Origin of the sequence: Knoellia aerolata DSM 18566, assembly GCF_000768695.1 — a bacterium.
GTDB classification, from domain to species: Bacteria; Actinomycetota; Actinomycetes; order Actinomycetales; family Dermatophilaceae; genus Knoellia; species Knoellia aerolata.
The window spans coordinates 1-101,398 of sequence record NZ_AVPL01000006.1 but is presented as its reverse complement, the minus strand read 5'-3'; the positions used below and the strand labels follow the sequence as shown (position 1 = coordinate 101,398).

General features: G+C 72.7%; 100 protein-coding genes. 40 read left to right on the top strand and 60 right to left on the bottom strand.

What is annotated here, in order from left to right; all coding sequences use genetic code 11:
- A complete protein-coding gene (locus tag N801_RS04535; protein WP_035933423.1) occupies positions 1–678 on the bottom strand; it encodes an HAD-IA family hydrolase in 678 nt (225 codons plus the stop codon).
- Positions 679–700: 22 nt separating this feature from the next.
- On the opposite strand from N801_RS04535, the gene N801_RS04525 reads away from it, so the two are divergent.
- On the top strand, positions 701–2,869 hold the full coding sequence (locus tag N801_RS04525; protein ID WP_084108173.1) for a DUF998 domain-containing protein: 2,169 nt from the start codon (positions 701–703) through the stop codon (positions 2,867–2,869).
- A 5-nt stretch (positions 2,870–2,874) separates the two neighbouring features.
- Entirely contained in the window at positions 2,875–3,270 is a 396-nt protein-coding gene (locus tag N801_RS04520) for a hypothetical protein (protein ID WP_035933419.1), read from the top strand.
- Here N801_RS04520 and N801_RS04515 read toward each other — a convergent pair.
- The 4 genes from N801_RS04515 to N801_RS04500 form a co-directional block, all read right to left on the bottom strand.
- Positions 3,251–4,414, bottom strand: coding sequence for an NAD(P)/FAD-dependent oxidoreductase (locus N801_RS04515; protein WP_035933417.1), 1,164 nt, complete (start codon positions 4,412–4,414; stop codon positions 3,251–3,253). The genes N801_RS04520 and N801_RS04515 overlap by 20 nt on opposite strands.
- An 18-nt stretch (positions 4,415–4,432) precedes the next feature.
- Positions 4,433–6,163, bottom strand: a complete 1,731-nt coding sequence (locus N801_RS04510; RefSeq protein WP_035933413.1) for an AMP-binding protein — start codon at positions 6,161–6,163, stop codon at positions 4,433–4,435.
- A gap of 47 nt (positions 6,164–6,210) precedes the next feature.
- Positions 6,211–7,107 (bottom strand): ferredoxin family protein, encoded by an 897-nt coding sequence (locus tag N801_RS04505; RefSeq protein ID WP_156996471.1) that lies wholly within the window; start codon positions 7,105–7,107, stop codon positions 6,211–6,213.
- A 72-nt stretch (positions 7,108–7,179) separates the two neighbouring features.
- Positions 7,180–8,139: a sugar-binding transcriptional regulator gene (locus N801_RS04500; protein WP_052112594.1), complete on the bottom strand. Its 960-nt coding sequence runs from the start codon at positions 8,137–8,139 to the stop codon at positions 7,180–7,182.
- 128 nt (positions 8,140–8,267) lie between these two features.
- On the opposite strand from N801_RS04500, the gene N801_RS04495 reads away from it, so the two are divergent.
- From N801_RS04495 to N801_RS04470, 6 genes are read left to right on the top strand one after another with little or no spacing between them, the layout of a single operon-like run.
- A complete protein-coding gene (locus tag N801_RS04495; protein WP_052112593.1) occupies positions 8,268–9,662 on the top strand; it encodes an ABC transporter substrate-binding protein in 1,395 nt (464 codons plus the stop codon).
- On the top strand, positions 9,662–10,615 hold the full coding sequence (locus N801_RS04490; RefSeq protein ID WP_035933410.1) for a carbohydrate ABC transporter permease: 954 nt from the start codon (positions 9,662–9,664) through the stop codon (positions 10,613–10,615). Before N801_RS04495 ends, N801_RS04490 begins: the two co-directional genes overlap by 1 nt.
- Complete coding sequence (locus N801_RS04485) at positions 10,612–11,481, top strand: carbohydrate ABC transporter permease (protein ID WP_035933407.1); 870 nt, start codon at positions 10,612–10,614, stop codon at positions 11,479–11,481. Before N801_RS04490 ends, N801_RS04485 begins: the two co-directional genes overlap by 4 nt.
- A 7-nt stretch (positions 11,482–11,488) precedes the next feature.
- On the top strand, positions 11,489–12,967 hold the full coding sequence (locus N801_RS04480; RefSeq protein WP_035933405.1) for a mannitol dehydrogenase family protein: 1,479 nt from the start codon (positions 11,489–11,491) through the stop codon (positions 12,965–12,967).
- Positions 12,964–14,031 (top strand): NAD(P)-dependent alcohol dehydrogenase, encoded by a 1,068-nt coding sequence (locus N801_RS04475; protein WP_035933403.1) that lies wholly within the window; start codon positions 12,964–12,966, stop codon positions 14,029–14,031. The genes N801_RS04480 and N801_RS04475 overlap by 4 nt, the downstream gene beginning before the upstream one ends.
- Complete coding sequence (locus tag N801_RS04470) at positions 14,031–15,086, top strand: zinc-dependent alcohol dehydrogenase family protein (RefSeq protein WP_035933400.1); 1,056 nt, start codon at positions 14,031–14,033, stop codon at positions 15,084–15,086. The genes N801_RS04475 and N801_RS04470 overlap by 1 nt, the downstream gene beginning before the upstream one ends.
- 1 nt (position 15,087) lies before the next feature.
- On the opposite strand, the gene N801_RS04465 is transcribed toward N801_RS04470, so the two are convergent.
- Positions 15,088–16,824, bottom strand: a complete 1,737-nt coding sequence (locus N801_RS04465; protein WP_035933396.1) for a type VII secretion target — start codon at positions 16,822–16,824, stop codon at positions 15,088–15,090.
- A 124-nt stretch (positions 16,825–16,948) separates the two neighbouring features.
- On the opposite strand from N801_RS04465, the gene xylB reads away from it, so the two are divergent.
- Together xylB and N801_RS04455 are read left to right on the top strand one after the other, a co-directional pair.
- A complete protein-coding gene (xylB, locus tag N801_RS04460; RefSeq protein WP_035933393.1) occupies positions 16,949–18,379 on the top strand; it encodes a xylulokinase in 1,431 nt (476 codons plus the stop codon).
- A gap of 32 nt (positions 18,380–18,411) precedes the next feature.
- The gene (locus N801_RS04455) at positions 18,412–20,049 is read left to right on the top strand and encodes an ABC-F family ATP-binding cassette domain-containing protein (RefSeq protein ID WP_035933482.1); all 1,638 of its coding nucleotides are present in this window, start codon (positions 18,412–18,414) and stop codon (positions 20,047–20,049) included.
- Here N801_RS04455 and N801_RS04450 read toward each other — a convergent pair.
- The 3 genes from N801_RS04450 to N801_RS04440 form a co-directional block, all read right to left on the bottom strand.
- Positions 20,036–21,217: a cupin domain-containing protein gene (locus tag N801_RS04450; RefSeq protein WP_084108182.1), complete on the bottom strand. Its 1,182-nt coding sequence runs from the start codon at positions 21,215–21,217 to the stop codon at positions 20,036–20,038. The genes N801_RS04455 and N801_RS04450 overlap by 14 nt on opposite strands.
- A gap of 77 nt (positions 21,218–21,294) precedes the next feature.
- Complete coding sequence (locus N801_RS04445; RefSeq protein ID WP_035933391.1) at positions 21,295–21,600, bottom strand: hypothetical protein; 306 nt, start codon at positions 21,598–21,600, stop codon at positions 21,295–21,297.
- 101 nt (positions 21,601–21,701) lie between these two features.
- Positions 21,702–22,934, bottom strand: a complete 1,233-nt coding sequence (locus tag N801_RS04440) for a glucose-1-phosphate adenylyltransferase family protein (RefSeq protein ID WP_035933389.1) — start codon at positions 22,932–22,934, stop codon at positions 21,702–21,704.
- A gap of 63 nt (positions 22,935–22,997) precedes the next feature.
- Between N801_RS04440 and N801_RS04435 the strand changes: the two genes are divergently transcribed.
- Genes N801_RS04435 through N801_RS04425 form a run of 3 tightly spaced genes read left to right on the top strand, consistent with a single transcriptional unit; the run spans position 22,998 to position 25,482 of the window.
- Complete coding sequence (locus tag N801_RS04435; protein ID WP_035933386.1) at positions 22,998–24,254, top strand: saccharopine dehydrogenase family protein; 1,257 nt, start codon at positions 22,998–23,000, stop codon at positions 24,252–24,254.
- Positions 24,251–24,997: a lysoplasmalogenase family protein gene (locus N801_RS04430; RefSeq protein ID WP_245618214.1), complete on the top strand. Its 747-nt coding sequence runs from the start codon at positions 24,251–24,253 to the stop codon at positions 24,995–24,997. Before N801_RS04435 ends, N801_RS04430 begins: the two co-directional genes overlap by 4 nt.
- A complete protein-coding gene (locus N801_RS04425) occupies positions 24,994–25,482 on the top strand; it encodes a GNAT family N-acetyltransferase (protein ID WP_035933384.1) in 489 nt (162 codons plus the stop codon). The genes N801_RS04430 and N801_RS04425 overlap by 4 nt, the downstream gene beginning before the upstream one ends.
- Before the next feature lie 191 nt (positions 25,483–25,673).
- On the opposite strand, the gene uvrA is transcribed toward N801_RS04425, so the two are convergent.
- The 9 genes from uvrA to N801_RS04380 all read right to left on the bottom strand — a co-directional run bounded on the left by uvrA (position 25,674) and on the right by N801_RS04380 (position 36,979).
- Complete coding sequence (gene uvrA, locus N801_RS04420) at positions 25,674–28,142, bottom strand: excinuclease ABC subunit UvrA (protein ID WP_035933381.1); 2,469 nt, start codon at positions 28,140–28,142, stop codon at positions 25,674–25,676.
- Positions 28,143–28,229: 87 nt separating this feature from the next.
- Positions 28,230–28,985 (bottom strand): SDR family oxidoreductase, encoded by a 756-nt coding sequence (locus tag N801_RS04415; protein ID WP_035933378.1) that lies wholly within the window; start codon positions 28,983–28,985, stop codon positions 28,230–28,232.
- 33 nt (positions 28,986–29,018) lie between these two features.
- Positions 29,019–29,708 (bottom strand): histidine phosphatase family protein, encoded by a 690-nt coding sequence (locus tag N801_RS04410; RefSeq protein WP_035933377.1) that lies wholly within the window; start codon positions 29,706–29,708, stop codon positions 29,019–29,021.
- Positions 29,705–30,823: a phosphotransferase family protein gene (locus tag N801_RS04405; RefSeq protein WP_035933376.1), complete on the bottom strand. Its 1,119-nt coding sequence runs from the start codon at positions 30,821–30,823 to the stop codon at positions 29,705–29,707. The genes N801_RS04410 and N801_RS04405 overlap by 4 nt, the downstream gene beginning before the upstream one ends.
- Positions 30,816–31,661: an SDR family NAD(P)-dependent oxidoreductase gene (locus N801_RS04400; protein ID WP_052112592.1), complete on the bottom strand. Its 846-nt coding sequence runs from the start codon at positions 31,659–31,661 to the stop codon at positions 30,816–30,818. The genes N801_RS04405 and N801_RS04400 overlap by 8 nt, the downstream gene beginning before the upstream one ends.
- On the bottom strand, positions 31,658–32,926 hold the full coding sequence (locus tag N801_RS04395) for an acyl-CoA dehydrogenase family protein (protein WP_035933375.1): 1,269 nt from the start codon (positions 32,924–32,926) through the stop codon (positions 31,658–31,660). Before N801_RS04395 ends, N801_RS04400 begins: the two co-directional genes overlap by 4 nt.
- 75 nt (positions 32,927–33,001) lie before the next feature.
- The gene (locus N801_RS04390; protein ID WP_084108180.1) at positions 33,002–35,167 is read right to left on the bottom strand and encodes a molybdopterin-dependent oxidoreductase; all 2,166 of its coding nucleotides are present in this window, start codon (positions 35,165–35,167) and stop codon (positions 33,002–33,004) included.
- 10 nt (positions 35,168–35,177) lie between these two features.
- Positions 35,178–35,990, bottom strand: coding sequence for a crotonase/enoyl-CoA hydratase family protein (locus N801_RS04385; protein ID WP_035933373.1), 813 nt, complete (start codon positions 35,988–35,990; stop codon positions 35,178–35,180).
- Positions 35,991–36,049: 59 nt separating this feature from the next.
- On the bottom strand, positions 36,050–36,979 hold the full coding sequence (locus tag N801_RS04380) for a homocysteine S-methyltransferase family protein (protein WP_052112590.1): 930 nt from the start codon (positions 36,977–36,979) through the stop codon (positions 36,050–36,052).
- A gap of 72 nt (positions 36,980–37,051) precedes the next feature.
- Between N801_RS04380 and N801_RS19550 the strand changes: the two genes are divergently transcribed.
- A complete protein-coding gene (locus N801_RS19550) occupies positions 37,052–37,660 on the top strand; it encodes a TetR/AcrR family transcriptional regulator (protein WP_052112589.1) in 609 nt (202 codons plus the stop codon).
- Here N801_RS19550 and N801_RS04370 read toward each other — a convergent pair.
- A complete protein-coding gene (locus tag N801_RS04370; RefSeq protein WP_245618212.1) occupies positions 37,617–38,804 on the bottom strand; it encodes an MFS transporter in 1,188 nt (395 codons plus the stop codon). The two genes, N801_RS19550 and N801_RS04370, sit on opposite strands and share 44 nt — an antisense overlap.
- A 49-nt stretch (positions 38,805–38,853) precedes the next feature.
- On the bottom strand, positions 38,854–39,792 hold the full coding sequence (locus tag N801_RS04365) for an ArgP/LysG family DNA-binding transcriptional regulator (RefSeq protein WP_035933363.1): 939 nt from the start codon (positions 39,790–39,792) through the stop codon (positions 38,854–38,856).
- A 134-nt stretch (positions 39,793–39,926) separates the two neighbouring features.
- On the opposite strand from N801_RS04365, the gene N801_RS04360 reads away from it, so the two are divergent.
- Positions 39,927–40,349, top strand: coding sequence for a hypothetical protein (locus N801_RS04360; RefSeq protein WP_156996469.1), 423 nt, complete (start codon positions 39,927–39,929; stop codon positions 40,347–40,349).
- Between the two features lie 100 nt (positions 40,350–40,449).
- Positions 40,450–41,415: an NADPH:quinone oxidoreductase family protein gene (locus N801_RS04355; protein WP_035933360.1), complete on the top strand. Its 966-nt coding sequence runs from the start codon at positions 40,450–40,452 to the stop codon at positions 41,413–41,415.
- A gap of 3 nt (positions 41,416–41,418) precedes the next feature.
- Here N801_RS04355 and N801_RS04350 read toward each other — a convergent pair whose 3' ends face one another.
- The gene (locus tag N801_RS04350) at positions 41,419–42,459 is read right to left on the bottom strand and encodes a Y-family DNA polymerase (RefSeq protein WP_245618211.1); all 1,041 of its coding nucleotides are present in this window, start codon (positions 42,457–42,459) and stop codon (positions 41,419–41,421) included.
- 203 nt (positions 42,460–42,662) lie between these two features.
- Between N801_RS04350 and N801_RS04345 the strand changes: the two genes are divergently transcribed.
- From N801_RS04345 to N801_RS04330, 4 genes are all read left to right on the top strand, one after another.
- The gene (locus N801_RS04345; protein WP_035933356.1) at positions 42,663–44,735 is read left to right on the top strand and encodes an NAD(+) synthase; all 2,073 of its coding nucleotides are present in this window, start codon (positions 42,663–42,665) and stop codon (positions 44,733–44,735) included.
- Between the two features lie 100 nt (positions 44,736–44,835).
- Complete coding sequence (locus tag N801_RS04340) at positions 44,836–45,351, top strand: VOC family protein (protein ID WP_035933354.1); 516 nt, start codon at positions 44,836–44,838, stop codon at positions 45,349–45,351.
- On the top strand, positions 45,351–46,523 hold the full coding sequence (locus tag N801_RS04335; RefSeq protein WP_035933352.1) for a luciferase domain-containing protein: 1,173 nt from the start codon (positions 45,351–45,353) through the stop codon (positions 46,521–46,523). Before N801_RS04340 ends, N801_RS04335 begins: the two co-directional genes overlap by 1 nt.
- 110 nt (positions 46,524–46,633) lie before the next feature.
- Positions 46,634–48,736: a hypothetical protein gene (locus N801_RS04330; protein ID WP_035933350.1), complete on the top strand. Its 2,103-nt coding sequence runs from the start codon at positions 46,634–46,636 to the stop codon at positions 48,734–48,736.
- A gap of 10 nt (positions 48,737–48,746) precedes the next feature.
- On the opposite strand, the gene N801_RS04325 is transcribed toward N801_RS04330, so the two are convergent.
- Together N801_RS04325 and N801_RS04320 are read right to left on the bottom strand one after the other, a co-directional pair.
- Positions 48,747–49,763 (bottom strand): NAD(P)-dependent alcohol dehydrogenase, encoded by a 1,017-nt coding sequence (locus N801_RS04325; RefSeq protein WP_035933348.1) that lies wholly within the window; start codon positions 49,761–49,763, stop codon positions 48,747–48,749.
- Between the two features lie 44 nt (positions 49,764–49,807).
- Positions 49,808–50,284 carry a GNAT family N-acetyltransferase gene (locus N801_RS04320; protein WP_035933346.1) on the bottom strand — a complete coding sequence of 159 codons (477 nt, stop codon included), beginning with the start codon at positions 50,282–50,284 and terminating at the stop codon, positions 49,808–49,810.
- A 62-nt stretch (positions 50,285–50,346) separates the two neighbouring features.
- Here N801_RS04320 and N801_RS04315 point away from each other — a divergent pair, with 62 nt between their 5' ends.
- The gene (locus N801_RS04315) at positions 50,347–50,700 is read left to right on the top strand and encodes a DUF952 domain-containing protein (RefSeq protein WP_035933344.1); all 354 of its coding nucleotides are present in this window, start codon (positions 50,347–50,349) and stop codon (positions 50,698–50,700) included.
- Here the strand turns inward: N801_RS04315 and N801_RS04310 are convergent.
- The 3 genes from N801_RS04310 to N801_RS04300 all read right to left on the bottom strand — a co-directional run bounded on the left by N801_RS04310 (position 50,657) and on the right by N801_RS04300 (position 52,969).
- Positions 50,657–51,649: a permease prefix domain 1-containing protein gene (locus tag N801_RS04310; RefSeq protein ID WP_052112588.1), complete on the bottom strand. Its 993-nt coding sequence runs from the start codon at positions 51,647–51,649 to the stop codon at positions 50,657–50,659. The genes N801_RS04315 and N801_RS04310 overlap by 44 nt on opposite strands.
- Complete coding sequence (locus tag N801_RS04305; protein WP_035933342.1) at positions 51,646–51,984, bottom strand: PadR family transcriptional regulator; 339 nt, start codon at positions 51,982–51,984, stop codon at positions 51,646–51,648. Before N801_RS04305 ends, N801_RS04310 begins: the two co-directional genes overlap by 4 nt.
- Positions 51,985–52,057: 73 nt before the next feature.
- Positions 52,058–52,969 carry a LysR family transcriptional regulator gene (locus tag N801_RS04300; protein ID WP_035933340.1) on the bottom strand — a complete coding sequence of 304 codons (912 nt, stop codon included), beginning with the start codon at positions 52,967–52,969 and terminating at the stop codon, positions 52,058–52,060.
- Between the two features lie 81 nt (positions 52,970–53,050).
- On the opposite strand from N801_RS04300, the gene N801_RS20560 reads away from it, so the two are divergent.
- On the top strand, positions 53,051–53,224 hold the full coding sequence (locus N801_RS20560; protein WP_156996465.1) for a hypothetical protein: 174 nt from the start codon (positions 53,051–53,053) through the stop codon (positions 53,222–53,224).
- 75 nt (positions 53,225–53,299) lie between these two features.
- On the opposite strand, the gene N801_RS04295 is transcribed toward N801_RS20560, so the two are convergent.
- Together N801_RS04295 and trxA are read right to left on the bottom strand one after the other, a co-directional pair.
- A complete protein-coding gene (locus N801_RS04295) occupies positions 53,300–54,262 on the bottom strand; it encodes an SGNH/GDSL hydrolase family protein (RefSeq protein WP_052112587.1) in 963 nt (320 codons plus the stop codon).
- A 33-nt stretch (positions 54,263–54,295) separates the two neighbouring features.
- Positions 54,296–54,670, bottom strand: a complete 375-nt coding sequence (gene trxA / locus N801_RS04290; protein ID WP_035933338.1) for a thioredoxin — start codon at positions 54,668–54,670, stop codon at positions 54,296–54,298.
- 231 nt (positions 54,671–54,901) lie between these two features.
- On the opposite strand from trxA, the gene N801_RS04285 reads away from it, so the two are divergent.
- Positions 54,902–56,272, top strand: a complete 1,371-nt coding sequence (locus N801_RS04285) for an aspartate aminotransferase family protein (RefSeq protein ID WP_035933336.1) — start codon at positions 54,902–54,904, stop codon at positions 56,270–56,272.
- An 18-nt stretch (positions 56,273–56,290) separates the two neighbouring features.
- Here N801_RS04285 and N801_RS04280 read toward each other — a convergent pair whose 3' ends face one another.
- Positions 56,291–58,108, bottom strand: coding sequence for an alpha-amylase family glycosyl hydrolase (locus tag N801_RS04280; protein WP_035933334.1), 1,818 nt, complete (start codon positions 58,106–58,108; stop codon positions 56,291–56,293).
- 63 nt (positions 58,109–58,171) lie between these two features.
- Here N801_RS04280 and N801_RS04275 point away from each other — a divergent pair, with 63 nt between their 5' ends.
- Entirely contained in the window at positions 58,172–58,591 is a 420-nt protein-coding gene (locus N801_RS04275; protein ID WP_035933331.1) for a DUF5990 family protein, read from the top strand.
- A 55-nt stretch (positions 58,592–58,646) separates the two neighbouring features.
- Here N801_RS04275 and fumC read toward each other — a convergent pair whose 3' ends face one another.
- Entirely contained in the window at positions 58,647–60,050 is a 1,404-nt protein-coding gene (fumC, locus tag N801_RS04270; RefSeq protein WP_035933329.1) for a class II fumarate hydratase, read from the bottom strand.
- An 83-nt stretch (positions 60,051–60,133) separates the two neighbouring features.
- Between fumC and N801_RS04265 the strand changes: the two genes are divergently transcribed.
- Genes N801_RS04265 through N801_RS04255 form a run of 3 tightly spaced genes read left to right on the top strand, consistent with a single transcriptional unit; the run spans position 60,134 to position 62,422 of the window.
- Entirely contained in the window at positions 60,134–60,895 is a 762-nt protein-coding gene (locus N801_RS04265) for an HAD-IIA family hydrolase (protein ID WP_052112598.1), read from the top strand.
- Positions 60,892–61,974, top strand: a complete 1,083-nt coding sequence (locus N801_RS04260; RefSeq protein WP_342666897.1) for a GNAT family N-acetyltransferase — start codon at positions 60,892–60,894, stop codon at positions 61,972–61,974. Before N801_RS04265 ends, N801_RS04260 begins: the two co-directional genes overlap by 4 nt.
- Before the next feature lie 55 nt (positions 61,975–62,029).
- Positions 62,030–62,422: a VOC family protein gene (locus N801_RS04255; protein ID WP_035933324.1), complete on the top strand. Its 393-nt coding sequence runs from the start codon at positions 62,030–62,032 to the stop codon at positions 62,420–62,422.
- 7 nt (positions 62,423–62,429) lie between these two features.
- On the opposite strand, the gene N801_RS04250 is transcribed toward N801_RS04255, so the two are convergent.
- Together N801_RS04250 and N801_RS04245 are read right to left on the bottom strand one after the other, a co-directional pair.
- Positions 62,430–63,107, bottom strand: coding sequence for a sirohydrochlorin chelatase (locus N801_RS04250; protein WP_035933321.1), 678 nt, complete (start codon positions 63,105–63,107; stop codon positions 62,430–62,432).
- A gap of 58 nt (positions 63,108–63,165) precedes the next feature.
- Positions 63,166–64,944: an ABC transporter ATP-binding protein gene (locus N801_RS04245; RefSeq protein ID WP_052112586.1), complete on the bottom strand. Its 1,779-nt coding sequence runs from the start codon at positions 64,942–64,944 to the stop codon at positions 63,166–63,168.
- A 24-nt stretch (positions 64,945–64,968) separates the two neighbouring features.
- On the opposite strand from N801_RS04245, the gene kynA reads away from it, so the two are divergent.
- On the top strand, positions 64,969–65,838 hold the full coding sequence (gene kynA, locus N801_RS04240) for a tryptophan 2,3-dioxygenase (RefSeq protein ID WP_035933314.1): 870 nt from the start codon (positions 64,969–64,971) through the stop codon (positions 65,836–65,838).
- A 31-nt stretch (positions 65,839–65,869) separates the two neighbouring features.
- Here kynA and N801_RS20555 read toward each other — a convergent pair whose 3' ends face one another.
- From N801_RS20555 to N801_RS04225, 4 genes are all read right to left on the bottom strand, one after another.
- Positions 65,870–66,013 carry a hypothetical protein gene (locus tag N801_RS20555; RefSeq protein ID WP_156996463.1) on the bottom strand — a complete coding sequence of 48 codons (144 nt, stop codon included), beginning with the start codon at positions 66,011–66,013 and terminating at the stop codon, positions 65,870–65,872.
- Positions 66,014–66,088: 75 nt separating this feature from the next.
- A complete protein-coding gene (locus tag N801_RS04235) occupies positions 66,089–66,502 on the bottom strand; it encodes an MmcQ/YjbR family DNA-binding protein (protein WP_035933311.1) in 414 nt (137 codons plus the stop codon).
- Positions 66,502–67,182 carry a DUF2461 domain-containing protein gene (locus N801_RS04230; protein ID WP_052112585.1) on the bottom strand — a complete coding sequence of 227 codons (681 nt, stop codon included), beginning with the start codon at positions 67,180–67,182 and terminating at the stop codon, positions 66,502–66,504. The genes N801_RS04235 and N801_RS04230 overlap by 1 nt, the downstream gene beginning before the upstream one ends.
- Positions 67,151–68,623 (bottom strand): LLM class flavin-dependent oxidoreductase, encoded by a 1,473-nt coding sequence (locus N801_RS04225; protein ID WP_035933309.1) that lies wholly within the window; start codon positions 68,621–68,623, stop codon positions 67,151–67,153. The genes N801_RS04230 and N801_RS04225 overlap by 32 nt, the downstream gene beginning before the upstream one ends.
- Before the next feature lie 66 nt (positions 68,624–68,689).
- Between N801_RS04225 and N801_RS04220 the strand changes: the two genes are divergently transcribed.
- Positions 68,690–69,553, top strand: coding sequence for an SDR family oxidoreductase (locus N801_RS04220; RefSeq protein WP_035933305.1), 864 nt, complete (start codon positions 68,690–68,692; stop codon positions 69,551–69,553).
- Between the two features lie 41 nt (positions 69,554–69,594).
- On the opposite strand, the gene N801_RS04215 is transcribed toward N801_RS04220, so the two are convergent.
- The 6 genes from N801_RS04215 to N801_RS04190 form a co-directional block, all read right to left on the bottom strand.
- Positions 69,595–70,878, bottom strand: a complete 1,284-nt coding sequence (locus tag N801_RS04215; protein ID WP_035933301.1) for a HAMP domain-containing sensor histidine kinase — start codon at positions 70,876–70,878, stop codon at positions 69,595–69,597.
- Positions 70,871–71,581 carry a response regulator transcription factor gene (locus tag N801_RS04210; protein ID WP_035933298.1) on the bottom strand — a complete coding sequence of 237 codons (711 nt, stop codon included), beginning with the start codon at positions 71,579–71,581 and terminating at the stop codon, positions 70,871–70,873. Before N801_RS04210 ends, N801_RS04215 begins: the two co-directional genes overlap by 8 nt.
- 28 nt (positions 71,582–71,609) lie before the next feature.
- Positions 71,610–71,975 carry a hypothetical protein gene (locus N801_RS04205; protein ID WP_035933295.1) on the bottom strand — a complete coding sequence of 122 codons (366 nt, stop codon included), beginning with the start codon at positions 71,973–71,975 and terminating at the stop codon, positions 71,610–71,612.
- Positions 71,975–73,861 (bottom strand): Ig-like domain-containing protein, encoded by a 1,887-nt coding sequence (locus N801_RS04200; protein ID WP_245618209.1) that lies wholly within the window; start codon positions 73,859–73,861, stop codon positions 71,975–71,977. The genes N801_RS04205 and N801_RS04200 overlap by 1 nt, the downstream gene beginning before the upstream one ends.
- Before the next feature lie 93 nt (positions 73,862–73,954).
- Positions 73,955–74,536, bottom strand: coding sequence for a signal peptidase I (locus N801_RS04195; protein WP_052112584.1), 582 nt, complete (start codon positions 74,534–74,536; stop codon positions 73,955–73,957).
- 151 nt (positions 74,537–74,687) lie between these two features.
- Positions 74,688–75,242 (bottom strand): TasA family protein, encoded by a 555-nt coding sequence (locus tag N801_RS04190; protein ID WP_035933293.1) that lies wholly within the window; start codon positions 75,240–75,242, stop codon positions 74,688–74,690.
- Between the two features lie 306 nt (positions 75,243–75,548).
- Between N801_RS04190 and N801_RS20550 the strand changes: the two genes are divergently transcribed.
- The 4 genes from N801_RS20550 (at position 75,549) to N801_RS04180 (ending at position 79,388) form a co-directional block, all read left to right on the top strand.
- On the top strand, positions 75,549–75,698 hold the full coding sequence (locus tag N801_RS20550) for a hypothetical protein (RefSeq protein ID WP_156996461.1): 150 nt from the start codon (positions 75,549–75,551) through the stop codon (positions 75,696–75,698).
- Between the two features lie 66 nt (positions 75,699–75,764).
- On the top strand, positions 75,765–78,701 hold the full coding sequence (locus N801_RS04185; protein ID WP_035933289.1) for a helix-turn-helix transcriptional regulator: 2,937 nt from the start codon (positions 75,765–75,767) through the stop codon (positions 78,699–78,701).
- A gap of 56 nt (positions 78,702–78,757) precedes the next feature.
- Positions 78,758–78,889 (top strand): hypothetical protein, encoded by a 132-nt coding sequence (locus N801_RS21710; RefSeq protein ID WP_281175661.1) that lies wholly within the window; start codon positions 78,758–78,760, stop codon positions 78,887–78,889.
- A gap of 16 nt (positions 78,890–78,905) precedes the next feature.
- Positions 78,906–79,388, top strand: coding sequence for an SRPBCC family protein (locus tag N801_RS04180; protein ID WP_169744204.1), 483 nt, complete (start codon positions 78,906–78,908; stop codon positions 79,386–79,388).
- Here N801_RS04180 and N801_RS04175 read toward each other — a convergent pair.
- The 3 genes from N801_RS04175 to N801_RS04165 are packed head-to-tail and all read right to left on the bottom strand — an operon-like array spanning position 79,363 to position 80,546.
- Complete coding sequence (locus N801_RS04175; RefSeq protein WP_035933283.1) at positions 79,363–79,773, bottom strand: PPOX class F420-dependent oxidoreductase; 411 nt, start codon at positions 79,771–79,773, stop codon at positions 79,363–79,365. The genes N801_RS04180 and N801_RS04175 overlap by 26 nt on opposite strands.
- Before the next feature lie 13 nt (positions 79,774–79,786).
- Positions 79,787–80,149: a UBP-type zinc finger domain-containing protein gene (locus N801_RS04170; RefSeq protein ID WP_035933281.1), complete on the bottom strand. Its 363-nt coding sequence runs from the start codon at positions 80,147–80,149 to the stop codon at positions 79,787–79,789.
- Between the two features lie 7 nt (positions 80,150–80,156).
- The gene (locus N801_RS04165; RefSeq protein WP_035933277.1) at positions 80,157–80,546 is read right to left on the bottom strand and encodes a DUF1304 domain-containing protein; all 390 of its coding nucleotides are present in this window, start codon (positions 80,544–80,546) and stop codon (positions 80,157–80,159) included.
- Between the two features lie 81 nt (positions 80,547–80,627).
- On the opposite strand from N801_RS04165, the gene N801_RS04160 reads away from it, so the two are divergent.
- Positions 80,628–81,380: a histidine phosphatase family protein gene (locus N801_RS04160; RefSeq protein ID WP_035933274.1), complete on the top strand. Its 753-nt coding sequence runs from the start codon at positions 80,628–80,630 to the stop codon at positions 81,378–81,380.
- Positions 81,373–82,287, top strand: coding sequence for an NAD(P)H-hydrate dehydratase (locus tag N801_RS04155; RefSeq protein ID WP_245618207.1), 915 nt, complete (start codon positions 81,373–81,375; stop codon positions 82,285–82,287). The genes N801_RS04160 and N801_RS04155 overlap by 8 nt, the downstream gene beginning before the upstream one ends.
- Before the next feature lie 27 nt (positions 82,288–82,314).
- On the opposite strand, the gene N801_RS21495 is transcribed toward N801_RS04155, so the two are convergent.
- The 3 genes from N801_RS21495 to N801_RS04140 all read right to left on the bottom strand — a co-directional run bounded on the left by N801_RS21495 (position 82,315) and on the right by N801_RS04140 (position 85,351).
- Positions 82,315–82,638, bottom strand: a complete 324-nt coding sequence (locus tag N801_RS21495; protein ID WP_245618216.1) for a response regulator transcription factor — start codon at positions 82,636–82,638, stop codon at positions 82,315–82,317.
- A 1,175-nt stretch (positions 82,639–83,813) separates the two neighbouring features.
- On the bottom strand, positions 83,814–85,079 hold the full coding sequence (locus N801_RS04145) for a flavin-containing monooxygenase (protein ID WP_084108162.1): 1,266 nt from the start codon (positions 85,077–85,079) through the stop codon (positions 83,814–83,816).
- Positions 85,052–85,351, bottom strand: a complete 300-nt coding sequence (locus tag N801_RS04140; protein WP_035933268.1) for a hypothetical protein — start codon at positions 85,349–85,351, stop codon at positions 85,052–85,054. The genes N801_RS04145 and N801_RS04140 overlap by 28 nt, the downstream gene beginning before the upstream one ends.
- Before the next feature lie 133 nt (positions 85,352–85,484).
- Between N801_RS04140 and N801_RS04135 the strand changes: the two genes are divergently transcribed.
- The gene (locus N801_RS04135; RefSeq protein ID WP_084108160.1) at positions 85,485–86,441 is read left to right on the top strand and encodes an SDR family NAD(P)-dependent oxidoreductase; all 957 of its coding nucleotides are present in this window, start codon (positions 85,485–85,487) and stop codon (positions 86,439–86,441) included.
- Between the two features lie 3 nt (positions 86,442–86,444).
- The gene (locus N801_RS04130; protein WP_035933264.1) at positions 86,445–86,924 is read left to right on the top strand and encodes an SRPBCC family protein; all 480 of its coding nucleotides are present in this window, start codon (positions 86,445–86,447) and stop codon (positions 86,922–86,924) included.
- Between the two features lie 70 nt (positions 86,925–86,994).
- Here N801_RS04130 and N801_RS04125 read toward each other — a convergent pair whose 3' ends face one another.
- The 4 genes from N801_RS04125 to N801_RS04110 are packed head-to-tail and all read right to left on the bottom strand — an operon-like array spanning position 86,995 to position 90,028.
- Positions 86,995–88,590, bottom strand: coding sequence for a phytoene desaturase family protein (locus tag N801_RS04125; protein ID WP_245618206.1), 1,596 nt, complete (start codon positions 88,588–88,590; stop codon positions 86,995–86,997).
- A 46-nt stretch (positions 88,591–88,636) separates the two neighbouring features.
- Positions 88,637–89,125, bottom strand: coding sequence for a pyridoxamine 5'-phosphate oxidase family protein (locus N801_RS04120; protein WP_035933258.1), 489 nt, complete (start codon positions 89,123–89,125; stop codon positions 88,637–88,639).
- Positions 89,118–89,585 carry a PPOX class F420-dependent oxidoreductase gene (locus N801_RS04115; RefSeq protein WP_052112582.1) on the bottom strand — a complete coding sequence of 156 codons (468 nt, stop codon included), beginning with the start codon at positions 89,583–89,585 and terminating at the stop codon, positions 89,118–89,120. The genes N801_RS04120 and N801_RS04115 overlap by 8 nt, the downstream gene beginning before the upstream one ends.
- Entirely contained in the window at positions 89,582–90,028 is a 447-nt protein-coding gene (locus tag N801_RS04110; RefSeq protein WP_035933255.1) for an SRPBCC family protein, read from the bottom strand. Before N801_RS04110 ends, N801_RS04115 begins: the two co-directional genes overlap by 4 nt.
- Before the next feature lie 202 nt (positions 90,029–90,230).
- Here N801_RS04110 and N801_RS04105 point away from each other — a divergent pair, with 202 nt between their 5' ends.
- The 3 genes from N801_RS04105 to N801_RS04095 are packed head-to-tail and all read left to right on the top strand — an operon-like array spanning position 90,231 to position 94,577.
- Positions 90,231–92,348, top strand: a complete 2,118-nt coding sequence (locus N801_RS04105) for a catalase (RefSeq protein WP_084108158.1) — start codon at positions 90,231–90,233, stop codon at positions 92,346–92,348.
- 37 nt (positions 92,349–92,385) lie between these two features.
- Positions 92,386–93,564 carry a zinc-dependent alcohol dehydrogenase gene (locus N801_RS04100; protein WP_035933250.1) on the top strand — a complete coding sequence of 393 codons (1,179 nt, stop codon included), beginning with the start codon at positions 92,386–92,388 and terminating at the stop codon, positions 93,562–93,564.
- Entirely contained in the window at positions 93,561–94,577 is a 1,017-nt protein-coding gene (locus N801_RS04095; RefSeq protein ID WP_035933246.1) for an SDR family NAD(P)-dependent oxidoreductase, read from the top strand. The genes N801_RS04100 and N801_RS04095 overlap by 4 nt, the downstream gene beginning before the upstream one ends.
- Here N801_RS04095 and N801_RS04090 read toward each other — a convergent pair whose 3' ends face one another.
- The 8 genes from N801_RS04090 to N801_RS04055 all read right to left on the bottom strand — a co-directional run.
- Positions 94,578–95,297 carry a helix-turn-helix transcriptional regulator gene (locus N801_RS04090; RefSeq protein ID WP_052112581.1) on the bottom strand — a complete coding sequence of 240 codons (720 nt, stop codon included), beginning with the start codon at positions 95,295–95,297 and terminating at the stop codon, positions 94,578–94,580.
- Between the two features lie 15 nt (positions 95,298–95,312).
- On the bottom strand, positions 95,313–96,155 hold the full coding sequence (locus N801_RS04085; RefSeq protein ID WP_035933244.1) for a glycosyltransferase family 2 protein: 843 nt from the start codon (positions 96,153–96,155) through the stop codon (positions 95,313–95,315).
- Positions 96,148–97,203, bottom strand: coding sequence for a glycosyltransferase (locus N801_RS04080; RefSeq protein ID WP_035933241.1), 1,056 nt, complete (start codon positions 97,201–97,203; stop codon positions 96,148–96,150). The genes N801_RS04085 and N801_RS04080 overlap by 8 nt, the downstream gene beginning before the upstream one ends.
- On the bottom strand, positions 97,200–98,285 hold the full coding sequence (locus N801_RS04075; protein ID WP_035933238.1) for a glycosyltransferase: 1,086 nt from the start codon (positions 98,283–98,285) through the stop codon (positions 97,200–97,202). Before N801_RS04075 ends, N801_RS04080 begins: the two co-directional genes overlap by 4 nt.
- Before the next feature lies 1 nt (position 98,286).
- Positions 98,287–98,673 (bottom strand): hypothetical protein, encoded by a 387-nt coding sequence (locus tag N801_RS04070; RefSeq protein WP_035933235.1) that lies wholly within the window; start codon positions 98,671–98,673, stop codon positions 98,287–98,289.
- Positions 98,670–99,212, bottom strand: coding sequence for a hypothetical protein (locus N801_RS04065; RefSeq protein WP_035933232.1), 543 nt, complete (start codon positions 99,210–99,212; stop codon positions 98,670–98,672). Before N801_RS04065 ends, N801_RS04070 begins: the two co-directional genes overlap by 4 nt.
- 69 nt (positions 99,213–99,281) lie before the next feature.
- The gene (locus N801_RS04060; protein WP_035933229.1) at positions 99,282–100,022 is read right to left on the bottom strand and encodes a glycosyltransferase family 2 protein; all 741 of its coding nucleotides are present in this window, start codon (positions 100,020–100,022) and stop codon (positions 99,282–99,284) included.
- Positions 100,019–101,398 (bottom strand): bifunctional PIG-L family deacetylase/class I SAM-dependent methyltransferase (locus tag N801_RS04055; protein WP_245618205.1); only part of this gene is annotated, 1,380 nt, incomplete at its 5' end. The genes N801_RS04055 and N801_RS04060, both read right to left, overlap by 4 nt.

Genomic DNA, 101,398 nt, shown 5'->3' with positions numbered 1-101,398 from the left:
TCAGGGGGTGGGGTGGGTGAGGCGGGGCCAGTCGACGTCGGCGACGCTTCCGAAGACGACGTCGGCGTCCGCGGCGAGCACCTCGACCGGCGTGGTCCCGAGGACGGCGAGCAGCCCGCCGGCGCCGGCCGCACGCCCGGACACGAGGCCCGCGGTCGCGTCCTCGACGACGAGGCAGTCGCCCGGGGACAGACCGAGGAGCGCGGCGCCCCGGACGTAGGGTTCGGGGCCGGGTTTGCCGTGGCCCACGTCGCTCGCCGTGACGAGGACCTCGGGCCTCGGGAGCCCGGACGCCGCCAGCCGGGCGGCGGCGAGGTCGCGCTCGCACGACGTCACGATCGCGTGCCTCACCCCCCTGCGGGTGAGCGACTCGAGTGCCTCGAGCGCCCCCGGCAGGACGACGACGCCCTCGGTGTCGGCGACCTCGATCTCGGCGATCCGCGAGTGCGCCCGCAGCCGCTCGCCCTCGGAGCGGCCCGCCATGACCACGGCGATCGTGTTGGCGCTGGTCCGCCCGTGCGACCCCGCGAGCGCCACCGGGTCGATGCCGAACTCCTCGCTCCAGCGCAGCCACGAGCGCTCGACGGCCGACATCGAGTCGATGAGCGTCCCGTCCATGTCGAAGAGCACCCCGGCGAACGAACGCTCGGGGAGACGTCCGGCCAGCGGTGCACCCATCCCGTCAGCCTAGGGTTGGCGCATGGCGCCACGGACCTCGGGACACGTGCGCGGTGCCCTCATGACCGCGACGACCGCGGTCGTCGCCCTCATCGGTGGCTGGACCTGGGCGGCGACGCGCCAGCCCGACGGGTTCGACCCGGTGCGCGAGTCGATCAGCGCCCTCGCTGCCACGGAGACCCCGCACCGCTGGATCATGACCGTCGCGCTGGTCGTCACCGGCCTGGCCCACATCGGATCGGCAGTCATGCTGCCGGGGATGCGTCGTGCGGGCCGCGGGGTGCTCGGGGCGGCCGGGGTCGCGACCGTCGCCGTCGCCCTCGTCCCCCTCACCTCCCGTTCCGACGACTCCCTCACCCACACGATCGTGGCCGCCGCGAGCTTCCTACTGCTCGCCCTGTGGCCGTGGTTCGCCGCGCGCCCCGCGGCCACCCCCCTCCTGCGCCCCCCGGTCGCCCGGACCGCGACCGTGGTCCTCGTCGCACTCGTCGCCTCCCTCACCGTCGGCTCCCGAGCGGGTATGCCGTTCGGTGCGCACGAGCGCGTCGTGGCCGCCCTCCTCGCGCTGTGGCCGCTCGCCACCGCGGTCACCGCGTGGTGGGCGCTCGGGCACCGGGTCGGGGGTCGGCGCGCCCGCAGCGTGCTCACGGTCGCCGCGCTCACCCTCGCCTGCACCGCGGGCGGAGTCGCGACGACGCGGCTCGCTCCGGCCACGGCACACACCACCCACTACTCGGCCGAGGTCCAGCTGTCCATGGACCCCCGGCAGTCGACCCGGCTCGTCGCCCGGACGCTGTTCGGTGACATCGACGTCGGCTTCACCGGCCTGGCGCCGGGGATCGAGGCGACCCCCCAGGTGAAGGCGTCGATCGCCGACATCCTCAGCCGGCCCGGGATCACCGTGTCGAGCCTGCAGCCCGGACCGCTCGAGCTCAACGCCGCGATCGTCACGGCGGCCAGGGACGTCGGGCTGCGCTTCGCCCTCGGCGCCCTCGTCGTCGCGGCCCTCTGGCTGCTCGTGAGGTCCCTGGTGCTGCGGCGCCGTCCGCGTCGGTGGTCCCTCCTCGGAGCCGGGGTGGCCTGGGCCGTCGCCTGCGCCGCCACCGGGGTGGGGATCTGGCAGACCTACCAACCCGAGCGGCAGCACGAGTTCACCTCGACCGGCGTCCTCGGCACGGTGCAGCGCAACCAGTCCCTCATCTCCGACGTCGAGGCGCGCTCGGCGCAGGTGTCGCCGTACCTGCGCAACCTCATCGCCCTGTCGTCGGCCCTCCAGGACAAGTACTCCCCCACCGAGCTCGCCCAGCCCGCGGCCCTGCGGGTCCTGCTCGTCTCCGACCTGCACTCGGGCAACCAGTACGCCCTGATGCGCACCATCGTCGAGGAGGAGGACATCGACCTCGTCGTGGACGCCGGCGACCTCGTCAACTTCGGGACGGTGGCAGAGGGGAACGCCACGGGCATGTTCGCCGGCATCGCCTCCCTGCCCGTGCCCTACCTCTTCGTCCGCGGCAACCACGACGCGACGTCGCCGACGGACACGGCGATCCTCGACCGGATGGCGTCGATCCCCAACGTCGTCCTCCTGCAGCGTGACGCGCAGAGCTACACCGTGGCCGAGGCGGGCGGCATCCGGATCGGCGGGTTCAACGACCCCCGTTTCTTCGGTGACGACGGCAAGCGGAGCAGCGACAAGCAGCAGCCGGCCAAGCGCGCCTTCGTCGCCGCGTTCGAGGACGAGGACCCGTTGGACCTGCTCGTCTCGCACGAGCCGTGGGCCGTCCAGGACGTGCCGAGGGCCGACGTCGCCGTCAACGGCCACATGCACACCCCAGACCTCGAGGGGAACCGGATCCAGGCCGGAACCTTCACCGGCGGAGGCCCGCTCACCCACTTCGTGGGTCAGGAGAACGGCGAGGAGCTCGTCGGGCAGCCCTCCGCGTTCGACGTCCTCACCTTCGGCGAGACCTGCCGGCTGACCTCGGTGACCCGGTACCGGTACCGCAACGTCATCGAGGGGCGGCCGGCATACGACGACGTCAGCCTGCTCAACGGGACCCGCATCGACACGGTGACCGACCCGGAGCGGCAGTGCACGCGCCCCGAGGCGGGTGCCTCACCGCTCGACTCGCTGACCCTGAGAGAGGTCCGGGCGCAGCGCCCCGCCACGGAGTCGCTCGGGGCAGACTGAGGCGCATGGCTGACTACACCGATGCAGAACGCGACACGGTCCGCAACGCCGCCTTCGGGGCGATCGCCCTCGTGAGCAAGGCCGACCCGGGCTTCCTGTCCTCCTTCAAGGAGAGCCTCGCCGGGTCCAAGGCCCTGGCGGCGGGCCCCAAGGAGATCACCGACCTGCTGCGCTCGGGCGGGTTCCCGTCCCCGCCGACGGGCGACGCGGCCGCGCAGGAGCAGGCCGTGCTCACCGGCCTCACGGAGGCGAAGGCGCTCCTCACGGCCAAGGCCGACGGGTCCGCGGAGGCGTTCTCGGGCGTCATCATGGAGGCCACGCAGGCGGTGGCCGACGCCTCCGACGGCGTCAGCCCGGAGGAGCAGGCCGTCATCGACAAGGTCAGGGCCGCCCTGGCCTGAGCGCGAGGGCGCCCAGGAGGCCGCCGACGAGGTGCCGGTCGATGAGGCCGTCGCCGAGGCCGATCTCGACGAGCGTGTCGAACACGCGCCGGTCGCGGCCGGCGGCCCGGATCCCGGCGTCGACCACGGCCGGGGACCGGGCCAGCCGCGACGACACCCACGTGTGCCGCAGGTGGGTGCGGAGGAGGCGGCGCACCTCACGGCGGTGGACGGCGCCTGCGTCGGCCGGTCGGCCGAGGCGCACCGCGCGAGCAGCGGTGCGCCCGGCGGCGATCCCGGTGGCGACGGCGTAGTAGATCCCCTCCCCCGTCATCGGGTTGACGAGCCCGGCCGCGTCCCCGGCCAGGAGCACGGGCCCGTCGGGCTGGTCCCAGTGCCAGGTGCTCAGCGGCAGGTGGTGACCGAGCCAGCCGGTGCCCGTCGCGGCCGCGCCGGGCAGGAGCGCCTCGAGCTGGTCGAGCAGCAGCTGCCGGCTCGGCGCTGCCGGCGCGCCTCCCCGGCCCGACCGGTCGCCGGGGAGCAGCTCGCCGTAGCCCACGTTGACGAGCCCGTCGCCCCTGTCGAACGCCCAGGCGTAGGAGGGCTGCCGGCGGTCGCCGTACCGGATGACCTGCCGCCCGCGCCACCGGTCGGTGACCGGCGCGTAGCCCCGCAGGGCGAGGGCGCGCGGCTCCCGACGACGGCCGAGCAGCTGCGCGCGCACGACCGAGTGCGCCCCGTCCGCACCGACGACGACACCGGCCCCGATGTCGCCCGCCAGGCCGAGCGGCGTGAGGCTGATCGCCGAGACGCGCTCCCTCCGCAGCTCGGCCCCGGCGGCCACCGCCCGCCCGACCAGCCGGGCGTCGAGGACCTTCCGCGGGATGACGTGGACCTCCCGGTCCATCTCCCCCTCGACCCGCACCCCTCCGTGCGAGAGCTCGAGTCGGCGCAGCGGCGCCCAGCCGTCGACGACGTCGGCGGCCCCGACCTCGCCCAGCGCGGTGACGACGTGCGGGGCGATGCCGTCGCCGCAGGACTTGTCGCGCGGGAAGTCGCTGCGGTCGAGCAGCACCACCCGGAGCGACGGGTCCTCGGTGAGCGCCCCCAGCGCCGCTGCGGAGCCGGCCGGCCCGGCCCCGATGACGAGCACGTCAGCCTTCACGAGAAACCCGTATGCCGGTCAGTCGCCCTTGACGATGTCGTCGCGCCACTCGTGCCCCGACGGTTCGAGGTCACCACGGGCGAGCTGGTCCTCACGGCCGCGCAGCTCGACCCGGCGGATCTTGCCCGAGATCGTCTTCGGCAGCTCGCCGAACTCGAGCCGGCGCACCCGCTGCCACGGCTGCAGGTGCTCGCGGGCGTGGGCGAGGATCGAGCGGGCCGTCTCCTCGGTGGGTTCGTGGCCGGGGGCGAGCACGACGTAGGCCTTGGGCACCGCGAGGCGGAGCTCGTCGGGCGCCGGCACGATCGCGGCCTCGGCCACGGCCGGGTGCTCGATGAGCACCGACTCGAGCTCGAACGGGCTGATCTTGTAGTCGCTCGCCTTGAAGACGTCGTCGGTGCGCCCGACGTAGGTGATGTACCCCTCCGCGTCGATGCTCGCGACGTCACCGGTGTGGTAGAAACCGTCGGCCATCGCCTCCGCGTTGCGCTCCGGGTCGCCCTGGTAGCCGGTCATGAGCGGCAGTGGACGCGCGGCGAGGTCGAGGCACAGCTCGCCCTCTCCCTCTCCCGCGACCCGCTCGCCCGTCGCCGGGTCGACGAGGACGACCGGGACGCCCGGCAGCGGGCGGCCCATCGAGCCGGGCTTGACCCGGGACCCGGGGGTGTTGCCGACCGCCGCGGTCATCTCGGTCTGGCCGTAGCCGTCGCGCAGCGTGAGCCCCCACGCCCGTCGCACCTGCTCGATGACCTCGGGGTTGAGCGGCTCACCCGCCCCGATCACCTCGCGCAGCGAGCCCGGCCCCTCGGACAGGTCGGCGTTGATGAGCATCCGCCACACCGTCGGCGGGGCGCAGAAGGACGTGACCTCGTGGTGGCGCAGCACCTCGAGCAGCGCCGGTGGGTCGAATCGCGTGTAGTTGTGGACGAGGATCGTCGCCTCCGCGATCCACGGGGCGAAGCAGCACGACCACGCGTGCTTGGCCCAGCCGGGGCTGGAGATGTTGAGGTGGACGTCGCCCGGCCGGAGCCCGAGCCAGAACATCGTCGAGAGGTGCCCCAGCGGGTAGGACACCTGAGTGTGCTCCACGAGCTTGGGCCGGCTCGTCGTCCCCGACGTGAAGTAGAGGAGCAACGGGTCACCCGGCGCGGTCCCGGGGTGGGGCAGCGGAGGCGCGTCGACGGCATACGCGTCGGTGAGGTCGTGCCAGCCCGGTGAGGCGCCGACGCTGATCCGGGTGATGTCGCCGACGAGACCGGCGAACTTGCCGACCTGGGACGCGTTCGCGATGACGTGGCGTGCTCCGCCACGGGCGACCCGGTCCTCGAGGTCGGCGGCCCCGGCGGCCGAGGTCGTCGGCATGATGACGGCACCGAGCTTCATCACCGCGAGCATGCAGTCCCAGAGCTCGACCTGGTTGTCGAGCATGACGATCACGGGATCGCCTTGTGCCACACCGCGTTCCGCGAGCCACTGCCCGACGCGGTCCGACCGGTTCGCCATGGCGTCGAAGGTCATCTCGCGGCTGGAACCGTCCTCCTCGATGATGACGAGGGCCTTGGCGTCGTTGCCCCGCGCGATGACGTCGAACCAGTCGACCGCCCAGTTGAAGCGGTCTCCGAGATCCGGGAACGAGAAGTCGCGCACGGCCTCCTCGTGCTGCCCCCGCCACCCGAGCAGCCGGTCGCGTGCCGCGCGGTAGAGGTCGGTGGCCGGGCTGGTGGCTGCCGTGGTCGGCGCGTCGCTCATGGGGACAGCCTGCCCGCCGCAGGGCTCGCCCACCACCCCGTCGCCGGTCAGCGCGGGTCGGCGATGACGACGGTCCGGTAGGCCGTGTGCTCGCCCGGGCCCTTGCCGCACGACAGCGGCGCGGGGGGCAGGGCCTCGGCCGTCACCTCCACCCACGTCGTGTCCGGCAGGGGGTCGTCCCCGATCACCTCGACGCGGGTGACGGTCTCCGAGACGACGTCGATCGTGCCGGGACGGGCGGCGGTGATGGGCGCCGGTCCGTGCACGGCCAGGACCGAGCCCGTCGCGGCCTGGATCGCCGGCGACCAGCGGGTGACGCCGCGCAGGTGGGTCGTGTCGACCTCACCCGCCCGGTGGGACCGGACCACGGCGACCGCGTTGGGGAGGTCGACGGTGCCGAAACAGGTCCCGTCGGGCAGGGAGAGGAAGGTGCCGGCGAAGCGGTGGCCCCCGAGGTGGGTGCACTCCCACACCTCGTCGGGGAAGACCCGGGCCAGGGCGGCGGTGACGGGCCGCCCGCGCAGCGCGCAGCAGGCGTCCCGGGTGCCCTGGGTGCAGACGAGCAGCATCGGCTCGGCGAGCGACTCCGAGTGGGTGAGCGGGGCACCGAGGGCGGCGACGGCGGCGAGCAGGTCGTCGCTGGTGCGCCACGTTCCGGTGACCCAGGTCCCGTGCGCGGTGTCGACGGCATACCAGGCGGGTGCCTCGCCGGGGTCGCGGCGACCGTGACGACGCACGAGCAGGGAGCGACCCTGGAGCTCCGCGCAGGCCGACTCGATGGCCCGCGCGACGTTGCCGGCGATGCCCGGCGTCTCGAGGTGGTCCCTGGACCACGGGCCGGGGTGCTCGATGAGCAGCCAACGGCGGGCGACCGGCGCGGAACCGAGCATCGGCTCACCTCGCTGACGGAAGGCGTTGGAGCAGCGGCCGGTGTCGGGGGTCACCCGTCCGATGCTACGACTCGGGCCCACCGCGACCCGGCCCGGTCCGCCCCCGGTGCGCCCCGGGTGCGTTCGTCACCGGCGCCCGGGCGGGGGCGCGGCTGCGGAGAGGAGGACGTCGGCGGTCTCGCTCGTCGTGACGAGGGAGTGGATGAGCCCGCCCCTCACGGCGGCGGTGATCGCCTCGACCTTGGCGATGCCATGCGCGATGGCGATGATGTGGCGGATGCCCCGCAGCTGGCCACCCGTGAGCCCGATGATCCGGGCGGTGAGCGGGGTGTCGACGATGGCACCGTCCTCGGCGAAGAAGACTCCGGCCGCCTCGCCGACCGCGCCGGCCTCCGACACCGCGGCGCGCTCGCCCACGCTGAGGACCTCGTGGACGGTCGACATGCCCGGCGCCCACGCGCCCAGGCCGATGACGGCCAGGGTGACCTCGGCGACGTGGTCCAGGGCCGTGCGCACCGCGGGCTGGCGTCGCATGACCTCGGCGCTGGCGGCGTCGTCGAGGACCAGCGGCGAGTAGAAGACGTGCCGCTCCCCACCGGCGATGAGGGCGGCCCGCCGGACGACGTCGACCGAGCTGCTGTCCTCGCCGGGCGTCACCATCGCGCCACTGAGCTGGACGATCGGCACCTTCGGGAGGTGCTCGAGGGCGCCCACCATCCGGCTCACCGAACGGCTCCACGGGAGCCCGACGACGTCCTCGTCGGTGACGACCTCGGTGAGGAGGGCGGCCGCGACGTCGGACACCGCGTGGCCGGCCTGCGGCCCGGAGCCCGGGACGACGATGCAGTGGCGCAGGCCGAGGGCCTCCCCCAGGCGCGCGGACCGGTGGGTGTCGATCCCTTGGGGTGACACGATCTCGATGGTGACCATGCCGCTCTCCCGCGCGGCTTCGAGGAGTCGCGCCACCTTGAACCGGCTCATTCCGAGGGAGGCCGCGAGGTCGACCTTGGACTCGCCGTCGATGAGGTGGCGACGAGCGACCTCCGCCGCCAGGACGGCGTCGGCGGGGCTCAGGGACTCAGGCACGCGGGCCCGCAGGCATGCGGGCGCCGCTGGGCGACCTGTTGACAATGTGACCTGGGTCATACAGTCTCATTCGTGCAGCGTACACGCTCATATGAGCACCGATGTCACAGCGGCGAAGGAGGGCGACGATGCCCGGGAGCACACGGCACACCTCGAACCGGGGCCGACGACGCGGGCGGTGGACCGCGGTCGCCACGGCGGGCGCCCTGAGCGTCGGGCTCGGTGGCTGCGCGGGCTGGGGCGGAGGTGGCATCGGGGGTGGCGGCCCGAACTCGATCGACGTCCTCATGGTCAACAACCCACAGATGGTCGACCTCCAGTCGCTCACCGCCGAGCACTTCACGGCCGAGACGGGGATCCGGGTCAACTTCACGGTCCTGCCCGAGAACGACGTGCGCGACAAGATCAGCCAGGAGTTCTCCAGCCAGTCGGGGCAGTACGACGTCGCCTCCCTGTCGAACTTCGAGATCCCGATCTACGCCAAGGCCAAGTGGATCGCGCCGATGGACGACTACATCGCCCAGGACCCGGAGTTCGACCAGGACGACATCCTGGGGCCGATGACGACCTCGCTGTCCAGCGAGGGCAAGATCTACGGCCAGCCGTTCTACGGCGAGTCCTCCTTCCTCATGTATCGCAAGGACGTCCTCGAGGCCGAGGGCGTGACGATGCCGGAGAAGCCCACGTGGCAGGAGGTCGCCGACATCGCCGCGAAGGTCGACGGCGCCGAGCCCGGGATGAACGGCATCTGCCTGCGCGGACAGCCCGGCTGGGGTCAGGTCTTCGCCCCCCTGTCGACGGTCGTCAACACGTTCGGCGGCACGTGGTTCGAGGCGGACTGGACGCCCCGGGTCAACGCGCCCGAGTTCACCGAGGCGGTCCAGTTCTACGTCGACCTCGTCCGGGCGTACGGCCAGAACGGCGCACCGCAGGCCGGCTTCACCGAGTGCCTCAACAACCTCGTCCAGGGCAACGTCGCCATGTGGTACGACGCGACGTCGGCCGCCGGCTCCATCGAGGCCGACGACTCCCCGCACCGGGGCAAGTTCGGCTACGCCCCGGCACCGGTCGTCAAGACCGACTCGTCCGGGTGGCTCTACGCCTGGTCGTGGAGCATCCAGCAGGCGAGCACCAAGAAGGACAACGCCTGGAAGTTCATCTCGTGGGCGTCGGGCAAGGAGTACGAGGAGCTCGTCGGGGAGGAGATCGGCTGGACGAGCGTCCCCGCTGGGAAGCGCGCCTCGACGTACGAGAACGAGGACTACCTCGCCGTGGCGTCGGCGTTCGCCGAGCCGACGCGGGAGGCCATCGAGGCCGCCGACCCGACGAACCCCGGCGTGCAGCCCCGCCCGGCGATCGGGATCCAGTTCGTCGGCATCCCCGAGTTCCCTGACCTCGGGACCCAGGTGAGCCAGGACGTCAGCTCGGCCATCGCCGGGCAGATCACGGTCAAGGAGGCGCTCGACCGAGGCCAGGAGCTGGCCGAGGACGTCGCCGAGCGCTACCAGACGAGGAGCAAGTGATGGCATCCGACACCGTCGCCGACGCGCCGGCCAAGCGCCCTCCCGGCGAGAACACCGCGCGCAGCACGCGCCTGGCCAAGGCCGGTGACTGGTCCCGCCGGGCGCCGCTGCTCCCCGCGCTGATCTTCGTCATCGTCCTCACCCAGCTGCCGTTCCTCGCGACCCTCGTCGTGTCGTTCATGAACTGGAACGCCTACTACCCCGAGGAGCGCGGCTTCGCCGGGTTCGACAACTTCGTCCGGGTCTTCACCGACAGCAACACGCGCAACGCCGTCGTCGTGACGATCATGCTCACGGTGCTCGTCGTCGGCATCAGCCTCGTGCTCGGGATGCTCATCGCGCTCCTGCTCGACCGCAAGTTCCTGGGCCGGGGCATCGTGCGGACCCTGATGATCACGCCGTTCCTCATCGTGCCGGTCGCGGCGGCGCTGCTGTGGAAGCACGCGCTCTACAACCCCGAGTACGGCCTGCTCAACGGCACGCTCAAGGCGGTCCTCGGTGAGGACGCGCCCCAGCCGGACTGGATCAGCAACAACCCGCTCATCTCGATCGTCGCGGCGCTCGTCTGGCAGTGGACGCCGTTCATGATGCTCATCCTGCTCGCCGGCCTGCAGTCCCGGCCGCTCGACGTCGTCGAGGCCGCCCGCATCGACGGTGCCAGCGCGTGGCAGATCTTCCGGACGATGACGCTGCCGCACATGCGCCAGTACATCGAGCTGAGCGGCCTGCTCGGCGCGATCTACGTCGTCCAGAACTTCGACCACGTCTTCACCATCACCTCCGGTGGCCTCGGCACGGCGAACCTGCCGTACTTCATCTACCAGACCTTCTACACCGCCCAGGACTACGGGCGAGCCTCTGCCGCAGGCGTCGTCGTCGTCATCGGCACCATCATCATCGCGACCGCCGCGTTGCGGACCGCGTTCAGCCTGTTCAAGGAGGAGGCCCGATGAGCGCCACGACCGAGACCCGCGAGACCCGCGAGCCGCAGGCGATCAACCACCACAAGAGCCCGAAGAGCCACATCCTGCTCACGCTCGCGGCGTGGCTGTGCGGGCTGCTCTTCGCCCTGCCGGTGGTGTGGATGATCATCACGTCCTTCCACAAGGAGGAGGACGCGGCGACGAACCCGCCCAGCGTCTTCGCCCCGCTCAGCCTCGACGGCTACCGCTCGTTCTTCGACGCCGGACCGTGGCCGCCGCTGCTCAACTCGCTCACCGCGAGCGTGCTGTCGACGATCCTCGTCCTGCTGCTGGCGTTCCCCGCGGCCTACGCGCTGTCGATCCGACCGGTGAAGGCGTGGACCGACGTCCTCTTCTTCTTCCTGTCGACCAAGATGCTGCCGATCGTCGCCGGCATCCTGCCGATCTACCTCTTCGCCCAGAAGGCCAACCTCCTCGACAACATCTGGCTGCTCATCATCCTCTACACGTCGATGAACCTGCCGATCGCCGTGTGGATGCTGCGCTCCTTCCTCGCGGAGGTGCCCGTGGAGATGCTCGAGGCGGCCCAGGTCGACGGCGCCTCACTGACGATGACGCTGCGCAAGGTCATCGCGCCGGTGGTCATGCCCGGCATCGCCGCCGCCGCACTCATCTGCTTCATCTTCAGCTGGAACGAGCTGCTCCTGGCGCGCGTCCTCACCGGGACCGTTGCCGGAACCGCCCCGGTGTTCTTGACTGGGTTCGTGACCAGCCAGGGGCTCTTCCTCGCCAAGGTGTGCGCGGCGTCGTTCGTCGTGTCGCTGCCGGTGCTCGCCGCCGGGTTCGCGGCCCAGGACAAGCTCGTCCAGGGACTCTCCATGGGCGCGGTCAAGTGAGGCGGGGGTGGTGAAGCTCAGCCAGGCAACCATCGGCGACCTGCCCGCGGAGGTGGCGCGGCCGGCATACGACCGCTCGGCGGTCACCCCCGGCATCGTCCACTTCGGGGTCGGTGGGTTCCACCGGGCGCACGAGGCGATGTACGTCGACGCCCTCATGAACGAGGGAACGGCGCACGACTGGGGCATCGTCGGGGTCGGGCTCATGCCGGGCGACTCCCGGATGCGCGACGCCATGGCCGCCCAGGACAACCTCTTCACGCTCGTCGTCAAGCACCCCGACGGGCGCCTCGAGCCGCGGGTCATCGGGTCGATGGTCGGCTACCTCTTCGCCCCCGACGACCCGCAGGCGGTCCTCGACCGGCTCGTCGACCCCGCCACGCGCATCGTCTCGCTCACGGTCACCGAGGGCGGCTACCACGTCAACCAGGTGACCGGCGAGTTCGACGCGAGCGACCCCGTCCTCCAGGCGGACCTCGGCGCCGAGGGCCTGCCGCGCAGCATGTTCGGCTTCGTCACCGAGGCCGCGCGCCGGCGCCGGGAGGCCGGGACCGACCCGTTCACGGTGATGTCGTGCGACAACCTCCCCGGCAACGGCGACGTCGCGAAGAAGATGATCGTCGCCTTCGCCCGGCTCAAGGACCCCGAGCTCGGTGACTGGGTGGAGGAGCACGTCGCCTTCCCCAACTGCATGGTCGACCGGATCACCCCGGTGACCTCGCCGGAGGACGTCGCGGCCCTCGCCGACCAGTTCGGTGTCGAGGACGCGTGGCCGGTCGTGTGCGAGCCGTTCACGCAGTGGGTTCTCGAGGACCACTTCCCTTCCGGCCGGCCGCCGTTCGAGGACGTCGGTGTCCAGATCGTCGACGACGTGGTGCCCTACGAGCTGATGAAGCTGCGCCTGCTCAACGCCAGCCACCAGGCCCTCTGCTACCTCGGGTACCTGTCGGGGTACCGCTACGCCCACGAGGTCGCCCAGGACCCGCTGTTCAGGGAGTTCCTGCTCGGCTACATGGCGGAGGAGGGCTCGCCCACGCTGCCCGAGGTGCCCGGGGTCGACCTGGGCGTCTATCGCCGACAGCTCATCGAGCGCTTCGCCAACCCCGAGGTGCGTGACACCCTGGCCCGGCTGTGCGCCGAGAGCTCCGACCGCATCCCCAAGTGGCTCGTCCCGGTCATCCGGCACAACCTCCGGACGGACGGCCGCTTCGAGCGCTCGGCGCTGGTCGTGGCGTCCTGGGCGCGCTACGCCGAGGGCGTCGACGAGGCCGGTGAGCCCATCGAGGTCGTCGACCGGCACAGGGACAAGATCATGGCGGCGGCGCTCCGCCACGAGGAGGACGAGCTCGCCTTCCTGCGCGACCGCGACCTCTTCGGCGACCTCGTCGACAGCGAGCCCTTCACGACGGCCTACACGGCGTTCCTGAGGTCGTTGCACGACAACGGCGCTCGGGTCACCCTCGAGGACCTGGAGTCCAATCGATGACGTCCACCACCGCCCCCGCCACGATGCGCACGGCGGTCCTCACCGAGCCGGGGGCGATCACGGTCGAGTCCCGACCCGTGCCCGCGCCCGCGGCCGACGAGGTGCTCATCGAGGTGCGCTCGGTCGGCGTGTGCGGCTCCGACACCCACTACTTCGACCACGGCCGGATCGGCGACCACGTCGTCACCGGGCCGCTGGTGCTCGGCCACGAGAGCGCGGGGGTCATCGTGGCCGTCGGGTCGGACGTCGACCCCGGGCGGGTGGACGAGCGGGTGGCGATCGAGCCGGGCGTGCCCTGCCGGTCGTGCGCCCAGTGCCTCGCCGGTCACTACAACCTCTGCCCCGACATGGTCTTCCACGCGACCCCACCGGTGGACGGGACGCTCGCCGAGTACGTCACGCACCCGGCGTCCTTCGCGTTCACGCTGCCGGACTCCGTGTCGTTCGACGAGGGTGCGATGCTCGAACCGCTCTCGGTGGGCATCTGGGCGTGCCGGCGCGCCTCTGTCGGGCCGGGAGTGCGGGTGCTCGTCACCGGCGCCGGCCCGGTGGGGCAGCTCGCCGCCCAGACCGCGATCGCGTTCGGCGCCACCGAGGTGGTCGTCGCCGACGTCAACGCGCACCGGTTGTCCGTGGCCACCTCCCTGGGCGCCACCGAGGTCGTCGACGTGTCGTCGACGGCGCTCACCGACGCGTATGCCGGCCGGCCCGGTCCCGATGTCGTCCTCGAGTGCTCCGGGCACGAGGGGTCCACCCAGGCCGCCATCCGCGTCGCCGCCCCGGCCGGGCGCGTGGTCCTCATCGGCATGGGCGGCGACACCCTGGCCCTGCCGCTGGGCGACGTCCAGAACCGCGAGCTGTGGGTGACGGGGGTCTTCCGCTACGCCAACACGTGGCCGACGGCGATCGACCTCGTCGCGTCGGGTCGCGTCCGGCTCGGCCCCCTGGCCACGGGCCACTTCCTCCTGGACGACACCGCTGCGGCCCTCACGGCTGCTCGCACCGACCCCGGGGCGATCAAGTCGATCATCCACCCCGCGGGCCGGGAGGCGGCGGAGCGGTGATGCCGGCGTCGATGGCGGCCGTGCGCCTGCCCGGGGACAGCACGGTCGAGCACGTGAGGGTCGACGTCCCGACGCCGGGGCCGGGACAGGTGCTCCTGCGGATGCGCGCCTCGGGCATCTGCGGCAGCGACATCCGCGCGATCTACCGCGAGCACCTCGGCCACGGCGCCGAGGCCTACCAAGGGGTCGTCGCGGGACACGAGCCCTGCGGCGACGTCGTCGCGCTCGGTCCCGGGGTGGCGACGCTCGAGGTCGGCCAGGGCGTCGCGGTCTACCACATCACCGGCTGCGGCTCCTGCGCGGAGTGCCGGATCGGCTACCCCATCGGCTGCACCTCCTCGACCCGAGCGGCGCACGGCTGGCAGCGCGACGGCGGCCACGCCGAGTACCTCCTGGCCGAGGCGGTCTCGTGCCTCCCGCTGCCCGACGGGGTGACCCACGTCGACGGTGCGCTGGTCACGTGCGGGTTCGGGACGGCATACGAGGGCCTGTTGCGCGCAGGGGTGAGCGGTCGGGACCGGCTGCTCGTCACCGGCCTCGGTCCGGTCGGTCTCGCGGCGGCGATGCTCGGCCGGCACCTCGGCGCCTCGACGGTCATCGGCCTGGAGCCCCACCCCGACCGTGCCGCCATGGCGCGGGACCTCGACCTCGTCGACGTCGTCGTGACCGACCCGGCCGACCTCGCGGACGCCGTGGGTGACGCGACCGGCGGTCGGGGATGCGAGGTGAGCCTCGACTGCAGCGGGAACGCCGGTGCCCGTGTCGCCGCCCTGACCCACACGGCGGCGCGCGGACGATGCGTCATGGTCGGCGAGGGCGGCCGGATCGACTTCGCGGTCTCGGACCTGCTCATCCACAAGCAGGTGGCGCTGCACGGGTCGTGGGTGACGTCGCTGGGTCACATGGCCGAGCTGCTCGACCTGCTCGCCCGCTGGGGCGAACACCCGGAGCGGATCGTCACCCACCGGTTCTCGCTCGCCGAGGCCGAGGACGCGTATGCCGTCGCGGCCGCAGGCGCGTCCGGCAAGGTCGTCATCACCTGGGACGACGCGTGACTCAGGGTGCGCCCGGTCGACGGATCGCGTCCGCGGCGTAGTCGTCGGTGTCGGTGTAGGTGCGGGCGTTGCCCGCGAGGACCGCCGAGGTCCGGTGCACGGCGCGTGCTCCGGCATCGAGGCTTCGCTCACCCTTGCCGAGCTGGTCGTTGAGCGCCGTGGCCAGCGTCGTCGCCGACGGGACCTCCCCGAAGCTGCTCGCCGAGACGGTGACCCGGCCGACGAGGTTCGCCGCTGCGGCGAGGGGACGGGCCGCGGCGTCGAAGTCGGTCGCGGCGCCGCGGAGGGACTCGGGCGAGACCTCGATGTCCTCGCTGAGCCCCAGGGCCTCGAGGGACGTCCTCGTCATGTACGGGTTGGCCCAGAGGTCGTCGTCGTCGGACCCGTCCGGCCCGTACGCGTCCGCACCCGACTCGTAGGTGGCGACGATCTCCCCGTCGAGCTCGATGATCCCCTCGGACATGTGGGGCAGCTCGTAGGCATCGCCCCGGTCGCCGTTGCCGGGCTCGTCGTCCTGACGGTCCTGCGTGATGAGGCGGCCCGCCCTGTCCCGGCCGAGGGAGGTGCTGAAGACGTACTCGCCGTCGCGCACGACGACGCCCTGAGCCTGCGGCGGGGTGTGGACGTAGCCGGCGCCGCCGCCGAAGGTCGTGTCCTGGGTCCAGCCGCCGTGGCCGTCGGGGGTGTAGCGGTAGAGCCGCCCGTCGTCGTCGGCCCCGTCGTAGGCGTTGCCCCCGCGTCCGATGTCGCCCACGTGCGTGCCGACGTAGAGCGCCCCGTCCTTGACCGTGCCGTAGGCCCCGGCCCCGTCGGGGAGCTGGGTGGGCGGGCCGATCGGCTGGACCGGACCGCTGCCCCCGTCCCTGAGGTCGGAGCTGAGGTAGGTGAAGACGTGCGAGGGGTTGCCGCTCGACGTGACGTAGGTGTACGTGCCGTCGGACGCCACGCCACCGGCGTGGTCGGGAGTCGGGAGGTCGACGTCGTCGCCCGCGGAGTCCTGGCCGGTCCAGCCCCCGAGCTCGACGTCGACCATCTCCTTGCCGGTGCTCGGGTCCACCATGGACAGGGTCGAGGGCTGGTCGCCGTCCTTCGAGTAGCTGGTCTGGATGATCCACCCCGTGGTCGGGTCGATGCCCAGGCCCTGCGGGGTGAGACCACGGGTGTCACCGCTCAGCCCGAGGTTGGGGATGAGCGGTCCCAGCCCGCCGCCGTGCTCCTTGAGCCAGTCGGCGGTCCTGTCCATCCCGTTCGCGAGCCACTCCAGGGTGTCGGCGTCGAGCTCGTCGCGGTCGATCTTCTCGCCTGCCGCGAAGGCGGCGACCGTGGCCAGTCGCGCGCTGTAGGTCGCGGACACGGAGACGAGCCGGGCGTGGACCAGCAGTGCGAGGAGCTCCTCGACGACGGGGTTGAGTCCCGAGGGGCGGTCCCGCCAGTGACCGATGGCCGTGGTGGCGTGGTCCTCCATCGCGTCGTACGCGTGGGCCCCGGTCGTCAGTGCGGTCTGCAGGCGCCCGAGGGCGAAGTGGTTGACCTGGATGCCCTGACCGACCCCGGCGGTGCGGACGCGGTAGCCGGCGGAGGCCGCGCTCGTCCACGTCGGGCGGTCGGCGGCCTCGTCGACCCGCGTGGCCGACTCCTCGACCTTCTTCATCGCGTCCCCGACCGTGTCCGCCTGCCCCCGCACGGTCGACGAGCTGCCCGAGACGAGAGCGGCGTACAGGACCTCCGGATCGACCATCAGCGCTCTCCCTCCCTCGGTTCGGCCACGGGCAGCGGCCGAGCGACGCCCCCTGAGGATCCAAGCACGGATCGGCCCGGCGGTCAGTGGGGAGAACTCCCCTCCGTTCGGCAAGGATGCAGGCATGGCCATCCAGCGCGAGCAGCTCGTCGCGGGCGTCGACTCGTCCACCCAGTCCTGCAAGGTCGTCGTGTGCGACGCCGGAACCGGCGAGGTCGTGCGCCAGGGACGGGCGTCCCACCCCGACGGCACCGAGGTCCACCCGAGCGAGTGGTGGACCGCCTACGAGGCGGCGACCGCGGGCGGGCTGCTCGACGGGGTCTCGGCGATCGCGGTCGGTGGCCAGCAGCACGGCATGGTCACCCTCGACGACGCGGACGAGGTCGTGCGCCCGGCGCTGCTGTGGAACGACACCCGCTCGGCGCCGGACGCGTCGGACCTCATCGACGAGCTCGGCGGCGCGCAGCGGTGGGCCACGGAGGTCGGCGTCGTCCCCGTCGCGTCGTTCACCGTGACCAAGCTGCGGTGGCTCCGTCGATGCGAACCCGAGTCCCTGGAGCGCACGCGCACCTGTGTGCTCCCCCATGACTGGCTCACCGGCCAGATCCTCAAGCGGGGCGACGGCTTCGACGGCTGGACCACCGACCGGGGCGACGCCTCCGGCACCGGCTACTGGTCCGCCGGGTCGGGCGACTACCTGCCCGACGTGCTCGACCTCGCCATCGGGAGGCAGGTCGGACTGCCGCGCGTGCTCGGCCCGACCGAGGCCGCCGGCCGTACCGGGTCCGGCCTCGTCGTCGCGCCCGGGACCGGCGACAACATGGGTGCCGCGCTGGGGCTGGGGCTGCGACCCGGCGACGCCGTCATCTCGCTCGGGACGAGTGGCACCGCCTTCGCCCGGCACGACGCGGCCATCGCGGACGACAGTGGCGCCGTTGCGTCGTTCGCCGACGCGACCGGCGGCTTCCTCCCCCTCCTCGCCACCCTCAACGCGGCCCGGGTGCTGACCGCGGGCGCCTCGATGCTCGGGGTGGAGCTCGCCGAGCTCGACCGGCTGGCGCTCGCCGCCGAACCCGGCGCCGGCGGGCTGTCCCTCCTCCCCTACCTCGACGGCGAGCGGACGCCCAACCTGCCGACGGCCACCGGCACGCTCTCTGGTCTCACGCGCGCCAACGCCACCCCCGAGAACCTCGCCCGGGCCGTGGTCGAGGGGATGCTCACCAACCTCGCGGAGGCGCTGGACGCCCTGCGCGGGCAGGGGGTCCGCGTCGAGCGGGTCCTCCTCATCGGCGGTGCGGCCGCCTCGGCCGCGGTGCGGTCCGTCGCCGCCGACCTCTTCGAGGCCGAGGTCCAGGTGCCCGCGGCCGGCGAGTACGTCGCGCTCGGTGCGGCGCGCCAGGCGGCCGCCACCCTCCTCGGCACCGACCTGCCGGAGTGGGAGGTCCGGACCGACGCCGTCCTCGAGCCGGACGCCGCGGCCAGCGAGCGGACGGCCGAGCTCCGCGGCCGCTACGCCGACCTGCGCGGACTCCTGTACGACCGCCCCGGCCCCTGACCCGCGACAGCGAGCCCCCCTAGTCTGTGCGGGTGAGCGCAACCCTCGTGGCCAAGGACCTGTCCGGAGGGCACGCCCACCGCACCCTCTTCGAGCACCTCGACCTCACCGTGGCCCCGGGCGACGTGGTCGGCGTCGTCGGCGCCAACGGTGCAGGCAAGACGACGCTCCTGCGCCTCCTCGCCGGCGAGACGGTCCCGCTCGCGGGCAGCATCACGACGGCTCCCCGCGACGCGTTCGTCGGGTGGTTGCCCCAGGAGCACGAACGCGTCCCCGGTGAGAGCGTGCGCGACTACCTCGCCCGCCGCACGGGAGCCACCGCCGCGACCGAGACGATGGAGGCGGCTGCGGCGGCGCTCGGCGGCTCCCACGCCGGCGCGGACGAGGCGTATGCCGTCGCCCTCGACCACTGGCTCGCGAGCGGCGCCCCGGACCTCGAGGACCGCGTCCCGGCCATGCTCGGCGAGCTCGGGCTCGACGTGGGCCAGGACGCCCTCATGACCTCGCTGTCGGGGGGCCAGGCGGCCCGGGCGGCGCTGGCGGCGCTGCTGCTCAGCCGCTTCGACGTCGTCCTGCTCGACGAGCCGACCAACGACCTCGACCTCGCCGGGCTCGACCGGCTGGAGGCGTTCGTGCGCGGCCTCCGGGGTGGGGTCGTGCTCGTCTCGCACGACCGCGAGTTCCTGTCGCGCTGCGTCACCCGCATCGTCGAGCTCGACCTGGCCCAGGGCTCCGTCGCCGTCCACGACGGTGGCTACGAGTCCTGGCTCGAGGAGCGCGAGATCGCCCGCCGCCACGCCCGGGAGGCGTACGAGGAGTTCGCCGGGACCAAGGCCGACCTCGTGTCGAGAGCGCGCACCCAGCGCGAGTGGAGCAGCAAGGGCGTGCGCAACGCGGTGAGGAAGAGCCCGGACAACGACAAGATCCGGCGCGCCGCCAGCATCGACTCCGCCGAGAAGCAGGCCCGCAAGGTGCGCCAGATGGAGTCGCGGATCGCCAGGCTCGACGAGGTCGAGGAACCCCGCAAGGAGTGGGTCCTCCAGTTCTCCATCGGTGACGCCCCGCGCTCGAGCTCGGTCGTCGCCACGCTCAACGACGCGACGCTGCGCCGGGGCGACTTCACCCTGGGTCCGGTCTCGCTCCAGGTCGACGCCGACAGCCGCATCGGCATCACCGGGCCCAACGGCGCCGGCAAGACGACGCTGCTCGGGCTCCTCCTCGGACGGCTCACCCCCGACAGCGGCAGCTCCAGCCTCGGTGCCAGCGTCTCCATCGGCGAGATCGACCAGGCGCGCACCGGGCTGCGGGACGACCTGTCGCTCGCCGACGCGTTCGGGGAGGCCGTTCCCGACCTCGTGCCGGCGGAGCGTCGCACCCTGCTGGCGAAGTTCGGCCTCCGCGCGGACCAGGTGACGAGCCCGGTGTCACGCCTCTCCCCGGGCGAGCGGACCCGGGCGGCCATGGCGCTGCTCCAGGCGCGTGGCGTCAACCTCCTCGTGCTCGACGAGCCGACCAACCATCTCGACCTGCCGGCCATCGAGCAGCTCGAGGAGGCGCTGGACTCCTACGAGGGCGCCCTGCTGCTCGTCTCCCACGACCGCCGGCTCCTCGAGAACGTCGAGCTCGACCAGCGCTGGCACGTCGACGGCGGTCGCGTCACGCTTCCCTGACGTCCGCGGGAACGATGAGTCCCGCGAGAGCCAGCCGTCGCCGCAGCTCGTGGTCGAGCTCCGACGGGTCGCGTATGCCGTCCAGCACCTCCGCGACCGCCTCGCGTTCGAGCGGGCCGACCACCAGGGTGCCGACCCGGCTGACGAGGACGGCGTCCTCGCCCTCGCCGTCGTCCCAGTGAGCCGCGAGCCCACCCCGCAGCCTCCAGGGGGAGGTCTCGTCGTCGGCCTGCCGCGTCTGGGCGAGCACGCCGAGCGGCTCCGCCCGCTGGGCCCCGCGGACCGCGGACCGCAGGGACTCGGTGACCTCGTCGGCGCCGACGTCCCGCAGCGCCTTCTCGACGAGCTCGCGCACGAGCCGGACGTCGTCGTCGGCCTCGATCGTCGAGGACCCCGAGCGGCCGACCGCGAGGGGAAGGCTGCGACGCGCCTCGACGTCCCCGGCCAGCCGGGCGCCGACGCGCGACAGGAGGGCGTCGACGAGGTGGCGACGCGTCCACGTGTGCACGCCGACGGTGAGGTGGATGCTCGTCCCACCCAGGGCCGTCGCGGAGTGGAGCCAGCCCCGCGGCAGGTAGAGGCAGTCGCCCGGCGACAGGGTCGCCTCGATGAGCGGCTCGGTCTCGGCAGCGCGCGCGACCTCGTCGCGCCGCTGCTCCCAGGGCTGGTCGCGCAGGGGCGCCTCCAGCACCGGCGGCCGGATCCGCCACCGTTTCTCACCGGTGACCTGGAGGACGAAGACGTCGTGGACGTCGTAGTGGTCGGAGAAGCCCTGGCTCTGGGGCGGCGTGACGTAGGCGTTGACCTGCACCGGGTGGCCGAGGTCGTTCGCGAGGTCTGCCGAGAACTGCTGGACCGGCGACCAGGTCCGGTGCAGCGCCTGCAGCACCAGGGTGGCGCCCGTGGCGAGCTCGCGCAGGACGCGGTCCTCACTCAGCTGGTCGCCGATGGTCGCGCCGACACCACCGCCGAGGGTGAAGGTGCGGTCCGCGAGGGTGGCGCCGTCCCGGGCCATGCGCGCGAAGGGCGTCCGGAGGCCGCGGCGGGCCACGAGCTCGTCGACGGCGGCGGTGCCGAAGAGGTCGGCGAAGTCGCGGGGCAGGTCGGCGGCGCGGGTGAGGAGGGGCGCCCTGGACCACACGTCGGCGGCGAAGTCCGCCGGGGGCATTCCCACGAGACGCGCGAGCGCGGAAGGACCCGCGACCGGGGCGCCAGCCTCCGGTCGCGGGTCCACGGACGAGTCGGTCACTGCGAGCCGTCGGCCCCGCCGTCCGCGCCACCGTCGTGCTGACCGGGCATGGCGGTCTCCGCCCCGCTGTCGGCCGGTCCCTCCGCCCCCGAGATCTCCGAGTCGTCGGCCAGACCGCTCGAGCTGCCGTCGAGGGCGCCGTCCGCGCCGCCGTCGGCACCGCCGTCGTGCTCACCGGGCAGCGCCGGCTCACCCGCACCGCTGTCCGCGGGGCCCTCGGCCGCCGAGCCGGTCATGCCGTCTCCGCTGCCGAAGGACTGGACGTCCTCGGAGTTCGTGTCACTCGTCGGGTCTTGCGTCATGGCAAACCTCCCAGTTGGTGGTGGGCACCAGATGGTGCGTCTTCACTGTCTACCACCAGAACCAGCGCCCACGACCGTGGGAGTTCAGGGGTCTGCGCAGGTCAGGCGGTGGATCCGGGCTCGAGCCGGGCCCCGGGCCGGACGACCACGCCCCGGCCGACGCGGCTGTCCCGGCCGACGAGCACCAGCCGGTCGTCGCCGATCCGCGAGCCCGGGGGCGTCGCTCCCACGCGGGCCCCACGTCCGATGCTGCAGCGCGAGTCGACGACGGCCGCCCGCACCTCGGCGCCGGCCTCGACCACCGTCTGGGCGAAGACGACCGAGTCCTCGACCACGGCTCCCTTGGCGACCCGCACCCCGGGGCCGATGACGCTGCCGACCACGGTGCCGGCGATGTCGGCCCCGGCACTGAGGACGGAGTGCTCGACGGTGGCGCCGCGGCGCACCAGGGCCGCCGGCAGCTCGGGCCAGCGGGTGAGGATCGGCCACTGCGGGTCGTCGAAGACGTCGACCCGACCGGCGAGCAGGTCCCGGTGGGCGGCGACGTACTCGCTCGGCGTCCCGAGGTCACGCCAGTAGCCGGGGAGGGCGAACGCGTGCACGGAGCCGTCCTCGACGAGGCGCGGGATGAGGTGCTCGCCGAAGTCTCCGATGCCGGAGTCGTCGCCGTCGGCCGCGTCGACCCGCTCGGCGCGCAGGTCCTCGAGGGCCGCGGCGAGGCGTGAGGGGTTGTAGGCGAAGATCTCGGCGGCGATCGTGGACGCGCCCGGGTCGTCCGGCTTGTAGTCGAGACCCGTGACGACGCCGCCGGTTCCGACCTCAACGACGGCCTTGGCCGCCGCCTGGGCGCGCGAGACCTCGGTCGTGACGACGGTGCACGAGGAGCCGGTGTCGAGGTGCTGGTCGACGACGTCACGCAGGTCGAGGCTGAAGACCTGGTCGGCGCTGAGGACGAGGACGACGTCGGCGCCGAAGTCCCGGATCGAGTCGAGGTTGCGGTAGAGGTCGTCGCCGTTGCCCTCGCTGAAACCCGACTGGGCCGCCGACCCGCTGCCCTCCTCGGGCGGGAGCCACTGCAGCCCACCCCGGGTGCGGTCGAGGTCCCACGGTCGGCCGGCGGCGACGTGCTTGTGCAGGCTCGTCGCGAGGTACTGCACGGAGAGCCACACGTCGGTGACCCCGCTGTGCGCCAGCGACGACAGGGCGAAGTCGACGAGCTGGTACTGACCGGCATACGGAAGAGCGGGTTTGGCGCGCTCCCGGGTGAGGACGTCCATGCGCGAGCCCTGGCCGCCGGCCTGGACGATGGCCAGCACCTTGGGTCGCCGCGTCATGGGGCCACTCTGCCCCACCCGGCGGTGTGCGAGGGCGGGCGGGACATCGCCTAGATTCGGGCGATGAGCACTGAGCGTGAGTTCGACCTCGTCCTTGTCGGCGCGACCGGGTTCGTCGGCCGCCTGACCGCCGGCCACCTCGCCGAGCACGCCCCGTCCGGGGTGCGCGTCGCCCTGGCGGGTCGGTCGCAGGAGCGGCTCGACGCGGTGCGCTCGTCCCTGCCCCACCGGGCCCACGAGTGGCCGCTCGTCGTCGTCGACACGACGGACGCCGCCGCGGTCGCCGACCTCGCCGCCCGCACGCGGGTCGTCGTCACCACCGTGGGTCCCTACGCGAAGCTCGGCATGCCGCTCGCGTCCGCCTGCGCGGCCGCCGGCACGCACTACGCGGACCTCACCGGCGAGGTGCTCTTCGTCCGCGACAGCATCGACGCCAACCACGAGACGGCGGAGCGGACGGGTGCGCGGATCGTCCACTCGTGCGGCTTCGACTCGATCCCGTCCGACCTCGGGGTCTGGAGGACGGCGCAGCGCGTCGCCGCCGACGGCGAAGGGACGCTCGGCGAGACCGTGCTGCACGTCCGCAGCCTGAGTGGCGGGGTGAGCGGCGGCACGATCGACTCGATGCGCAACCAGGCCATCGAGTCCGCAGATCCCGTCCGCCGCCGGGCCGTCAGTGACCCGCACGGGCTCAGCCCCGACCGCGGCGCCGAGCCGCCGTCGCGCAACCGGCCGACCGACGACTTCGGCCTCCTCGGCAAGGTGCAGGCGGTCACGGGCACCCGCTACGACAGCGCGACCGGGCGCTGGGTGGCGCCGTTCTTCATGGCGTCGTTCAACACGCGGATCGTTCGGCGCAGCAACGCCCTCACCGACTGGTCCTACGGTCGCGAGTTCCGCTACGACGAGGTCATGGACACCGGCCGCGGGCCCCTGGGCGCCGTCAAGGCCGGCCTCACGTCCGCCGTGCTGGGAGGGCTCTTTGCGGGCATGTCGTCGGCGCCGACCCGTCGGCTGCTCGACGTCGTGCTGCCCAAGCCGGGTGAGGGACCGTCCGAGGAGACGATGGAGAACGGTCGGTTCGTCATGGACGTCGAGACGACCACGACGACGGGTGCGCGCTACCGGACGCGGGTGGGCGCGGCATACGACCCCGGCTACTCCGGCACCGCGATCATGCTCGGACAGGCGGGCCTGTCGCTGGCGCTCGACGACCTGGATTCCGGCGGCGGCGTGCTCACGCCTGCGGTGGCGTTCGGGGAGGCCCTCGTCTCCCGGCTGGAGGGCAACGACTTCGAGTTCACGACGAGCCGCCGGTGACGCTCGGCCCGACGGTCGGCCGCGTGGGCGCGCGGCGAGCGGACCTGGCGGCCTACGTCCCGCTGGCGGTGGTCACCACGGCGGCCGCCGTCCTGGGCCGCGAACGCGCTCATCTCGCGAGCAAGATGCTGCTGGCTCCGAGCCTGGCTGCCGGCGTCGTGGCGACTCGCCACCAGCGGTCCCGGGGTCGAAACGCCACCCTGCTCGTCGCGCTCGTCGGGTCGACCGTGGGTGACTGGTACATGAACGAGTCCGGTCGGGAGGTCTCCGACGAGGCGCGCCGACGCGGGCTGCTGCGCCGGGGTGCCGGGGCGTTCGCCGTCCAGCAGGCCGGACTCATCCGCCTCCTGCTCGCCGACGGCGTCCGCCCCCGGGCGCTGCCGGCCACCGTCGTGGCCGTCACCCTGGCGGCGCTCGCCGCCATCGACAGCATGGCCAACGACGGACGGCCCGACCCGGTGCTCAGCGGCTACGGCGCGCTGCTCGGCTCCATGGCCGCGCTCGCGACGAGTGATGTCGTGGCACCGCGCGGTCGACGTGCCGTCGTGCTCGGCGGCGGGCTCTTCCTGATCTCCGACGCGACGATCATCCTCGGGGAGCAGCTGGCCACCTCCTCGCGACAGGAGGTCGTCGTGTCCGGCATCGTCATGGCGACGTATGCCGCGGCCCTGGCACTGCTCGTCCACGGCCTGCGCGACGAGCCGCTCCACGTCACGCACGAACCGAGGGGCACCGCTGCATGATCATCCGCGAGATCACCGAGGACGACTGGGTCGCGTTCTTCCCGACCTTCACCGAGGTCGTCGAGGCCGGCGAGGCCTACGCCTTCCCGGTCGGACAGTCGCTCGAGAAGGCCCGCGGTTGGTGGGTCGAGTCAGCGCCAGGTGTCACGGTGGTCGCGGTCTCCGAGAAGGGCGAGCTGCTTGGGTCGGCCAAGACGGGACCGAACCGACCGGGGCGCGGAGGGCACGTCGCGACTGCGTCGTTCATGGTGGCGTCCGCCGCGCGCGGCCGCGGGGTCGGGCGGGCCCTCGGCGAGTGGGTGCTGAGCTGGGCTCGCGAGCAGGGTTATGCCGCAATGCAGTTCAACGCCGTCGTCGAGACCAACGTCGTGGCGGTGGGGCTCTGGCGGGACCTCGGCTTCTCGATCATCGGGACCGTGCCCGAGGCGTTCGACAGCCGTTCGCACGGCCGCGTCGGCCTGCACGTCATGCACCGGCACCTCTGACTCCGCGCGGCGTGCGACGCCGGAACCGTTGGCGCCCGGCGCGCCCCTCCTCGCGCCGGGTGCCGACGGTTCGGTCAGCGCAGGCCCTGCCGGTCCGAGCCTGCCAGTGCTCCGGACCACACACAGCATCCCGAGCGGAAGTCCGCGGTTTCGTGGGGTCGGCCTTCGCGGACTCGCCGGCTGGTGGTCCGTCATGGGGCAGGGAGCCGCCTGGCCAGGTACGGCGCCGTGGCACTGCCTTCGACCCGGGCGACCTCTGCCGGAGTGCCGGCGGCCACCACCCGCCCTCCCCGGTCGCCACCGCCGGGGCCCATGTCGATGACCCAGTCGGCACTGGCGATCGTGTCGAGGTCGTGCTCCACGAGTACCACGGTGTTGCCGGCGTCGACCAGCTGGTGCAGCTGGTCGAGCAGGAGAGCGATGTCGGCGGGGTGCAGCCCTGCGGTCGGTTCGTCGAGCAGATAGAGGGCGTGCCCGCGGCGGGCCCGTTGCAGCTCGGTCGCCAGCTTGATCCGCTGGGCCTCCCCACCGCTCAGCTCGGTGGCGGGCTGGCCCAGGCGCAGGTACCCCAGCCCGACCTCGCGCAGCGTGGTCAGGCTGCGTGAGGCGGCGGGCACGTCGGCGAGGAAGTCAGCAGCCTCGTCGACCGAGAGCGCCAGTACCTCGGCCACGTTCTTGCCGCGGTAGTCGATCTCGAGGGTCTCAGCGTTGTAGCGCGCTCCGTGGCAGGCAGGGCAGGGTGCATACGTGCCCGGCAGGAAGAGCAGCTCGACGGAGACGAAGCCCTCTCCCTGGCAGGTCTCGCAGCGTCCCTCGGCAACGTTGAAGGAGAAGCGGCCGGCACCGTAGCCCCGCTCGCGTGCCTGAGGGGTCGCGGCATACAGCTTGCGCACGGCGTCGAAGAGGCCGGTGTAGGTGGCCAGGTTGGAGCGTGGGGTGCGTCCGATCGGGCGCTGGTCCACGCGCACGAGCCGGTCGAAGGACTCCAGGCCGGTGGCGTCGTCGACGTCGATCTCGAGCTCGGTGTCCTCCGGGTCGTCCGGGGTCTGGCCGAGGTGGCGTCGCACCAGCTCGGCGAGCACCTGGCTCACCAGCGTCGACTTCCCCGACCCCGACACCCCCGTCACCGCGGTCAGCACGCACAGCGGCACGTCGACCGAGAGGTCCTGCAGGTTGTGCCGGCTGACACCGCGCAGGTGCAGCCACCCGTGGGGCGTCCGTTGAGTTCGGTCCTTTGACTCCGCGCGACCGAAGAGGTGCTGTGCGGTGATCGAGCCCTCGACGTGCTCGAGGCCCGCGACCGGGCCGGAGTAGAGGACCTGACCACCGTGCTCTCCGGCCCCCGGGCCGATGTCGACGACCCAGTCGGCTCGACGCACGATGTCGAGGTCGTGCTCGACGATGAAGAGCGAGTTGCCCGAGTGCTTGAGCGAGTCCAGCACGTCGATCAGCGGTTCGGCGTCGGCCGGGTGCAGCCCCGCGGACGGCTCGTCAAGGACGTACACGACCCCGAAGAGTCCCGACCGCAGCTGGGTCGCGATACGCAGGCGCTGTGCCTCTCCGGGCGAGAGGGTCGTGGACCTGCGCCCCAGCGACAGGTAGCCCAGCCCCAGCTCGAGCAGCACCTGGACCCGCGCCACGAGGTCGGCGCTGATGCGCACCGCCACCTCGGTCGCCTCGCCGGAGCCGGCCGAGGACGTGGCCGCGCCTGCCTCGGCCAGCTCGGCCACGGGACGCAGCAGCGTCACGAGCTCGGTGAACGACAACGCGTTGGCCTGGGCGATGTTGAGGCCTGCGAAGGTGACCGCCAGCGACTCCGCCTGCAGTCCGGTGCCCTGACAGTCCGAGCAGGTGGCAGTGCGGATGAAGCGCATCGCCTTGTCGCGCATCATCTGGCTCTTGGAGGTGGACAGCACGTGGTTGACATGCGCGCGGGCACTCCAGAAGAGCCCGTGGTAGCCGTGGTCGACGCGGTCGCGCTCGGGTTTGACCAGCACCTTGGGCTGCTCGTCGGTGAAGAGGAGCCAGTCGCGGTCCTTCGCCGTCAGCGAGTCCCAGGGGGCCTCCACGTCGATGCCCAGCCCGGAGACGATGCTGCGCAGGTTGGCGCCTTGCCAGGCCCCCGGCCACGCAGCGATCGCGCCCTCTCGGATGCTCAGGGAGGTGTCCGGCACCATCAGCTCCGCACTGACGTCGTGCTCCTCGCCCAGCCCGTGGCAGCGCGGGCAGGCGCCGGCCGCGGTGTTCGGCGAGAACGCCTCCGCCTCCAGCCGCGATGCGCCGGCCGGGTAGGTGCCAGCGCGCGAGTAGAGCATCCGCACCAGGTTGGACAGCGTGGTCAACGTGCCCACACTCGAGCGAGAGCTCGGGGCGCCACGCCGCTGCTGGAGCGCCACAGCCGGCGGCAGCCCGGTGATCTCTCGCACGTGAGGGGCGCCGACCTGTTGCAGCAACCGACGGGCGTAGGGCGCCACCGACTCGAAGTACCGACGCTGCGCCTCGGCGTAGAGCGTGCCGAAGGCCAGCGAGGACTTGCCGGAGCCGGAGACACCCGTGAATGCGACCATCGCGTCACGTGGCAGGTCGACGTCGATGTTCTTGAGGTTGTGCTCGCTGGCACCGCGGACATGGACGAAGCGGTCACTCAGGTCGGCGTGCACACCCCCTTGTGTAGCCCCATGGCGGCCGCTGCGCACAATCGGACGGATCGATGGCCGACCCAGTCGTGCCACCCCCCATCCTCTTCGTCAGGTCAGCCTGCGGACCACACCGAGCGGCAGATGACGCATCGCCGTCCCGAGCGGCTTCCACGGCCACGAGGGGACCCGGGCCGAGTCGACGCCCTTCTCGATCGCGTGGACGATGCCGCGCACACCCGTTTCGGTGTCGACCATGAAGCGCGTCTGCTGCGCGACCTTCTCGTTCATCTCGGACCGGATGTAGCCCGGGTAGATCGTCGTCACGGTGATGTCGAGATCGGGGTCGCCCAGCATCTCCGAGCGGATTCCCTCAGCCAGCGCGGCCACGCCGGCCTTGGTCGCGGCATACGTCGTCATCGTCTTGGGCATCCCACGCAACGCCGACATCGACGAGATCATCACGAGGTGCCCGCGACCGGCAGCACGGAAGACCTCCATCGCGGCCTCCGCCTGGGCGAGGGCACCCACGAAGTTGGTCATCGCCGTCTGGCGGTTGGCGTCGTAACGGCCGACCCCGATGGGTGCCCCCTTGCCGAGACCAGCGTTGATGACGACGCGGTCGAGACCACCCAGCTCCTCGACGAACTCGCGGACCACACCGAACACGGCGTCGTCGTCGGTGACGTCGAGCGCCCGGATCGCCACGCGACGGTCCGGGTGGGCCGCCAGGATCTCGGCGCGCAGCACCTCGAGGCGATCGGTGCGGCGGGCGCAGAGCGCGAGGTCGTCGCCGGCCGCCCCGAGCTGTCGGGCGAGCTCGGCGCCGATGCCGGAGCTGGCGCCGGTGATGAGGGTCGTCGTCATGGTGGGTCCTCGCGGAGTCGGTGGGGAGAGGGGTCAGCGCAGGGTCAGCAGGTCGGAGTGGAGGTCGAAGTGCGAGGTGTCGTTGAAGGTGCGCAGCGACGGACCGCTCGGACCGACCGTCATCGTCGTCAGCGACGCGTTGGCGACGACCCGCTGCAGCCGGGTCCACACCGCCGCCCCACCGTCGAGCGCCGACGCGGTCACCCAGGAGATGGCGCCGGCCGAGCTGACGACGACCGCAGTCTCGGTGCGGCCGAGGTCCTCGGCGACGGAGCGCAGCCCGGACAGCACCCGCTCACCGAACGCCGTGAACGGCTCGTCGTAGTCGTCCGCGTGCGCGCCGGCCACCCAGCGGTCCATGGCCACGGCATACATCTCGTCGAAGGCACGCATGGGCCGCAGGGTGCGGGCGAGGTCGGCCTTCATCACCGTCATCGAGCGGTAGGCAGGCTTGTAGGCCGTGAGGATCGGCCCGTGCGCGTACTCGTCCCAGGCGCCGTCGGTCACCGTCGGCACCGTCCAGCCGGCGGCCACGCCCAGGGCGGCCGCCGTGTCGACCTGGCGCCGCATCGAGCCGCTGATGATCCGGGAGGGTCGGACGCCGCGGTCGGCGAGCTCGCGCCCGACGTGGCCCGCCTGCGTGCGGCCGAGGTCGGACAGCCGGTCGTACTCCTTCTTGCCCCACGACGCCTGGCCGTGCCGCACGAGGATGATCCGGCTCATCGGGGCCCGGCTCGGCGGCTCGCCCGGCGCTGCTGACGGAGCAGCAGGCGGCAGCGGATGTCGAGGTAGTGGACGAACCAGCGCATGCGTTTCGCCTGCGGGTTGCTCGTCTCCCCGCGGTAGGTGCGCAGGTAGATCTGCTGGGCGATGACGGCGAGGCGGAACAGCCCGAACATCTCGTAGAACGCCCACCGCTGCGCGTCCATCGGGATGCCCATGCGGTCGCAGTAGTAGCGGACCGCCTCGACCCGCGTGAGCATCCCGGGGGTGTGCGTCGGCTGCAGCCGGAGCTGCTTGGCGACCGGGTCGTCGCTCGCCTGGACCCAGTAGGCCATGGCCCCGCCGAGGTCCATGAGCGGGTCGCCGACGGTCGCCATCTCCCAGTCGAGGACGCCGACGATGCGGGTCGGGTCGTCCTCGGCGAGGACGAGGTTGTCGAAGCGGAAGTCGTTGTGGATGAGCACCTGACCCACGTCGTCGGGGCGGTGGGCCTCGAGCCAGGCCATGACCGGCTCGAACGACCCGACGTTGGGCGTGCGGGCCTTGCGGTAGCGCGCGGACCACCCGGTCACCTGCCGCTCGACGTAGCCCGGGCCGCGCCCGAGGCCGTCGAGCCCCGCGCCGGCGACGTCCACCCGGTGCAGGTCGACGAGCGTGTCGAGGGCGTGCAGGCACAGCCGGGTCACGTCGTCGGGCCCCAGGCCGAGCGAGGCCGGGATGTCACGACGCAGGATCGTCCCGACGAGGCGCTCCATGACGTAGAACTCGGAGCCGATGACCGACTCGTCGCCGCAGTGGACGACGATCCGCGGGACCCGGTCGTAGACCGTGCCGAGCGCTGCCTGGATGTCGCTCTCGCGGCGCATGTCGTGGGCGCCCTTGGCCTTCGTGCCGATCGGGGGCCGGCGCAGGATGAGGTCGCGCGTCGGGTAGCGCAGCAGGTAGGTGAGGTTGGACGCGCCCCCGGAGAACTGCCGCACCTCCGGGGTCCCCTCGAGCCCGGGCTCGAGGGGCGCGTGCTCGCGCAGCCAGGCGGCCAGGGCTTCGACGTCGAACGCGTCCTCGTCGCGCACCGTCACGGCATTGCTCGGGGTCGAGGGGGAGCGGTCAGGCATTGCCGGACTTCCGGGCGAGCTTCTGCCCCGCCTTGGTGGCCATCGCGTTGTATGCCGGCCGCACCAGGCGCTTGGTCCAGAAGGCCTGGCGTCCGAGCCGGTCGGTGAGGATGACCCGCTTGTGTCGGTCGATGCCCTTGAGGACGATCTCGGCGACCTCGTCGGCGCTCATCGAGGCGCGGGTGATGAGCTTGAGCGCGGTCTCCTCCATCGCGGTGTCCTTGCCCTGCAGCGACTCGTGGAGGTTGGTCCTGAAGAACGCCGGGCACACCACCGACACGTGGATGCCCCACGGCGCGAGCTCGAAGCCGAGGGTCTCGGACAGCGCGACGACGCCCGCCTTGGCCGCGTTGTAGGACGACATGCCGGGTCCGTGGATGAGCCCGGCGAGCGAGGCGGTGTTGACGATGTGTCCGGCGCGCTGCTCCTTGAACAGCGGCGTGAAGGTCTGGCAGCCGCGCACGACACCGAGCAGGTTGATGTCGAGGACCCGCTCCCAGTCGGAGATCGACTCGACGTCGATGCGGCCACCGGTGGCCACGCCCGCGTTGTTGACGAGGACGTCGAGCCCGCCCCACCGGTCGCGGACGTGGGCCAGGCCTGCGTCCCAGTCCTGCTGGCTGCGCACGTCGAGCCGGAGGTAGTCGGCACCCTCGGGCACCGACGACGGTCGGGTCTCGGCGAGGTCGACGACGAGCACCCGGTCGCCGCGGCCCAGGCAGGCCGTGGCGAGTGCGAGCCCGAGCCCCGACGCCCCTCCCGTGATGAGGACGCGGCGTCCGCCCGGCGTGTCGCGGGCCGGAGGGGAGGAATTGGCGAGTTCGGCACGGCGGCTCATGCCCGGCTCGCCTTCTCGGCGTAGGGGTGCAGCAGGAGGCGTGCGATGACGCCGAGGTGCACCTCGTCGGGGCCGTCGGCGAGGCGGAGCGAGCGCGCGTTGGCGTAGGCGGCGGACAGGGTGAAGTCCTCGGACATGCCCGCGCCGCCGTGGAGCTGGATGGCCATGTCGATGACGTCGCACGCCATCCGCGGGACGGCGACCTTGATCTCGCTGACCTCGCTCATCGCGCCGGGGGCGCCGACGGTGTCGAGCTTCCACGCGGCGTGGTGGACGTGGAGGCGGGCCTGGTTGATGGCGATGCGCGCCTGGGCGAGGCGCTCGCGGTTGCCACCGAGGTTGGCGATCGGCTTGCCGAACGCGGTCCTCGAGGTCGCTCGCTCGCAGGCCATCTCGAGGGCGCGCTCGGCCAGCCCGACGAGGCGCATGCAGTGGTGGACGCGCCCGGGACCGAGCCGGCCCTGGGCGATCTCGAAGGCCCGGCCGGGCCCGGCGATGATGTTCGTGACGGGCAGCCGGACGTCGGTGAGCGAGACCTCGCCGTGCCCGATCGGCTCGTCGTGCTGGCCGAAGGCCGAGAGCATCCGCTCGACCTTGACCCCGGGGTGGTCGAACGGCACGAGCACCATCGAGTGCCGGGCGTGCCGGTGCGCGTCCGGGTCGGTGACCCCCATGAAGATGGCGACCTTGCAGTCGGGGTTCCCGACGCCCGTCGACCACCACTTGGTGCCGTTGAGCACCACCTCGTCGCCGTCGACCGTCGCCGTCGCCTCCATGTTGGTCGCGTCGGACGAGGCGACCCCCGGCTCGGTCATGAGGAAGGCGCTGCGGATCCGGCCGTCGAGGAGCGGCTCGAGCCACTCCGCCTTCTGCTCGTCGGTGCCGTACTTGAGGAGCACCTCCATGTTGCCGGTGTCCGGGGCGTTGCAGTTGAAGACGAGCGGCGCGGAGAAGGAGCGGCCCATCTGCTCGGCGATCGGGGCGTACTCGGCGTTGGTGAGGCCGGCGCCGCCGTCGGTGCCGAACCGGACGGCATACGGTCCCTCGTGGCCGGCCGGGAGGAAGAGGTTCCACAGTCCCTGCTCGCGGGCCTTGCCCTGCAGCTCCGCGAGGAGCGGGTGGGCGGGCCACGGGTCCTCGCCGGCGGCCCGGCGGGCGGCGACGTCGGCGGCCATGACCCGCTCGGCGGGCTCGATCTCGGTGTCGATGAAGGCGCGGACGCGCTGGGCGAGGTCGAGCGAGCGCTCCGACGGTGAGAAGTCCATGGACCCAACCTAGGTGAGCGCCCGCTTACTGGCGAGCGGGTGTGGTCGGGTCCACCCGGTTGCCCGCTCGTGGGGTCAGGCCCCTGCCGCCGGCGTGACGACGACGGGTATGCCGTTGAGCACCGCGTTGCCCGACACGCCCTCGACCCGGGCCGGGTCGGTGAGGTCGTTCATCGAGACGCCGGGGACCTCGACGGCGTGGCCCATCCGCACGCCGGGGCGGTCGTGGCCGTAGCCGTGCGGCAGGGACACGACGCCGCGCATCACCTCGTCGCTGGCGCGCACGTCGACGCGCACCGACGACACGTCGGACGTCACCGTGACGAGCGAGCCGTCGGCGAGCCCCCGCGCAGCGAGGTCGTCGGGGTGCATGAGCAGCTGGTGGCGCGGCCGGCCCCGGGTGAGCCGGGTGCTGTTGTGCATCCACGAGTTGTTGTCGCGCTGGTGCCGTCGGCCGATGAGGAGCAGCTCGTCGCTCGACGCGGCGCGCCGCAGCGCGGGCAGCCGCGACCGGAGCAGGGCCAGCCCGTCGGTGACGACCTCGGGGGTGAGCGAGACCCGGCGGTCCGGGGTGCGCAGCCGTTCCGGCAGGCGCGGCTGCAGCGGCCCGAGGTCGACACCACCGGGGGTGCGGCTGAGCCGGCGCACCGACAGGCCGGTGCGGGCCGAGCGCAGGAGCAGGTCGACCGACATCCGGGGCGAGGCCATGAGCCGCAGCCGCTGCCGCACCGACGGGCGGCATCCGCGGCGACGCAGCAGGGCGAGGGTGAGGTCGCGGGCGATCTCCCAGTGGTGGCGGGCGTCCTCGGGCCGCTCGAACAGGGCCGGGGAGAAGCGGGCCGTGTTGCGCACCGCGAGCGTGTGGAAGATGAGGTCGTAGTGGTCGCGCTCGAGAGGTCCGGTGGGCGGCAGGATCACGTGGGCGTGGCGGGTCGTCTCGTTGACGTAGGGGTCGATGGCGACGACGGCCTCGAGCGAGGCGATCCGCCCCGAGAGCCGCGAACCGGCCGGGGTCGACGACACCGGGTTGCCGGCGATGGTGAGCAGCGCACGGATCGCCGGCGCCTCGCCGTCCATCTCCTCGGCCAGCACCGACACGGGCAGCTCGCCGGCGAACTCGGGCAGCCCCCGCACCGCCGACGTCGTCCGGCCCCGGTGCCCGCGCCCGACGAGCCCGCGCCCGACGAGGTCGATCGCCGGCGTGGTGAACATCGTTCCTCCCGGCTGGTCGAGGTTGCCGGTGACCGCCATGAGGCACTGGATCGCCCACTGGCACAGCACCCCGAACTCCTGGGTCGACACCCCCATCCGTCCGTGGACCGCCGCGCCACCTCCGGCGACGTCCCGGGCGAGCCCGCGGATCGTCTGCGCCGCAACGCCGCTGACGCGCTCGGCGACCTCGGGTGTGAAGTCCGCGACGAGTAGCCGGAGCGCGTCGAGCCCGTCGACGTACGCCGCCGGGCGGGCCAGTCCCTCGGCGAGGACGACGTGGACGAGCGCGAGCAGGACGGTCGCGTCGGTGCCGGGGCGGACGAAGTGGTGCTCGTCGGCGACCGCCGCCGTCTCGGTGCGGCGCGGGTCGAGGACGACGAGGCGCCCGCCACGGTCGTGCAGCTCGCGCAGCCGCGCGGGGAAGTCCGGCACCGTCCACAGGGAGCCGTTGGACGCCATCGGGTTCGTCCCGACGAGCACGACGAGTCGTGACCGGTCGATGTCGGGGACGGGCAGGAGGAACTGGTGGCCGTACATCGCCCAGGCCACGACGTGGTGCGGCAGCTGGTCGACGCTCGTGGCGCTGAAGACGTGCCGGCTCCCCAGCGTGCGCGGGACGGAGGTGCCGTGGGTGAGCGCGCCGAGGCTGTGCACGTTGGGGTTGCCGAGGTAGGTGGCGACGGCATCGCGGCCGTGGCGCTCCTGCACGCCGTGGAGCAGGTCGGCGGCGAGGTCGATGGCCTCGTCCCAGCCGATCTCGACCCAGGCGTCACCCTCGCGCCGGACCGGGCGGCGGAGCCGGTCGGGGTCCGTGTGCAGGTCCTGCAGCGCCACGCCCTTGGGGCAGATGTGCCCGCGCGACAGCGGGTCGTCACGGTGTCCCCTGATGCTGACGATCTCGGGCCCGCGGACCTGCACCTCGAGCCCGCACATGGCCTCGCACAGCACGCAGGTGATGTGCCGGGTCGTCGGCGTGTCCGTACCCAACGGGGGAATTGGTGAGTTGGGGACACGGGGGCGGCGCGCCATGGGGTGGTCCTCAGCCCCGCGGGTCGAGGCCGGCACGCGGTCGGTATGCCGGCCGCTCCCGTCGCGTGGCCGCCCGCCGCGCCTCGGCCGCGTTGGCGCCCATGAGGAGGCGGGCCTGCTCGAGCCGCTCCCACCGGAAGGTCCGACGGTCGCCGGCGTTCCACGTCCGGTTGAACAGGCGCTTGGTGGCGGCGACGGAGTCCGGCGAGCGCTCGGCGATCGCGGCCGCGAGAGCCAGGGCACCGGCATACGGGTCGTCGTGCTCCTGCGTCGCGAGACCGATCCGGACGGCCTCGGTGCCCGAGACGGTCTCGCCGGTCATCGTCAGCCGCTTGGCGACGTCCATCCCGACCTGCTGCGAGAGCGCCTGGATGCCGCTCATGTCGGGGATGATCCCCCACTTGGCCTCGAGGACGCTCCACGAGGCGTCGGGAGCGGTGACCCGGAAGTCGGCCGCGAGCGCGATCTGGAGCCCGCCGCCGAGGCAGTGGCCCCGGACCGCGGCGATGACGGGCACGGGCAGCCGCCGCCAGGCCCAGCACGCCTCCTGGAAGGTGTTGGTGCCGCGCCACGGTCGCGGGGCGAACGCGGCGGCCACGCGCCGTGGCTCGCGCAGGACGGCGGCGAAGTCGAGCCCGGCGCAGAAGGTGTCGCCCTCGCCGGAGAGGACCACGGCCCGCAGGGACCGGTCCCCGTGCAGCCTGCGCGCGGTGTCGACGAGCTGCTCGAGGGTGTCGAGGGTGAGCGCGTTGAGCTTGTCGGGACGGTTGAGCGCGACGTGCGCGACACCGGCCTCGATCCGGCTGGTGACGAGTTCGGTCATGCGACCGACTCTAGGCCCGGCCGCCGGCCGCCGGCCGGCGGCCGGCGGCCGCGCGTGGCTCAGGCCACGCGTCGCCACAGCGACTCGACGTGGCGGACGTCCGTCCCGCAGCAGCCGCCGAGGATCGCCAGCGCGGGGAGGTGGCGGCCCAGCACGTCGTGGTCGGTGGCGAACGTCGCCGGGTCGCCGTCGTCGAGGTCGGTGGCCTCGTCCAGCTCGGCGTGCGAGCGGCGGGAGGCGTTGCACCGCATCCCCAGGACCCGATGCGTCCAGGCCGGCGGCTCGTCGGCACCCGCGAACGCCTGGGCCACGTGGGTGGGGTGGGCGCAGTTGAGCAGGTAGTGGTCCGGGGCCGCCACGGCGTCCACCTCCGCGATCGCGTCCACGATCGCCGTCCCGTCCGGCAGCCGGCCGTCCGTCTCGAGGGTGAAGGAGATCCCGACGGGCAGTCCGGAGTCGCGTGCGGCGAGGACGACCCCGACAGCCTCGGCCCGGTCGATGAGCGTGTAGGCCGTGACGACGTCGGCGCCCGCCTCGGCGAAGGCCCGCACCTGGGGCGCGTGGTACTCCGCCGCCTCCGTGCTCGTCGTGGGTCGACCCGGGACGTAGCCGTCCTGTCGGGGACCGATCGCCCCGCTGACGAGGACCGTCGCCGCGTCCTGGCCCTCCGAGGCGCCCAGGGCTGCAGCGAACTCGACGGCCCGCAGGTTCACCTCGCGCAGCGCCGCGGCATCGTCACCGAGGCGTGCGCCCCACTCGGGGTTCGCCCGCCAGGTCGGCGTCTCGACGAGCAGGCCGGCTCCGAGATCGGCGGCCAGGGCGGCATAGGGGGCGAAGTAGTCGCGCAACGCGCTCCTGCCCCAGTCGTGGCGGAGCAGCGGGTACGCCGCGAACTCCGGCAGGTCGATCCCGCGGTTGAAGATCAGGTCGGTCTCGAGGCCACCGTCGGTGACCAGGCGCTGACCGGCACCCATGGCTGGCTGTGACATTGGACGTCCTCCTCGACGTTCTAGACTGTTCAGTCTGTTGTAGCAGACCGTTCAGTCTGATACAAGGGAGTTGTGCCCAGAGACGGAACGACCACGCGGACCCGGATCCTCGACGTGGCCGAGCGCCTCGTCATCGACAACGGGTTCGCCGCCACGTCCGTCGACGAGATCATCGAGGCCTCCGGGACGTCGAAAGGGTCGTTCTTCCACCACTTCTCGAGCAAGCGTGACCTCGCCGGCGAGCTCGTCCAGCGCTATGCCGACGCCGACGTCGCGGTCCTGCGCCGCGCACTCGCCGAGGTGGAGACCGTCGCCGACCCGGTGGAGCGCGTGCTCGCGTTCGTCGGCTTCTTCGTCGACCAGGCGGACCAGCTCATGACGGAGCAGTCGAACTGCCTCTACGTCGCCGCCCTCACCGAGCGGCAGCTCGTCAGCGATGGCGCGACCGGCCCCGTGGGCCGGGCGGTCGAGGCCTGGCGCGCGGACTTCGCCTCGCTGCTCGACGCGGCGCTCGCGGCTCGCGGCCGCACCGGGGAGGTCGACTCGGGGGCCCTGGCGGACCATCTCTTCGTCACCTTCGAAGGAGCGTTCCTGCTCTGTCGCTCGACCGGGGACCCCAGCCACATGCGGGCCCAGCTCACGTCGTTCCGGGCACTCCTGGCGGCGCTGCTGCGGGAATGAGCCTGGTGTCGGAGCGGTGCTTGAGCAGGCTCAGGCCGAGCACCACGGCGCCCAGCACGGAGAGCCCCGCGCCGATCCAGCTCGGCGCGGTGTAGCCCCAGCCGGCGGCGATGACGAGGCCACCCAGCCAGGCCCCGAGGGCGTTGGCCGTGTTGAGGGCCGCGTGGTTGCTCGCTGCGGCCAGGGTCTGGGCCTGCCCGGCGACCTGCATGAGGCGCAGCTGGAGGTTGACGACGAGGATCCCGGCGAGCACCGACGAGAGGAAGTAGAAGAAGAGGGCCGTCGGCCACCACTGCGCGGTGAGGGCGAACGCCACGAGGTTCGCGCCCATGCCGACACAGCCGATGGTGATCGAGCGCAGCACCGACCACTCGCCCAGCCGGCCGGCCAGCGGCGTGCCCACGAGCCCGCCGATGCCGGAGGCGAGGAGGAAGATCGGGACGGCTCCCGCGTCGAGCCCGGTGACGTCGGTGACCGTCGGCGCGATGTAGCTCGCCATGGCGAACATGCCGCCGAAGCCGATCGCCCCCACGAGGAGGGTGAGCGCCACCTGGGTCGTCGCGAAGCCCTTGAGCTCGCTCTTGATCGTGCTCTCGAGGTTGCGCGCGATGTGCGGGATGCAGGTGACGAGCATCGCGACGGTGAGCACGCCGAGGACGGCGACGAGCCAGTAGGCGGAGCGCCAGCCGTAGTTCTGGCCGAGCCAGGTCGCCCCCGGCACCCCGGCGACGTTGGCGACGGGGATGCCGAGCATGACCCTGCTCACCGCGCGACCCGACTGCCCGGCCCTCGCGAGGTCCACCGCGACGAGGGCGGCGACACCGAAGAAGGCACCGTGCGGCATGCCGGCGACGAACCGGGCGACGAGGAGCCACTCGTAGTCGGGCGCGAGCGCGGTCCCGATGTTGCCGATGACGAACGCGACCATGAGGCCGACGAGCAGCGCCTTGCGGGGCCAGGTCGCCCCGAGCACGGCGAGCAGCGGGGCGCCCACGACGACGCCGGCGGCATACGCCGAGATGGTGTGGCCGGCCTCCGGGATCGACACCGAGACGCCCTCGGCGATGTCCGGGAGCAGGCCCATCGTGACGAACTCGGTGGTGCCGATGGCGAATCCGCCGACGATGAGGGCAACGGTGGCCAAGAGGGCATGGCGGGGTGCAGGCACGAAGAGACAAGCGATCGTGGGCCCGTCACATTCCCCGGGCCGCGCGGGGCACGGGTTGCGACGGGGCGCTGAGCACGGGGTGGCCGAGGGCGGGGGCGGGGCGAAGGCCTGCGGCGGCCGCCCGCGCGACCGCCTCGGTGAGCCGCCGGAGCCGTGGGGAGGGCACCTTCCACGCGTGCCAGTACAACGCGACGTCGACGGTCTCGTCGGACAGCGCCACGAGCCGTCGGTCGGCGAGCTCCCCCGCCACGGAGGACTCCGGGACGAGGATCCAGCCGAGGCCGGCCAGGGCGGCCGCCCGCAGACCCGGAGCGGACGGCACGGTCGTCGGAGAGAGCGCGGAGGACAGGCCACGGGCGGCGAGGTACCGCTCCTGCAGGTCGTCCCTCGTGTCGTAGCGCAGCACCGGCAGGTTCACCCAGTCGACCGCCCCACCGACGGTGAACCGTCCGGCCAGCTCCGGGCTCACGACCGGGACGTAGCGGATCGCACCCAGCGGGACCTGCCGGCAGCCGGGCACGGTGTCCGTCTCGGACGTGATGGCCGCGACGACGTCACCGTTCCTCAGCAGGCTGAGGCTGTGGTCCTCGTCGTGAATGGTGAGCGACAGCCTCGTGTCGTCCCAGGCGACCGCCGCCTCCAGCACCGGATGCAGCCAGGTGTCGAGCGAGTCGGCGTTGACCGCGACCGAGAGCACCGCCGGTGAGGCTCGCGTCACGCCGAGCAGCTCGTGCGACTCCGCCTCGAGGAGCTCCACCTGGCGGGCGAAGCGGACGAGCACCGCGCCGGCCTCGGTGAGGGTGCAGGGCGAGCCTCGCCGGACGACCACCTGGCCGGTGCTCGTCTCCAGTGCCTTGACTCGCTGGCTCACCGCCGAGGGGGTGAGGTGGAGCCTGCGTGCGGCGAGCTCGAAGCTTCCTGTCTCCACGATGGCGGCGAGCGCGCGAACCTGGTCCAGGTTCATGAATGCATCTCACCACCGTTAAGAAACATTCGTGGGTGGTTCCCGGGAACCCGTCCCACCTGCGCAGCGCCCTCCCTACCGTCGGGAAGGTCGCGTCCACCAGGGCACGACTCAACCCGAGCAGGAGGAACAGCATGTTGAAGAGCAGGTGGGGCCGCAGAGCGGCCCTGTCGGGGGTCGGGGCCGTGGGGGCCCTCGCCCTCGGCGTCAGCGCCGCGTCCGCACACCACTGCTTCATCCCGATGTACTCGCTGAACGGTCCGACGAGCCCGAACTGGTTCGTCGTCTCCGCCCAGATGGGCGCGGAGTTCGAGGGCATCGAGGCGCCCACCTGCGATGCGGCGGTCGCGGCCGGGTACGCCGCCCTGCGCGCGGAGGGTCTCCCGGTCGGCATCAAGATCTTCGAGAAGATGACGATCGGGGACCCGAAGGAGACGGGCCGGATGAACCCCAACGGCGCCAACGGCGTGGGTCTCGAGTACTTCGGTGCGGACTCCCAGCTGCCGATGGAGATGGTCATGACCTGGGTGGCCGCCGCCGAGGAGGAGGGCTGCTGAGCGAGCCTCGGCGAACCGGCGAGGACCCACCGTGACAGGGACGGCGGGTCCTCGCCTCCGCGTACCCCGGGGCCCGGGCCCCGGCTCCTAGGATCGGGTCATGCGTGCAGCGATGGTGACCCGGCTCGACGGACCCGACGCGGTGGAGGTGGTCGAGGCGCCCACCCCGGAGGTCCCGGCCGGTCAGGTGCTCATCGACGTCGCGGCGGCTGGCGTCTCCTTCCCGGACGTCCTCCTCACCCGTGGCGAGTACCAGATGAAGCCGCCGCCGCCCTTCACCCCCGGCGCCGAGGTGGCCGGCTTCGTGCGGGTGGCCCCGGCCGGCAGCGGCCTCGAGGTCGGCGACCGCGTCGCGGCGTTCCCGTTGCTCGGCGGGTTCGCGGAGCAGGTCGTGTGCGACCCGGCGCTGGTCTTCCCCCTGCCCGACGGCGTGACGTTTGACCAGGGCGCCGCGCTGCCGATGAACTACCTCACCTGCCACTTCGCGCTCAGGCACCGTGGTCGCCTCGTCGAGGGTGAGAGGGTCCTCGTCCACGGGGCGGCCGGCGGGGTCGGCACCGCCGCGGTGCAGCTCGCGAAGGCGTGGGGCGCGACCGTCTACGCCGTCGTGTCCGACGACGCCAGGGCCGACGTCGCGCGCCAGGCGGGCGCCGACGAGGTCGTCCTGGCCGAGGGGTTCAAGGACGCGGTGGCCGAGCTCACCTCGGGCCACGGCGTCGACGTCGTCGTCGACCCGGTCGGCGGGGACCGGTTCACCGACTCGCTGCGCTCGCTGGCGCCACTCGGCCGGCTGCTCGTCATCGGCTTCACCGCCGGCTCGATCCCCGAGGTCAAGGTCAACCGGCTGCTCCTCAACAACCTCGACGTGGTGGGCGTCGGGTGGGGGGCCTACTGGATGGGGCGGCCCGGGTTCGTCCGCCGGCAGTGGGACGACCTCGCGCCGCTGCTCGAGGCGGGCGTGCTCGAGCCGGTCATCGGCTCCGTCCGCGACCTCGACGAGGTGGCGGTCGCCCTCGCCGACATCGACGAGCGCCGCGCGACCGGCAAGGTCATCCTCACCCCCTGAGCGTCACGGCCGGGCCGCGCGCGGTGCCGGCGGGAGGGCGAGCGACACCCCGACCATCGCCACCCCGCGGCCGTCGTCCTCGTATGCCGTCCGCTCCAGGGCCGCGAGCGCCTTCCGGACCAGCGTGGCCGGGTCGCGCTCCCGCTCCCCGAGGGGGCCGGAGGCCACGAACGTGTGCCCGTCGTCGAACCGGACGTGGACGTCGAGGCGGGTGGGTGCGCGCGGGTCGTCTCCGAGCCGATCCAGGGCACGAAGGAGGTTGTCGCGCAAGGCGTCCCGGATGACCGAGCGCTGACGGGTGGCCCGACCCAGTGACCGTTGCGACGACACGGAGCGGCGCGGGCCCGGCAGGCGGATCGTGGCGTCGTCCTGCCCGTCCCGGATCGCCACGAGGTTCTTGGCCATCGCCGTGGTGACCCGGCGCTCGACGAGCGTCTCGACGCTCCACCCGGCGAGGTCGGCGACGTGGACGATGCCGGCGTCGTGCAGCCGACCGGACGTGGCCGCGCCCACGCCCCAGAGGTCGGCGACCGGAAGGCGGGGGCGTACGCGGGCCTCGGTCTCGGCGTCGACGACGAGGAGCCCGTCGGGCTTGGCGCGCCGGCTGGCAAGCTTGGCGAAGAGCTTGGCGCGGGCGACGCCGGCCGAGACGGGGAGACCCAGCTCGCGCCGGGCCCGCGCGCGCAGGTCGGCCGCGATCCGTCCCGCCTCCTCGACCGACCCCCCGTCGAGGGCGGACACGTCGAGGAAGGCCTCCTCCATCGAGCCCGGCTCGACGAGCGGCGTCACGTCGGTGAACAGCGACATCAGCGCGGCACTCGCCGCCTCGTACGCCTCTCCCCGGAACTCCGCCACGCGCAGCCCGGGCCACCGACGCAGGGCGTGACGCAACGGCATACCGGCATGGACGCCGAGCGCGCGCGCCTCGTAGCTCGCGCAGGCGACCACCTGCGGACCGACGACCACCGGGCAGCCGCGCAGCGCGGGGTGGTCACGCTGCTCGACCGAGGCGAGGAACGCGTCCGCGTCGGCGTGGATGAGCACGCCTCCCACGCTGCCAGCCGCCCCCGACACCCTCGCGCGCGCCGCTGTGCACTGCTGCGCTGTCCCGCAGCAGTGCACACTCCGACTGTGCACTGCTGCGCTGGGCCGCAGCAGTGCACAGTCCCGGCCTGCACTGCTGCGCCGGGGTGCAGCAGTGCACAGCGCGAACCGGGAAGATGCGCGTGCTCTGACAGACTCGCCGCATGGACTTCCGCAACGCCTACGCGCACGGGTTCGCCCGGGTCGCCGCCTGCACGCTGCCCGTCGTCATGGCCGACCCGGCCCGCAACGCCGAGGCGACGGTCGAGCAGGTCCGACGGCTCCACGACGACGGCGTCGCGGTCGCCCTCTTCCCGGAGCTCGGGCTCAGCGGGTACGCGATCGACGACCTCCACCTGCAGGACGTCCTGCTCGACGAGGTCGACCGCGCCATCGTCACCATCGCGGAGGCCACCGCCCAGCTCACCCCCGTCGTCGTCGTCGGTGCCCCCCTGCTCATCGGCAACCGCCTCTACAACTGCGCCGTCGTCATCCAGGGCGGCCACGTCCTCGGCGTCGTGCCGAAGTCCTACCTGCCCAACTACCGCGAGTTCTACGAGAAGCGCTGGTTCGCCGCCGGCGACGACGCGGTCGACACGCTCGTCAACCGCCCGCACTGGCCCGGCGCCGACGAGGACGGCGACATCGCCTACGGCACCGACCTCCTCTTCGAGGCGACCGACGTCGCCGGGCTCACCGTCCACGTCGAGATCTGCGAGGACATGTGGGTGCCGGTGCCGCCGAGCCACCGCGCCGCGCTCGCGGGGGCGACGGTGCTGCTCAACCTCAGCGCCTCCCCCATCACCGTCGGCCGCGCCGACGACCGGCACCTCCTCGCCCGCAGCGCCAGCTCACGCTGCAACGCGGCCTACCTGTATGCCGCCGCGAGCGAGGGCGAGTCCTCGACCGACCTCTCGTGGGACGGCATGACGATGGTCTACGAGATGGGTGACCTGCTCGGCCAGAGCGAGCGCTTCCCCACCGGGCCGCGGGCGACCGTCGTCGACGTCGACCTCGACCGGCTGCGCCAGGAGCGTCTGCGTCAGGGCAGCTTCGACGACAACCGCCGCGTCGAGGGGATCGGCGAGCCCGGCGGCGAGTCCTTCCGCGTCGTCGCCTTCGAGCTCGACCCGCCGACCGGCGACATCGGGCTGCGGCGCAAGGTCGACCGCTTCCCGTTCGTCCCCGACGACGAGGCCCGGCTCGCCCAGGACTGCTACGAGGCCTACAACATCCAGGTGTCCGGGCTCGAGCAGCGGCTGCGCGCCATCGGCCAGCCCAGGATCGTCATCGGCATCAGCGGGGGCCTCGACTCGACCCACGCCCTCATCGTGGCCGCCAAGGCCATGGACCGGCTCGGCCGGCCGCGGACCGACATCATCGGCTTCACCATGCCCGGGTTCGCGACGAGCGAGGGCACCAGGTCCAACGCCGTCCACCTCATGGAGTCGCTCGGCATCACCTTCGAGACCCTCGACATCCGGCCCGCGGCCACGCAGATGCTCAAGGACCTCGGCCACCCCGCGGGCGACGGCGAGGAGGTCTACGACGTCACCTTCGAGAACGTCCAGGCCGGCCTGCGCACCGACTACCTCTTCCGCGCGGCCAACCAGCGCGGCGGGATCGTCCTCGGCACCGGGGACCTCTCCGAGCTGGCCCTCGGCTGGTGCACCTACGGCGTGGGCGACCAGATGAGCCACTACGGCGTCAACACCGGTGTCCCCAAAACCCTCATGCAGCACCTCATCCGCTGGGTCGTGGCCTCGCAGCAGTTCGAGGGCGAGGTCAACGACACCCTCGGCGAGATCCTCGACCAGGAGATCAGCCCCGAGCTCGTCCCCACCAAGGAGGGCGAGAAGGTCCAGTCCACCGAGGACTCCGTGGGCCCCTACGCGCTGCAGGACTTCACGCTCTACCACGTGCTTCGCCGCGGCTACCGACCGAGCAAGATCGCCTTCCTCGCCCAGCACGCCTGGTCCGACGCGGCGAGCGGCGACTGGCCCGCGGGCTACCCCGAAGGGGAGCGCCCGGCATACGACCTCCAGACGATCCGGCACTGGCTGGAGGTCTTCGTGAGGCGCTACTTCGCCAACCAATTCAAGCGCTCCGCTCTGCCCAACGGACCGAAGGTCGTCGCCGGCGGCACGATGTCGCCCCGCGGTGACTGGCGTATGCCGTCCGACGTCTCGGCCACGGCGTGGCTGGCCGAGATCGAGAGGAACGTCCCGACCGCCTGATCCCCCACCCGTCCAGGGGTTAGTTGACGGAACAACTATTTGCTGGCAGGATGTTGCTTGAAGCAACAACCACTACGTTCCCTGCCACCGAAGGACCGTCATGACCATCGCCGCCGTCCGGCTCAACCACGCCGTGCTCTTCGTCGCCGACCTCGAGCGCAGCCTCACCTTCTACGAGGCCGCCTTCGGCGTCGAGGTCGTCGCGCGGGAGCCCCGCGCCAACGCGGCCTTCCTGCGGATGCCGCGCTCGGGCAACCACCACGACCTCGGCCTCTTCGGCGTCGGCGCCCAGCCGCCGCGCCAGCGCGGGGCGATCGGGCTCTACCACCTCGCGTGGCAGGTCGACACGATCGGGGAGCTGGCGCAGGCCCGCGCCACCCTCGTCGAGCTCGGCGCCTACGGCGGCGAGTCCAGCCACGGCGCGACGAAGAGCATCTACGGCCAGGACCCCGACGGCAACGAGTTCGAGGTCATGTGGATGCTGCCGCGGGCGAGCTGGGGAGAGTACGAGAACTCCGCCCCCATCGACCGCCTCGACCTCGACGGCGAGATCGCCCGGTGGGCGGGCACCCGCACCGCCTCCGAGCTCGTGCCGCTCGACGCACTCGACGCGTGATGACCGCGGCGTTCGACGCTCCCGTCGTCGCGTTCCACGGCGCAGACCTTCCCGAGCAGCCGCTCGTCGTGCTGCTGCACGGCCGCGGCTCCGACGAGCGCGAGATCCTCACGCTGGCGCCGCACCTCCCCACCGGTGCGACGTACGCCGCGGTCCGGGCCCCCATCGCCGAGGGCGGCGGGTACGCGTGGTTCGCCAACCGCGGCATCGGCCGCCCCGTCGCCGAGTCATTGGCGGCGACGATGGCGTGGTTCGGGGCGTGGCTCGACGGGGTCGCTCCGGCCGGGCGCCCGGTCGTGCTCATCGGCTTCAGCGGTGGCGCCGCGTTCGCCGGTGGGCTCGTCCTCTCCGACCCTGACCGATATGCCGGTGCAGCGATCCTCTACGGCACCCTCCCCTTCGACGCCGGCGTGCCGATCACCCCCCACGGCCTGGCGTTGCTGCCGGTCTTCGTGGCCCAGGGCGACAGCGACACCGTCATCCCGCGCGAGCTGCTGGACCGGACCTGGAGCCACCTCCACACCGCGTCGGGTGCCCCCACCCAGGGGCACCGCGACCCGGGGGGCCACGCCATCACCCCGTCCGCCCTGCAGCAGCTCGTCGGCTGGCTGCGCGCTCGCCTCACCCACGTCGTCACGCACGGGACGACCTCACCGGTCGCACGAACCACCGGTGGCTCCGGCGTCGCGTGGCCGACCGTGCCCGGCGGGCGGCTCGCCGACCGTCGCGGAATGCGTCCGGAGGTCTCCTGGCGCATCCCCCAGCAGCAGCTGTCCGACACCTCCCCGGTGCCGGTCCAGGAACGGCTGTTCGCGCGGATCTCCGGCCTGCCCGACGTGAGCAGCGGCGAGTCCCGGATCTCCGTCCCCGGCGCCCGCGGTCTCGTCCTCGGGGCGTCGTCGGGTCCGGACGAGGCCTTCCTCGTCCCCGAGGTCCGGGAGTTCGCCCACCTCCACCCCGCCCACGACGGGTCCCTGCACCTCGCCCTGCCTCCCGGGCAGGCCGCGGACCTCGTCGCGCACGGCTGGGGGACCCCACACCCGTGGGCGGGCAGCCGCCTCAGCCTCGGCTTCACCATGGTCTTCGGTCCGCGTGACGACGACGAGCTCGAGGTCGTGGCCGGCATCGTCGCGGCCAGCCACGCCTACGCGTCGGGCACCGTCGGATCCTGAGCCAGGTATCTGCGACCGGGCCCGAGCCTCCTCCTCCGTGACGGTCGAAGGTATGCGTCCTCGGTGACCAGCACCGAACTCCTCCGGCTCGTGATCCGGAGGGGACTCCCATGCCTGACGACAAGAACCTCAAGAAGTCGCTACGCCTGCGCCAGGAGCTGCACACGCTCCTGGCCCCCAACCCGAACTACTTCGGCAACCTCGAGGACACCGAGTTCGGGCAGGAGCTCGAGATCGTCCAGGACACCGCCTTCGAGGAGGTCACCTGCCTCGGGTTCCACCCGGCGACGGACGTCCTCGAGGCGACCGTCCACGTCAAGCTGTCCGGTGGCTACGGCGGCGACCTGTGCAGGCCAGGCAGCACCGAGTGGGTGCGGTTCTACCTCTCCTACGACGAGGGGGCCAGCTGGGAGGACGTCGGCCTCGGGTCCTTCAACGCCCACGACATCCCGGACTCCGTCGACTGTCACCAGGACCGGACCAAGCCGCTGGTCTACACCGTCGCGTTCCCGCTCAACGACCCCCGGAGACAGCGCTGCTCACGACCGGTCCTGCCTCTGGTGCGGGCCATCCTGTCGTGGCAGGTCCAGCCGCCGGCCAACCAGCCCGGCTGGAACCCCATCTGGGGCAACCGGCTCGACCGTCACATCCAGCTCCGTCCGAGTCGCCCGGTCCTCCGCGACCTCATCGAGGACCTGCAGATCGACCCGGGGAAGATCCCCCACTGGTACGACACCGTCCTCCCGTTGCCGATCCCTGAGCCGGACCCGGCCCCGTTCTCGCTCGTGCACGCCGCCACGGTGGCCAAGAGGGACAAGGTGCCGCCGCACCGGTTCGCGGCGCCGTTGCTGGCCGCCGCCCAGCAGACCGGCTTCCTCGACCAGTCGGTGCTCCGGGCCCAGGCCAAGGAGTTCGCGGTCCTCGACCTCGACTACCCGAAGCTCGTCGGCGAGTTCCACGACACCCACGGTGACACGACGTACGAGCAGATCAGCTGCCTCGGCCTCGACTCCAACCGCGACCTGCTCGTGTCGACGCTCCAGGTCAAGCTGCCCTCGGGGTTCTCGGGCCCGCCCTGCAGTGACGGCTCGGTCGAGTACGTCGCCTTCTGGGTCGACTACGACAACACCTGCGACTGGACCTACCTCGACACCGCCCGGCTGACGGTGCACGACTACCCGTCGATCCCTGCCGACGGGCTCAACTACTGGCTCGGCGTGCCGGCGCGCACGGCGTCGCACTCCAGCAGCTGCAAGGAGCCCAAGGTCGGCCGGATCCGTGCGGTCCTCTCGTGGAACACCCCTCCGTCGACGACGAACCCGTTCGCCATCCCACGCTGGGGCAACGCCGTGGAGACCCACATCGAGATCCCGCCGCGTCGCCGACCGCCCACCGACAGCCCGGACATCCGTGCCCTCGGCCGCATCCCGGTGGAGTCCATCGACACCGTGACCAGCGGGCTGACGACGTCCGGCGCGGTGTTCATCGAGTACGGCTCGCCGGCCGACGCCCTCGACCGGCCGTGCCCGTTCGGCGGGTCCGTCACGGTCCACGCCTACGCCAACGACGCCTTCGCGGCGGCGGGCCGTCAGTACCGGGCGATGTGGCGCCCCGCCGGGAGCCTCTCCGACGGGACCCCGGTGACCGGGCCCTTCGTCACGGGCTTCTACCCCGTGGTGACCCGGACACCGGACCCGACCACCGGCTTCACGCCCTACCTCTCCACGTCGCTCAACCCGTTCGGGCAGCTCGCGGCCTGGCAGACCTCGGGTGTCGTCGTCGACGGGCGCTACGAGATCCGGTTGGAGATGGTCGACGCGGCGATGAACCCGATCGGTGTCACGGCGTGGCACACCATCCGTGTCGACAACACCGCGCCGAGCGCGGACGTCACCTTCACGAGCGGCACGTCCTGCAACCGGGCGAACCCCGGAGACCTCGTGCAGGGCACGTTCACGGCGACCGACCCGTTCTTCGGCTCGTTCAGCCTCACCACCCTGCCGGCCAGCCTGGCCCCGCCCAACCCGACGCACACCCCGGCGTCGACGACGTCCCCGGTGGTGAACGGGACCTGGGAGCTGGCCACGACGGTCGACTGGCTGCAGTGCGGGTACGTCGTGGAGCTGCACGTCCACGACAGATCGATCGTCAACAGCGTTCCGTGGCAGAAGAACCACGCCCAGGACGACATCGGGTTCTGCCTCGGCCTGTAGTCGTCGGCGGTCAGCGGGTGACGACGAGGACCACGCGCCCCCGGGCGGTACCCGAGGCCAGGTGCTCGAGCGCCGCGGCGGCGTCCTCGAGCGGGAAGGTCCGGTCGATGACCGGTCGGAGCCGGCCGGCGGAGGCGAGGTCGGCGAGCTCGCGCAGGTACTCCAGCTTCGGGCGGCTCGAGAACGACGCCTTCGGGATCTGGTCGCTGACCGCGGACCGCGCCATGAGGCCGAACATCCTCGGGATGCTGCCCAGGACGGCCCGCCCCTCGCGGCCGTACTGGTCGTGGCCCACCAGCACGTACTTTCCGCCGGGGGCGAGGACGCGGCGGATCGCGGCGAACGGGTGGTTGCCGGGGATGTCGATGACCGCGTCGTAGCGGTCGTCGCCCCGGGTGAAGTCCACGCGGGTGTGGTCGATGACGTGGTCGGCCCCGATGGTGCGCAGCAGGTCCTGCTTCTCGGGTCCGTCCACGGCCGTCACCGTGGCGCCGTCGGCCCGGGCGATCTGCACCGCCAGGCTGCCGACCCCGCCGGCGGCGCCGTTGACGAGGACATGGTCGCCCGCGGCGACCTTCGCGTTGTCGCGGACGGACTGGAGGGCGATGATGCCCGCGGTCGGGAGCGTGCACGCCTCGACGTGGGACAGCCCGGTCGGCATGGGCAGCAACCGCTCCTGCTGCACGGCGACGTACTCCGCCCAGGTCGCGCCGTTGACCCACTGCATGCTCGGCAGTGACTCCCCGAACACGTCGTCGCCGACGCTGACCGCGCGCACGTCGTCGCCGACGGCCGTGACCACGCCGGCGAAGTCGCTGCCCGGCACGTGCTCCTTTGGTGCTCGCACCCCGGAGCCCATGAGTCGCAGCACGGCGGGCCGGCCGGTGACGACGTGCCACACGTCCGGGTGCACCGACGCCGCGTGCACTCGGACGAGCACCTCGTCGGCCGCGACCTGCGGCACCGGCACCTCGCCGCAGCGCAGCCTCGACACCGGTCCGTACCGGTCCTGCAGGACGGCTCTCACAGTCGCGAGGCTAGCCCCCGTCGACCCGGTCCACCGGTTCCGGGTCAGGCGCCGAGCTCGCCCAGCGCCGCGCCGTCCATCCGGAAGACGGTCCACTCGTCCTGCGCCCGGGCACCCAGGCTCTCGTAGAAGCCGATGCTCGGCTCGTTCCAGTCGAGCACCCACCACTCGAGCCGCTGGTAGCCGCGCTCGACGCACGTGCGCGCGAGGGTGGCCAGCAGCTCGCGACCGAGGCCGCTGCCGCGCTGCCCGGGTTGGACGAACAGGTCCTCGAGCCAGATGCCGTTGACGCCAGTCCACGTCGAGAAGGTGAGGTACCAGACCGCCATCCCGACGACCTCCCCGTCGACCTCGGCGACGTGCGCGAACGTCGTGGGGGTGCCGGCCTCCGGGAAGAGCGCCAGACGGAAGTGGTCCTGCGTCGCCACCACCTGGTGCGGTTCCTTCTCGTACGCCGCAAGGTCGTGCACGAGCTGCAGGATGGCCGGGACGTCGGCCGGCGTGGCCTCGCGGATCGTCATGGCCGCGACTGTATGCCGCGGCATAGGTTGGGCTCCATGGCGAACGACGAGGGCACCGGCAGATGAGCGTCATCGGCGACGGGCGCATCCACCACGTCACCTCCCCGCAGACCTGGGCGCGGGCCGTCGAGGAGGGGGCGTTCACCGAGTCGACCCTCGGCCGGAGCCTGGCGGAGGAGGGGTTCATCCACTGCTGTGACCCGGACCAGCTCGACGGGGTGCTGACGAGGTACTACGCCGACGTGCCGCACGAGCTGCTCCTGCTCACCGTCGACCCCGAGCTCCTCGAACCGCCGTTGCTCCGCGAGGTCGGCGACCCCGCGACCGGCGAGACGTTCCCGCACGTCTACGGGCCGATCAACCCCGACGCGGTCATCGAGACGCGGGTGCTGCGCCCACCCCACGCCCGGCCCTGACCGAGCGACGGGCCTTGACGACCGCCTCCGTGCCGTCCCACACGGTGATGACGACGATGATCGCGGCGACGAGAGCCGCGGGCACGGACCAGTCGGTCGACCAGCCGAACCGCTCGCCCAGCACCGTCGGCAGGTCGGTGAGCAGCTCGTCGCGCGAAAGCAGCCAGAGCAGCAGGACCGCCGCGGCCGCGTTGCTCGCGACGTTGACGGCCGCCAGTGTCGGTGTCCAGCGGCCGACCCGCCGGACGGCGACGGCCAGCACGGCGTCGACGAGGAACAGCCCGACGAGCGCGACCTTCCAGATGGCGTCCACGTCGGGGTTGAGCACCTGCACGGCGTTCCCCGAGACGCCGGCGAACTGCCACGCGACGAGCGCCGCCATCGCCACCGAGAACACGACCGAGGCCACCGTCTCGCCGAGGCCGACGCTGCGCCACGGCACCTCGGTCGTCAGCTGGTCGGGCTTCCACTCGCTGAGCGGGCGGTCGCGCTCGGCCTCGGGACGGGACCACTCGATCACGGCGAAGGTCAGCGTGACCCAGAACGCGAGGTGCACCCCCACCGACAGCACGAGCAGGAACGCGTCGAGCAGGATCTGCCCCCAGCTCTCCCCCGTGGACACCACCCGTGCCGCGAAGCTCCCGACGAGGACGAGCGGGAGCACGATGACCGGCAGGATCCGCATGAGCCGCACGTAGTCGGGGTAGACGCCCGGACCGATGAGGTATGCCGGCCGCCCACCGTAGGTGCGGGCCAGGACGTCGGGGTCGCCGAGGTCCGAGAGCACCTCCTGCTCGGCGAGCGCCGGTTCCACCCCGCTGTCCACCTTGGCGTCGACGGCGTCGGCGATCGTCGCCCGCAGCTCGCGGGCGACGTCGGGCCCGGTGTCGTCGGGGAGGTGGCGGGTGACCGTCCAGACGTAGCGGTCGGTCAGGGTCGTCGTCGTCATCGTCCTTCTCCTCCGTCGAGGGCACCGATCGCCCGGTCGAGCGATCGCCATTCGGCCACGAGCTGGTCGAGCATCAGGGCTCCGTCCGCGCTCACCCGGTAGAACTTGCGGGGCCTGGCCTCGTCGGTGTTCCACTCGCTCGTGAGCAGCCCCTGCTTCTCGAGGCGCCGCAGCAGCGGGTAGAGAGTGTTGCCGTCGACCTCGAACCCCGCCTCGGCGAGGGTCTCGAGCAGCCCGTAGCCGTAGTGCGGCCGGGCCAGGGTCGTGAGGCAGGCGAGCACGATGGTGCCGCGCCGCAGCTCCTGCAGGTGTCCCGCGACCAGGTCCTCGTCCATGCCGGACACATTACTGTGCGTCACACACTGTAGTCAACGGCACACGTCGTCCCGGGCCGCCCGCCCGCGCGGGTCACCCTGCGACGGGACGTCCGCGACGCGACGGGTGCGTGTTGAGGTCGAGGAGCATCTCGAGCAGGTGCTCGGCGGCGGGGTTCGGCCGCCCGGTCTCGCGCACGAGCGCCGAGATGTGGCGCATCGGGGTCGGTTCGGTGATCCTCAGCCGGGTGACCTCCCGCGGCAGCGCCCGGGCTGCGAGGCGCGGCATCACCGAGATCCCCACGCCGGCGGCGACGAACTGGATCGCCGAGTGGTGCTCCTGGGCCTGGACCGCGAAGCGGGGGGTGAAGCCCGCCGCGGCGCAGGTGGACACGACGATCCGGTGCCCGAGGCTGCCGATGAGGTCGTTGGACACCCAGGTCTGGCCGCGCAGGTCCGCCAGGCTCACCGCACGAAAGGAGGCGAGCTCGTGCTCGACCGGCACGACGGCGACGAACGGGTCGCTCGCGAGCGGAACGTGGCGGTAGCCGGGCCGCCCACCCCCGTCAGGCGGGTCGATGACGATGTCGATGTCCGGGGTGACGTTGCGGCCCGTCACCTCGGTGAGGACGAGGTCCACGGTGAGGTCGGGCAGCTGTGCGGTGAGGCTCTTGACGAGCTCGGGCATCCACGCCGAGCCCGCCGAGCTGAAGTAGCCCACCGTCAGCCGGCCGCTGCGTCCCTCCCGCAGGTCGCCGACGACCGCGTCGAGCCGCCCCCACTGGCTCATCGCCTCCTCGCTCTGGGCCGCGAGCTCGAGCCCGGCCGCGGTGGGCGTGATGCCCCGCCCCTGGCGCTGGAAGAGCACGAGCCCGGTCTCCCGGGCGAGGGCGCTGAGGTGCTGGCTCACCGCGCTCGAGGTGAGGCCGAGGTTGTCGGCGGCGGCCTGGACCGAGCCGCTGCCGACGACGGCCCGGAAGACGCGGAGGCGGTGGGGGTCGAGCATCCCACCATTCTACAGTGACACTTAACTACTACTAAGTAAGATCACGTTGTGCTAAGGAGTTGACGGCTGCATCATTGAGACATGATCTCCCGTACGCAGACCCCCTCCGCCGCCCACCGCATCGCCGACCGCCTCCGCAGCTTCCGCCGCCAGGGCGCCTCCGGCTGGTCCACCACGGTCGACATGGACCAGACCCGCGCCAGCCACGAGCTCATGGTGGCCCAGCAGTTCCAGCAGCACCACCGCTCGATCTGACGCCACCGCACCCGACGGGCTCCACCCGCGCCCCACGGCGCCCCCAGCGCTGAACCGACGCGGTTCAGCGCTGACTCATCTCGCGAGGCGCTCGCGCACGAGCCGGTCGAGCTCGTGCAGCTCGGCGCTCGCGGCCGCGGCCTCCGGGCCGATGGCGGGGTGAGCCGCCCGCCGAGCCAGGCCGGCCACCCGCTCGGGGTCGAGCCCGTGGCGCAGGGCGCCGTCGAGGCTCTGCCGGGACAGCAGGTCGGGCAGGCTGAAGGTCGGCGCGGTCCCGCGCCGGCGCGGCCCCTCCCGCACGACCACCTCTCCGGGCGCGCGGGCGCCGTCGGCGGGCGCACCGAACGCCTCGAGCACGAGCCGGGCGTAGGCCGCATGGCCCTCGGTGTTGGGGTGGTACGACTCCTCGAGCGGCCACGAGACACCGCTGAGCCACTCGTCGCCGTCGCAGACCGCGTGGTCGGCGAACGCGGCGCGAGGGTCGACGAACGCCGCAGCGCCCGCCGCGGCAACCCGGCCGATGACGTCGGCGAGGTCGCCGACCCCGCGCTCCAGGCGGGTCATCTCGTGCGGGCTGAAGAACGTCAGCGCGTTGCAGTCCTCGCCGTTGAACAGCACGGGGTATGCCGTGACGACGAGCTCCGCACTCGGCGCCAGCTCGCGGACCCGCGCCACGGCCCGGCTCAGCCGGCCGGGCAGCTCCCCGGTGAGCACCGCGAAGGCGGCGTCGATGACGTCGTCGGAGTCGACCATCCAGGACGGCTTGGCGCACTCGACGAGCACCGGCACGAAGCCGACGTCGTTGCCTCCGACGGTGAGCGAGACGTGCGTGGTGTCGGGGCCGAGCACTCCGAGCTGGTCGCGCTCGACATCGGCGAGGGTCGCTCCGAGGCAGGCCTGGTACGCGAGGTCCTCCCCGAGGGCCCGCGCGACGAGCACGGGGTAGCCGCCCGCGGTGCGCCAGCACTCGCTGCGCCGGGCACCTCCCCCGACCCCGGCGGCATACGAGTCTCCGAGGGCGGCATAGGTGAGGGGCACGCGGTCATCCAACCAGCCGGGACCCCCCGCGGGTCAGGCCTCGGGCTGCGCGGCCTGGCTCGCGACCTTGGCGCGGACGTCGTCCATGTCGAGGCCCTTGATCTGCTCGATGATGCCCTCGAGCGCCGGGCCGGGGAGGGCCCCGGGCTGCGAGAAGACGAGGATCGAGTCGCGGAAGGCCATGAGCGTGGGGATCGACGTGATCTGCGCGGCGGCCGCGAGCTGCTGCTCGGCCTCGGTGTCGATCTTGGCGAAGACGACGTCGGGGTGCTTCTTCGAGGACTCCTCGAAGACGGGGGCGAACCGCTTGCACGGGCCGCACCACTCGGCCCAGAAGTCGACGAGCACGATGTCGTTGCTCGTCACGGTCTTCTCGAACGTCTCGGCGGTCAGCTCGACGGTGGACATGCAGGAATCTCCTCTGGAGCGGGGTCAAGGTCGTGTGCTTCACGGGGGTCAACACGCGGGGGCCCGGACTTCATCCACGGGCCCGCCCCGCACCGGGCGGGGACACGCCACGGGCGCGCGTCGGTACAGGGATTCACGACGCGCGCCCGGCTGCTGTACACCCTAGCGAGGTCGACGGGTTTTGAACAGAAATCAACCAGGTGACACGCGCCGCGCGTCGTCGGTCCTCCTATGCTGGCGAAGGTGACCACGCCGAGCCCCCCAGTTCCCAGCACCCCCACGGCTGCTGCCGACCGCGCCCACGTCTTCCACTCGTGGTCCGCGCAGGCGCAGATCTCCCCGGCCGAGATCACGCGGGCCCGGGGCTCGCACTTCTGGACCGCCGACGGCACCCGCTACCTCGACTTCTCGAGCCAGCTCGTCAACGTCAACATCGGCTACCAGCACCCCAGGCTCGTCGCCGCCATCCAGGAGCAGGCCGAGAAGCTGCTCACCGTGTCGCCGGCCTTCGCCAACGAGTCGCGCTCCGAGGCGGCCCGGCTCATCGCCGAACTGGCCCCCGGCGACCTCGACGCGGTCTTCTTCACCAACGGTGGGGCGGAGGCGACCGAGAACGCGATGCGGATGGCCCGGCTGCACACCGGTCGCCACAAGGTGCTCACGACCTACCGCAGCTACCACGGCGCGACCGCCGGGGCCATCGCGGCCACCGGCGACCCCCGACGCTGGGGCTCCGAGCCGTCGATCCCCGGGATCGTCCACTTCTGGGGCCCCTACCTCTACCGGTCCGCGTTCCACGCGAGCACCGAGGCGGAGGAGTGCGAGCGGGCCCTCCAGCACCTGCGCGACACGATCATGGTCGAGGGCCCGGCGACGATCGCCGCGATCATGCTCGAGACGGTCGTCGGCACCAACGGCGTGCTCGTGCCGCCGGACGGCTACCTCGAGGGCGTGCGCCGGATCTGCGACGAGCACGGGATCGTCTTCATCGCCGACGAGGTCATGGCCGGGTTCGGCCGGTGTGGCGAGTGGTTCGCGGTCGACCGCTGGGACGTCACCCCCGACCTCATCTGCTTCGCCAAGGGGGTGAACTCCGGCTACGTCCCGCTCGGCGGGGTGGTGATCTCGGCCGCCATCGCGGCGACCTTCGCCGACCGGCCCTACCCCGGCGGGCTCACCTACTCGGGCCACCCGCTCGCCTGCGCGTCGGCGGTGGCCTCGATCGGCATCTTCCGCGACGAGGGCATCCTCGAGCACGTGCGCGGTGTCGAGGAGACGGTCCTGCGGCCCGGGCTGGAGGCCATCGCGGAGCGCCACCCCTGCGTGGGCGAGGTCCGCGGTGTCGGCTTCATGTATGCCGTCGAGCTGGTGCGATCACGCGAGACCCGCGAGCCGATGGTCCCGTTCAACGCCTCCGGTGCGGCCGCCGCCCCGATGAACGAGTTCGCGGCGGCCTGCCGCAAGGGTGGGCTCTGGCCGTTCGTCCACTTCAACCGGACTCACGTCGTTCCGCCGTGCACGACGACTGCCGACGAGATGCGCCAGGGTCTGGAGATCCTCGACTCGGCGCTCACCGTCGCCGACGCCCACGTCACCGACTGACCCGGGGGACGGGCAGGGTCAGGACTCGCGGGTGAGGACGACGGCGCTGTAGGGGCCGAGCATGAGGGTGGCGCTCTGGTCGCAGCCGTCCATCGCCGGCCCGTCCGCCTCCACGTCGAAGGCGTCGTGGCCCCCGAACTCCGGTGCGTAGTGCGGCGAGTCCGAGTTGAACCGGACCTTCCAGTGTCCCGGCGCCGGCAGCCCCACCGCGAGCTCGTGGTGGGACCGGGTGGCGAAGTTGAGGACGACCACCGTGTCGTCGTGCACGCCACCCTCGGCCCAGCGGTGCAGGGCGATGATCTTGGCCTCGTCGTCCACTCGGAGCGGGCGGATCCCGGCGCCGCGCAGCCCGCGGCTGACGCCGTCGGTGTTGCGGCGCAGCCGGATGAGGTCGCGGTGCAGGGCGACGATGCCGGAGTGGAGGTCGAACTTGCCCCAGTCGAGCGCGACCGAGTCGTCGAACCACCGGTCCTCGAGGAACTCCTGCCCCTGGAACAGCATCGGCAGGCCGGGGGCGCACATGACGGTGACGAAGCCGAGCGCGGCCCGCTTCTTGGCCGCCCAGGAGTCGGCGTCACCGGGGGCGACCGCCTCGGGCAGCCGCGTCTTGCCGTTGGCGACCTCGTCGTGCGACTCGGTGTAGATGACCCGCGAGCCGGACGGGCCGCGCCCCTCGCCGACGACGGCCTCGACGACCGCCGCCATGTCGCGGTGCTCGTCGCTCAGCTCGGTGAGCGCCTTGCGCACCGGGTGGACGAAGCCGGCGTCCCACTGGGCGTGGAAGCCGAGCCCGCCGTCGTCCGGGGAGGCGATGACCGCGAGGTCATCCTGGAGGTCCTCGGCGATGAGGAGCTTCCACGGCTGGTTGGCCCGGATCTCGCTCGTCAGCCAGCCGAGGTAGTCGGCGCCGTCGGGGATGGCCGCCCCGTCGTCCCAGGTGCCGCCGGTGACGGAGCGGATGTAGTTGGTCGCGTCGAACCGCAGCCCGTCGCAGTGGAACTCCTCGAGCCAGAGCATCGCGCTGTCACGCAGGAACCCCCGCACCTCCGCCCGGCCGTAGTCCGGCCGCGTCGCGCCCCACGGGGTGTCGGCCCGGTGGTCGTTGTAGAAGTAGATGCCGCCACCCTCGCCCTCGTGCCAGCCGTCGAAGCGCCACAGGTCGAGGTCCGAGGGGCCGATGTGGTTGTGGACGACGTCGACGATGACGGCCATCCGCTGCTCGTGCGCCGCCCGGATGAACTGCTTGAAGGCGTCGGGCCCGCCGTAGCCGGACTCCACGGCGAACAGGTGGCTCGGGTTGTAGCCCCAGGAGATGTCGCCGGCGTACTCGAACGGCGGCATGACCTGGATGACCGAGACCCCGAGGTCGCGCAGGTGCTCCAGCCGTCCGATGGCAGAGTCGAAGCTCCCGCGCTTCTGGCCGTCGCCGGAGAAGGTGCCCACGTGGAGCTCGTAGATGACGACGTCGTCCCAGTCCGGCATACGGAAGTTGTTGTCGCCCCAGTCGAAGGAGTGGGGGTCGTAGACGACGCAGTTGCCGACGGAGCTCGTCATCTGGCGCGCGTAGGGGTCGGCGCGCCACACGACCTCGGAGCCCGTGTCGAGCTGGAACTGGTACTCCTGACCCGCCTTGGCGCCCGGCACGTGCACCGACCACAGGTCGGAGGAGCCGTCGCCGTCGCGCTCGAGCTGCGGGTTGTTGCCGCCGTCCCACCCGTTGAAGTCGCCGATGACCCACAGCCGCGTGGCGTGCGGCGCCCAGACCCGGAAGGTCACGCCGTCCTCGACCGGGACGGCGCCCATGCCGGCGTGGGGTGAGGGAGCGGTGAAGTTCATGGCGACCAACCTAGTCGGCGGCGGCGACCCGGCACCGGCTCGGCCCACGGGCAGGATGGCGGCATGGACGTGCGCATCGTGGGCTCCTCGCTGCCGTCGCCGGTCGTCGCCGGCAACGAGGTCCTCGTCGGCCTGCAGCGTGGGCGGGAGGTCGTCGCACCCCGCCCGGTGGCCGGTTCGTCGATGACCTTCGAGGCCGAGCTCGACGTCGTCCTCACCCCGGCCGGCGTCGACTACCGCGGGCCGTGGGTGCAGGGCAAGCGCGGCGACCGGTTCCTCTACCTCTGCTGGGGCCACGACGACGGCTCGGGGTTCGTCACGTCCCGCCGCGCCAAGCTCATGCTGGGCGTCCTCGACCCGGCCGAGATGGCGACCGCTCGCCCGGGCGCGACCCTGCAGGCCAGGCTCCCGCTCACCGACGCCGGCGGCCGGCCGGTGTGCGCGGCGGTGCGGCCGCCGGCGATCCGCTGGACCCTGGCCTGACCGACCGCACCCCGGTCCGTCCCGGTCCGTCCGGCCCGTCCCGGTCCCCGCCGGCTCAGGGGTGGGTCATGTCCTCCGGGACGACCCACTCGTCGAACTGCTCGCCCGTGACGTGACCCGACGCGAGCGCCGACTCGCGCAGGCTCAGCCCCTGCTTGTGCGCGTTCTTGGCGATGGCCGCCGCCTTGTCGTAGCCGATGTGGCGGTTGAGCGCCGTGACGAGCATGAGGTTGCTCTCGAGGTTGGCCCGGATCCGCTCGGCGTTCGGCTCGATGCCGCGGGCGCAGTGCGCCGTGAACGACCGGCAGCCGTCGGCGAGGAGCCGGATCGACTCGAGCACCGCGTGCGCCATCACCGGCTTGTAGACGTTGAGCTGGAAGTTGCCCTGCGAGCCGGCGAACGCCACGGTCGCGTCGTTGCCGAACACCCGCGTCGCCACCATCGTCAGCGCCTCGGCCTGGGTCGGGTTGACCTTGCCCGGCATGATCGAGGAGCCCGGCTCGTTCTCGGGGATGCGCAGCTCGCCGAGCCCGTTGCGCGGCCCGGAGGCGTACCACCGGACGTCGTTGGCGAGCTTCATGAGGACACCCCCGAGCGTGCGCAGGCCGGCGCTCACTCCGACGAGCGCGTCGTGGGCCGACAGCGCCGCGAAGAGGTCCGGTGCCTGGCGGAACGGCTGCCCGGTCTCGGCCGCGATCTTCTCCGCCGCGAGCGCCCCGAACCGGGGGTGGGCGTTGAGCCCGGTGCCGACCGCCGTGCCACCGATGGCGAGCGCACGAGCCGACTCGACGGCATACGACAAGGCGAGCATCGCCTCGTCGACCTGCGCGACCCAGCCGCCGAAGACCTGTCCGAGCGTCACCGGGGTCGCGTCCTGGAGGTGGGTGCGGCCGACCATGACGACGTCGGCGTATGCCGTCCGCTTCTCGTCGAGGACCGCGCGCAGCTCCGCGACGGCGGGCTCGAGACGCTCGACGACCTCGAGCACGACGGCGATGTGCATCGCGGTCGGGAAGGTGTCGTTGCTCGACTGGCCGCGGTTGACGTGGTCGTTGGGGTGGACCGGGGTCTTGGAGCCGCGCTCGCCGCCCGCGATCTCGATGGCACGGTTGGACACGACCTCGTTGGCGTTCATGTTGGACTGCGTCCCGGAGCCGGTCTGGAACACGACGAGCGGGAACTGCGCGTCGAGCGAGCCCGAGATGACGTCGTCGGCGGCGCGCGCCACGAGGTCGGCCACGTCGGCGGGGAGCTCGCCCAGCTCGCCGTTCGCCAGCGCGGCAGCCTTCTTGAGGATGCCGAGCGCGCGGATCATCGGGCGGCCCCAGACGAAGGTGTCGCGGCCGATGTCGAAGTTCTCGATGCTGCGCTGGGTCTGCGCGCCCCAGTAGGCCTCGGCGGGGACCTCGATGCTGCCCATCGTGTCGGATTCGGTGCGGTGTGCGGTCGGTTGCGCCATGACTCCACCGTAAGGCGCGACAATGGCGCCATGACAGAGGCATCGCAGTGACCGGGCCCGCGGTCCAGACCTGGCTCACCGACATGGACGGCGTCCTCGTGCACGAGGAGCACGCGATCCCCGGAGCCGCCGACTTCCTCGCGGCACTGCAGAGCGCCGGCCGCCCGTTCCTCGTCCTCACGAACAACTCGATCTACACGGCCCGCGACCTGCGCGCGCGCCTCCTCGCGAGCGGCATCGACGTCCCGGAGAAGGCGATCTGGACCTCGGCCATGGCGACGGCGCAGTTTCTCGCGGACCAGCGGCCGCAGGGCACGGCCTACGTCGTCGGCGAAGCCGGCCTCACCACGGCACTGCACGACGTCGGCTACATCCTCACGAGCCGCAAGCCGGACTACGTCGTGCTCGGCGAGACGCGCACCTACTCCTTCGAGCAGATCACCCAGGCGATCCGGCTCATCGAGAAGGGCGCCCGCTTCATCGCGACCAACCCGGACGTCAGCGGCCCGTCACCGGAGGGCATCCTCCCGGCGACGGGGTCGGTCGCCGCGCTCATCTCGACCGCGACCGGCCGCCAGCCCTACTACGTCGGGAAGCCGAACCCGCTCATGATGCGCAGCGCCCTCAACCGCCTCGACGCCCACTCCGAGTCGACGGTGATGATCGGCGACCGGATGGACACCGACGTCGTGTCGGGTCTCGAGGCGGGGCTGCGCACCGTCCTCGTGCTCACCGGATCGACCACCCCGGCCCAGGTGGAGCACTTCCCGTACCGCCCGACCGCGGTGATGGACTCGATCGCCGACCTCGTCCCGCTCGTCGCGACGGGCGGACCCATCGCGTGAGCGCCGAGACGCCGGACCCGCTGTCCGAGACCGAGATCCCGCCGCACCAGTCCGGGCTGCCCGACCTCTCCGGTATGCCGGACGGCTGGGTCGCGCGCGTCCCCTCGCGCGACGACGTGGTCGCGCTCGTGGCCCTCTCCGAGGCGCACCAGCGGGCGGTCAAGGGGTCCGGCTCGGTCGACTCCGACACGGTCGAGAGCAACGTCGCCGGCACCGGGTCGTGGACGCGCCACCAGGCTGTCGTGGCCGACGCCGACGGCCGGGTCGTCGGCTGGGCGTCGATCCACGACCGCGCGGCCGGACGCACCCTCGTCGAGGTGCTCGTCGACCCGGCCCTCGACGAGCCGCACGCCGACGCGCTGGCGACCGCCCTGTTCGCGTGGTCGGAGGAGGCGGGACGCGTCATCGCCGGCGGCCGGGACCTCCCCGGCACCCAGCTCGACTCCGGCGCCTACGCCGACGACGGGCGCCAGCGCCGCTGGCTCTCGGCCGCGGGCTACCGCCACACGCGGTCCTGGCTGCAGATGTCGAGACCGGTGCGGCCCGAGGAGGCCGCGGCCGGGGCGCTGCCCGGGCCTCGGGAGGGCGTGAGGATCCGACGGGTCCGCAAGCACGACAACGGGCTGCCGGTGGCCGCCGACCTGCAGACGGTGCACCGGATGCTCGAGGAGTCGTTCGCCGACCACTTCAACAGCTACCGCGAGTCGTTCCCGGAGTTCCTGTCACGGCTGCGGGAGGACCCCGGTCACCGCTGGGACCACTGGTGGATCGCCGAGCTCGAGGTCGAGGGCGAGGTCGTGCCCGGCGGCGCTCTCGTCGCGACGATCCTGCCGCCCGACGCATCGGGCGCGTTCGGCTCCTACGTCGACTACATCGGCGTCCACCGCCTGTCCCGGGGACGGGGCGTCGCCAAGGCCCTGCTCCACACCGTGATCCGGGACGCCGCGCAGCGCGGGCACAGCCGGGTGGGGCTCGAGGTCGACGACGACTCGCCGACCGGGGCAAACGGTCTCTACGTCTCGATGGGGTGGGGCACGGTGTACCGGACCGAGTCCTGGCACCGCGACATCACGACCTGAGCGGCATCGCGTCAAGGACCTGCCGCAGGCGGTCCGACCGGCCTACCGTGGAGGGATGATCACCGCGGTCCACACCCTGGTCTACTCGGACGACGCCCCGGCGACCCGAGCCTTCTTCCGCGACGTCCTGCGGTGGCCCTCCGCCGCGGACGAGGTGGCCGAGGGCGAACCCGAGTGGCCCATCTTCCGCTCGGGCCCGAGCGAGCTCGGCGTGCATCCGACGTCCGGTGAGGGCGACGACCACGCGCCGCGTCACCACTCCATCTCTCTCATGTGCGACGACCTCGCGGCGACCATGGACGAGCTCCGCGCGCGGGGGGCCGAGTTCACGACCGACCCGGTCGACCGGGGGTTCGGGGTCCTCGTCTTCATGGCCGTGCCCGGCGCCGACGACATGATGCTCTACGAGCCGCACCACGCCGTCGCCCACGACCTCCCGGTGGGTTGACCCGGGGTCAGGCCGTGGTGAGGCGGGACAGGATGACGGCGAGGACCGCGTCGTCGTCGCCGAGGGGCGCGGTGACGTGGTCCGCTCCCGCGTCGGCCAGGCGGTCGTGGAAGAAGCCCTCCGCCAGCAGGTAGGCCGCGACGGCGACCGACGTCGCACCGTCGGCCCGGGCCGCGGCCACCGCATGGGGGACAGAGGGCGCGGTGCCCGCGGCGTAGGCGACGGTCACCGGGCCGCCCCACCGCTCGTCGAGCTGGTCCGCGGCGGCCTCGACGTCCTCGGCCGCCTCCGCCCGGCTCGAGCCGGCCGCGGCCATGACGACGTGCGCGGTCGAGGGCACACCGGCTGCCTCGAGTCCCTGCACCATGCGCTCGGCGAGGAGCGGGTCCGGACCCAGCTGCGCCACGGCGCGCGAGCCCGGGTGCGCGGCGACGGCCTGCGCGATGTCGACGTCGACGTGGAAGCCCCGGCTGAGCAGGAGCGGCACGACGAGCACCGCGTCGTGCCGGGTCATCAGGTCGTCGAGCACCTCCGTGACGAGCGGCTCCTGCACGTCGACGTAGGCCAGACGCACCTCCTGCGCCGGCACGGCGCCGGCGACGCGGGCCGCCAGCCGCCGCACGGTGTCGGCCCCGCGCGCATCCCGGGTGCCGTGGGCGACGAGGACGACTGCGCTGTGATCCATGCCGGAAGTCCAGCACATGCGCCGGCGAGCGACCGGCCCGCGCCAGCACGTGGGCCGCTCAGAGCTCGCCCGTCTGCACCTTCCACAGCGAGGCGTAGATGCCGCCGGAGGCCAGCAGCTCCTCGTGGGTTCCGGACTCGGCCACCTGGCCGTCGTCGAGGACCCAGATGCGGTGCGCGTGCCGCACCGTCGAGAGCCGGTGGGCGACGACGATCGCCGTCCGGTCGAGGGTCGCCCGGCGCAGCGATGCCTGGATGGCGGCCTCGGTCTCGTTGTCGACCGCGCTCGTGGCCTCGTCGAGGACGAGGACGGCGGGGTCGCGCAGGAGGGCTCGCGCGAGGGCGACGCGCTGCCGCTGGCCGCCCGAGAGGTTGACGCCGCGCTCGCCCAGGTGCGACGCGAACCCGTCGGGCAGCGCGTCGATGAAGTCGACGGCGGCCGCCGCCACCGCCGCGGCGCGGATCTCCGCCCGGCTGGCGTCGGGACGCCCGTAGGCGATGTTGTCGGCCACCGACCCCGAGAAGATGTAGACGTCCTGGGCGACGTAGCCCATCGACCCGCGCAGCGAGTCCCAATCGAGCTCACGCACGTCGCGCCCGTCGAGGAGCACCGCCCCCTCCCGGGGGTCGTCGAAGCGGAGCACGAGGCGCAGCAGCGTGGACTTCCCCGACCCGGTGGCGCCGACGATCGCGTGGGTCTCCCCCGCCGGGATCACCATGTCGAGGCCGTGAAGGACCACCGGCCCCTCGCCGTACCCGGCGCGCACCCCCCTGAGCTCCACCGCCCCCCGCACCGGACGCTGCAGGGCATCCGTCCCCGCCGGGACGGTGACCGGCTCGTCGAGCAGCCGCAGGATCCGGCCCGCGGAGGCCCGTCCGCGCTGGTAGAGGTCGAGCACCGTCGCCACCTCCGTGAGCGGCCAGAGCAGTCGCTGGGTCATGAACACGAGCACGGAGTAGAGGCCGATCTCCAGGTCGCCGCGCAGGGTCGCCCACCCACCGAAGAGGAGCGTGCAGGTGAAGCCGGCGAGGATGGCCATCCGGACGAGCGGGACGAACGCGGCACTGGAGCGGATCGCGTCGACGTTGGCCTCCCGGTAGGCCGTGGAGAGGACGGCGATCCGGTCCCGCTCGCGCGACTCCGCGGTGAACGCCTTGATGGTGGCGATGCCGGCGAGGTTGGCACTCAGCGCGCCCGAGAGGTCCCCCACCGTCTCCCGCACCCGCGCGTAGAGCGGCTCCAGCCGGCGCTGGAAGAGCAGCGACCCGGCGATGACCACCGGGATCGGCAGGAACGCGAGGACGAAGAGCTGACCGCTGGCCGCCGCGAACACGGCCCCGACGAGCAGCACGTTGAGCACGGTCTGGAGGATCGCGGCAGCCCCGACGTCGAGGAACCGCTCGAGCTGGTTGACGTCGTCGTTGAGCGTCGCCAGCGTGGTGCCGCTCGCCCGGCCCTCGTGCCACGACATGTCCAGGTGCTGCGCGTGGTCGTACGCCTCCACCCGGAGGTCGTGCTCGATCCCCTGGGCCAGTCCCCGCCAGAGCACGTCGGCGACGTACTGCGAGGCGGACTCGATGACCCAGACGACGACGTTGATCGCGGCCAGCCACGCGAGCTGGGTGTAGCGCGACTCGATGCCGAGCACCGAGCCCACGAACGAGTCGTCGCCCCGGACGACGACGTCCACCGCTGCCCCGATGAGCAGCTCGGGCACGACGTCGGCGACCTTGTTGACGGTGGACATCGTCACGGCGGCCACGAGCCGGCCACGGTAGCGGCGGTGCCGCTCCCAGAGGGCGATGAGCGGGCGGTCCGGGCCGGCGGGGCGAGTCACCGGCACCACCCTAAGGTGGGCCCCATGAGCACGACGTCGCAGGACAACACCCGGCCGATCGAGGAAGGCATCCACACCGACTTCGCCAAGGAGATGAGCTACGGCTCCTACCTCGCGATCGACGAGCTCCTCAGCGCACAGCACCCGGTGAGCGACCCCGAGCACCACGACGAGATGCTCTTCATCATCCAGCACCAGACGTCGGAGCTGTGGCTCAAGCTCGTCCTCCACGAGCTGCGCTCCGCGGCAGCGCTGCTCGCCCAGGACGAGATGCGGGTGGCCCTCAAGCGCATCGCCCGGGTCAAGCACATCCAGCGCACGCTCACCGACCAGTGGTCGGTGCTCGCCACCCTCACGCCGACCGAGTACAGCCAGTTCCGCGGCTACCTCGGCCACGCGTCCGGCTTCCAGTCGTGGCAGTACCGCGGGGTCGAGTTCATGCTCGGCAACAAGCACCGCGGCATGCTCAAGGTCCACGAGGCCGACCCGAAGGCCCACGCGATGCTCGAGGAGCTCCTCGAGGCCCCGAGCATCTACGACGAGTTCCTGCGCCACCTCGCGCGGCGGGGGTATGCCGTGCCGAAGGAGATCCTCGACCGGGACGTGAGCGTCGCCCACGTCCCGAACGACGAGCTCGTCCGGCTGTTCACCACCGTCTACGAGGACGCCGAGAAGCACTGGGACGTCTACGAGGCGTGCGAGGAGCTCGTCGACCTCGAGGACAACTTCCAGCTGTGGCGCTTCCGTCACCTCAAGACGGTGCAGCGGGTCATCGGGATGAAGACGGGCACGGGTGGCTCGAGCGGCGTCGGGTTCCTGCAGCGCGCCCTGGAGCTCACCTTCTTCCCCGAGCTGTTCTCGGTGCGCACCGCGATCCGCGAACCCCCGCGCTGACCGGCCCCGCTGGAACGGGAGCTCGCGCCGGCTAGCTCGTCGGACGTCCCCCGGCCTTCTTCGTCGGCTTGCGCACCTTGGGCGGAAGGGTCTCGATGTGCGTGCGAGCCCGATCGAACCAGTCAGCGGCGTCGGCGTCGGTCATGTCCGGTGGCAGCGACTGCCAGCCGCTCATCGGCCGTTCAGCCGGGCCGAACGGCCCGCTGCCGGGCCTCCTGTCCTGACTCGCCCACATCGAGGGCCCGGGCGCTCATGGCGCCAGTGTGTCAGGGCCGAGGTGGTCGCGGACGAGCTTCTTGGGAGCCTTGGCCGCCCACGCCTCGACGATGATCTCCTCGAGCTCGTCGCGGTCGATCTCGCCGATGCGGGAGAGCCGCACGAGCACACCCGGATGGTTGCGGAAGTGCGGGATGTCGAAGAACGGGTTGTCGGCCTCGACGAGGGACTGCTTCACCCCCATGTCCGGCGTGAACACGACGAGGAGGTCGTCCCACATCTCCCCCGTCTCGGGGTCGACGGCGGTCCTGTGCGGCATGCGGTAGAGCAGGAAGCCCTTGCCACGGACCTTCCACGTCGGCCGGTCGCCCCACGAGATGCCGAGCTCGGTCTCGGGCAGGGCGCCGGCGATGGCGTCGACGTCGCTCGGCCTCGCGCGGCGGGCCATCACCGCCTCCCCGGCCTGTCGCTGGCGCCGACGTACTGGTCGCACCACTCGATGAGTGGCCGCAGCGCCACCCAGTCCTCGCGCACCCGGTCGGCGACCTCGTCGGTCTCCAGCCAGTCCGGCGTGCCGTGGTCCCGGGACGCCGTGAGGGTCCGGTGCCGCAGCAGCTCCAGTCGTGGATGGTCGGGGCGTATGCCGCGTGGTCGCGTCGCGAGGACGTCCCCCCCGATCTCGAAACCGTTGTCCGACAACGCGTCGACGACGGCCATGAGCCGGTCGCCGACCACGTCGTCGGCGACCGAGGCCCGGTAGCGGGCCACCTGGTCGGGCTCGGAGGCATAGAACCCACCGGCGGTCCGGAGGCCGTCGGCGCCGACCTGGACGTACCAGCCCATCCGCGCGGAGGTCGCGACGAACAGCCCCTGGTGGTTCTTGTACGGCGCCTTGTCCTTGCTGAAGCGGACGTCGCGGTTCGGCCGGAACAGCCTGGGCTCGCCGAACTCCTCGGTGAGCACGTCACCGAGGTGCGCCATGGGCTCGCGGACGCTCGCGGCATACCGCTCCTTGTTGGCGGCCCACCACTCACGCGAGTTGGCGAGCTCGAGCGCGCGGTAGAACTCGACGGCGTCGAGCGGGATGCCGGCGACGTCAGCCGAAGCCGTGGACGGCGAGCGGGTCATGGAGCGCCTCCTCCTCGTAGGACAGGTGGGCCAGCAGGGAGTCGGAGAGGGCGTCGAGGGCGTCGGACAGCCCGTCCAGGGCGCGCTTCCCCGTGGAGCCGTGGCCCGCGTCACCGACGAGCGCCACGAGGGCCCGGTCGAGCCCGTCGAGGAGGCCGGCGATCACCTCGTGCTCGTCGTGGAGCCGCGTGACGACCGGCTCGAGTGCGGGGTCGGCCCGCACCAGGTGGGGGAAGATCCCCCGGTCCTCATTGGTGTGGTGACCCGTGACGATGCGGCAGTAGGACTCGCAGTAGGCGCCGAGCGTCCAGTTGTTCTGGCGCATGGTCATGGTGTTGATGACCGACCGGGCGGCCCCGACGCTCTCATGCCCCTCCCGCACCTGCCGGACGATGTCGCGGACCTGCTCGAGCTCGCGCCGGAGGTGGTCGTGGACCTCGACGAGGTGTCGGGGGACCGCCAGCTGCTCGGGGGTGAACGTCGACGGGTCCTGCGCCGCAACGGTGTGCACCGCCGGGGGAACGCCGGCAACGCGGGTCGGCGTCGCCTCGTCCGGCTGGCCGCCCCCACGCTCGGCCGCCACGAGCTCGCGCGCCAACGGCACGACCTCCTCGGCGAAGCGCCGGACGACGTCCGGTTCGTCGGCGCCGAGGATGAAGGTGCACATGCCGAGGCCGACAGCGAGGTCGGTGAGCTGCTCGGCCCAGTCGCCCGGACCGCCCTGGAACAGACCCGACCCCGAGCCGAACCGGCCGGAGATGTTGTAGATCCGGCGAATGTCCCGAGGTGCACGACCCGCCGTGACCGCGGCCTCGTCGAGCCGGGCACTGAGGTCCGGCAGGGTCGACGGGTCGGCGTAGGCCATGCTCGGGACCCAGCCGTCGGCGACCCGGCCGGTCAGCCGGATCATCCGTGGCCGGTAGGCACCGAGCCAGATCGGGATGTCGTGGGCCGGACGTGGCCCTGGACGCAGGCCCTTGGTCGCGTAGTGCTCGCCCTCGAACCGGCCCGGCTCACCGGCCCAGAAGGCCCGCATCACCGTGACCGCCTCGGCCAGCGCGTCGACCGACTCTCCCGGCGTCCGCCGCTCGCCCCCGGCCGCGACGATGCCGTCCCAGAACGCCCCGGCCCCGAGGCCCAGCTCCACCCGCCCGCCCGTGAGGAGGTCGAGGGTGGCCGCCGCCTTCGCGAGCACCACGGGTGGCCGGAGCGGCAGGTTGGCCACGTTGGTCGACAGGCGAACCTGGCTCGTGCGGGAGCCGATCGCCGACAGCAGCGTCCACGTGTCGAGGTGCGCCGCCTGGTAGGGGTGGTCCTGGATGCTCACGTGGTCGAGCCCGAGCACGTCGGCGAGCTGGGCCAGCTCGAGCACCTCGTGGTGACGGGAGGCGTCGGGGGTCGGGAAGATCCCGAACTCGAGGTCGAGACCGTAGTCGGGCATGAGGCATTGTCCCAGTGCAGGGTGGGTAGGACGTGACGTGTACCCATCCCCGCCACAGGAGGACCCATGACGCGTCCCGAGCTCACCGACATCCCCCGCCAGTCGCAGGACTGGCCGGGAACCACCGACGAGCTCCGCCCCACGCCCGACCACGGCGAGTCGTCGTGGACGGGCCGCGACCGTCTCGGGGGCAAACGAGTGCTCGTCACGGGCGGCGACTCGGGCATCGGGCGCGCCGTCGCGATCACCATGGCCAAGGAGGGCGCGACGGTCGCGATCGCCCATCTCCCGCAGGAGCAGGCCGACGCCGAGGACACCGTTCGGGTCGTCAGCGAGAGCGGTGGCACCGCCCACCTGTTCGCCACCGACCTCACCGAGCTCGCGGCCAACCAGCAGCTGGCCCGGGACGCCGTGGAGGTCCTCGGCGGGCTGGACGTCCTCGTCTGCAACGCCGCCTACCAGATGACGTTCGACGACCTGGAGGCCTTCCCGCCCGAGCAGATCCAGCGCACCTTCGCCACCAACGTCTTCTCGACGTTCTGGCTCGTCCAGGCGCTCGCCGCGGACCTCGAGAGGACCGGCGGCTCGGTCATCGTCACGACGTCGATCCAGGCCTACGAGCCGTCCGAGAACCTGCTCGACTACGCCGCGACGAAGGCGGCGCTCAACAACATGGTCGTCAACCTCGCCAGCGAGCTCGGTCCGCGCGGCGTCCGCGTCAACGCCGTCGCCCCGGGCCCGATCTGGACGCCGCTCATCCCCGCGACGATGCCGCCGGAGAAGGTCGAGGGCTTCGGCTCGGACACCCCGCTGGGCAGGGCCGGGCACCCGGTCGAGGTGGCCGCCGCGTACGTCTTCCTCGCGTCCGACGAGGCGAGCTACGTCTCGGGGACCGTGCTGGGCGTGACCGGCGGGCGTCCGGTGTTCTAGCCGGCGCCTTCCCGCTCAGTCTCGACGACGAGCCGGGGGCCTCAGCGGGCGAGAGCCGACGAGGCCGACGAGAGCTGGCTGATCTCCTCGACCGTGGCCGGGAGGACGAGGACGAACGTCGTCGTGGGCGCGTCGGCCAGGGTGAGGTAGCCACCGACCGAGCTGGCCAGCTGGGAGGCGATCGTGAGCCCCAGCCCGTGCCCCTGGCTGTCGACTGAGCTGGCACCGCGCTGGAACACCTCGTTGCCGACGGCGCGCTCGCCCTCGTCGACGACGCCGAGGTGGAGGAACTTGCCGAGGTCCCGCGCACCGGCGACGACCTCCCCCTCCCCGTGCGAGCAGGCGTTCTCGAGGAGGACGTCGAGGATCTGGACCACGGGGCCGGGCACGACGTGGGCGAGCACGGGCAGGGCGGGCTCGTGGAGCAGCTCACGGCCCGCGGCGCTGAACTTCGGCCGCCACCGGTCGATCGCCTCGGCCACGAGCTCCGAGAGGTCGAGGTCGACGGCGTCCCCGAGGCGGCGGCCCCGGGAGAGGTCGAGGATCTCGGTGATGGCGGTGCTGAGCCGGTCCAGCTCCGACATGTTCTCGGTCAGCTCGGCCGCGACGGCCGGCGGGGTCTCGGGCCACATCGCGAGGTCCTCGAGCGTCAGCCGTAGCGCGGTGACGGGGGTGCGCAGCTGGTGCGAGACGTTGGCCGCGAACTCCCGCTCGCGCGCGACGAGGAGGTCGAGCTGCGCCGAGGAGCGGCGCAGGGCGGCGCCGATCGCCTCGGCCTCCGGGATCGAGTAGTGCGGGAGCTCGACGTCGAAGCGGGCCTGGCCGAGGTGGTCGGCCGCGTCGGCGAGCTCGGCGAAGGGCCGGGCCAGTCGCCGGGCGAGGACGAAGCCCAGACCTGCCGCGAGGACGACGAGGGCCAGGCCGATGACGATGAGCGGCAGCAGCGCCTCCGAGACCCGCTGGTCGACGAGGGCGCCCGCGCGGGTCACCGTGAGCGAGCCGCCGCCCTCGAGCGTGCGCCGCTCGACGATGTCGTCCGAGGACCCGGTGGTCTGCTCGCCGGCAACCACCACGGTGTCGTCGGGCGCGACGTACTCGATGCCCTCACCCTCGCCCAGCAGGCTCTCGAGGAACGCCGAGGTGACCGGGGTGGCCGCCGTGCTGCGCTCCGCGATCACCACGGTGAGGAGGTCGGCTGACCTCTCGACCGTGCGGTTCTCCTGGGTGGTGACGAGGTCGGCGAGCAGGTAGGCGCGGGGAATGCCGTACATCGCGATCATCGCGATCGTCATGCCGACGAGCGCCGCGACGAGCCGCTCACGCATCGGCGAGGTCCTCGAGCCGGAATCCCACCCCACGCACCGTCGTCACCTGCGCCGGCGCCCGCGCGTCGTCGAGCTTCTGGCGGAGCCGGCCGACCGTCGCGTCGAGGGTCTTGGTCGAGCCGTACCAGTTCTCGTCCCACACCTCGCTGATCAGCCGCTCCCGGCTCACCACGGCCCCGCGGGTCCGGTCGAGCAGCGCGAGCACGTCGAACTCCTTGGAGGTCGCGGCGAGCTCGCTGCCGCCGACCCAGATGCGGCGCGCCGTGACGTCGACACGCAGCGTCCGCCCGCTCGGGGCGGCCGGCACGTCCTCGACCGGTGCCGTGGCGACGGCGCCGGATCCGCGCCGCACGAGGGCGCGGACCCGGGCGAGGAGCACGGACAGCCCGAACGGCTTGGCGAGGTAGTCGTCGGCCCCGACGTCGAGCCCGACGACGAGGTCGAGCTCGCCGTCCCGGGCGGTGAGGATGATGATGCCGCCGGTGAAGCCGCCCTCACGGGCGCTGCGGCAGACGTCGAGCCCGTCGACGTCGGGCAGGCCGAGGTCGAGCAGCAGGAGGTCGATCTCACCGCTGGCCAGGCGGGGCAGCGCGGGGAGTCCCTCGGCCAGCCGCTCGACCTCGTAGCCCTCTCGCTCCAGAGTGCGCACCAGCGGCGCGGCGATCTTGTCGTCGTCCTCGACGACGAGCACGTGGGCCCCCATGAGGCGAGAGCATACGACCCCGGCGCGGTCAGCGCGTGGCGCCGCGCGCCCGGGCGTCGGCCACGAGCAGGACACCGATGGCCGCGGAGAGGACGAAGGTGACGACGTGCGCCGCCGACAGGTCCGTCCGCGCGCTGCCGGGCATGCCCAGGGTGAGGCTCAGCACGGTCCCGATCGCCGTCGCCGCCACGGCGAGCACGACGACGAGGTGCGACTCGAAGCAGTTGTGCAGCCACATCTTGACCCCGCCGAGGACCGCGAGGAGTGCGACCACCCCCTGGAGGACCAGGGCGCTGGTCGAGGCGGCGTGGACCGAACGCTCCACGAGGACGGCGGCGAGCAGCAGCGCTGCGACCGCGGCCCACCGTGACGCGACCGTCAGCTCCCGGGGCATCAGAGGTCCCGGTCCGACGCGCCGGTCTCGGTGACCGGGGTCGTCGAGCAGGGACGGCCCTGCACGTCGGTGACCGCGGCCGACGGGGTCCAGACCATCGCACCGTTCGTGGAGGACGTCTTGAGGGCGCTGTTGCCGGACCCGACGACCGCACCGAGCCGCAGCGTGATGGTCGTGCGGATGACGCCGGTGCTCGTCGTCACCGTCCCCGCGGTCATCGTGGCGTTGAACTGCATCGACTTGCCGGCCTTGACGTAGTCGCGTCGCAGGTTGACCGAGCCGACGTTGACCACACTGCTGCCGGGGAGCTGCACGTCGACGGTGTCGTCGGTGCCGGTCTTGCCCAAAGTCGCCCCGTCGCGGAGGCGGACGAGGACCGGCTTGCCGTCGCCGCTCCAGCCGGCGGTGACCTTCGTGAGGTCGACCTGCGTGGTGTACGTGAGGGTCAGGGTGTCGCCGCTGTCCGCCCGGCCGACCGAGGCGCCACCGTTCGCGCTCTGCACGTCGGCACCACGCAGCGGGGCGTTGTCGACCAGCTGCGAGGCCACGACGGCCGAGGTCAGCGTCTGGCCCTGGCCGTCCAGGAGGATGCCGCGGACGTCGTGGAGGCCGTCGGCGACGGTGGTCGTGTCCCAGGTGCACGCGTAGGGCGAGGTGGTGTCGGTGCACAGGTCGGTCCACGCGCTCGTCCCGGTCGGCGCGACCTGGATGCGGACCGAGGTGACACCGGCGGTCGAGCTGGCCGCCGCGGTGACGGTGACGGTGCCGTTGAGGGTCGCGGGGACGTCGACCGTGATCGAGGAGACCGTGTTGTCCACGACCCGGTTCGCGACGGTCGCCGAGGTGGCCTGGTTGCCGGCGACATCGATGGCGACCGCGCGGAAGGCGTAGGTCCCGTCGAGGAGCACCGACGTGGCGACGCGGCAGGACCACGGCTCGTCGGAGATCGTGCACAGGTCCTGCCAGGTGGAGGTGCCGCTGCGCTGATGCTGGATGACGACCGCGGCCACGCCGGAGTCGGCGTCGGCGGAGGTGGCCGCGAAGGTCCGGGTGCCGCTCAGCGGGGTGCCGGGGTCGACCATGGTGACGCTCGGCGGCACATTGTCGATGGTGACGGCCTCGACCGTGACCGAGGCGGTCTGGGTCGTCCCGGCGGTGAGGACGGACCGGAGGTCGTAGTCGCCGGCCGGGTGGGCCGACGTGTTCCAGCTGCAGCCGTAGGGGCTGGTGAGGCCGGTGCAGATCGTCTTCCACGTGGTGGTGCCGGCGGCGGCGTACTCGACCCGGACCGTGTGCGTGACCGGAGCGTTGTACACCGAGGTGGGCAGAGCGACGGTGCCGCGCACCACGTCACCGGGCGAGGTGAGCACGACGAGGACGTTGTTGGCGACGGTCGTGCGCACGGAGTCCGACGTCGCCTCGTAGCCGCTGTGGTCGGTGGCGCGGGCGCGCAGCGAGTACTGCCCGTCCACGACACCCGCAGCGCCGGTGGCCCAGGCGCACGACCAGGGCGCGACCGTGTCGGTGCAGATCGTCGCCCAGACGGAGGCGCCGGGGGCGAGCTGCTCGAGGGTGACCGAGGCGATGCCCGTCTCCCCGTCGGCAGCGGTCACCGCGATCGTGGCGGTGCCCTTGACCGCACTCCCGGGGCTGACGACCGACACGGTCGGGGGGGTCCAGTCGACGGCGGCCCTCACCGTGGCCGTGGCCGAGGTGCGGGCGGTGAAGGTGGCCGACGAGAAGCCCGGGAAGCAGACGGTGAGCACCGCGGCGAGGGCAGCGAGAAGGAGGAGCTGCAGCGAGCGAGGAGTCCTCGTCACGGTGTCCTCCTTCTCGAGCTGTGGGACGGCAAGGTGGGTGGTGGGCAGGAGCTCTGGCGTCAGCACCCACGCTAGTGAGGAGGGCTCCACTGCTCTTCCACAGATCTGCCCCGGGAGTTCCCCCGTTTGCTACATCACGGGGAACCGCCGGGGCAGGGATCAGACGGGGAGCCCGGCTCCCGTGCGGGTGGACGTCCGTCGACCGGGCGTCCGCGAGGGGCGCAGGGCGCCGACGAGGTCGCGCAGGGCCAGCAGGGCGATGACCGCCGCCGGGCCACCGATGGCGACCATCCGCACCTGCGGGTCCGCCAGGGCGACGAAGGCGTAGCCGACGTACGGGACGGCGTGCTCGACGACCGGCTGGGTCCCCTCCGCGAGGCTGAAGATCCACGGGTCGGGGTCGGGGTTCGCGTCGCCCTGGGTGCCGAAGACGGTGGTGCCGCCCTCACCGGGCGCGATCGTCGTGATGCGGTGCGTGACGAGGTTCGTGACGCCGCTGTCCGGCGGGGGAAGGTAGGTGATGACGTCGCCGACCACGAGGTCCGCGACGGCCACGGGCTTCTCGAGGGCGACCGAGCCGCGCTCGATCGCGCCGGACATCGAGCCGCCGGTGATGACGTAGCGCTCGTAGCCGAGGAGGCCGGGCACGATGTAGGCCAGGCAGCCGAGGGTGACGACGAGGAGGAGCAGGGTCCCGAGCGCTCGCACGCAGCGGCGGGCGACCTGGGCGAAACGGTGCATCTCGGGCTCCTTCGTGCGGCAGGGGCGAGGGGGGCTGGGGGTGTTGGGCGTGCGGTCAGGCGAGTGGAGCTGGTGGGACGGCTGGGCCGGTGGCAGGGCGCCCGGTGGGGCGCCCTGCCTCAACCCGGATGTCGATCGGCGTGCGCAGGAGTCAGGACTGGTCGGTGACCGTCGCGTCGAGCTGGACCGAGTCCCACGTGTAGGTGGCGTTGGCCGTCTTGCCCTGCTCGCTGTTCGGGGCGGACGCGTCCAGCGTGACCGTGAAGCGGTAGGTGTTCACGGCGGCGGGCGCGAACTCGCCGAGGGCCGTGGCGGTGCCGTCGACGAGGCCGCCGAAGTCGCCGGAGTACACCTGGGTGTTCGTCGTGGCGTTGGTGACGACGAGCTTGAGGTAGTTGCCGCCCGTCGTCTTCTCGCCGAAGGCGTTGGCCGACAGGGTCTCCGTGAGGCTGAACGTGGCCGGCAGGGTGCCCGTGTTCGTCAGGGTGACGGCACCGATGACGGTGTCGCCCGGCTTGATGTTGGTGAGGTCGAAGATCGCGGCGTTGGCCTTGGAGTTCGCCTGCGTCAGCGACCCGGCGGTGACGGCGCTGATGGTGTTGCCGCTCGTGGAGGTGAAGGTCGCACCCGAGCCCACGGCGATGGCGCCGGCGACGGTCAGGGTGGCGAGGGGGACGAGGATCTTCTTGGTGCGGCTGACGCTCATGGTGTCTCTCCTGGATCGAGTCCGTCGGGGATTCCCGAGGTGCGGGGTTGTTGAAAAGAACGCTACGGAGGCGTGTTCCACAGGACTCCCACGCGAAGGCCCCCGGATCTCTCCACTTCGGAACCGGCTGGCTACTGATCAGTACCCAGGGCGACCGAACGGCACGGATGCGGGGCCTGAGGTGCCCGACCCCACGCGCTGAGGTAGCTCGCGCCGCGAGAGATACGGCATACGCCCGATGTGGCCGCCTACCTCACGGGACGACCGTGGACGTGTCAGCACAGGACGGTCAGGAAAGGACCAGCCATGAACACCCTCATCACCCCGGAGCTCCTCAAGGCCGAGATCCACGCCCGCTACGGGCTCACCCCCGAGAGGCACGAGCGCCCCGGCTCCTCGCTCCACGTCATCCGTCGGGTCCGCGCCCGCGTCCAGGCGGCGCGCGGCACCCGCTGAGTGACGGTGGGCGCACCCGCAGCAGTCGTACCCGCGAGGGACACGGAGTCGTCGATAATCGCCAGCATGACTCCTCCCGTGCGGGATCTCGTCGGCCGCGACGCCGACCTCGCGAGGGTCGCCGAGATCATCGGTCTCGACGACCCCCACGGGGCCGGCGTCGTCGTGTCCGGGGACGCCGGCATCGGGAAGTCCAGCCTCCTGGCCCGCGCGGCGCAGGACGCCGAGGCGGCGGGCTGGAACGTCGCGTGGGGACACTGCGTGGGCCAGGCCGGCAGCGGGGTCGCGCACCTACCCTTCACCGAGATCGTCACGCGGCTCCAGCAGCTCGCCCCCGAGGTGGTCGAGCACCAGGTGGCGACCCGCCCGGCTCTCGGTGTCCTCCTTCCCGGCGGGCGGGAGGAGACGACGACGACGCACTCACCCGGACACGTCGCGGAGGGGGTCCACGCCCTGCTCACGGCGGTCGGTGAGCTGGCACCGCTCCTCGTCCTCGTCGAGGACGCCCACTGGGCCGACCACTCCTCCCGCGACCTGCTCACCCTCCTCCTCACCCGCGGGTTCGCCACACCGGTGGCCCTCGTCATCACCTACCGCTCCGACGACCTCCACCGGCGCCACCCGCTGCACGAGACCCTCGCCGTCTGGGCCCGGATCGCCGGGGTCGAGCGGCTGGACCTGCACCCGCTCGCGGACGCCGCGATCCACGACATCGTCACCCGGGACGGGGGCCGGCACCTCGACGAGGCCGTGGCCGCCGAGATCGCCCGGCGCGCCGAGGGCAACCCGTTCTTCGCCGAGGAGCTCACCGCGAGCGCCGTCTCCGGACGCCCCGTGGCCGGTGGCCTGGGTCGGGTCCTCGGCGCGCGCATCGACCAGCTCACCCCGCACGCCCAGCAGGTCATCCGCACGATGTCCCTGGCCGGGCGCACGGTCGGTCACGAGCTGCTGCTGCGCGTCACCGGGCTCACCGAGCCCGAGCTCGAGGCCGCCGTCGCGGACGCGGTCGAGCACCACGTCGTCGAGACCCGGTGGCCCCCCGCCTACGCCTTCCGCCACGCGCTGCTCGGGGAGACCGTGACGGACGACCTCCTGCCGGGGGAACGGCTGCGCCTCCACCGCGCGTATGCCGGTGCGCTGGCTTCCGACCCGACGCTCGGCCCCGCCTCGGAGCTGGCCCGCCACGCGGCCGCCGCCGGTGACCTCGCCACGGCCGTCGCCGCGTCGCGGGACGCCGCCCGTGGCGACCTGGCCGTGGGTGGGCCCTCGGGCGCGCTCGAGCACCTCGAGCAGGCGCTGTCGTGGATGGCGGAGTCCGCACCGGAGCGCGACGACGTCAGCCTCGAGGCGTCGGACGCCGCGCTCGCGGCCGGCGACGTCATGCGCTCCGTCCAGCTGCTCCGTGACCGGATCGAGCACCCGGGAGCCGACCAGACGCCCGTCGTGCGCGCCCGGCTGCTCGCCACCTGTGCCAACCGAAGCCGGCTCAACGACATGCTCGCGCCCGACGCCGGGATCGCCATGACGACCGAGGCTCTCTCGCTCGTGCCGGAGGAGGACGGCGCCGAGCGGCTGTTCGTCCTCACCGCGCACACCCAGCAGCTCGTCGACAACCGGCGCTATGGGGAGGCCGCCGCCCTCGGCGAGGAGGCGAGTGCCCTCGCCGAGAGGCTCGGGCTGTCCGCCGCGCACCACGAGATCCGCACGGTCCTGTCCCGGGTCATCGAGATCCACGACGACCTCGACGCCCTCGAGCGGCACATCGACCGGCTGCTCGCCGACCTCGGCGACCGGCCCGACCCGTTGCTCATCCGCATCCACCACCAGGCCGCGACGATGCACCATCGTCGCGGCGACCTCCACCGGGCCCTGGAGTCCTACGACCGGGGTGCCGCCGTCGCACGCCGGCTCCACCTCGACTGGGCGCCCTTCGCGCTGGAGTCGCGCCTCATCGGTGGGCTGACGGCATACGAGATCGGCGACTGGGACGGCGCGCAGCGACGGCTCCACGTGGACGACCCCCTGCTGCCACAGCCCGGCCGTGCCTTCTTCGACGCAGCGCTCATGACGGTCCGCGTCGGCCGGGGCGAGGTCCTCGGTGAGGACGAGATCGCGGCGGTGCGCGAGTGGTGGCACGTCGACGGCTTCGGCGTCGTCCAGCTGGTCATGCCGGCCGTCGAGCACTACGGCGGGCAGGGAGACCTCACCCGGGCCCTCGACATCGCCCAGGACGCGGTCGCGCAGCTCGAGCGGACCTGGGGTCGCTTCCACGCCGTCGTCCGGCTCTCCGCCCTCCTCGCCGGGCAGGCAGCGACCGCGGCACCCCACCTCGACGGCGCGTTGCGCCGCAGGGCGCTCGTCGACCTCGAGACGCTCACGGCCCGGGCCGACGCGATCGTCCAGCATCCCCAACGCGGCGTCCGGGACCCCTCCGCCACCACGCCGGACGAGGTCCTGGTCCGGAGCAACACCGAGACCTGGGCGTGGGACGTCCGGCTGCGGGCCGAGCTGCTGCGCCTGCGCTGGCGCGACCCCCGCTCGGACACCCCGAGCCCGGACTCCATGGTCCGCGCGTGGCAGGACTCGGTGGACGCCTTCGAGCGGTACGGCCACGTCCACGAGACCGCACGCTCCCGCGTCCGCCTCGCCGCGGCGCTGCGGGCGGCCGGCGACACCGGTCGGGCGCGACACGAGGCCGAGCTGGCCCGCGTGGTGGCGGCCCGGCTCGGCGCCGCCCCGCTGCTCCGGGAGGTCGACGACCTCACGGCCGGGCCCGGAGCCGGGTCTGGTGTCGGGACGCACGACGACACCGAGCTGACGGCCCGCGAGCACGAGGTCCTCGGCCTCGTCGCCCGCGGCCTGAGCAACGGCCAGATCGGCGCCCAGCTCTTCATCTCCACCAAGACCGCGAGCGTCCACGTCTCGCGCATCCTCGCCAAGCTCGGTGCCGCCTCACGCACCGAGGCCGCGGCGATCGGTCGCGAGCGCGGCCTCGTCGGCTGACACCGCGACGGCTCGTGCACGACCCGCGCCGGGGTCGGGGTCGCTAGGGTCCGGGGATGACGCGACGGGCGGTGGCGATGGCGGGCGGCTCCAGCCCGCAGGCCTCCCACCACCCGTGGAGGACCGAGGCCGTCGACCTCGTCAGGGCGTCGCTCACGGTGACCGTCACCGGATGGACCGCGCCCTGAGTGGATGATGGGCGCCATGGCGACCTTCTCCGCGACCAAGATCTCCCAGGCCACCGTCGAGCACCCGCGCGACCTCGTGTGGGACGTCCTCACCGATCCCGAGGCGGTCGCCCGGCTGACACCGATGGTGGCGTCGATCACGGCGACCGAGGACCGGTGGCGCTGGCAGCTCACCCGGATCCCGGTGCTGGGGAAGTCGTTCGAGCTCGCCTTCACCGAGACGATGACCTACGACCCGCGGACGCGGATCACGTTCCGGCACACCCCGGTAGGGACCGAGCGCGCGGGGACCGACGGACGCTACGACCTCGCCGACGCCGCCGACGGTGCGTCCACCGATCTGAGGATCGAGCTCAAGGTCACCGTGGACCTGCCGTTCCCCGGTCTGGCCCGCCCCGCGATCCAGACCACGATGCAGGGAGTGCTCGCCGCGATGGGGGCCGGTTTCGCACGCTCGATCGAGAAGGAGCTCGTCACCCGAGCGGCACGACGTCCCTGAGGACGATCGCGGCACGCTTCCTGCGGCCGGGCAGCCGGTCGAGGGCGGGCTCCACCGTCGTGAGGGCGCGGTACCACCAGCCGTACTTCGCGCCGATGGCCCGCTTGACGCGGGCGACGGCAGCCTTGTCGCGGTGCACGGTCGCCGTGGCGGCAAAGCGCGGGGCGCCCTCGGCGACGGTGCCCCTCACGTCGCACGGTCGGAGCTCGACGCGCGAGGTGTGGGCCAGGCGCTTGGTCTTGCCGGTCTCGTCCACCGTGACGACGAGGAGGTCCTCGCCGTCGGGGGCGATCCAGACAGGGCTCGGCACCGCCGTTCCGTTGCGTCGGAACGTCGTCAGCTCGACGTACTGCTGCCCCGCCAGGAACGCCGTGGGGTCGCTCACCGGGCCCGCCCTCTCACGTGTGGAGGTGGTCGCGCCAGTCGTCGGGGACGCGCCCCTCGGGTCCTGGCACGGGCTGGTCCGCGGGGTGGAAGCGCGGCGGGGCCAGGGTCGGGCCCCGCCCCAGCTCCTCGGTGGCGTAGTTCCAGAACCACACCTCGTCGGGCTCGTAGCTCGCGACGATCGGGTGGCCGGTCTCGCGGTAGTGCGCCGTCGCGTGCTGGCCCGGTGAGCTGTCACAGCAGCCCACGGTGCCGCACGTGGTGCACCGGCGAAGGTGGACCCACCACCCCTGCGCCGCAGTGCACGTGGCACAGCCAGCACCCGAGGGCGGGACGGTGGGGTCGAGGTGCACGGAGCGCGGGAAGTTGACGGGCATGGCGCCGCTACTCCCCTGCCCGGGCGACGAGGAGGACCACGACGGCGAGCGCGGGAGCGACACCCTGGATGAGAGCGGCCCGCAGTTTGGAACGGTCGCTCGTCGCGAGGACCAGGGCGGCCGCGAGCATCGAGCCGCACCCGGCATACATCAGCGCAGCTCCGACGTCCTCGGAACCGTACGCGGACACGACGATCCCGACGACCGTGACGACGGCGAGGAACAGGTTGTAGAAGCCCTGGTTGTAGGCCATCGGCCTCGTGACCTGTGCGGTCTCCGGCGTCGTCCCGAAGACGGCGCGCGTGCGCGGTTCCGTCCACGCCAGCGACTCCAGCCGGAAGATGTAGACGTGGACCAGCGCGGCGATGCCTGCGAGCACGTACGCGAGCGTGAGCATGGCCCGAGCCTAGTGAACCGGGGTCGAGGTGCGGGACGGCTTCCCGCCATGGCAGGCTCCCGGACCTCTAGCCTCGGTTTCATGCCGGCCACCAGCATCATCCTCGTCCGCCACGGCCAGTCCGAGGGCAACGTCGCCGCCGAGTCCGCCGAGCGCGAGCAGCTCGAGCGCATCGCCGTGCCGGCGCGGGACCCCGACATCACGCTGTCCGAGCTGGGGCGCGAGCAGGCCGGCGCCGTCGGGCGGTGGCTCGGCGACCTGCCGGAGGACGAGCGGCCACAGATCGCCTGGACCAGCCCGTACCGCCGGGCCCGGGAGACGGCCGAGATCGCCCTCGACGTCATGGGGGACCGCCTGACCTTCCGGGTGGACGAGCGGCTGCGCGACCGCGACATGGGGATCACCGACATGCTCACCGGGGCGGGCATCCGGGCCGCGCACCCGGAGGAGTCGGAGCGGCGCGCGTGGCTCGGGAAGTTCTACTACCGGCCTCCGGGCGGCGAGTCGTGGGCCGACGTCGCCCAGCGGGTGCGGGCGGTCCTCACCGACATCGCGAACACGGAGCGTCACGACCGGGTGCTCGTCACCGCCCACGACGTCGTCATCCTGCTGTTCACGTACGTCGCCGAGGGCCTCGACGAGGAGGCGGTGCTCGAGCGCGCGCGCACCGACGGCCTGAAGAACGCCGCGATCTGCCGCCTGCACCGCGACGAGGAGTCACCCACCGGCTGGGTCGTCTCCGACTACAACATCGACACCCACCTCCGTGACCTCGGCGTCGAGGTCACCTCGCAGCCGGGCGCCTCGGACGAGGTCGGTGCGGGCCGTGGGTGAGGTCCCGGAGGGAGCTGTGGGCGGCACCCGGCGGGCTCCCCGCCTCGTCACGCCGCACGTCCTCGAGCAGTGGCCGCTGCCGGAGCCGAGCGGCTCCAAGTACAGCCGCGGGCAGGCCCTCGTCGTGGGCGGCGCGCGGTCGACCCCGGGTGGCGTGCTCCTCGCGGGTCAGTCGGCACTGCGCATGGGCTCGGGGCGCCTCAGCGTCGCGGTGGCCGAGAGCGTCGCCCGGCACGTGGCCGTCGCCCTGCCCGAGTGCGGCGCGACCGGGCTCGCCGAGGACGGACGCGGGTCGGTGACCGGGGTCGGCGCCGGAGCAGCGCTCGCCAGGGAGCTGGCGCGGGCGGACGGGCTGCTGCTCGGTCCCGGCCTCGACGACGCGGACGGCACCGCCCGGCTGCTCGCCGAGGTCGTGCAGGAGCTGCCGGCGGACACGCCGGTCATCCTCGACGCCTACGGTGTCACCGTGCTGCCCGACGTGGGAGCGGACACGAGTCGCGCCCTCCGCGACCGGCTCGTCGTCACGCCCAACACCGCGGAGCTGGCGTTCCTCCTCGGTGAGGACGAGCTCGACGCCGAGGACGTCGTCGCGGGAGCCCTCGAGGCTTCGCGCCGGTTCGGCGCGGTCGTCGGCTGCGACACCTGGGTCGTGGCCGACCGGCGGATCTGGCAGATCACGACCGGGGACACGGGACTGGGCACGTCCGGGAGCGGCGACGTGGTCGCCGGCGCGACGCTGGGTCTCCTCAGCCGTGGGGCCACGCCGCTGCAGGCGCTCGTCTGGGGCAAGTACGTCCATGCGGCGGCGGGGGACGACCTCGTCATGACCCACGGGCGGGTCGGCTACCTCGCGAGCGAGCTCGCGGGCCACCTGCCGCGGGTGCTCAGGTCCCTGCGGGGGAACTGACCGAGCGCCTGCGGTGCGGCGAGACGGTCACGTCAGGTCGTGCTCGAAGGCGTACGCGGTCGCCGCCGTCCGCGACGTCACCCCCGTCTTGGCGAAGATGTTGCTGAGGTGCCGCGCCACGGTCTTCTGGCTGAGGAACAGCGCGTCGGCGATCTGCGGGTTGCTGCGCCCGGTCGCCACGAGGCGCAGGACCTCGGCCTCGCGGGCGGTCAGACCGTCGGGGAGGCCGCCGCCGAGCAGCTTCCCGACCTCATGCCGGTCGGGGTGCGCCCCGAGCTCGGCGAACGTCCGCAGGGCGACACGGAGGTCGGACTCGGCCGAGGCCTCGTCCCCCAGGGCGCGAAGCGCCATCCCGATGTGGGCGCGGGCCACCGCCGCGTCGTAGCGGCAACCGAGGTCGATCCACACCTTCCAGGACCGACGGAGGTGGGTGAGCGCGCGGCCCGGGTCGTCACTGGCGAGCGCGACGAGGCCAGCGGCATACGACGCCTTGGCGGTGACGGCGTCGCACCCGAAGGTGCCGGCGATGCCGAGGAACTCGTCCGCCAGCACCTGGGCGTCGTCGGCCTCGCCACCGGCGATGAGGATCTGTACCGCCGCAGCGAGCCGTCGTGAGCGCGTCACCGGATCGTGGGCCTCGTCGAGCATCCGGTGCGCCGACGCGACGGCGGGAGCGATCCTCCCGTGCGCCAGCAGGAGGAGCGACCGGCCCGGTTGTGGGTCGTGCCCGTGCGAGGCGGCGACGTCGTAGGCGGCCTCTGCACCATCGAGGTCACCCATGATGCGCAGCACCTCTCCTTGCTCGTACGTCGCCAGCCCCTGAGCCGGGTCCATGCCGTCGTCCCGGTAGCGCTCGACCGCGAGGGCGAGCTCGTCCAGGGCCTCGGCGAACGAGCCGTGGGCCGACAGGATCTGGCCACGGTGCACGGCGCACTGACCCGTGAAGGGGACCAGGCCGGACTGGTCGTCGCACCAGCGGGTCAGCGCGGCCGTCCACTCGCTCATCCGTGGGTAGTCGCCGATCTCCTGGCAGCCCTCGATCATGACGCAGTAGACCAGGCCGGCCACGATCGGCGAGACCTCGTCCGCGGTCAGTGCGACCATCGCCTCGTCGAGGAGGAGGAGCCCCTCGGCCACCTGTCCCGTGGAGAACAACAGTCGGCCGGTGCTCGCCCGAGCGAACGTCGCGAGGTCGACGTCCCGTGCCCTGCCGGCGATCTCTCCGATCCGCTGGCAGGTGCGCAGGGCGCCGTCGAGGTCACCGCTCCCGAGGCAGCGGTACATCTCGTGGATGAGGAGGTAGCCCCGCTCGAGAGCATCCGCGGGCTCGCCCTCGAGCAGCCGGTGCGCGCGGGCCACCCACCCGGCACCGACGGACGGCTCGCCGCGGGTGCTGTGGATGACTCCGATCCAGTGGGCGTCGCGGGCTGCGCCGCTCCTGTCGCCGGCCGCCACGGAGAGCGTGAAGGACCGCTGGAGCGCTCGGACCGCGCCCTCGCGGTCACCGGTGAGGTATGCCGCCGAGCTCAGGTGGCGGAGGTCGTCCGCCGGGAGGTCGGCCGGGTCGACCCGCGCGTAGAGCTCGCACGCAGCCGTCCAGTCGCGGCGTGCGATGGCTGACCGCCCGAGGGTGAGTGCGTCGGCGTCCATCGCTCCTCCGGATTCGACTGTACTCGCGCCCCGCCTCGCCGGTCCGGGCCCGGACGGCGGCCGGCGAGGTGGCGCACGACCGTCTCGGCGTCGTGGCGAGCACCGTTGATGAGCATCGACCGTGCGGAGGTCTGGAAGCCCAGTCCCATGAAGTAGAGGCCGGGTGCGTCAGCGACCACTCCTGCCATCTCGCGGGGCCACCCGTGCTCGTCGAAGATGTCGAGGTCGACCCAGTTGTAGGCCTGTCTGAAGCCGGTGCACCAGATGACCGTCCGCACGTCGACCGGACCACGGTGGGCGAGGACCGGCCTGCCGTCCACCACCCCCGTGACCCTGCCCCGGACCCAGTCGACGTGGCGCTGCGCGAGGTCCTTCTCCTGCACCCGCAGCCGCGGGCCGCCGCCGAACCGGAAGTGCTCCATCTGCTTGCGCCCCAACGGGTTCCGCCGGGTCAGGACGTGGCCGAAGGCGAAGAGCATCAGCGGCATGACGACCTTGAGCAGGGGCGAGGTGAACGGCACCGGGATCTGGCCGGTGTCGCGGCCCGCCAACGTCGTCGGGCGGGTCGTGGCGACCTCGTACGCGATGTCGCAGCCCGAGTGGGAGGCGCCGACGACGAGGACCGGACCGGGCGGGAGGTCGCCCGGACGGCGGTACTCGCTCGAGTGGAGCTGGACGGTCGACGGGTCGAGCTGATCGGCGAAGTCGGGGACGGCCGGTGTTCGCCCGAAGGTGCCCGTCGCGATGACGACGTTGCGGGAGTGAAGGTCCCCATGCTCGGTCGTGACGACGTAGCCGCGGTTGGTGCCGTCGACGGCCGGTGCGCTGGCGACACGGGCGACGGGGGTACCGAGCCGGACCGGCAGGGCGAGCTCGGCGGCATACGACTCCAGGTAGTCGGCGAACTCGTCCTTGGTCGGGAACGACCACCGGGGTCCCGGGAACCTCATCCCCGGCAGGGAGTCCACGGCGGCCGGCGTGAAGATCCGGAGGCTGTCCCACTGGCGGCGCCAGCCGTCGCCGACGCGTTCCTCGGAGTCGAGGATGACGAACGCGCGACCGCGTCGCTGGAGGTGGTAGCCGGTGGCCAGACCGGCCTGTCCGGCGCCGATGATCACGGTGTCGATGTGTTCGGTTCGCATGGTGCTCTCCCGGGAGCGAAGCGCAGGCTCCAGAGGAGCATCAGCGCGGAGGACACGACGTAGAAGGTGTGCAGCATCCAGATCGGGCCCGGCGGGAGGCTGAAGACGTAGAACGAGTAGACGAGGTTCCCGAGGTTGGCCAGGACGAGGTTGCTGCGGCTGTAGGACCTGAGGTCCCTGGTGCGGCGGGCCTTCCCCAGCATCGGCAGCGCGCTGGCGGCGAACACGATCGTCGCGACGGTGCCTGCGAGGAGTGGGAGGGAGGTGCCCATGCCGCCGACGCTAGGTTCCGCGGTCCGGCCGCCGCGTCGGGCGAACCACCCATTGTCGGAAGTGAGCGATGGGTCAGGTGACCCACCGTGCGCTCCCGGGCATTTCCCCCGGTCCAGCCCGCAGACTGGGCCCATGACCCGCACCGGCAGGACCGTCCTCGTCACCGGCGCCTCGAGCGGGATCGGGCGGGCGACCGCGCTGCAGCTCGCCGAGGAGGGGGCGAACCTCGTCCTCCTCGCCCGGTCCGGCCAGGTGCTCGACACCGTCCGGCAGGAGTGCGAGGCGCGCGGTGGGCACGCCATCGTCACCGTGGCCGACGTCGGCGACCCCGCGTCGCTGGCGGCCGCCTTCGACACGGGCCGGGAGCGGTTCGGTCCCCTCGACGGGGTCGTGCACTCAGCGGCGGCCCTCGCCTACGGGCGCTTCGAGGACGTGCCCGCCGAGGTGTTCGACGCCTCGATCCACACGACCCTCACCGGGACCGCGAACGTGGCCCGGGTCGCCCTCCAGTCGTTCACGGCCAGTGGGCGCGGCAGCCTCGTCGTCATCGGGTCGCTCCTGGGCAAGATCAGCACGCCGTGGATGAGCTCCTACGTCACGGCCAAGTGGGGCGTGCACGGACTCGTGCGCACCCTGCAGCTCGAGGCCCACAGCACCCCCGGCATCGACATCAGCCTCGTCTGGCCGGGTGGCGTGGACACGCCCGTCTACCTCCAGGCGGGGACCTACCTCGAGCGCCACGGCCGGCCGCCGCCGCCGGTCGACTCCCCGGAGAAGGTCGCCCGCGCCGCGATCCGCGCCCTCGGTCGCCCGCGCCGCGAGGTCTCGGTCGGGCCGGCCAACCACCTCGTCGTCACCGGCTTCCGCATGGCACCCGCGGTGTTCGACCGGATCGTCACCCCGCTCATGCGGGTCGGGGGGCTCTCGCGCGGCGAGGTCGCGAACTCGCCCGGCAACGTGCTGGCGCCCCTCCCTGAGGGTGAGGCGCTGCACGGGCGCTGGGGCAGACACTGGCTGCGTGGCGCCGCACTCACAGGCGTCACCGTCGGCGTGGCCGCACTCGGCCGCGCACACCGACAGAGGAGCTGACCCATGGACCAGAACGACGGAGTCGTCACCGTGACCCGCGACGTCGACGCACCCGACCGGGCGGTGTGGGACGTGCTCGCCGACGGGTGGTCGTACGCGACCTGGGTCGTCGGCGCATCCCGGGTGCGTGACGTCGACGACAGCTGGCCCGCGCCGGACGCGCGGATCCACCACTCGTTCGGCGTCTGGCCCCTGCTCCTCAACGACACCACACGCGTGGAGCACTCGGTCGAGCCCTCCGCGCTCGTGCTCACGGCACGCGGGTGGCCGGCCGGTGAGGCGAGGGTCTCGATCTCGATCACCCCGCGCGGCGAGGGTCGCTGCACGGTGCGGATCGAGGAGGACGCCTCGAGCGGACCTGGGACGCTCATCCCGAAGCCGGCCCGCCAGCTCGCGATCGGGCCGCGCAACGTCGAGGCCCTCAAGCGGCTGGCCTTCCTCGCCGAGGGGCGTCACCGCAACGGCGAACGCCCTCCGGCCTGACCGCACGCGCTGAGAGCACGCGCTGAGAGCACGGGTGCGGTGCGGCGGCGGCGGGGCAGCCCGGGGGCGGTCAGTCGCGAGGGAGCAGCCGGTTCCAGGCCGTCCTCGTCAGGGCCCGGCGCGCCGCGCCGGTGAGGCGGCCGTTGGCACCGAGCGCCGCGCGCGCGGCGTTCCACCCGCACGCGCCGTGCACGCCTCCCCCGGGGTGAGCCGAGGCGCTCGCGAGGTAGAGCCCGGGCACCGGGGTCTCGGGTCGGCCGAGCCCTGCGGTCGGCCGGAAGACGAGCTGCTGGTGCAACCCCGACGTTCCGGCGTTGATGGCGCCGTCGACGAGGTTGGCGTCCTCGCGCTCGAGGTCGGCGGGCGACTGCACGTGGCGGCCGACGCGCGTCCCGCGGAAGCCCGGGGCGACCCGTTCGATGGCGTCCTCGATGCGTTCGACGTGGGCGTCGAGGTGCTCGCCGCTCCAGTCGCCACCGTGCGGGACGTGCGTGTAGGCCCAGGCCGACTCCGTGCCCTCCGGCGACCGCGTCGGGTCCGAGGTCGTCATCTGCCCGAAGAGGATGAACGGCCGCTCGGGCGTGCGACCCACCGACAGGTCGGCGGCGAAGTCGACGAAGCCGTCCGTGTCGACACCGAGGTGCACCGTCCCGGCGCCGCGCGCTTCGTCGTTGCTCCACGGCACGGGGCGGTCCAGGGCCCAGTTGACCTTGATCGTCGGGTTGTCCCACTGGAAGCGGTCGAGGTCGCGCAGGAGCCGGGGCGGGAGCGCCTGCCCGGCGAGGAGGTCGCGGTAGAGCGCCGGGGCCGGGACGTCGGCGAGCACACCCCGCCGCGCGGTCACGGTCCGGCCGTCGGCCAGGCGCACCCCGCTGGCGCGGCCGTGCCCGACGGTGACGGCCGTGACTGCCGTCCCCGTGACGAACCGCGCACCCCTGCTCTCCGCCCGGCGACGCAGCGACTGCGCCAGCTCTCCCGCGCCGCCCTCGGGCACGGGGAAGCCGACGTCCTGGCCGAGCATGCACAGCAGCCAGCCGAACATGCCGCTCCCGGCGGCGTCGGGCGGGACGTCGCTGTGCATCGCGTTGCCGGTGAGGAGCAGGCCGGCTCCGGGGCCGGTGAACCGTTCCTGCGCGAGCCGGCGGACGGGGGTCACGGCCAGCCGGGCGAAGTCGAGACCGTCGGCCACCCCGAGGCGGCGGAGCATGCGGGTCGCGGACACCACCGGCGGGAACGGGGTGAACAGGGCGTCCAGCAAGGGGTCGCGGATGCGGTCCCACCCGTGGACGAGCTCGAGCCAGGCGTCACCGTCGCCGGCACCCTGCTCCTCGAGCCCGGTCGCGGTCCCGTCGGCGTCGTCGCGCAGGACCGCGGCGCTGCCGTCGTCGAGGGCGTGCGCGAGCACGTGCGGCGCCCTCCGCCAGACCAGGCCGTGCTGCTCGAGGTGCAGGTCGCGGATGATCGGGCTGGCCGCCGCCAGGGGGTAGAACGCACTGAACAGGTCGCTGACGTAGCCCGGGGCCGTCACCTCCGCGCTGCGGACGGCACCGCCCACCTCGTCGTTGGCCTCGACGACCACGACGTCCCAGTCCGCGTCGACGAGCGCGTTGGCGGCGACGAGGCCGTTCGGTCCCGCCCCGACCACCACCGCGTCCGCCGTGCCCATCGAGGTCATCGTCGGGTGCCCCGTCCTGTCCGTCGGCCGTCCGCTGTCAGAGCGTGACGACGCCGCTGCTGTCGTCGTCCTCGTCCTGCGCCTTGTCGTCGGTCACGAGACCCTTGACGAGCTGGACGAGCAGGGCGGCCTTGCCCGGCGACTCCCAGTACTCGGCCGTGTCGGCCGTGACCTCGATGAGCCCGTTGTTCGGGGTCTGGGCGTCACCCTTCATCCAGGCCGAGACCGAGGGGTCCCACAGCTCCTCGAGCTTGGCGCGGTCCTCGCTGATGACGGCGTTGCCCGCGAGCGAGACCCAGCCGGTGTCACTGGCGTACGCGACGTTGACGGCGGGGCGCTGGCGGATCGCGGCGACCTTGTCGGTGTCGAGCTCGGTGATGAACCACACGGTGCTCGGGTCCTCGAAGTCCTGGGTGCCCATGGGCGTGGACACGAGGCGACCGGCGTCGTCGACATAGGTCAGGGTCGCGATCCGGGTCTCCTTCATGATCTCGGCGATGAGGTCCCGGGGGGTCGTGTCAGCCATCTCGTGCTTCCTCTCGTGCGGAACTGCGGGGCGTGGGGGTGATGAGGACGACCGTGTCGCGGTAGGTCAGGCCCTTGCTCCGGGTGGCCAGTCCCCCGACGACGGCGAAGAGCGCGCACTGCCATCCGTACTTCGCGCGGATGGCGCCCTGCACCTCGTCGAAGTCCCGACCGGACTGCACCATCTGCGCCGTGGCCTCGACCGGCTCCGTGCCCGGCGTCGGCGTGCCGGTCCGGCTGCACGGCTGGAGGGTCACCCGGGGCGTGTGCCGCAGCCTCTTGGTCTTGCCGGTCCCCATCGTCGTGTAGAAGCCGACGCGCGCCTCGTCCGCCAGGCGGCTGATCCACACCGGGGTCGGCACACCCTCCCCACCTCGCCGGAACGTCGTGAGCAGCACGAAGTCCTCGGCGCCGAGCGTGGCGGCGCTCGCAGCGCTCGCGGCGCTGGTGGCGGTGGTCACCGGCCGACGCGGGTGAGGGCGGCGGTCATGTCGCGGACGGTGTCGTCGGCGACCTTCTTGAAGACGAGCTGCATGAGAGGGTCGGCGAAGCGCGCCACGCCCTTGAACGTGATCGTCGCCTCGTAACGGATCCGGCTCCGGCCACCGTCAAGGGAGGTCACCGTGATGTCGTCGGTCGAGTCGGCGGTGTCGTTGACCCCGTGGAGGACCACGTGGTCCGGCTGCAGCGTCACGAGCTCGTACTGGAGCTGCGTCTCGCGGCCGAGCACCTTGCTCGTGTTGGTCCACGTCGCACCGGGGAGCGCGGGCGCCGACGGGTCGCCGTTGCGCACGCACGACACCGTCCCGGGGTCCCATTCGACGGCGTTGGCGAAGTCGGCCAGGTAGGCGACGGCGTCGTCCTGCGGGCAGGGGACGTCGAACTCTCGGACGATGTTGACCATCGGTGCTCCTCGGGGTTGGTCCTGCCACCGTAAGCCATTTTTCTGGCTCCCCACCTGCGGCGACGTCGCCGGACTCGGCGCCTCGGCGCCTCACCCCAAGGGAGGGGGCACGAGCCCGCGGACGGGCGTAGCGTCGAGAAGACGACCGCGTGCTCGCGGGTCGGTCGGCTCCCGGGCACTCACGCCGACGAGGGAGCACTGGATGCCGACGAAGAAGCAGAAGCCCGCCGCACGAGCCACGTCACGGGCGACGAAGGACGCGCCGCAGGACCACATCGGCAACGGCGGGGAGCTGCACCAGGTGGCCGGAGGCGACAGCCCCGTCCTCACCACCGCCCACGGCGCGCCGGTCCAGGACGACAACAACTCGCTGCGCGCCGGCGACCGCGGGCCCACCCTGCTCGAGGACCACGCGTTCCGCGAGAAGATCTTCCACTTCGACCACGAGCGCATCCCCGAGCGCGTCGTCCACGCACGCGGCTACGGGGCCCACGGGGTCTTCGAGTGCCACGAGTCGCTCTCCGACCTCACCCGGGCGAGCGTCTTCGCCGAGGCGGGCAAGCAGACCGAGACGTTCGTCCGCTTCTCCACCGTCGCCGGCAACCTCGGCTCCTTCGACCTCGCCCGCGACGTGCGCGGCTTCGCGACGAAGTTCTACACCGACGAGGGCAACTGGGACCTCGTGGGCAACAACATCCCGGTCTTCTTCATCCAGGACGCCGTGAAGTTCCCCGACCTCGTCCACTCGGTCAAGGAGGAGCCCGATCGCGGCTTCCCGCAGGCCCAGTCGGCGCACGACACGTTCTGGGACTTCGCCTCCCTCATGCCCGAGTCCACGCACATGACGCTGTGGCAGATGTCCGACCGGGCCATCCCGCGCTCGTTCCGGATGATGGAGGGCTTCGGCGTCCACACCTTCCGCTTCGTCAACGCCGCCGGTGAGGGCACCTTCGTCAAGTTCCACTGGAAGCCCGTCCTCGGCATGCAGTCGGTCGTCTGGAACGAGGCCGTGAAGATCAACGGGGCCGACCCCGACTTCCACCGCCGCGACCTCTTCGACGCCATCACCGCCGGCGACTTCCCCCAGTGGGAGCTCGGCGTCCAGGTCTTCGACGACGCCTTCGCCGACGCGTTCGACTTCGACGTCCTCGACGCGACGAAGATCGTGCCCGAGGAGCTCGTCCCGGTGCGCACGGTCGGCACGATGACGCTGAACCGCGTCGTGGACAACGTCTTCGCCGAGATCGAGCAGGTCGCGTTCATGACGCAGAACGTGCCCCCGGGCATCGACTTCACCAACGACCCGCTGCTCCAGGGCCGCAACTTCTCCTACCTCGACACCCAGCTCAAGCGACTCGGCAGCACGAACTTCAGCCAGCTCCCGGTCAACGCGCCGCGCTGCCCGGTGGCGCACTTCCAGCGGGACGGGCACATGCAGACGTCCACGCAGCCGGGGCGGGCGGCATACGAGCCCAACTCCTTCACCGGCAGCGACCGCGGGCCGCGCGAAGCCGGCCCGGACGGGCACGTGCCCTTCCCCGAGCAGGTCGAGGGGCCCACCCGGCGCATCCGCGCCGCGTCCTTCCGGGACCACTACAGCCAGGCCCGTCAGTTCTTCCTCAGCCAGACCGACGTCGAGCAGGGCCACATCGTCGCGGCCTACGTCTTCGAGCTCGGCAAGTGCGAGATCCCGGCCATCCGCGCGCGGATGGTCGCCAACCTGCGCAACGTCGACGAGTCACTCGCTGCTCGCGTGGCCGACGGACTGGGTATGCCGCTCCCTGCGGCGTCCGAGGCCGCCGCACCGCTCGTGGAGACCGAGCCCTCCCCCGCCCTGAGCATCCTCGGGAACGCCAAGGAGACCTTCGAGGGGCGCAAGCTCGGCCTGCTCGTCGGCGACGGCGCCGACGCGGCCGCGGTCAAGCGCGTCCAGAAGGGCGTGACGAAGGCGGGCGGGACCGTCGAGGTCATCGCGGCCAAGGTCGGCGGCGCCACCCTCTCCGACGGCACGCTCCTCGAGGCGAAGCAGGCCGTCGCCGGAGCCCCGTCGGTGCTCTACGACACGGTGGTCGTCCTCACCGGGCCCGCCGGCGGTCAGGCCCTCGCCGACGAGCCCGCCGCGCGTGACTTCCTCACCGACGCGTTCACGCACTACAAGGTGATCGGTCTCGGCGGGTCCACCGACGCGCTCGTCGACGCGGCCGGCCTGGCCGGGAAGCTCGACGACGCGTGCCTGGCCGTGGGCACCGCGGCCGGGGCGACGGCATACGTCGCCCGTATCGCCGGTCCGCGCCAGTGGTCACGCGACCTGTCCGCCTGACCCCTCCGCCCGTCCCCACAGCAAGGAGCACCACCCCATGAAGGCACTCACCTGGCAGGGCAAGAAGGACCTCCGCGTCGAGGAGGTCCCCGACCCCCGCATCGAGCAGCCCACGGACGCCGTCATCAAGGTGACGTCGACGGCGATCTGCGGCTCCGACCTGCACCTCTACGACCCGCTCGGCCCGTTCCTCGCGCCCGGCGACGTCCTCGGCCACGAGACCATGGGCGTGGTCGAGGAGGTCGGCTCGGAGGTCACCCACATCAAGCCCGGCGACCGGGTCGTCATCCCGTTCAACATCTCCTGCGGCCACTGCTGGATGTGCGAGCGCGGCCTCATGGCCCAGTGCGAGACCACCCAGGTGCGTGCGCAGGGCAAGGGCGCCGCCCTCTTCGGCTACACCGAGCTCTACGGGTCGGTCCCCGGCGGCCAGGCGGAGTACCTCCGGGTGCCGCAGGCGCAGTTCGGGCCGATCCCGGTGCCCGAGGGCGTCGCCGACGAGCGCTTCCTCTACCTCTCCGACATCCTTCCCACCGCGTGGCAGGGCGTCGAGTACGCCGAGGTCCCGGAGGGCGGCACGCTCGCCGTGTTCGGGCTAGGCCCGGTCGGACTCCTCGCGGTCGCCATCGGCGTCCACCGAGGGCTGCGGGTCATCGGCGTCGACAACGTGCCGGAGCGCATGGCCAAGGCGGAGGGGTACGGCGCGACCGTCGTCCGCTCCGACCTCGACGACGTGCCCGGCGCGATCCGCGACCTCACCGACGGGCGTGGTGCCGACGGCGGCCTCGACGCCGTCGGCATGGAGGCGCACGGCAGCCCGGTGGCGGAGGCGGCGATCAAGACGGTGGGCTTCGTCCCCGACAGGCTCGCCAAGCCGATGATGGAGAAGGTCGGCATCGACCGGCTCGCGGCGCTGCGCGCGACCATCGGTGCGGTGCGACGCGGCGGGACGGTCTCCATCAGCGGGGTCTACGGCGGCATGGCCGACCCGATGCCGATGATGGAGATGTTCGACAAGGGCCTGTCGATCCGGATGGGCCAGTGCCACGTCAAGCGCTGGGTCGACGACATCATCCCCGTCGTCCTCGAGGACGGGGACCCGCTCGGCCTCGAGACCCTGGCGACCCACCGGCTGCCCCTCGCGGACGCCCCCGCCGCCTACTCCATGTTCCAGAAGAAGGAGGACGGCTGCATCAAGGTGGTCCTCAAGCCATGACGGCCGTCGCACTGGTCGCGGGCGCGTCCCGTGGGCTCGGGCTGCTCATCGGCGCCGAGCTGGTGGCTCGCGGGTACCGGGTCCACGGGTGCGCGCGTGACCGTGCCGAGGTCGACCGGGCCGAGCACCTCGTCAACAGCGGCGAGGTGGGGCCGCGGGCCGAGGACCGGACCACGGGAGACCCGGCGGGTTCCGTGCGGGGCGAGTTCGTCGGCCACGTGTGCGACGTCGCGGACGCCGAGGCGGTGACGGCCTGGGTCGAGGACGTGCGCGCGGCCGAGGGCCGGATCGACGTCGCGATCCACGTCGCCGGGATCATCCAGGTCGGCCCCGTGGAGTCGACCACCCTGGGCCACTTCCGCGCGGCCATCGACACGATGCTGCTCGGACCCGTCCACCTCTGCCTCGCCGTGCTGCCGACGATGCTCGACGCCGGCGCCGGACGGATCGGCGTGGTCAGCTCGGTCGGCGGCGTCGTCTCGGTGCCGCACCTGCTGCCCTACTCGGTCGCGAAGTTCGGCGCGGTCGGGCTGACCGAGGGGCTCCAGGCCGAGCTCAGCGGCACCGGGGTCACCGCGACGACGATCGTCCCCGGCCTCATGCGGACGGGCGGGCACGTCCACGCCCAGTTCGTCGGCGACGCCGCGAAGGACTACGCCTGGTTCGCTCCCGGTGCGTCGCTCCCGCTGCTGTCGGTCTCCGCCGAGCGGGCGGCCCGGCGGATCGTCGACGCCGTGCTCGCGGGCCGCTCCCAGGTCGAGCTCACTCCCCTGACGTGGGTCGGGCGGCGGGTGCACGGGCTCTTCCCGGGCCCGACCTCGCGCCTGCTGGGCCTCGTGGCGAGAGCCCTGCCGAGCGGCGACGGGCGCGCGCCCTCGATGAGTGCCGACACCGGGCACGTCGAGGGGGGCGACGCGCGACGCACGCTCGGGTCCCGCGTCGTCGACGGCCTCAGCGTGCTGGGCGACCGGGCCGCGCACCGTCTCAACGAGACGGGAGGGCGCGACGGGTAGTCAGCCGTCGCGCTCGCGGACCTCCGGGGCCGAGGACGAGCCGACCGTCGTCTTCTCGGCGGGCGTCGGCGGCAGGAGCACGCGCATGCGGGTCGGGGCCATGCCGTGGTCGATGCCCCAGAGCACGGCCTGGCTGCGCGTCGTGACACCCATCGTCCGGTACGCGGAGCGGATGTAGGACTTCACCGAGTTGATGCTCAGGTAGGTCCTCTCGGCGATCTCGTTGTTGCTCAGCCCCGAGGTGACCAGGGCGATGATCTCCGACTCGCGCGGCGTGAGGCCGTGGTCGCGTCCCGGCCAGGACTGGCTGGCCATGACCGGCTCGTCGGGGACCGTGGCGAGGTGGGGAGCGCCCTCGTGGACCTTGACCAGGGCCGCGGCGAGGCTGGCACCGTCGAGGGACTTCGGCAGAGCGGAGTGGACGCCGCGGGCACGCGCGGTGACGACGAGCTCCTCCGTCAGCACCCACGTGTAGAGGACGAGCCGACCGATCCGGGGGCTCTGGGCGAGGTCGTCGAGGTCGGGCTCGTCCAGGCTCGTGTGGGTGAACGTGTCGTACAGCGCGACGTCGACCGGGCTGACGGGCATGAGGTCGGCGTCGAGCTCGACCACCCGGACGAGGTCCGCGTAGGGCGTGAGCATGGACGCGACACCCCGCACGATGAGCTCGTGGTCGTTGACCACCGCCACACTGACGGGGCGATCGCGGGCGGGGCTCATGGGTGAACGCTACCGTCAGGCACCGCCGCCTCCTGCCCGGTCCGGGAGGACGATGAGACGAGAGCCCTCCAGACGGAGCAGCCCGCGCCGCTCGAACTCGTCCAGCCAGCCCCGCATCGGCCACTCGCCCCACCGCTCGTGGAAGGTGGTGGCGTTGCGCACGATGTCCTCGAGGTGGCCCACGGGGGGGTGCGAGACGGGGTGGAACTGGTGGTACGCGTCGGCCCCGCCGACCCAGACGAGGTCCACCCCGCGCGCACGAGCGACCCGGCCGAGGTCGGTGTCCTCGGCCCCGTACCCGACGTAGCCCTCGTGGAAGCCGCCGAGCGTGCGCCACGTGCTCGCGGTCACGGCACAGCTGAGCGACCAGAAGAGGTCGTGGTCGCCACCGCGCACGAGCTCCCCGGGGGGCGGGTCGGGACGGGCGGCGTGGGGGGCCCGGAGCGCGGTGAGGTCGTGCGGGTCCTCCGGGACCCGGACGCCCTCGCGGAGGTAGGTGACCGGGCCGGCGAGCAGCGCGTCGGGAGCGCGCTCCGCAGCCCGCCGGTAGGCGTCGACGAGTCCGGGCCCGGGGACGCAGTCGACGTCGAGCAGGACGACCAGCTCGGCGCCGGCGGCGAGCGCGGTCTGGACGCCCGTGTTGCGCGCCTTCGCCAGCGGCAGCCCTCGGGGGTCGTCGTCGACGTGCACCACCGTGGTGCGGTCGTCCGGGCCGACCACCGCGTCGATCGCTGCGTCCCCCATCGCGACGACGACGTGCGGCGTCCCCGGGGCGAGCGACCGCAGGACACGACGCTGCTCGCGGAGGTGGTCGTGGCGCCCCTTGACGATCGTCACCACGGTGGCGCGGTCAGACACCCGCGACCACCTCGACGAGCGAGGCCGCCCGCGACGCCGCACCCTCGCAGCCCCACGTGCTCCAGCCCTCACCGCCGTGCGTGCGGGCCCGCTGGACGAGCTCGCCCCACCGGGCACCCGGCACGTCGTCGCGCTGCACGACCTGGGCGATCCCGGAGCTCGCGAGCACCGCACCCATGTGGCGCTGCTCGTCGAAGGGCCGGCTCTGCGGGAGGACGACGGCCGGGAGTCCCCAGCCGGCGACGTCCGCGATGGCGTTCTGGCCGGCGTGGGTGACGACGACGTCCGAGTGGGCGAGGTGGTCCTGCACGTCGTTGACCCACGCCCCGCCCCCGACCACGGTCCAGTCGATGTCGGGAACGGCGCCGGTGATGCGGTCCGGCAGGTCCGGGTCGTCGAACCCGTCCGAGCCGGCGAGGACGAGGCCGCGCGCCCGGTGCACCCGCCCGTTCGAGCCGGGGGTGGTCTCGGACGGCGAGGGGACCGGGCTGCGTGCGATCCCCCCGACGGCGACGACGCGTGGGTCGGGTCCGTCCTTGCACGTCGCGTCACGCGACGTGTGCCAGATGTCCTCGGTCGCCCAGGCCGGCCACGGCGCGAGGACCGCGGTGGCCGCGTCGTACGCCGCGGCGTGGGCCGGGTCGGTGCGCGCGCCGGGCTGCGCGACGACGACCACGGGGACGCCCAGCAGCCGCACCATGACCGCCACCTCGCACGACACGTCGACGACGACCACGTCGGGCTCCTCCACCTGGACCCAGCGAGCGATCGTCGTCATGCGCTCGCGAAAGCCGCTGTGCCACAGGGGCGCCCAGTGCATCATCCCGTGCACCGTGACGTCGGCACCGGTCTCGGTGGCCGGTTCCGGCAGCGGGGCGTCCATGGCGAGACGGACCGACGTGACCGGGCCGCGGCGTGCGGCGTCACTCTCGAGTCCCGACCCGAGGAGGGTGACGTCGGCGCCTCGAGCCATCAGCTCGCGGGCGACCACCATCGCGCGGGTGCGGTGACCGGCGCCGTGGTGGTGGACGTACCACCCGACCTTCATGACGGACCCCCGTGGTCGAGGACGAGCTCGCGGTAGAGCGCGGCGTAGTCGTCGACCATCCGGTCGGCGTGGAGGTCGCGGCGTGCGGCTGCGTGGACCTGCCACCGCGGCAGGCGGGCGGCCCGGGTCACGGCCTCACCGAGCAAGTCCGCGACGGCCTCGTCGTCGCCGTCCGCGCTGACGAGCAGTCCGATCTCCGGCGTGACGAACTCCGACAGCCCACCGCGGTCGAGCGCGACGACGGGGGTCCCCCACATCGCGGCCTCGGCCGCGACGAGACCGAAGGGCTCGTCCCACCGGGGCGTGACGAGCGAGACCGCGCTCGCCCGCACGAGCGAGGCGAGCTCTGCGTGCGACAGGTGGCCGACGTGCTCGACGTCGCCGCCCAGCTCCGGGGCGATGACCTCGTCGAACCAGGCCCGGTCGCTCACCGGGCCGGCGAGGCGCAGGCGACGGCCCGCCCGTCGAGCCGCACGGATGGCGAGGTCGGCGCCCTTGTCGGGGGTGAGGCGTCCCGTCCACACGACGTGCTCCCCGCCGGCGCCGGGCCCGAGCCCGTCGTCCTCGACGCCGTTGAGGATGATCCGGGCCGGGACCGGCAGCGTGGTCCAGTCCCCGGCGTTGGCCCGGGACACGCAGACGTAGGCCGACTCCGGGCCGGCGAGCGCCACGCCCAGCTCCATCCACGGGAAGGGCGGGGTGTGCAGGGTGGTCACCACGGGCGTGGCGAGGGCGGCGCTGAACGCGAGCGGCAGGAAGTGCAGGCTCTGGTTGTGGACGACGTCGACGTCGCCCCGGGTGAGCAGGTCCGCCACCGCACCGGTGAACGCGGCGTGGTCGGTGAGGAAGTCCGGCTCGGGCAGCTGGTGGTCCAGGGCCGCGACCTCGCTCAGCGCCGGAAGGTCGACGTAGGGCACGAGCTCGTCCGCGAGGTCCGGGTCGGTGCCGGCGCGGGCATAGAGGCGGACGTGGTGACCCATCCGGCGCAGCCCCCGCGCGAGCAGGGCGGTGTGCGACTCCTGCCCGCCGGCATACGGCTCGGCGATGGGGTGGCGCGACGTCGCCAGCATGGCGATCCGCATCTCAGCCTCCCGTCAGGGCACGGAGGAGGAGGTCGGGCTGCGCGACGGTGAGGGTGGCACCCGGGTGCCTGATCGTGCGGGTGGGGTCGATGCCCGCGACCGGCGTGGCGAACCGCAGGCACACGGCCCGGTCGCCGTTGGTGGCGAAGGTGACGCCCCGGTCGGAGAACGAGAGGTGGGGCGGGCCGGCGGTCTTGAGCCATCCGAACCCTCCGGTGATCTCCGCCCCGACGATGTTGTCGCGAGCGGTCACGAGGCTCCACGGTCCGAAGCGCACCCTCAGCTCCTCGTCCGTGACGTCCACGTGGGCCGTCTCCGGACGGATGCCGAAGACGAGGGCGGGGAGCCGGTACGCGGGAGCGAACGCGAACTCGAAGCGGGTGCTCACCGGCGTCGCCGCAGCGAGGTCGGGCGGTCGAGGAGCCCGGCCACCCCCCGCTGCTGCTCACCGAGGTAGGCGTCCAGCACGAGCAGGCCGCCCGTGGTGAGGGGCGTCGCCCACTGCAGCCAGCGCAGACGCTGCGCGAGCTCACGCGCGCGTCCTCGCGCGGCCGGGTCGTGGTCGGCCTTCTCCCGGGCCTCGCCGAGGCGGGCTCCGTTGACGTATGCCGCACCGCTCGCCGCGAGCGCGGCTCCCGTCAGCGCGGTCTTCGCGACGACCGCGATGGTGGTGGGGGTGTGGCTGAGCGTGCGCCGCCGGTTGTCGGCGAGGATCGCGATGCCGCTGAGCAGGTGCAGACCGATGGCGCCGCCCTGAACCGGGCCCCACGCGGTCCAGCCCCGGTCGGCGATCTCGGAACGCTCCCGGGAGGTGTCCCCCTCCTCCGCGGCCGGGTTGAGCCCGACCGCCCCCATGAGCGAGCCGCCGAACCAGGCCGCGTTGGTCACGAGGTGCAGGGCGCGCACGGAGGTGCTGTATGCCGTCATCCTTCGACCGTAGGTCAGGCCGGCGCGGGGCGGCTCACCCCAAAGGAGGGCCGGGCGCCACTGCGCTGCTCAGCCGACCTCCTGGCGAGGGTGTCCGTCCGCGGCCTCACCCGTGCGGACCTCGGCCTCCAGCGAGGTGAGGTAGTCGGAGAAGCCGCCACGGGCACGGGGGGTGCGCCGCGCCGACGAGGCGACCCGAACCGTGTCCGTGGCGACCCACCGGCCCGTGTGGGCCCGAATCCTGCGGATGAGGTCGACGTCCTCGTCCGTGGCCATCGCGCGGAAGCCGCCGACCTCGAGGTAGGCGCTCCCCCGGAGGCCGAGGTTGGCGCCGTGGACGTGCGGATGGCCCTCGCCGAGGCGGTGGCGGGCGCGCCACTCGCTGAGGACCGACGCGTCGGTGAGCCCGAGCGGCTCCACCGTGCCGACGACGGCGTCATGGGTGTCCGAGAGGGCCAGGTGGCCGGTGAGCCAGTGCGGGGGGACGACGGTGTCGGCGTCGGTGCAGGCGACCCACAGGTCCTCCGGGTCGACGCCTCGGCCCCCGGACACGGCCAGGGCAGCCCGGACACCGGCGTGACGGGCGGCCCCGACGTTGCCGTGCTCCACGGTCAGACGGTGCACCAGGGCGCGGCGGGCCACCTCGGCCGAGCGGTCGAGGCACCGGTCCAGGACGACGGTCACCTCGACGACGAGGTCGGGTCGCGCCTGCCGGAGCGCCACCCGGGCCACCTCGACGCTGTCGAGGCACCGCGGGAGCCGGCGCTCCTCGTTGCGCGCCGGGATGACGACGTGGACGGCCCTGATCATCGCGGCACCGCGTAGGTGTCGACGAGCACGTCGGGCTCGACGTGGGTGAGGCGGGACCAGGAGCCGCAGACGGCGCGCACCTGTGCGTGCACGGCGGGCCCGTCGAGGGGGATGTCGCTCGTGGGGTGCCGCCAGTGGACGAGGACCAGCTCGCCTCCTGGCGCGAGTCGCTCGAGCACCCGGCCCAGGGTGAGCCACAGCTCGACCGGGCGCAGGAAGTAGCCGACCTCCGAGAGGACGACGAGGTCCAGGGGCCCGTCGACCGCGTCGAGGACCGACGGGGCCTCCCCGTGCACCCAGGTGATGCCCCCGGGGGCGTCGCGACGCGCGACGGCGAGCGCCCGCTCGCTCACGTCGACCGCGACGAGCTCGTCCGCCCGCACCGCGAGGGCCCGGGTGAGGACGCCGGTCGAGCACCCGAGGTCGAGGACGCGGCCGTAGTGCTCGTCCCCGAGGACGGCCAGCGTGAGGGCGCGCTTGCGGCGCTCGTACCAGCTGGGGGTGGCCCAGGGGTCGTCGCCGTCGGTGAACATCCCGTCGAAGGCGGCGGCCCGGGCGGACGACGCGCCGTCCCCGCCGAGGTCGTGTCCCGGGAGGACGAGCGCGGTGAAGCCCCGACGGAAGGGCGCGAGCACGGTGTCGCCGAGCAGGGCCTCGTCGCCCACGGCCGGCGACAGCGCGACGAGCTGGCTGTGGTGCTGTGACAGTGCCCGATCGCGCCGGTCGAGCCCCGCGAGCGTGGCGTCCACCACGACCATGTCCGCCCAGGGCAGGGCGTCAGGACGGCCCCAGTGCCACAACCAGACGAGGTAGTGCCCGACGTGGAGCCGCTGCTCGCCGTCGGCACACGACTCGGCGACGGCGGCGACGGCACCGCGGCCGGCAGCGTCGTGGTCCGGGTGACCGTCGGAGGTCCACGGTGCGAGGACGAGCGTCCCCGGCCGAGCGAGGTCGCGCACCGCGGCGACGACCCGGTCGTGGTGCGCGGCCAGCCCACCGTCGGGCAGTCCGGCGTGCACCACTCGGGCGGTCGGGGCAAGGACGGCGGCGGCACGGTCGGCCTCCTCGCCCCGCCGGCGCGCCATCTCGTCCGCGCTCACCGTCGGGGAGTGCGGGTGCGACGCCTCGCCCTCGGTGAGGACGAGCACGGTGACGGCGATCCCGAGAGCGGCCGCGTCGGCGATGAACGCCCCCGCGCCCAGGCACTCGTCGTCGGGGTGGGCCGCCACGACGAGGAGGTGGTCGTGTCCCGCGAGCACGGCGTGCACCGCCGGCGCCGGCACGGCGCCCCAGCGCGGGTCGCGCACCCAGCGCAGCTCGCCCTCGGGGTGGTCGAGGCGGGCACGGCCGGTCATTCGGCCGGGCCGACGAGGAGG

What these genes read in the sequence shown, in the direction of transcription:
- N801_RS04535 (WP_035933423.1), bottom strand. Translation starts at nt 678, where the DNA reads ATGGGTGCACCGCTGGCCGGACGTCTCCCCGAGCGTTCGTTCGCCGGG.
- N801_RS04525 (WP_084108173.1), top strand. Translation starts at nt 701, where the DNA reads ATGGCGCCACGGACCTCGGGACACGTGCGCGGTGCCCTCATGACCGCG.
- N801_RS04520 (WP_035933419.1), top strand. Translation starts at nt 2,875, where the DNA reads ATGGCTGACTACACCGATGCAGAACGCGACACGGTCCGCAACGCCGCC.
- N801_RS04510 (WP_035933413.1), bottom strand. Translation starts at nt 6,163, where the DNA reads ATGAGCGACGCGCCGACCACGGCAGCCACCAGCCCGGCCACCGACCTC.
- N801_RS04495 (WP_052112593.1), top strand. Translation starts at nt 8,268, where the DNA reads ATGCCCGGGAGCACACGGCACACCTCGAACCGGGGCCGACGACGCGGG.
- N801_RS04490 (WP_035933410.1), top strand. Translation starts at nt 9,662, where the DNA reads ATGGCATCCGACACCGTCGCCGACGCGCCGGCCAAGCGCCCTCCCGGC.
- N801_RS04485 (WP_035933407.1), top strand. Translation starts at nt 10,612, where the DNA reads ATGAGCGCCACGACCGAGACCCGCGAGACCCGCGAGCCGCAGGCGATC.
- N801_RS04475 (WP_035933403.1), top strand. Translation starts at nt 12,964, where the DNA reads ATGACGTCCACCACCGCCCCCGCCACGATGCGCACGGCGGTCCTCACC.
- N801_RS04470 (WP_035933400.1), top strand. Translation starts at nt 14,031, where the DNA reads ATGCCGGCGTCGATGGCGGCCGTGCGCCTGCCCGGGGACAGCACGGTC.
- N801_RS04465 (WP_035933396.1), bottom strand. Translation starts at nt 16,824, where the DNA reads ATGGTCGATCCGGAGGTCCTGTACGCCGCTCTCGTCTCGGGCAGCTCG.
- xylB (WP_035933393.1), top strand. Translation starts at nt 16,949, where the DNA reads ATGGCCATCCAGCGCGAGCAGCTCGTCGCGGGCGTCGACTCGTCCACC.
- N801_RS04450 (WP_084108182.1), bottom strand. Translation starts at nt 21,217, where the DNA reads ATGCCCCCGGCGGACTTCGCCGCCGACGTGTGGTCCAGGGCGCCCCTC.
- N801_RS04445 (WP_035933391.1), bottom strand. Translation starts at nt 21,600, where the DNA reads ATGACGCAAGACCCGACGAGTGACACGAACTCCGAGGACGTCCAGTCC.
- N801_RS04440 (WP_035933389.1), bottom strand. Translation starts at nt 22,934, where the DNA reads ATGACGCGGCGACCCAAGGTGCTGGCCATCGTCCAGGCCGGCGGCCAG.
- N801_RS04435 (WP_035933386.1), top strand. Translation starts at nt 22,998, where the DNA reads ATGAGCACTGAGCGTGAGTTCGACCTCGTCCTTGTCGGCGCGACCGGG.
- N801_RS04425 (WP_035933384.1), top strand. Translation starts at nt 24,994, where the DNA reads ATGATCATCCGCGAGATCACCGAGGACGACTGGGTCGCGTTCTTCCCG.
- N801_RS04415 (WP_035933378.1), bottom strand. Translation starts at nt 28,985, where the DNA reads ATGACGACGACCCTCATCACCGGCGCCAGCTCCGGCATCGGCGCCGAG.
- N801_RS04410 (WP_035933377.1), bottom strand. Translation starts at nt 29,708, where the DNA reads ATGAGCCGGATCATCCTCGTGCGGCACGGCCAGGCGTCGTGGGGCAAG.
- N801_RS04405 (WP_035933376.1), bottom strand. Translation starts at nt 30,823, where the DNA reads ATGCCTGACCGCTCCCCCTCGACCCCGAGCAATGCCGTGACGGTGCGC.
- N801_RS04400 (WP_052112592.1), bottom strand. Translation starts at nt 31,661, where the DNA reads ATGAGCCGCCGTGCCGAACTCGCCAATTCCTCCCCTCCGGCCCGCGAC.
- N801_RS04395 (WP_035933375.1), bottom strand. Translation starts at nt 32,926, where the DNA reads ATGGACTTCTCACCGTCGGAGCGCTCGCTCGACCTCGCCCAGCGCGTC.
- N801_RS04390 (WP_084108180.1), bottom strand. Translation starts at nt 35,167, where the DNA reads ATGGCGCGCCGCCCCCGTGTCCCCAACTCACCAATTCCCCCGTTGGGT.
- N801_RS04385 (WP_035933373.1), bottom strand. Translation starts at nt 35,990, where the DNA reads ATGACCGAACTCGTCACCAGCCGGATCGAGGCCGGTGTCGCGCACGTC.
- N801_RS04380 (WP_052112590.1), bottom strand. Translation starts at nt 36,979, where the DNA reads ATGTCACAGCCAGCCATGGGTGCCGGTCAGCGCCTGGTCACCGACGGT.
- N801_RS04365 (WP_035933363.1), bottom strand. Translation starts at nt 39,792, where the DNA reads ATGAACCTGGACCAGGTTCGCGCGCTCGCCGCCATCGTGGAGACAGGA.
- N801_RS04360 (WP_156996469.1), top strand. Translation starts at nt 39,927, where the DNA reads ATGTTGAAGAGCAGGTGGGGCCGCAGAGCGGCCCTGTCGGGGGTCGGG.
- N801_RS04355 (WP_035933360.1), top strand. Translation starts at nt 40,450, where the DNA reads ATGCGTGCAGCGATGGTGACCCGGCTCGACGGACCCGACGCGGTGGAG.
- N801_RS04345 (WP_035933356.1), top strand. Translation starts at nt 42,663, where the DNA reads ATGGACTTCCGCAACGCCTACGCGCACGGGTTCGCCCGGGTCGCCGCC.
- N801_RS04340 (WP_035933354.1), top strand. Translation starts at nt 44,836, where the DNA reads ATGACCATCGCCGCCGTCCGGCTCAACCACGCCGTGCTCTTCGTCGCC.
- N801_RS04335 (WP_035933352.1), top strand. Translation starts at nt 45,351, where the DNA reads ATGACCGCGGCGTTCGACGCTCCCGTCGTCGCGTTCCACGGCGCAGAC.
- N801_RS04330 (WP_035933350.1), top strand. Translation starts at nt 46,634, where the DNA reads ATGCCTGACGACAAGAACCTCAAGAAGTCGCTACGCCTGCGCCAGGAG.
- N801_RS04320 (WP_035933346.1), bottom strand. Translation starts at nt 50,284, where the DNA reads ATGACGATCCGCGAGGCCACGCCGGCCGACGTCCCGGCCATCCTGCAG.
- N801_RS04315 (WP_035933344.1), top strand. Translation starts at nt 50,347, where the DNA reads ATGAGCGTCATCGGCGACGGGCGCATCCACCACGTCACCTCCCCGCAG.
- N801_RS04310 (WP_052112588.1), bottom strand. Translation starts at nt 51,649, where the DNA reads ATGACGACGACGACCCTGACCGACCGCTACGTCTGGACGGTCACCCGC.
- N801_RS04305 (WP_035933342.1), bottom strand. Translation starts at nt 51,984, where the DNA reads ATGGACGAGGACCTGGTCGCGGGACACCTGCAGGAGCTGCGGCGCGGC.
- N801_RS04300 (WP_035933340.1), bottom strand. Translation starts at nt 52,969, where the DNA reads ATGCTCGACCCCCACCGCCTCCGCGTCTTCCGGGCCGTCGTCGGCAGC.
- N801_RS20560 (WP_156996465.1), top strand. Translation starts at nt 53,051, where the DNA reads ATGATCTCCCGTACGCAGACCCCCTCCGCCGCCCACCGCATCGCCGAC.
- trxA (WP_035933338.1), bottom strand. Translation starts at nt 54,670, where the DNA reads ATGTCCACCGTCGAGCTGACCGCCGAGACGTTCGAGAAGACCGTGACG.
- N801_RS04285 (WP_035933336.1), top strand. Translation starts at nt 54,902, where the DNA reads ATGCTGGCGAAGGTGACCACGCCGAGCCCCCCAGTTCCCAGCACCCCC.
- N801_RS04280 (WP_035933334.1), bottom strand. Translation starts at nt 58,108, where the DNA reads ATGAACTTCACCGCTCCCTCACCCCACGCCGGCATGGGCGCCGTCCCG.
- N801_RS04275 (WP_035933331.1), top strand. Translation starts at nt 58,172, where the DNA reads ATGGACGTGCGCATCGTGGGCTCCTCGCTGCCGTCGCCGGTCGTCGCC.
- fumC (WP_035933329.1), bottom strand. Translation starts at nt 60,050, where the DNA reads ATGGCGCAACCGACCGCACACCGCACCGAATCCGACACGATGGGCAGC.
- N801_RS04265 (WP_052112598.1), top strand. Translation starts at nt 60,134, where the DNA reads ATGGACGGCGTCCTCGTGCACGAGGAGCACGCGATCCCCGGAGCCGCC.
- N801_RS04255 (WP_035933324.1), top strand. Translation starts at nt 62,030, where the DNA reads ATGATCACCGCGGTCCACACCCTGGTCTACTCGGACGACGCCCCGGCG.
- N801_RS04250 (WP_035933321.1), bottom strand. Translation starts at nt 63,107, where the DNA reads ATGGATCACAGCGCAGTCGTCCTCGTCGCCCACGGCACCCGGGATGCG.
- kynA (WP_035933314.1), top strand. Translation starts at nt 64,969, where the DNA reads ATGAGCACGACGTCGCAGGACAACACCCGGCCGATCGAGGAAGGCATC.
- N801_RS20555 (WP_156996463.1), bottom strand. Translation starts at nt 66,013, where the DNA reads ATGAGCGGCTGGCAGTCGCTGCCACCGGACATGACCGACGCCGACGCC.
- N801_RS04235 (WP_035933311.1), bottom strand. Translation starts at nt 66,502, where the DNA reads ATGGCCCGCCGCGCGAGGCCGAGCGACGTCGACGCCATCGCCGGCGCC.
- N801_RS04230 (WP_052112585.1), bottom strand. Translation starts at nt 67,182, where the DNA reads ATGACCCGCTCGCCGTCCACGGCTTCGGCTGACGTCGCCGGCATCCCG.
- N801_RS04225 (WP_035933309.1), bottom strand. Translation starts at nt 68,623, where the DNA reads ATGCCCGACTACGGTCTCGACCTCGAGTTCGGGATCTTCCCGACCCCC.
- N801_RS04220 (WP_035933305.1), top strand. Translation starts at nt 68,690, where the DNA reads ATGACGCGTCCCGAGCTCACCGACATCCCCCGCCAGTCGCAGGACTGG.
- N801_RS04215 (WP_035933301.1), bottom strand. Translation starts at nt 70,878, where the DNA reads ATGCGTGAGCGGCTCGTCGCGGCGCTCGTCGGCATGACGATCGCGATG.
- N801_RS04210 (WP_035933298.1), bottom strand. Translation starts at nt 71,581, where the DNA reads ATGGGGGCCCACGTGCTCGTCGTCGAGGACGACGACAAGATCGCCGCG.
- N801_RS04205 (WP_035933295.1), bottom strand. Translation starts at nt 71,975, where the DNA reads ATGCCCCGGGAGCTGACGGTCGCGTCACGGTGGGCCGCGGTCGCAGCG.
- N801_RS04195 (WP_052112584.1), bottom strand. Translation starts at nt 74,536, where the DNA reads ATGCACCGTTTCGCCCAGGTCGCCCGCCGCTGCGTGCGAGCGCTCGGG.
- N801_RS04190 (WP_035933293.1), bottom strand. Translation starts at nt 75,242, where the DNA reads ATGAGCGTCAGCCGCACCAAGAAGATCCTCGTCCCCCTCGCCACCCTG.
- N801_RS20550 (WP_156996461.1), top strand. Translation starts at nt 75,549, where the DNA reads ATGAACACCCTCATCACCCCGGAGCTCCTCAAGGCCGAGATCCACGCC.
- N801_RS04185 (WP_035933289.1), top strand. Translation starts at nt 75,765, where the DNA reads ATGACTCCTCCCGTGCGGGATCTCGTCGGCCGCGACGCCGACCTCGCG.
- N801_RS21710 (WP_281175661.1), top strand. Translation starts at nt 78,758, where the DNA reads ATGACGCGACGGGCGGTGGCGATGGCGGGCGGCTCCAGCCCGCAGGCC.
- N801_RS04180 (WP_169744204.1), top strand. Translation starts at nt 78,906, where the DNA reads ATGGCGACCTTCTCCGCGACCAAGATCTCCCAGGCCACCGTCGAGCAC.
- N801_RS04170 (WP_035933281.1), bottom strand. Translation starts at nt 80,149, where the DNA reads ATGCCCGTCAACTTCCCGCGCTCCGTGCACCTCGACCCCACCGTCCCG.
- N801_RS04165 (WP_035933277.1), bottom strand. Translation starts at nt 80,546, where the DNA reads ATGCTCACGCTCGCGTACGTGCTCGCAGGCATCGCCGCGCTGGTCCAC.
- N801_RS04160 (WP_035933274.1), top strand. Translation starts at nt 80,628, where the DNA reads ATGCCGGCCACCAGCATCATCCTCGTCCGCCACGGCCAGTCCGAGGGC.
- N801_RS21495 (WP_245618216.1), bottom strand. Translation starts at nt 82,638, where the DNA reads ATGGCGCTTCGCGCCCTGGGGGACGAGGCCTCGGCCGAGTCCGACCTC.
- N801_RS04145 (WP_084108162.1), bottom strand. Translation starts at nt 85,079, where the DNA reads ATGCGAACCGAACACATCGACACCGTGATCATCGGCGCCGGACAGGCC.
- N801_RS04140 (WP_035933268.1), bottom strand. Translation starts at nt 85,351, where the DNA reads ATGGGCACCTCCCTCCCACTCCTCGCAGGCACCGTCGCGACGATCGTG.
- N801_RS04135 (WP_084108160.1), top strand. Translation starts at nt 85,485, where the DNA reads ATGACCCGCACCGGCAGGACCGTCCTCGTCACCGGCGCCTCGAGCGGG.
- N801_RS04130 (WP_035933264.1), top strand. Translation starts at nt 86,445, where the DNA reads ATGGACCAGAACGACGGAGTCGTCACCGTGACCCGCGACGTCGACGCA.
- N801_RS04125 (WP_245618206.1), bottom strand. Translation starts at nt 88,590, where the DNA reads ATGGGCACGGCGGACGCGGTGGTGGTCGGGGCGGGACCGAACGGCCTC.
- N801_RS04120 (WP_035933258.1), bottom strand. Translation starts at nt 89,125, where the DNA reads ATGGCTGACACGACCCCCCGGGACCTCATCGCCGAGATCATGAAGGAG.
- N801_RS04110 (WP_035933255.1), bottom strand. Translation starts at nt 90,028, where the DNA reads ATGGTCAACATCGTCCGAGAGTTCGACGTCCCCTGCCCGCAGGACGAC.
- N801_RS04105 (WP_084108158.1), top strand. Translation starts at nt 90,231, where the DNA reads ATGCCGACGAAGAAGCAGAAGCCCGCCGCACGAGCCACGTCACGGGCG.
- N801_RS04100 (WP_035933250.1), top strand. Translation starts at nt 92,386, where the DNA reads ATGAAGGCACTCACCTGGCAGGGCAAGAAGGACCTCCGCGTCGAGGAG.
- N801_RS04095 (WP_035933246.1), top strand. Translation starts at nt 93,561, where the DNA reads ATGACGGCCGTCGCACTGGTCGCGGGCGCGTCCCGTGGGCTCGGGCTG.
- N801_RS04090 (WP_052112581.1), bottom strand. Translation starts at nt 95,297, where the DNA reads ATGAGCCCCGCCCGCGATCGCCCCGTCAGTGTGGCGGTGGTCAACGAC.
- N801_RS04080 (WP_035933241.1), bottom strand. Translation starts at nt 97,203, where the DNA reads ATGAAGGTCGGGTGGTACGTCCACCACCACGGCGCCGGTCACCGCACC.
- N801_RS04075 (WP_035933238.1), bottom strand. Translation starts at nt 98,285, where the DNA reads ATGCGGATCGCCATGCTGGCGACGTCGCGCCACCCCATCGCCGAGCCG.
- N801_RS04065 (WP_035933232.1), bottom strand. Translation starts at nt 99,212, where the DNA reads ATGACGGCATACAGCACCTCCGTGCGCGCCCTGCACCTCGTGACCAAC.
- N801_RS04060 (WP_035933229.1), bottom strand. Translation starts at nt 100,022, where the DNA reads ATGATCAGGGCCGTCCACGTCGTCATCCCGGCGCGCAACGAGGAGCGC.